The sequence below is a fragment of the Arthrobacter sp. B2a2-09 genome, assembly GCF_027587375.1.
In the GTDB taxonomy this organism is placed as follows: domain Bacteria; phylum Actinomycetota; class Actinomycetes; order Actinomycetales; family Micrococcaceae; genus Arthrobacter.
Genome location: NZ_JAMXIC010000002.1, coordinates 115344 through 230686, shown reverse-complemented (window position 1 = coordinate 230686; position 115343 = coordinate 115344). Strand labels below are relative to the sequence as shown.

General features: G+C 62.7%; 106 protein-coding genes, 1 other RNA gene, 4 pseudogenes and 1 riboswitch (2 of these 112 cut by a window edge). Of the genes and pseudogenes, 55 read left to right on the top strand and 56 right to left on the bottom strand.

Going from position 1 to position 115343, the window contains the following annotated elements:
* Positions 1–671 carry the 3' portion of a helix-turn-helix transcriptional regulator gene (locus NFJ07_RS03170; protein ID WP_269992449.1) on the top strand. Its footprint begins 316 nt before the window's first position, so only the last 671 of its 987 coding nucleotides appear in the window; its start codon lies off the left edge, out of view; its stop codon occupies positions 669–671.
* A 13-nt stretch (positions 672–684) separates the two neighbouring features.
* Positions 685–4674: an ATP-dependent RNA helicase HrpA gene (gene hrpA / locus NFJ07_RS03165; RefSeq protein WP_269992447.1), complete on the top strand. Its 3990-nt coding sequence runs from the start codon at positions 685–687 to the stop codon at positions 4672–4674.
* Between the two features lie 140 nt (positions 4675–4814).
* Here hrpA and NFJ07_RS03160 read toward each other — a convergent pair whose 3' ends face one another.
* The 3 genes from NFJ07_RS03160 to NFJ07_RS03150 all read right to left on the bottom strand — a co-directional run bounded on the left by NFJ07_RS03160 (position 4815) and on the right by NFJ07_RS03150 (position 7362).
* A complete protein-coding gene (locus tag NFJ07_RS03160; RefSeq protein WP_269992446.1) occupies positions 4815–5243 on the bottom strand; it encodes an HIT family protein in 429 nt (142 codons plus the stop codon).
* The gene (locus NFJ07_RS03155) at positions 5240–6430 is read right to left on the bottom strand and encodes an NAD(P)-dependent alcohol dehydrogenase (protein WP_269992445.1); all 1191 of its coding nucleotides are present in this window, start codon (positions 6428–6430) and stop codon (positions 5240–5242) included. Before NFJ07_RS03155 ends, NFJ07_RS03160 begins: the two co-directional genes overlap by 4 nt.
* Positions 6431–6507: 77 nt before the next feature.
* The gene (locus NFJ07_RS03150) at positions 6508–7362 is read right to left on the bottom strand and encodes a sulfurtransferase (protein ID WP_269992443.1); all 855 of its coding nucleotides are present in this window, start codon (positions 7360–7362) and stop codon (positions 6508–6510) included.
* A 114-nt stretch (positions 7363–7476) separates the two neighbouring features.
* Between NFJ07_RS03150 and NFJ07_RS03145 the strand changes: the two genes are divergently transcribed.
* Entirely contained in the window at positions 7477–8565 is a 1089-nt protein-coding gene (locus tag NFJ07_RS03145) for a PLP-dependent cysteine synthase family protein (RefSeq protein ID WP_269992442.1), read from the top strand.
* An 18-nt stretch (positions 8566–8583) separates the two neighbouring features.
* Here NFJ07_RS03145 and NFJ07_RS03140 read toward each other — a convergent pair whose 3' ends face one another.
* Positions 8584–9240: an MBL fold metallo-hydrolase gene (locus NFJ07_RS03140; protein WP_269992440.1), complete on the bottom strand. Its 657-nt coding sequence runs from the start codon at positions 9238–9240 to the stop codon at positions 8584–8586.
* A 123-nt stretch (positions 9241–9363) separates the two neighbouring features.
* Between NFJ07_RS03140 and NFJ07_RS03135 the strand changes: the two genes are divergently transcribed.
* On the top strand, positions 9364–9846 hold the full coding sequence (locus NFJ07_RS03135; RefSeq protein WP_269992439.1) for a Fur family transcriptional regulator: 483 nt from the start codon (positions 9364–9366) through the stop codon (positions 9844–9846).
* Here NFJ07_RS03135 and NFJ07_RS03130 read toward each other — a convergent pair.
* The 5 genes from NFJ07_RS03130 to NFJ07_RS03110 all read right to left on the bottom strand — a co-directional run bounded on the left by NFJ07_RS03130 (position 9843) and on the right by NFJ07_RS03110 (position 15381).
* Positions 9843–10760, bottom strand: a complete 918-nt coding sequence (locus NFJ07_RS03130; protein ID WP_269992437.1) for a metal ABC transporter permease — start codon at positions 10758–10760, stop codon at positions 9843–9845. The genes NFJ07_RS03135 and NFJ07_RS03130 overlap by 4 nt on opposite strands.
* Positions 10761–11594 (bottom strand): metal ABC transporter ATP-binding protein, encoded by an 834-nt coding sequence (locus tag NFJ07_RS03125; protein ID WP_442865277.1) that lies wholly within the window; start codon positions 11592–11594, stop codon positions 10761–10763.
* Between the two features lie 135 nt (positions 11595–11729).
* Positions 11730–12722, bottom strand: coding sequence for a metal ABC transporter solute-binding protein, Zn/Mn family (locus tag NFJ07_RS03120; RefSeq protein ID WP_269992435.1), 993 nt, complete (start codon positions 12720–12722; stop codon positions 11730–11732).
* Positions 12723–12847: 125 nt separating this feature from the next.
* A complete protein-coding gene (locus tag NFJ07_RS03115) occupies positions 12848–13918 on the bottom strand; it encodes a hemolysin family protein (RefSeq protein WP_269992434.1) in 1071 nt (356 codons plus the stop codon).
* The gene (locus NFJ07_RS03110; RefSeq protein WP_269992432.1) at positions 13915–15381 is read right to left on the bottom strand and encodes a hemolysin family protein; all 1467 of its coding nucleotides are present in this window, start codon (positions 15379–15381) and stop codon (positions 13915–13917) included. Before NFJ07_RS03110 ends, NFJ07_RS03115 begins: the two co-directional genes overlap by 4 nt.
* A gap of 532 nt (positions 15382–15913) precedes the next feature.
* On the opposite strand from NFJ07_RS03110, the gene NFJ07_RS03105 reads away from it, so the two are divergent.
* From NFJ07_RS03105 to NFJ07_RS26015, 5 genes are all read left to right on the top strand, one after another.
* Positions 15914–19720: a multifunctional oxoglutarate decarboxylase/oxoglutarate dehydrogenase thiamine pyrophosphate-binding subunit/dihydrolipoyllysine-residue succinyltransferase subunit gene (locus NFJ07_RS03105; RefSeq protein ID WP_269992430.1), complete on the top strand. Its 3807-nt coding sequence runs from the start codon at positions 15914–15916 to the stop codon at positions 19718–19720.
* Positions 19721–19864: 144 nt separating this feature from the next.
* Positions 19865–20464, top strand: coding sequence for a GDSL-type esterase/lipase family protein (locus NFJ07_RS03100; RefSeq protein WP_269992429.1), 600 nt, complete (start codon positions 19865–19867; stop codon positions 20462–20464).
* Positions 20465–20582: 118 nt separating this feature from the next.
* The gene (locus NFJ07_RS03095; RefSeq protein ID WP_269992427.1) at positions 20583–21431 is read left to right on the top strand and encodes a DUF4097 family beta strand repeat-containing protein; all 849 of its coding nucleotides are present in this window, start codon (positions 20583–20585) and stop codon (positions 21429–21431) included.
* Positions 21431–22045, top strand: a complete 615-nt coding sequence (locus NFJ07_RS03090; RefSeq protein ID WP_269992426.1) for a PadR family transcriptional regulator — start codon at positions 21431–21433, stop codon at positions 22043–22045. Before NFJ07_RS03095 ends, NFJ07_RS03090 begins: the two co-directional genes overlap by 1 nt.
* Before the next feature lie 110 nt (positions 22046–22155).
* Entirely contained in the window at positions 22156–22230 is a 75-nt protein-coding gene (locus NFJ07_RS26015; RefSeq protein WP_369299106.1) for a 50S ribosomal protein bL37, read from the top strand.
* A 79-nt stretch (positions 22231–22309) separates the two neighbouring features.
* Here the strand turns inward: NFJ07_RS26015 and rsrA are convergent, their stop codons facing one another.
* Both rsrA and NFJ07_RS03080 read right to left on the bottom strand, forming a co-directional pair.
* Entirely contained in the window at positions 22310–22567 is a 258-nt protein-coding gene (gene rsrA, locus NFJ07_RS03085; RefSeq protein WP_028264789.1) for a mycothiol system anti-sigma-R factor, read from the bottom strand.
* Positions 22564–23403 (bottom strand): sigma-70 family RNA polymerase sigma factor, encoded by an 840-nt coding sequence (locus tag NFJ07_RS03080; protein WP_442865276.1) that lies wholly within the window; start codon positions 23401–23403, stop codon positions 22564–22566. Before NFJ07_RS03080 ends, rsrA begins: the two co-directional genes overlap by 4 nt.
* Before the next feature lie 218 nt (positions 23404–23621).
* Between NFJ07_RS03080 and NFJ07_RS03075 the strand changes: the two genes are divergently transcribed.
* The 7 genes from NFJ07_RS03075 (at position 23622) to NFJ07_RS03045 (ending at position 30833) form a co-directional block, all read left to right on the top strand.
* Complete coding sequence (locus NFJ07_RS03075) at positions 23622–24137, top strand: DoxX family protein (protein WP_269992422.1); 516 nt, start codon at positions 23622–23624, stop codon at positions 24135–24137.
* Positions 24138–24143: 6 nt separating this feature from the next.
* On the top strand, positions 24144–25538 hold the full coding sequence (gene aroA / locus NFJ07_RS03070; protein WP_269992420.1) for a 3-phosphoshikimate 1-carboxyvinyltransferase: 1395 nt from the start codon (positions 24144–24146) through the stop codon (positions 25536–25538).
* A 2-nt stretch (positions 25539–25540) separates the two neighbouring features.
* Entirely contained in the window at positions 25541–26656 is a 1116-nt protein-coding gene (rsgA, locus tag NFJ07_RS03065; RefSeq protein ID WP_269992418.1) for a ribosome small subunit-dependent GTPase A, read from the top strand.
* A 60-nt stretch (positions 26657–26716) separates the two neighbouring features.
* Positions 26717–27529, top strand: coding sequence for a histidinol-phosphatase (gene hisN, locus NFJ07_RS03060; protein WP_269992416.1), 813 nt, complete (start codon positions 26717–26719; stop codon positions 27527–27529).
* 161 nt (positions 27530–27690) lie between these two features.
* Positions 27691–27803, top strand: a riboswitch (SAM riboswitch).
* A gap of 35 nt (positions 27804–27838) precedes the next feature.
* A complete protein-coding gene (locus NFJ07_RS03055) occupies positions 27839–29263 on the top strand; it encodes an aminotransferase class V-fold PLP-dependent enzyme (protein WP_269992414.1) in 1425 nt (474 codons plus the stop codon).
* Positions 29264–29313: 50 nt separating this feature from the next.
* Positions 29314–30090: a class I SAM-dependent methyltransferase gene (locus NFJ07_RS03050; RefSeq protein WP_269992413.1), complete on the top strand. Its 777-nt coding sequence runs from the start codon at positions 29314–29316 to the stop codon at positions 30088–30090.
* Between the two features lie 29 nt (positions 30091–30119).
* Positions 30120–30833, top strand: a complete 714-nt coding sequence (locus tag NFJ07_RS03045) for a metal-dependent transcriptional regulator (protein WP_269992412.1) — start codon at positions 30120–30122, stop codon at positions 30831–30833.
* Positions 30834–30891: 58 nt separating this feature from the next.
* Here NFJ07_RS03045 and NFJ07_RS03040 read toward each other — a convergent pair whose 3' ends face one another.
* On the bottom strand, positions 30892–32343 hold the full coding sequence (locus NFJ07_RS03040) for an MFS transporter (RefSeq protein ID WP_442865275.1): 1452 nt from the start codon (positions 32341–32343) through the stop codon (positions 30892–30894).
* Between the two features lie 73 nt (positions 32344–32416).
* Between NFJ07_RS03040 and NFJ07_RS03035 the strand changes: the two genes are divergently transcribed.
* Both NFJ07_RS03035 and NFJ07_RS03030 read left to right on the top strand, forming a co-directional pair.
* On the top strand, positions 32417–32791 hold the full coding sequence (locus tag NFJ07_RS03035) for a hypothetical protein (RefSeq protein ID WP_269992410.1): 375 nt from the start codon (positions 32417–32419) through the stop codon (positions 32789–32791).
* 121 nt (positions 32792–32912) lie between these two features.
* Positions 32913–33053 (top strand): hypothetical protein, encoded by a 141-nt coding sequence (locus NFJ07_RS03030; protein WP_268021188.1) that lies wholly within the window; start codon positions 32913–32915, stop codon positions 33051–33053.
* A 63-nt stretch (positions 33054–33116) separates the two neighbouring features.
* Here the strand turns inward: NFJ07_RS03030 and NFJ07_RS03025 are convergent, their stop codons facing one another.
* On the bottom strand, positions 33117–34115 hold the full coding sequence (locus NFJ07_RS03025; protein ID WP_269992408.1) for a S1C family serine protease: 999 nt from the start codon (positions 34113–34115) through the stop codon (positions 33117–33119).
* A gap of 155 nt (positions 34116–34270) precedes the next feature.
* Entirely contained in the window at positions 34271–34588 is a 318-nt protein-coding gene (locus NFJ07_RS03020) for an ArsR/SmtB family transcription factor (RefSeq protein WP_269992406.1), read from the bottom strand.
* Positions 34589–34662: 74 nt separating this feature from the next.
* Between NFJ07_RS03020 and NFJ07_RS03015 the strand changes: the two genes are divergently transcribed.
* Positions 34663–35634: a DMT family transporter gene (locus NFJ07_RS03015; protein ID WP_269992404.1), complete on the top strand. Its 972-nt coding sequence runs from the start codon at positions 34663–34665 to the stop codon at positions 35632–35634.
* A gap of 260 nt (positions 35635–35894) precedes the next feature.
* Here the strand turns inward: NFJ07_RS03015 and NFJ07_RS03010 are convergent, their stop codons facing one another.
* Positions 35895–36200, bottom strand: a complete 306-nt coding sequence (locus NFJ07_RS03010; RefSeq protein ID WP_269992402.1) for a hypothetical protein — start codon at positions 36198–36200, stop codon at positions 35895–35897.
* 169 nt (positions 36201–36369) lie between these two features.
* Between NFJ07_RS03010 and NFJ07_RS03005 the strand changes: the two genes are divergently transcribed.
* The 3 genes from NFJ07_RS03005 to NFJ07_RS02995 all read left to right on the top strand — a co-directional run bounded on the left by NFJ07_RS03005 (position 36370) and on the right by NFJ07_RS02995 (position 38606).
* Positions 36370–36888 carry a hypothetical protein gene (locus NFJ07_RS03005; RefSeq protein ID WP_269992400.1) on the top strand — a complete coding sequence of 173 codons (519 nt, stop codon included), beginning with the start codon at positions 36370–36372 and terminating at the stop codon, positions 36886–36888.
* Positions 36889–37053: 165 nt separating this feature from the next.
* Complete coding sequence (locus NFJ07_RS03000) at positions 37054–37308, top strand: hypothetical protein (RefSeq protein ID WP_269992398.1); 255 nt, start codon at positions 37054–37056, stop codon at positions 37306–37308.
* 887 nt (positions 37309–38195) lie between these two features.
* Entirely contained in the window at positions 38196–38606 is a 411-nt protein-coding gene (locus NFJ07_RS02995; protein ID WP_333482031.1) for a MauE/DoxX family redox-associated membrane protein, read from the top strand.
* A 150-nt stretch (positions 38607–38756) separates the two neighbouring features.
* On the opposite strand, the gene NFJ07_RS02990 is transcribed toward NFJ07_RS02995, so the two are convergent.
* Positions 38757–39227: a MarR family winged helix-turn-helix transcriptional regulator gene (locus NFJ07_RS02990; RefSeq protein WP_269992394.1), complete on the bottom strand. Its 471-nt coding sequence runs from the start codon at positions 39225–39227 to the stop codon at positions 38757–38759.
* Positions 39228–39350: 123 nt separating this feature from the next.
* On the opposite strand from NFJ07_RS02990, the gene NFJ07_RS02985 reads away from it, so the two are divergent.
* The 6 genes from NFJ07_RS02985 to menE all read left to right on the top strand — a co-directional run bounded on the left by NFJ07_RS02985 (position 39351) and on the right by menE (position 45890).
* A complete protein-coding gene (locus NFJ07_RS02985) occupies positions 39351–40295 on the top strand; it encodes an SDR family NAD(P)-dependent oxidoreductase (protein WP_269992393.1) in 945 nt (314 codons plus the stop codon).
* 1 nt (position 40296) lies between these two features.
* Entirely contained in the window at positions 40297–41193 is an 897-nt protein-coding gene (locus NFJ07_RS02980; RefSeq protein ID WP_269992391.1) for an amidohydrolase family protein, read from the top strand.
* 1 nt (position 41194) lies between these two features.
* Positions 41195–42433, top strand: a complete 1239-nt coding sequence (locus NFJ07_RS02975; RefSeq protein WP_269992390.1) for an acyl-CoA dehydrogenase family protein — start codon at positions 41195–41197, stop codon at positions 42431–42433.
* A gap of 23 nt (positions 42434–42456) precedes the next feature.
* Positions 42457–42912, top strand: a complete 456-nt coding sequence (locus NFJ07_RS02970; RefSeq protein WP_269992389.1) for a MaoC family dehydratase — start codon at positions 42457–42459, stop codon at positions 42910–42912.
* Between the two features lie 61 nt (positions 42913–42973).
* Positions 42974–44323 carry an MFS transporter gene (locus tag NFJ07_RS02965; protein WP_269992388.1) on the top strand — a complete coding sequence of 450 codons (1350 nt, stop codon included), beginning with the start codon at positions 42974–42976 and terminating at the stop codon, positions 44321–44323.
* Between the two features lie 40 nt (positions 44324–44363).
* Positions 44364–45890 carry an o-succinylbenzoate--CoA ligase gene (gene menE, locus NFJ07_RS02960; RefSeq protein WP_269992386.1) on the top strand — a complete coding sequence of 509 codons (1527 nt, stop codon included), beginning with the start codon at positions 44364–44366 and terminating at the stop codon, positions 45888–45890.
* 626 nt (positions 45891–46516) lie between these two features.
* Here the strand turns inward: menE and ssrA are convergent.
* The 13 genes and pseudogenes from ssrA to NFJ07_RS02895 all read right to left on the bottom strand — a co-directional run.
* Positions 46517–46885, bottom strand: a transfer-messenger RNA (tmRNA) gene (ssrA, locus tag NFJ07_RS02955).
* 151 nt (positions 46886–47036) lie between these two features.
* On the bottom strand, positions 47037–47507 hold the full coding sequence (gene smpB, locus NFJ07_RS02950) for an SsrA-binding protein SmpB (RefSeq protein WP_028264808.1): 471 nt from the start codon (positions 47505–47507) through the stop codon (positions 47037–47039).
* 64 nt (positions 47508–47571) lie between these two features.
* Positions 47572–48927: a M23 family metallopeptidase gene (locus NFJ07_RS02945; protein WP_269992665.1), complete on the bottom strand. Its 1356-nt coding sequence runs from the start codon at positions 48925–48927 to the stop codon at positions 47572–47574.
* A gap of 74 nt (positions 48928–49001) precedes the next feature.
* On the bottom strand, positions 49002–49916 hold the full coding sequence (ftsX, locus tag NFJ07_RS02940; protein WP_269992380.1) for a permease-like cell division protein FtsX: 915 nt from the start codon (positions 49914–49916) through the stop codon (positions 49002–49004).
* Positions 49913–50677, bottom strand: coding sequence for a cell division ATP-binding protein FtsE (gene ftsE / locus NFJ07_RS02935; RefSeq protein ID WP_059387583.1), 765 nt, complete (start codon positions 50675–50677; stop codon positions 49913–49915). Before ftsE ends, ftsX begins: the two co-directional genes overlap by 4 nt.
* A gap of 171 nt (positions 50678–50848) precedes the next feature.
* Positions 50849–51964 carry a peptide chain release factor 2 gene (gene prfB / locus NFJ07_RS02930; protein ID WP_236811830.1) on the bottom strand — a complete coding sequence of 372 codons (1116 nt, stop codon included), beginning with the start codon at positions 51962–51964 and terminating at the stop codon, positions 50849–50851.
* A gap of 67 nt (positions 51965–52031) precedes the next feature.
* The gene (locus NFJ07_RS02925) at positions 52032–52484 is read right to left on the bottom strand and encodes a hypothetical protein (protein ID WP_269992372.1); all 453 of its coding nucleotides are present in this window, start codon (positions 52482–52484) and stop codon (positions 52032–52034) included.
* Positions 52485–52507: 23 nt separating this feature from the next.
* Complete coding sequence (locus tag NFJ07_RS02920) at positions 52508–52900, bottom strand: hypothetical protein (protein WP_333482030.1); 393 nt, start codon at positions 52898–52900, stop codon at positions 52508–52510.
* 106 nt (positions 52901–53006) lie between these two features.
* Positions 53007–53429 (bottom strand): TadE family protein, encoded by a 423-nt coding sequence (locus tag NFJ07_RS02915; protein WP_269992370.1) that lies wholly within the window; start codon positions 53427–53429, stop codon positions 53007–53009.
* Positions 53430–53432: 3 nt separating this feature from the next.
* Positions 53433–53696, bottom strand: a complete 264-nt coding sequence (locus NFJ07_RS02910; RefSeq protein ID WP_269992368.1) for a hypothetical protein — start codon at positions 53694–53696, stop codon at positions 53433–53435.
* 117 nt (positions 53697–53813) lie between these two features.
* Positions 53814–54752 (bottom strand): type II secretion system F family protein, encoded by a 939-nt coding sequence (locus tag NFJ07_RS02905; protein WP_269992366.1) that lies wholly within the window; start codon positions 54750–54752, stop codon positions 53814–53816.
* Positions 54749–55603 (bottom strand): type II secretion system F family protein, encoded by an 855-nt coding sequence (locus tag NFJ07_RS02900; RefSeq protein WP_269992365.1) that lies wholly within the window; start codon positions 55601–55603, stop codon positions 54749–54751. The genes NFJ07_RS02905 and NFJ07_RS02900 overlap by 4 nt, the downstream gene beginning before the upstream one ends.
* Positions 55603–56415: pseudogene (locus tag NFJ07_RS02895) on the bottom strand (CpaF family protein); the annotation flags it as partial. The pseudogene NFJ07_RS02895 and the gene NFJ07_RS02900, both read right to left, overlap by 1 nt.
* Before the next feature lie 99 nt (positions 56416–56514).
* Between NFJ07_RS02895 and NFJ07_RS02890 the strand changes: the two are divergent.
* From NFJ07_RS02890 to NFJ07_RS02880, 3 genes are all read left to right on the top strand, one after another.
* Complete coding sequence (locus NFJ07_RS02890) at positions 56515–57690, top strand: tyrosine-type recombinase/integrase (protein ID WP_269992364.1); 1176 nt, start codon at positions 56515–56517, stop codon at positions 57688–57690.
* Positions 57691–58343: 653 nt separating this feature from the next.
* Positions 58344–60224: a tyrosine-type recombinase/integrase gene (locus NFJ07_RS02885; protein WP_269992363.1), complete on the top strand. Its 1881-nt coding sequence runs from the start codon at positions 58344–58346 to the stop codon at positions 60222–60224.
* A complete protein-coding gene (locus NFJ07_RS02880; RefSeq protein ID WP_269992361.1) occupies positions 60211–60834 on the top strand; it encodes a DUF6262 family protein in 624 nt (207 codons plus the stop codon). Before NFJ07_RS02885 ends, NFJ07_RS02880 begins: the two co-directional genes overlap by 14 nt.
* 276 nt (positions 60835–61110) lie before the next feature.
* Here the strand turns inward: NFJ07_RS02880 and NFJ07_RS02875 are convergent, their stop codons facing one another.
* On the bottom strand, positions 61111–61329 hold the full coding sequence (locus NFJ07_RS02875; protein ID WP_269992360.1) for a hypothetical protein: 219 nt from the start codon (positions 61327–61329) through the stop codon (positions 61111–61113).
* A gap of 401 nt (positions 61330–61730) precedes the next feature.
* Between NFJ07_RS02875 and istA (NFJ07_RS02870) the strand changes: the two are divergent.
* The 10 genes and pseudogenes from istA (NFJ07_RS02870) to NFJ07_RS02825 all read left to right on the top strand — a co-directional run.
* Positions 61731–62489 (top strand): annotated as a pseudogene (gene istA / locus NFJ07_RS02870) (IS21 family transposase); the annotation flags it as partial.
* Positions 62490–62628: 139 nt separating this feature from the next.
* Entirely contained in the window at positions 62629–63873 is a 1245-nt protein-coding gene (locus NFJ07_RS02865; protein ID WP_269992358.1) for a tyrosine-type recombinase/integrase, read from the top strand.
* Positions 63870–64742: a tyrosine-type recombinase/integrase gene (locus NFJ07_RS02860; protein WP_269992356.1), complete on the top strand. Its 873-nt coding sequence runs from the start codon at positions 63870–63872 to the stop codon at positions 64740–64742. Before NFJ07_RS02865 ends, NFJ07_RS02860 begins: the two co-directional genes overlap by 4 nt.
* 88 nt (positions 64743–64830) lie before the next feature.
* Positions 64831–65853 (top strand): tyrosine-type recombinase/integrase, encoded by a 1023-nt coding sequence (locus NFJ07_RS02855; RefSeq protein WP_269992354.1) that lies wholly within the window; start codon positions 64831–64833, stop codon positions 65851–65853.
* A 94-nt stretch (positions 65854–65947) separates the two neighbouring features.
* Positions 65948–66772 (top strand): annotated as a pseudogene (locus tag NFJ07_RS02850) (Mu transposase domain-containing protein); the annotation flags it as partial.
* Complete coding sequence (locus NFJ07_RS02845) at positions 66769–67515, top strand: ATP-binding protein (protein ID WP_269992351.1); 747 nt, start codon at positions 66769–66771, stop codon at positions 67513–67515. The pseudogene NFJ07_RS02850 and the gene NFJ07_RS02845, both read left to right, overlap by 4 nt.
* Positions 67516–67676: 161 nt before the next feature.
* The gene (locus NFJ07_RS02840; RefSeq protein WP_269992349.1) at positions 67677–68033 is read left to right on the top strand and encodes a hypothetical protein; all 357 of its coding nucleotides are present in this window, start codon (positions 67677–67679) and stop codon (positions 68031–68033) included.
* Between the two features lie 378 nt (positions 68034–68411).
* A complete protein-coding gene (locus tag NFJ07_RS02835; RefSeq protein WP_269992347.1) occupies positions 68412–70544 on the top strand; it encodes a hypothetical protein in 2133 nt (710 codons plus the stop codon).
* A gap of 226 nt (positions 70545–70770) precedes the next feature.
* On the top strand, positions 70771–71349 hold the full coding sequence (locus NFJ07_RS02830; protein ID WP_269992346.1) for a hypothetical protein: 579 nt from the start codon (positions 70771–70773) through the stop codon (positions 71347–71349).
* Between the two features lie 152 nt (positions 71350–71501).
* Positions 71502–72164 (top strand): DUF3841 domain-containing protein, encoded by a 663-nt coding sequence (locus tag NFJ07_RS02825; RefSeq protein WP_269992345.1) that lies wholly within the window; start codon positions 71502–71504, stop codon positions 72162–72164.
* Between the two features lie 125 nt (positions 72165–72289).
* On the opposite strand, the gene NFJ07_RS02820 is transcribed toward NFJ07_RS02825, so the two are convergent.
* The 3 genes from NFJ07_RS02820 to istA (NFJ07_RS02810) all read right to left on the bottom strand — a co-directional run bounded on the left by NFJ07_RS02820 (position 72290) and on the right by istA (NFJ07_RS02810) (position 74933).
* The gene (locus NFJ07_RS02820) at positions 72290–72418 is read right to left on the bottom strand and encodes a hypothetical protein (RefSeq protein WP_269992343.1); all 129 of its coding nucleotides are present in this window, start codon (positions 72416–72418) and stop codon (positions 72290–72292) included.
* Between the two features lie 185 nt (positions 72419–72603).
* A complete protein-coding gene (locus tag NFJ07_RS02815) occupies positions 72604–73395 on the bottom strand; it encodes an ATP-binding protein (protein ID WP_269992342.1) in 792 nt (263 codons plus the stop codon).
* A complete protein-coding gene (istA, locus tag NFJ07_RS02810; RefSeq protein ID WP_333482029.1) occupies positions 73392–74933 on the bottom strand; it encodes an IS21 family transposase in 1542 nt (513 codons plus the stop codon). Before istA (NFJ07_RS02810) ends, NFJ07_RS02815 begins: the two co-directional genes overlap by 4 nt.
* Positions 74934–75308: 375 nt before the next feature.
* Here istA (NFJ07_RS02810) and NFJ07_RS25900 point away from each other — a divergent pair, with 375 nt between their 5' ends.
* Positions 75309–75581: a hypothetical protein gene (locus NFJ07_RS25900; RefSeq protein WP_333482033.1), complete on the top strand. Its 273-nt coding sequence runs from the start codon at positions 75309–75311 to the stop codon at positions 75579–75581.
* Between the two features lie 306 nt (positions 75582–75887).
* Here NFJ07_RS25900 and NFJ07_RS26010 read toward each other — a convergent pair.
* The 3 genes and pseudogenes from NFJ07_RS26010 to NFJ07_RS02790 all read right to left on the bottom strand — a co-directional run.
* Positions 75888–76265 (bottom strand): annotated as a pseudogene (locus NFJ07_RS26010) (hypothetical protein); the annotation flags it as partial.
* Positions 76266–76684: 419 nt separating this feature from the next.
* The gene (locus NFJ07_RS02795; RefSeq protein WP_269992338.1) at positions 76685–78127 is read right to left on the bottom strand and encodes a serine hydrolase domain-containing protein; all 1443 of its coding nucleotides are present in this window, start codon (positions 78125–78127) and stop codon (positions 76685–76687) included.
* Complete coding sequence (locus NFJ07_RS02790; RefSeq protein ID WP_269992336.1) at positions 78124–78381, bottom strand: hypothetical protein; 258 nt, start codon at positions 78379–78381, stop codon at positions 78124–78126. The genes NFJ07_RS02795 and NFJ07_RS02790 overlap by 4 nt, the downstream gene beginning before the upstream one ends.
* Positions 78382–78667: 286 nt before the next feature.
* Here NFJ07_RS02790 and NFJ07_RS26005 point away from each other — a divergent pair, with 286 nt between their 5' ends.
* A complete protein-coding gene (locus NFJ07_RS26005) occupies positions 78668–78775 on the top strand; it encodes a hypothetical protein (RefSeq protein ID WP_442865274.1) in 108 nt (35 codons plus the stop codon).
* A gap of 160 nt (positions 78776–78935) precedes the next feature.
* Here the strand turns inward: NFJ07_RS26005 and NFJ07_RS02785 are convergent, their stop codons facing one another.
* From NFJ07_RS02785 to NFJ07_RS02745, 9 genes are all read right to left on the bottom strand, one after another.
* Entirely contained in the window at positions 78936–79907 is a 972-nt protein-coding gene (locus NFJ07_RS02785) for a carbohydrate kinase family protein (RefSeq protein WP_269992334.1), read from the bottom strand.
* Complete coding sequence (locus NFJ07_RS02780) at positions 79900–80364, bottom strand: ureidoglycolate lyase (RefSeq protein ID WP_269992333.1); 465 nt, start codon at positions 80362–80364, stop codon at positions 79900–79902. Before NFJ07_RS02780 ends, NFJ07_RS02785 begins: the two co-directional genes overlap by 8 nt.
* A 59-nt stretch (positions 80365–80423) precedes the next feature.
* Positions 80424–81206 (bottom strand): BtpA/SgcQ family protein, encoded by a 783-nt coding sequence (locus NFJ07_RS02775; RefSeq protein WP_269992332.1) that lies wholly within the window; start codon positions 81204–81206, stop codon positions 80424–80426.
* Between the two features lie 54 nt (positions 81207–81260).
* On the bottom strand, positions 81261–82022 hold the full coding sequence (locus NFJ07_RS02770; RefSeq protein ID WP_269992331.1) for a GntR family transcriptional regulator: 762 nt from the start codon (positions 82020–82022) through the stop codon (positions 81261–81263).
* Between the two features lie 30 nt (positions 82023–82052).
* Positions 82053–82973, bottom strand: a complete 921-nt coding sequence (locus NFJ07_RS02765) for an ABC transporter substrate-binding protein (RefSeq protein ID WP_269992330.1) — start codon at positions 82971–82973, stop codon at positions 82053–82055.
* Between the two features lie 47 nt (positions 82974–83020).
* Positions 83021–83788, bottom strand: coding sequence for an amino acid ABC transporter ATP-binding protein (locus NFJ07_RS02760; protein WP_269992328.1), 768 nt, complete (start codon positions 83786–83788; stop codon positions 83021–83023).
* Complete coding sequence (locus NFJ07_RS02755) at positions 83785–84732, bottom strand: amino acid ABC transporter permease (protein WP_269992326.1); 948 nt, start codon at positions 84730–84732, stop codon at positions 83785–83787. The genes NFJ07_RS02760 and NFJ07_RS02755 overlap by 4 nt, the downstream gene beginning before the upstream one ends.
* Positions 84733–85752: 1020 nt before the next feature.
* Complete coding sequence (locus NFJ07_RS02750; protein ID WP_269992324.1) at positions 85753–86121, bottom strand: type II toxin-antitoxin system death-on-curing family toxin; 369 nt, start codon at positions 86119–86121, stop codon at positions 85753–85755.
* Positions 86118–86324, bottom strand: coding sequence for a hypothetical protein (locus NFJ07_RS02745; protein WP_269992322.1), 207 nt, complete (start codon positions 86322–86324; stop codon positions 86118–86120). The genes NFJ07_RS02750 and NFJ07_RS02745 overlap by 4 nt, the downstream gene beginning before the upstream one ends.
* A gap of 303 nt (positions 86325–86627) precedes the next feature.
* On the opposite strand from NFJ07_RS02745, the gene NFJ07_RS02740 reads away from it, so the two are divergent.
* The gene (locus NFJ07_RS02740; RefSeq protein WP_269992321.1) at positions 86628–88256 is read left to right on the top strand and encodes a purple acid phosphatase family protein; all 1629 of its coding nucleotides are present in this window, start codon (positions 86628–86630) and stop codon (positions 88254–88256) included.
* Between the two features lie 145 nt (positions 88257–88401).
* Here the strand turns inward: NFJ07_RS02740 and NFJ07_RS02735 are convergent, their stop codons facing one another.
* The 7 genes from NFJ07_RS02735 to NFJ07_RS02705 form a co-directional block, all read right to left on the bottom strand.
* Positions 88402–89646: an IS110 family transposase gene (locus tag NFJ07_RS02735; protein ID WP_269992320.1), complete on the bottom strand. Its 1245-nt coding sequence runs from the start codon at positions 89644–89646 to the stop codon at positions 88402–88404.
* 1649 nt (positions 89647–91295) lie between these two features.
* Positions 91296–92066, bottom strand: coding sequence for an SDR family NAD(P)-dependent oxidoreductase (locus tag NFJ07_RS02730; RefSeq protein WP_269992319.1), 771 nt, complete (start codon positions 92064–92066; stop codon positions 91296–91298).
* A gap of 72 nt (positions 92067–92138) precedes the next feature.
* Positions 92139–93512: an NADP-specific glutamate dehydrogenase gene (gene gdhA / locus NFJ07_RS02725; RefSeq protein ID WP_269992317.1), complete on the bottom strand. Its 1374-nt coding sequence runs from the start codon at positions 93510–93512 to the stop codon at positions 92139–92141.
* A 53-nt stretch (positions 93513–93565) separates the two neighbouring features.
* Positions 93566–94972: an MFS transporter gene (locus NFJ07_RS02720; RefSeq protein ID WP_269992316.1), complete on the bottom strand. Its 1407-nt coding sequence runs from the start codon at positions 94970–94972 to the stop codon at positions 93566–93568.
* Between the two features lie 63 nt (positions 94973–95035).
* Positions 95036–96334, bottom strand: coding sequence for a flavin-containing monooxygenase (locus NFJ07_RS02715; RefSeq protein WP_269992314.1), 1299 nt, complete (start codon positions 96332–96334; stop codon positions 95036–95038).
* Between the two features lie 43 nt (positions 96335–96377).
* Complete coding sequence (locus NFJ07_RS02710; protein WP_269992313.1) at positions 96378–97097, bottom strand: SDR family NAD(P)-dependent oxidoreductase; 720 nt, start codon at positions 97095–97097, stop codon at positions 96378–96380.
* A 218-nt stretch (positions 97098–97315) separates the two neighbouring features.
* Positions 97316–98260, bottom strand: coding sequence for a LysR family transcriptional regulator (locus NFJ07_RS02705; protein WP_269992311.1), 945 nt, complete (start codon positions 98258–98260; stop codon positions 97316–97318).
* 306 nt (positions 98261–98566) lie between these two features.
* On the opposite strand from NFJ07_RS02705, the gene NFJ07_RS02700 reads away from it, so the two are divergent.
* The 6 genes from NFJ07_RS02700 (at position 98567) to NFJ07_RS02675 (ending at position 104709) form a co-directional block, all read left to right on the top strand.
* Positions 98567–99445, top strand: coding sequence for a substrate-binding periplasmic protein (locus NFJ07_RS02700; RefSeq protein ID WP_269992310.1), 879 nt, complete (start codon positions 98567–98569; stop codon positions 99443–99445).
* Between the two features lie 58 nt (positions 99446–99503).
* A complete protein-coding gene (locus tag NFJ07_RS02695; protein ID WP_269992309.1) occupies positions 99504–100289 on the top strand; it encodes an amino acid ABC transporter ATP-binding protein in 786 nt (261 codons plus the stop codon).
* A 1-nt stretch (position 100290) separates the two neighbouring features.
* A complete protein-coding gene (locus NFJ07_RS02690) occupies positions 100291–100929 on the top strand; it encodes an amino acid ABC transporter permease (protein WP_269992308.1) in 639 nt (212 codons plus the stop codon).
* On the top strand, positions 100929–101573 hold the full coding sequence (locus NFJ07_RS02685; protein WP_269992307.1) for an amino acid ABC transporter permease: 645 nt from the start codon (positions 100929–100931) through the stop codon (positions 101571–101573). Before NFJ07_RS02690 ends, NFJ07_RS02685 begins: the two co-directional genes overlap by 1 nt.
* Positions 101573–102439: an aspartate/glutamate racemase family protein gene (locus tag NFJ07_RS02680; protein WP_269992305.1), complete on the top strand. Its 867-nt coding sequence runs from the start codon at positions 101573–101575 to the stop codon at positions 102437–102439. The genes NFJ07_RS02685 and NFJ07_RS02680 overlap by 1 nt, the downstream gene beginning before the upstream one ends.
* 1043 nt (positions 102440–103482) lie before the next feature.
* On the top strand, positions 103483–104709 hold the full coding sequence (locus NFJ07_RS02675; protein WP_269992304.1) for an IS110 family transposase: 1227 nt from the start codon (positions 103483–103485) through the stop codon (positions 104707–104709).
* A gap of 251 nt (positions 104710–104960) precedes the next feature.
* On the opposite strand, the gene NFJ07_RS02670 is transcribed toward NFJ07_RS02675, so the two are convergent.
* Positions 104961–105650 (bottom strand): hypothetical protein, encoded by a 690-nt coding sequence (locus NFJ07_RS02670; protein ID WP_269992303.1) that lies wholly within the window; start codon positions 105648–105650, stop codon positions 104961–104963.
* A 279-nt stretch (positions 105651–105929) separates the two neighbouring features.
* On the opposite strand from NFJ07_RS02670, the gene NFJ07_RS02665 reads away from it, so the two are divergent.
* Positions 105930–106262, top strand: coding sequence for a hypothetical protein (locus NFJ07_RS02665; RefSeq protein ID WP_269992302.1), 333 nt, complete (start codon positions 105930–105932; stop codon positions 106260–106262).
* Positions 106263–106745: 483 nt separating this feature from the next.
* Positions 106746–107252: a MarR family winged helix-turn-helix transcriptional regulator gene (locus tag NFJ07_RS02660; RefSeq protein WP_269992301.1), complete on the top strand. Its 507-nt coding sequence runs from the start codon at positions 106746–106748 to the stop codon at positions 107250–107252.
* Between the two features lie 79 nt (positions 107253–107331).
* Here NFJ07_RS02660 and NFJ07_RS02655 read toward each other — a convergent pair whose 3' ends face one another.
* Positions 107332–107979 (bottom strand): FMN-dependent NADH-azoreductase, encoded by a 648-nt coding sequence (locus tag NFJ07_RS02655; RefSeq protein ID WP_269992299.1) that lies wholly within the window; start codon positions 107977–107979, stop codon positions 107332–107334.
* A 97-nt stretch (positions 107980–108076) separates the two neighbouring features.
* Here NFJ07_RS02655 and NFJ07_RS02650 point away from each other — a divergent pair, with 97 nt between their 5' ends.
* Positions 108077–108790: a nitroreductase gene (locus NFJ07_RS02650; protein WP_269992297.1), complete on the top strand. Its 714-nt coding sequence runs from the start codon at positions 108077–108079 to the stop codon at positions 108788–108790.
* A 25-nt stretch (positions 108791–108815) separates the two neighbouring features.
* A complete protein-coding gene (locus NFJ07_RS02645) occupies positions 108816–109544 on the top strand; it encodes an SDR family oxidoreductase (protein WP_269992295.1) in 729 nt (242 codons plus the stop codon).
* A 105-nt stretch (positions 109545–109649) separates the two neighbouring features.
* Here NFJ07_RS02645 and NFJ07_RS02640 read toward each other — a convergent pair whose 3' ends face one another.
* Positions 109650–110063 carry a hypothetical protein gene (locus NFJ07_RS02640; protein WP_269992294.1) on the bottom strand — a complete coding sequence of 138 codons (414 nt, stop codon included), beginning with the start codon at positions 110061–110063 and terminating at the stop codon, positions 109650–109652.
* 80 nt (positions 110064–110143) lie between these two features.
* The gene (locus tag NFJ07_RS26000; protein ID WP_442865273.1) at positions 110144–110347 is read right to left on the bottom strand and encodes a DUF1508 domain-containing protein; all 204 of its coding nucleotides are present in this window, start codon (positions 110345–110347) and stop codon (positions 110144–110146) included.
* 1537 nt (positions 110348–111884) lie between these two features.
* Here NFJ07_RS26000 and NFJ07_RS02635 point away from each other — a divergent pair.
* On the top strand, positions 111885–115343 hold the 5' portion of the coding sequence (locus NFJ07_RS02635; RefSeq protein ID WP_269992293.1) for an NAD-glutamate dehydrogenase. Its footprint extends 1383 nt past the window's final position; 3459 of the gene's 4842 nt are visible here — the first part of the coding sequence; its start codon is at positions 111885–111887; its stop codon lies off the right edge, out of view.

Below are 115343 nucleotides of genomic sequence, written 5' to 3'. Positions count from 1 at the left end.
CCAAGCTTGAGCAGGTCCTGCCCTCACGCCTCCGCCCGAAATTCGCGATGCTCAAGGCCGCGGTCACCACCTTGCCCAGCAACGCGGCGTCGGTAGACCCCCAGCAGCTCACGGTGGTCTCTGCGGCTATTGCGGACAAGCGACAACTCAGTTTTGACTACGTCAAGGCCGACGGCGACGCCGGCCGGCGCCTGGTGGAGCCCTACCGCTTGGTGGACACCGGTCGACGCTGGTACCTGGTCGCTTGGGATGTGGACCGGGAAGACTGGCGCACGTTCCGTGCCGACCGCATCGCTTCACTGCCGGCTGAACGGAAAAAGTATGTGCCGCGCCCCCTGCCGGCCAAGGACCTCGCGGACTACGTCCAGCGCTCCGTGACCCGTTCGCCTTACCGCTACGACGTCGTCGTGCGCCTCCATGCCCCCATCGGCGAGGTGGCCGCCGTCGTCGGCCCGCAGCTGGCGAGCTTGAGCGACGACGGCGGGAACGCAACCCTGCTCCGCGCCGGCTGGGACAGCCTGGCGCAGCCGGCGGCACACCTCGCGGCGCTGGACATGGACTTTGAGATCATCTCTCCGGAGGAATTCAAGGAGTACGCCCGAACCATGGCCGGGCGTTTGGAAAAAGCCGCAGGGAACCACGAACTGCAAGGCGACGCGCCGCCACAGTAGACTGTCAGCAGCCATGACACTTCATATTTCCTACCCCGCAGAGCTGCCCGTCTCCGAGCGCCGCGAGGACTTGATGGCGGCCATCGCCGCAAACCAGGTGACCATCATCGCCGGCGAAACCGGTTCCGGCAAGACCACCCAGATCCCGAAGATGTGCCTGGAACTCGGCCTCGGGGACAAGGGCTTGATCGGTCACACCCAACCACGCCGCCTTGCCGCGCGTACCGTTGCCGAACGCATCGCCTTCGAGATGGGCGTGGAGATCGGGCAGGAAGTGGGCTTCCAGGTCCGTTTCACCGGCGAAGTCAGCAGGGCTACCAAAATCAAGCTGATGACCGACGGCATCCTGCTCGCCGAGATCCAGCGGGACAAGCTGCTGCGGAAGTACAGCGCCATCATCATCGACGAGGCACACGAGCGCAGCCTCAACATCGACTTCATCCTGGGCTACCTCAAGCGGATCCTGCCGCAAAGGCCGGACCTGAAGGTCATCATTACCTCCGCCACCATCGACCCCCAGCGTTTTGCCAAGCATTTCGGCAGCGAAGAAGAACCTGCGCCGATCATCGAGGTCTCGGGCCGGACCTACCCGGTGGAAATCCGTTACCGGCCGCTGTCCCAACCGGCCGGTGGCAGTGCCTCCGGTGAGGATGAGGACGCGTCCGACGACGAGCTCGAGGAAGACCGTGATCCCCTCGACGCCGTGTGCGACGCCGTCGACGAGCTCGCCCTTGAGGCTCCCGGCGACATCTTGGTGTTCTTCTCCGGCGAGCGCGAGATCCGTGACGCCGCGGAAGCCCTGAACGGCCGGATCCAAGCCAACCGCAAATTGGCGGGCACGGAAGTCCTGCCATTGTTTGCCCGGTTGAGCCTGCAGGAGCAGCACAGGGTTTTCAACCCGGGCGGCAAGCGGCGGATCATCCTTGCCACCAACGTCGCGGAAACTTCCTTGACGGTCCCCGGCATCAAGTACGTCGTCGACACTGGCACGGCCCGCATCTCGCGCTACTCGCACCGCACGAAGGTGCAACGGCTGCCGATTGAACGTGTTTCACAGGCATCGGCAAGCCAGCGATCCGGCCGCTGTGGTCGTGTCTCCGAGGGTATCGCCATCCGGCTCTACTCCGAAGAGGACTTCGAGTCCCGCCCCCAGTTCACTGATCCGGAGATCTTGAGAACCAACCTCGCCGCGGTCATCCTGCAGATGACGGCCATGGGTGTTGCCCGCGGCCCGAAGGACGTCGAGAACTTCCCCTTTGTTGAGCCGCCGGACTCCCGAGCCATCAACGACGGCGTCACGCTGTTGCGCGAACTCGGCGCCTTAAGCGCTGCCCGCACGGGCGACGGCGGCGCTCCCCCGGCCGTCGACGGCCGCAACGCGCTCGTGAGCGGCGGCCTAACCGCCGTCGGGCAGAAGTTGGCCCAGCTCCCGGTGGACCCTCGGCTCGGCAGAATGATCGTGGAGGCAGGGAAGCGCGGCTGTGTCAAGGAAGTCATGATCCTGGCGGCTGCTTTGACCATCCAGGATCCGCGCGAGCGCCCGAGCGACAAGCAGCAGCTTGCAGGGGAGAAGCACGCACGCTTCCGGGACGAGAACTCGGACTTCACCGGGTTCCTGAACCTGTGGAACTACATCCAGGAGAAGCAGCAGGAGCTGTCCTCCACGCAGTTCCGCCGGCTGTGCAGGAACGAGTTCATCAACTACCTGCGCGTCCGTGAATGGCAAGACCTCTTCCAGCAATTGCGCCAGCTCGCCAAGCCGCTGGGCATCACTATCGACAACAAGCGCGAGGCCGACCCCGTAGGCAACAACGAGGGAATCCACATCAGCTTGCTCTCGGGACTGCTGAGCCACATCGGCATGCTGGATGAACGCAAGCGCGAATACGCCGGAGCACGCGGCAGCCGTTTCGCCATCTTCCCGGGCTCGGCTTTGTTCAAGAAGTCGCCGGCGTTTGTCATGGCCGCGGAATTGGTTGAAACAAGCCGGCTCTGGGCCCGGGTCGCGGCGAAGTTCGATCCCTTGTGGGCCGAACAGGTTGCACCGGATCTCGTGAAGCGCTCCTACAGTGAGCCTCACTGGTCCACCCGGACGGGTTCGGTCATGGCGCACGAGAAGGTCATGCTCTACGGGGTTCCCATCATCCCGAACCGCCGTATCAACTACGGCAGGGTCGACCCCGAGCTCTCCCGCGAACTCTTCATCCGGCATGCCCTCGTGGAGGGCGACTGGAAGACCCACCACAAATTCTTCCACCGTAACCGCGCCTTGCTCCACGAGATCGAGGAACTCGAGACGCGGATGCGCCGCCGGGACATCCTGGTGGACGACCACACGCTTTTCGAGTTCTATGACGCCAGAATCGGCAAGGACGTGGTCTCCGAACGCCACTTCGACAAATGGTGGAAGGAAGCCCGCCAGCAGGACCCTACCTTGTTGGACTTCGATCAATCGCTGCTTATCAGCGAAGACGCCGAAGCCTTGGATGATTCTGCCTACCCGAAAACCTGGCTGCACAAGGGCTTTGAACTGCCCCTGAGCTACGAGTTCCATCCCGTGGCTCCCGGCTCGCCGCCCAATCCCTCGGACGGTGTCACAGCCGAGGTTCCCGTGCTGTTCCTCAATCAGCTCGACGACGCCGCGTTCCGATGGCAGATACCCGGCCAGCGGGTGGAGCTCGTCACGGCCTTGATCAAGTCGCTGCCAAAAAACATCCGCAAGAACTTCGTGCCGGCCCCGGATGTGGCCCGGCAAGCGTCTGCTGCCCTGGAAACTGACTTCGATCCTGCCTCGGACAATCTCGAGGCCTCGCTCGAGCTGGTGCTGCGCCGTATCCGGGGACACATCATTCCTCCGGGATCGTGGAATTGGGACGCCGTTCCGGCGCACCTGCGCGTCAGCTTCAAGGTAGTGGACAGTCGCGGCAAGGTGCTCGACGAAGGCAAGGACCTTGCCGCGCTCCAGGAGCAGCTAGCCCCGGCTACCCGCCGGGCCATCGCCGAATCCCTCGGGGCAACACCTGCGACGACGGCACGCACCAAAGGCCCGAAGGGCGCACCCGCCGCCGGAGGTCCCGGGTCCCCGAGGGGAAACGGCAGCGGCGGGGCGACCCCGCAGGCCGCCGGTTTCCTGTCCGAGCAAACCGGACTCACCTCGTGGACTTTCGGAGCTATCGAACGCCAAGTGACGCGCACGGTGAAGGGGCACGACGTCACGGGTTTCCCCGCTCTCGTAGACGAGGGAAAATCCGTTGCGTTGCGCGTGTTCCAGACCCGGACGGAGCAAGAGTCGGCAATGCGCGGCGGCGTTATCCGGCTGCTCGCCCTTCGGGTTCCCGCCCCGGACCGCTACGTCCTGGAACATTTGAACAACACCGAGAAGTTGACGTTCAGCCAGAACCCCCACGGTTCGGTGAGCGCATTGATCGCGGACTGCGTCCTGGCAGCCATCGACAAGCTGACTCCGGCCGAACTTCCTTGGGACAGGGCGGCGTTCGATGCGCTGTACGAGCTGGTCCGTGCGGAACTGATCGACACCGTCTTCACGGTGACGGCCGTCGTCGAACGCGTCTTGGGGAGCACCCGGCGGATCGAGAAGCAACTCAAGGGCAGCACGAGCCTCGCCTTGATCAGTGCGCTCAATGACATGAAGAGCCAACTGGAGCAACTCGTGTTCCCCGGGTTTGTGGCACGGACGGGCTACGCCCAACTGAGCCAGCTGCCCCGGTATTTGGCCGGAATCGAGAAGCGCCTCGAAAAGCTCCCGAACAACGTCCAGCGTGACGGGCTGAACATGTCGGTCGTGCAGGCGTTGGAAGACGACTACGACGACGCCGTCTCGGCGCTGCTGCCCGGCCGACGGGCAGGAGCTGAGTTAACCCGGGTGCGCTGGATGATTGAGGAACTACGCGTGAGCCTTTTCGCCGTCGAGCTCGGCACGGCCTACTCGGTCTCGGAAAAGCGCATCCGGACGGTTCTCAACCAGGCGCTGGCACCCGCGTAAGCGCGGTGCCCGGCTGAGACGCTCGCTCACTTATAAGGCCTCAAGCCGAAACCCTCCTGCACATCTTATGCAAGAGGGTTTCGGGCTTTTCCGCCAAAGGTGAGCGAGCGTCGCCCCGGAACCGGGTTGCCGGGGAGGCCTCAGTCCGCCGGAACAGACTCTCTGTGGCCGGCCTCGACGAGGCCGGCGCGGAGTTTCGCCGCATTCGCGTCGAGCCGGGCAGGGTCCGGGTTGTGCTCTACGGTTCCGAAGTCGAAATCGGCCAGGGACGTTGCCGGGAAGACGTGCACGTGGAAGTGCTCCACTTCGAAGCCCACCACGGACAGTCCTGCCCGTGGTGCGCCGAACGCCTTCACTTGTGCCTTGCCGATTGTCTGCGCGACGGACATGACCTTGTTGAGGAGCTCAGGGGGGACGTCAGTCCAGCGGTCCACCTCTTTGCGCGGCACCACAAGCGTGTGGCCGTCGGTAAGCGGCGCGATGGTCAGGAAGGCCACCACGTCGTCGTCCTTCCAGACAAAACGTCCGGGAATCTCGCCGTTGATGATCTTGGTAAACAGGGTGCTCATACGTCTGCCTTTTCCGAAGCGGGCTGAAGGGTCTTGGTATCGAGGACGAAACGGTATTTGACGTCGCCGGCAACCATGCGGTCGTAGGCTTCATTGAGTTGCCGGGCAGTGACGACTTCGACATCGCTGACGACGCCGTGCTCGGCACAGAAGTCCAGCATTTCCTGGGTCTCGGCAATGCCGCCGATCAACGAGCCTGCGTACGAGAGCCGGCGTCGGATCAGCGCGCCGGGACTGACCGGAGGCATGTCGGTGGAAGGCAGTCCCAATTGGAAGAGGGCGCCGTTCAGTCGCAGGGTGCGGAAATATGGGTTCAGGTCATGGGGCGCCGCGACGGTGTCGATAATGACGTCGATGGTGCGGTTGGCGCCTTCCATGGCCTCGGGGTCCTTCGAGAGGATCACGTCGTCGGCACCGAGCTCTATTGCCGCCTCCATCTTGGCGTCCGAGGTGGTAAAGACCACTACCTGCGCCCCCATGGCCTTCGCAATCTTTACCGCCATGTGGCCTAGTCCGCCGAGTCCGACGACGCCCACCACGTCCCCTTCCTCGACGTCGAAGTAGCGCAGCGGAGAGTAGGTAGTGATGCCCGCGCACAGCAATGGCGCCACCGCGGCCGGATCAAGGCCCTCCGGCACGCGCAGCACGAAGCGGCGGTCAACCACTACCGAGGTGGAGTAACCGCCCTGGGTGATGGAGTCGCCGTTCCGGGCGTCCTTCACCCCATAGGTGCCCACGTTTCCGCGTTCGCAATATTGCTCCAGCCCTTCGAGGCAGCTGTCGCACTCGCGGCAGGAATCCACCAGGCAGCCGACGCCCACTACGTCTCCCAGTGCGAAGTCGTCGACGGCGGAGCCCACGCTGCGGACCCGGCCCACGATTTCGTGGCCCGGGACGAGCGGATAGTTCTGGGTCCCCCATTCGCCCCGTGTCGCGTGGACGTCGGAGTGGCAGAGGCCGCAGAAATCGATCTCGATCTCGACGTCGTCTTCCTTGGGAGCGCGGCGGGCCACGGTCAGCGGGACAAGACCGCTGTCCGCGGAAGTGGCGCCGTATGCGGCCGCGAGTGTCGGCGTGCCCTGCGCGGCCGCGGGTGTTGATGGGGTGGCGGGTGCGGCGTCCGCTGTCTCGTCACTCAAGACGAGCGGCTTGCCAAGGGGCGGAGGAACGGGGCGTCCGGGAGTCATGCTTCGACGCTACCCCTGCGGGCGGATTTTTTGCCACTCTGCGCCGCCACCTCCTCCGGCTTCACTGCGGCCAAGGCTCACTGACCCGGAGTACCCAGGGGCGCTGCTCCGGTGGCCACCGGGTTGGAGTCGAGCGAGGACCACTGCGAAAAGGAGCCCGGGAAGAGGGCCGCTCTGAATCCGGCGATTTCGAGGGCGGCGATTTCGTGGGCTGCCGTCACCCCGGAGCCGCAGTAGACCGCTACCTTGCTGCCCTCGTCGATGCCCAGGGCAGCAAATCTATTGCGGAGCTGGGCTGCGCGGAGGAAGGTACCGTCCGGTCCGAGGTTTCCGCTGGTGGGGGCGCTCAGCGCGCCGGGAATGTGTCCCGCGCGGGGATCAATGGGTTCGAATTCGCCGCGGTAGCGCTCCCCCGCCCGGGCATCGAGAAGGATTCCACGGCCGTGCCAGTCCGCTGCCTCGTCCATGCTGATCGCATCCATGTGGCCGTGCCCAAGCACCACGTCGCCCGGAACCGGCGCTTGCTCGTCCTGCGCCAACGGGTAGCCGGCGGCGCGCCAAGCGCCCAATCCGCCGTCGAGCAGGAAGACGGAATGGAAACCGGCGTCCCGTAGCAGCCACCACAACCGGGCCGCCGCGGTGCTTCCGCTGTCGTCGTAGGCAACCACGGTGTCGCCGTCGTTGATTCCCCAGGCACGGGCGCTCCGCTGCAGCGCCGCGGTGGGCGGCAACGGGTGCCTGCCCTGGCCCTCGGCCGAGGGATCGGCGAGTTCGTGATGCAAGTCCACATAGACTGCGCCTGGAATGTGGGCTTGGCGGAAGTGCGAATGGCCGTGCGGATCGCCCAACACCCACCGAACGTCGAGCAACACAGTCCGCTTGCCCGCATCCATGCGGTCCTTAAGCGAGGTGACGTTCATGATCGTGGCCATCAAATCTCCTTCGTTTTGCTGCGCCTACCAAGCGACTACCAAGCTGCTGCCGTGCAGCTGCCAACCGGCTCCAGCCTATCCTTGGGCGGCAGCCTCCGCCGGTAGGCTGGATCGGTGAGCACTCTACGCAACCAGGACCGGGCATGGGCCAGCGAAGCAATCCGACGCATCGAAGCCGAGAACAACCGCTCGGCGGACACGCACCTCTACGCGGTGCCGCTCCCCGAACACTGGGGTGTCCAGCTCTACCTCAAGGACGAGTCCACACACCGCTCGGGCAGCCTCAAGCATCGCTTGGCCCGGTCGCTCTTCCTCTACGGCCTGGTCAACGGCTGGATCACGGAAGGGACCACCATCGTGGAGGCTTCCAGCGGGAGCACCGCGGTGTCCGAGGCATACTTCGCCAGGCTGATCGGGCTTCCGTTCATCGCCGTGATGACCCGAACCACCAGCCCGGAAAAGATCGCCCTCATCGAAGAGTTCGGCGGCGCCTGCCTCCTGGTGGACCACGCCTCGGAGGTCTATGCAATGGCAGAGGACGTTGCGCGGACGTCCGGCGGTTACTACATGGACCAATTCACCTTTGCTGAGCGCGCTACGGACTGGCGGGGCAACAACAACATCGCGGAATCGATCTTCGAACAGCTCGCCCTCGAAGAGCATCCTGTGCCCGAATGGATCGTGGTGGGCGCCGGCACCGGCGGAACCAGCGCCACGATCGGCCGGTACTTGCGGTACCACTGCCACGCGACCCGGCTGGCCGTGGTCGATCCCGAAAACTCCGCGTTCTATCCCGGCTGGCGCGACGGCGTATCGGACTACTCCACGGGCATGCCGTCCAGGATCGAAGGCATCGGACGGCCGCGCATGGAACCCAGCTTTGTCCCGGCAGTCATCGACACCATGATCCAGGTTCCCGATGCCGCCTCGGTGGCCGCCATGCGGCAGCTGCGCCGGTTGGCCGGGCTGCACGCCGGGCCCTCCACAGGAACCAATCTTTGGGGTGTTTGCCAACTGGTTTCCGAGATGGTGGCCCAGGGAAAGCGAGGCAGTATTGTGTCACTCATGTGCGACGCCGGCGATCGCTACGCGGGAAGCTACTACAACCCGGACTGGATCGCCGAGCGCGGCCTGGACCCCGCCCCGTACGAGGCCGTGCTGACCGACTTCTTCGAGACGGGCACGTGGCCAAGCAGCATGTAGACGGCGCGGCGGACTGAGCTAGACCTCCACCGATTCCCGCGGCGACAACCTCGCATAGCTGGTACCGTACTTCGCACCGATCCGGGTCACGTGGCCTTCCACCAATCCGCGTCCGAGTTCGTTGAGCAGCCCATCGTGGACCGGGTAGGCCTTCGGTGCGCGGACCGCGATCACGAAGTCAACCACCTCGCCCACCTTTGACCAAGGCGCGTGAATGGGCACCAGCAGGGTTTGTACGTCAATGCCATCAGGAACAACGAACGAGTCCCCCGGGTGGAAGACGTTTTCGTCCACAAGGTAGCCAATGTTGGCCACTACCGGAATCTGCGGGTGGATGAGGGCATGCTGCCCTCCGAAGGAACGTATCGCGAAGCCCCCGGCTTCAAAGGATGTGCCGGGTTCGACGGCGTGTACCCGGCCGCCGTCGTCGCCCGCCTTCGCGGCCAGCTGGGAAGCGACCCCCGAGGGTGCGTGCACCTGCAGTCCGGGGTTTCCCTTGAGGGCTTCGACGACGGCGTCGGCGTCCACATGGTCCGCGTGCTCGTGGGTGATCAGCACCGCGTGGGCGCCTGCAAGGGCTTCCTCGGACTCCGAAAAGGTCCCGGGGTCGATCACGAGGACCTGGTTGTCCTTTTGCAGGCGGACACAAGCATGGGTGAACTTGGTGAGCTTCATGCAGCCAGCCTAGGGGCGAGCCTCCAATGGTGTCCATGAACCGGTGTGCACAAGCCGGTCTCCAAGCATGGCCGGCTGGTAACCTTGGTGTTTGCGAACATCCATATCGAAATGAGTCCACGAATGTCACAGGGCGCCAACGCCGCCACGTCCGGGCCGGCAGCCCAGCCGCTTCCGGCTGCGAAGGATTCCGCCGTCAAGGAGCAGCGCGTCACCAAGCAACGCCTGGCCGTCAGCGCCGCCCTGGACGAACTGGACGACTTCGTGAGTACCCAGGAACTGTACCGGCTGCTCCAGAACCAGGGCGTGTCGGTGTCCCTGGCCACGGCTTACCGCATTCTGCAGTCGCTTGCCGACGACGGCCTGATCGATGTGCTTCGAAATGCCGATGGTGAAGCCGTCTACCGCCGCTGTGCGGTGACGGGCCACCACCACCATCTGCTGTGCCGCAATTGCGGCAAGGCCGTCGAGGTCGAGGCCCCGGCCGTCGAGACGTGGGCAGCCCGGGTCGCGGCCGAAAACGGCTACACCGAAGTGGCGCACACCGTGGAGATTTTCGGGCTCTGCCCGGAGTGCACCGCAAAGAAGGCGGCGGGCCAGCTCTAGCCAGCTACCGTCTGGTCTTCCACTGCTTGGCCCATGGCTGCGTGGGGACGCACTATCCTGCCGTTGATTCCCCGTTTGGCGCGTACGTTGCCGATGATCCGGCACACCACATAGATCAGGAACGACAATGTGGTGACATACGGGCTGATCGGAATCCTGCTGCCGAGCGCCAGGAGGATGCCGCCCACAGTGGCAGTGATCGCAAAGAGCACGCTCCACAAGACCACGAGCCGCGGCGAAGTGGTCACCCGCAGGGCAGCAGCCGCGGGCGTGATCAGCAAGGCCAGCACCAGAAGCGCGCCAACTATCTGGATGGACAGGGCAACGCTGACGCCGAGCAACACCATGAAGGCAATCGCCAAGCCACGGACAGGCACTCCCCTGGCTTCCGCCATCTCGGGGTCCACGCTGGCGAAGCTGAGCGGGCGCCATATTGCGGCCAGTGCGAGCATGACCACCACGGCCGTGCCTGCCAGGACCTGGAGCTGAACAGTGTCCACCGAAACGATCTGGCCGGTCAGAAGCCCGAACTTGTTGGCCGCCCGGCCCTGGTAGAGGGCCAGGAACAAGATGCCCAGGCCCAGCCCGAACGGCATGATGACGCCAATGATCGAGTTCTTGTCCCGCGCCCGGACGCCCATGAGTCCCAGAAGCAGCGCAGCCGCGACGGATCCCGCGAGAGAACCAAAAATGATGTCCGCCCCGATGAGCAGGGCGAAGGAGGCACCGGCGAAGGACAACTCCGAAATGCCGTGCACCGCGAAAGCGAGGTCCCGCTTCATCACAAAGGTGCCTATGAGTCCGCCGAGCAGGCCGAGTACCGCCCCGGCCCAGATGGAATTCTGGACCAGCGCCAGCAATTCGCCGTAGTTTTCAAAGTTGAAGATGGTGTGCAGGATGCTGCCGAAATCCATTTAGTGACCTTCCTCCACACCGGCGTGGGCGTCATCGTGGTAGTGGGTAGTGGCGTCCGGAAGCCCGACGACCACGATCCTGCCGTTCGCGCGAATGACCTCCACGCGGCTGTTGTAAAGCTCGGAGAGGACCTCGGTGGTCATGACCTCCTCCGGTGTCCCCACCCGGAACCTGCCGCCGGCAAGGTAGAGGACGCGGTCCACGTAGTCGATAACCGGGTTGATCTCGTGGGTCACGAACACCACGGCGCTGTTCCGCTCGTGGCATTGCTGGTTGATGAGGGCACTCACGGCCTGTTGGTGATTCAAATCCAAGGACAGCAGCGGTTCGTCGCAGAGCAGGAGTTCCGGCTCCGCGGCAAGGGCCTGCGCAACACGGAGCCGCTGTTGCTCCCCGCCGGACAATTGACCCAGCGGCACGCGGGCGTAGTCACTCGCCCCCACCAAGTCCAGGAGGGAGTCGACGCGCTCATTGACGGCTTTGGCCTTGATTCGCAGACCCCATCGGTGGCCGTCGACGCCGAGGGCAACCAAGTCCCTGGCACGCAAGGGCGTATCCGGAGAAAAGGACTTCTGCTGCGGTACGTAGCCGATCTTTCGGCTGCCCCGTTCCACGGGGTGTCCGGCCACAGTCACCGTCCCCGAGTGAAGCCGCTGCAAACCGAGGAGGACTTTAAGGAAGCTGGTCTTGCCGCTGCCGTTGGGGCCGAGCACTGCGAAGAACTCACCCGCCTGGATGTCCACGTCGAGGTCCTTCCAGAGGGCCCGTTGGCCAAACTGGAGGCCCGCGCCGCGAAGGCTCACTACCGGTGTCAAAAAGATTCCTCGATCCATGGGGTTCGCGAAGCTATATGTTGGTGGCCTGCGCTTGGATGAACAGAGAGGGCCCCGCAGCCGCCCTGTACATCTTAGGACGATTGCGGGGCCCGTCTGTTCTGCTGCCTGGTGTTCTTTACTGCTGAGGGCCGTTTACTTGTTCAGGGCAGCAGCAACGTTGTTCACGTTGTCCGTCATCCAGGCGACGTAGTCCTTGCCCTCGGGAAGTGTCTCGGTGAAACCGATAACCGGAACACCAGCGGCCGTTGCCGCGGCCTTCAGCTTTTCCGTCTCGGCGCTCGCGGTCTGCTCGTTGTACGCCAGGAAGCGAACGGACTTCGAGGTAATCAGATCGCTCGTTTCCTTGACTGCTGCCGGTGGAACGTCCGAGCCGACCTCAATGGCGTGGCTGAATTCTTCAGGCGTCTTGTTCTCCAGGCCGGCAGCTTCAAGCAGATAGCCCGGGACGGGTTCGGTGATGGCTACTGGAGCGGAACTCTTGGAAGCTTTGATCTCAGCGACTTTGGCGCTGAGTCCGGTCAGCGAGGACTTGAACTTGTCGGCGTTGGCAGAAAAGGTCTTGGCATCGGCAGGGTTCAGGGTTCCGAGCTTCGCAGCTACGGCGTCGGCCACTTTCGCCATCGCGTCGAAGTTGTACCAGACATGCTCGTTGAACCCTTCCGGCACTGCTGCCGGTGATGCGCTGCTCGTCGCCGCCGGAAGGAGCCCGGAAACATTGACGGCGGTGATGGTCTTGTCCGCCGCCACCTTGCTGTCATCGGCTAGCTTGCTGAAGAAGTCGTCGTAGCCCGCACCATTGTCGATCACCAGTTGGGCCTTGGAGACGGCCAGCTTGTCCTGGGTGCTTGCCTCGTAGGAGTGCGGATCCTGGCTGGTCTTGCTGATGATGGAGGTGACAGACACCTTGTCACCGCCGACGCTCTTGGCGATGTCGCCATACACGCTGGTGGAGGCCACCACGTCGATCACCCCGGAGGACGACGACGGCGCGGTCGCGGCGGGTGCCGCGCATGCGGAAAGCAGGACGGCGACTGCCGCGCACGCGGAAGGCAGCGTGACAAGTGAAAGACGCGCGGCACGGGAAAGGCGGGCGACAGGGGAAAGGCGGGCGGCGGTACGACGCACGGGAAACCTCGGATCTACCGAATCAAGCACAACAGGGGACTCAACGAGTGTAGCCCTAAATGGGAATGATTCCTATTTAGAATTCCGAGTGGCCCTTGCTGACCCCCTCGGGGGCCAGCAAGAGTTTACGCTGACTCGTGTCCGCCCAGCCGTCGGATTCCCCTGGCCTGGGTGGCGTCACGGATCTCGCCCACAAGCTGCTCGATAACGTCCTCCAGGAACAACACGCCCAGAGTCGCGCCGCCTGTCCCCACAACCCGGCCGAGGTGCGAGCCGGTCCGCTGCATCACGGACATGGCATCTTCAATCTCGTCCTCGGGTGCGAGGTTCACGAGGGACCGGATCCGGCTTTCCGCAATCGGATAGCGGCGTCCTTCCTCGGGGATGGAAAGCACATCCTTGATGTGCAGGTAACCGGTCAACTCGCCGTCGTCGTCCAACACGGGGAAACGGGAGTAACCGGTGCGGCTGACCGCTTTCTCCAGTTGCCGCGGCGTAGAACCAGGCTTGAGCGTTACGAGCTTGTCCAGCGGCACCATGATGTGCGCCGCGGTGTGCTCGGAAAACTCCAACGCGCCGCTCAGCAGGCCGGCGTCGTCGTCCACCAGTCCGTGGCGGGTCGATTCCTGGACGATCGACTGCACTTCTTCGAGCGTGAAGGAGGAAGTCACCTCGTCCTTCGGTTCGATCTTCATCAGGCGAAGGATGTGGTTGGCCAAGGAGTTCAGCGTCCAGATAACGGGCTTCACGAACCGGGCAATATGGACGAGCGGAGGCGCCAGCAGCAAGGCCGCTTTGTCTGCCACGGAAACCGAGATGTTCTTGGGGACCATCTCGCCAAAGGTCACATGGAGGAAGGTGACCGCCAACAGCGCAACCGCAAAAGCGATGACGTCCGCAAATTCAACCGGGACGCCCACGGACTCCAGCGGCGCTCCCAGCAAATGGTGGATGGCCGGCTCGGCCACCAGGAGAATCAGCAAGGAACACACGGTAATGCCGAGCTGGGCACACGCAAGCATCAGCGAGACGTGTTCCATCGCGTACAGGGTGGTCTGCGCGCGCTTCGAACCCCTTTGGGCCAAAGGCTCAATCTGGCTGCGGCGCGCGGACATCACGGCAAATTCGGCGCCGACAAAGAAGGCGTTGGCGATCAACAGGACTACGAGCCACAGGATTCCTGCCCAGTCGCTCATGCTGCGCGTCCTTTGCGGTTGGTTTTGGCTACGGGGTTGCCAACGGCATCGCCTGCCGAGCCGCCGGAGCTCTTACTCAACCGCTTGCCGGCTTGCTTCCTGCTCTGCCATCCGCTCGAATCGCTTTCTGCCGCGCCTTCATCGTCGGCACCATCATCGGGGGCGTCGGGCGCTGTCGGGTGGAAGCAAATGCGGTCGATGCGGCGGCCGTCCATTCGGGTGACGGCCAGGGTGCCGCCCCCGGCCTCGACGATGTCGCCGACCATCGCGATCCGCCCCAGTTGGCTCATGACGTAACCACCCACGGTTTCGTAAGCGGGGTCGTCGGGGACCGTCAGGCCCGGGATCTGTTCGCTGACCTCGTCCGGTCGCAATAGCCCGGGGAAGTACCAATCCCCCGAGGCGCTCTGCAGCAATCCGGGCCGGACCTTGTCATGCTCATCCGCCACTTCGCCGACGATTTCCTCCACGAGGTCCTCAAGGGTCGCGATTCCCGCGGTTCCGCCGTACTCATCGAGCACGACGGCGAGTTGCAGGTTGCCCTCGCGGAGTTCCAAAAGCAAGGCGTCGAGGTGGATGGTCTCGGGAACGCTCAGGACCTCGGACATGATGGCTCCGGCCTCCAGCCGGCTCCTGCGTTCCGACGGGACGGACACGGCTTTCTTGATGTGCACCACGCCCCGGATGTCATCGGCCGATTCGCCGATGACCGGGAAGCGCGAATATCCGGTCCGCCGGGCCGCCTCGATGATGTCTGATACCGGCTGATCGGCGTCGATGGTTTCCATGCGGATGCGCGGGGTCATGACGTCGGCTGCCGTGCGGGCCGAGAAGTTCAGTGTTCGGGCAACAAAGTTGGCCGTCCCGGCGTCGAGGGTTCCAAGCTCTGCCGAACGGCGCACCAGTGAGGCCAGTTCAGAAGGCGAGCGGGCGCCCGAGATCTCTTCCTTGGCCTCCAGTCCCACGAGGTTGAGCATCTTGTTGGAGAAGCCATTGAGCACCACGATTGCGGGCTTGAACACGGCTGTGAACATCAGTTGCGGGCGGGCCAATGCCCGGCCCAGCGGAAACGCCAAGGCTATGGCCATGTTCTTGGGGACGAGTTCGCCGATCAGCATCGACAAGACGGTGGCGAAGGTCATGGCCAGGATGAGCGACAAGGACTGCGCAGCAGCCTCGGGCAGCCCGGCCCAGAGCAGCGGTCCGTGCAATAGGGAGCCAACCGAAGGCTCCATGACGAAGCCGGTCAACAAGGTAGTGAGGGTGATTCCCAATTGGCAGCTTGAGAGCTGGGTAGAAAGGGATTTCAGGCATTTGAGCAACGCCGCGGCGGCGTGGTCTCCGCCGTCGACCGCTCTTTGGACTGTTGACTGGTCCAGCGCCACGAGCGAGAACTCGACGGCGACGAAGAAGCCAGTGCCCAGAATCAGGAGCACGCCGGCGAAAAGCAAAAGCCACTCCATCAGAGGCCGCCGGATGGGGCGAACTGCTGGAGAACGGCCCCAGGAAGACTAAGGGCAGATTGACCCGGCGGGGGTTGGTCGGACGCAGCGGACGTATGATCCGCCGACCGGCCGGCCTGGAGCTCCGGGGTGCGATGGGCATCTGTACGGGCATTGCCGGCTCTGTGGGTGCGTTGCGCGGAGATTGCCGAACGGCTTCCCCTGCAGCTCCCAGGCCGGCACCTAGAATTACTGTCCATAAGAATTCAAGTCTACAGTCCGGCCGCGGCGCGACTTCACCGGCCGAGGCAAGGTCCGCGACGCATCAGACAGTAGGAAAAACCCGGGAAAGAAGGGCCCTCTCAGGGCGCGGAAGCCGAGCCATATCGCGATTGGCATGATTTAGGTCACCACTATTGGCAGATAGCCTCCGCTCGTCACTAGACTGGCTAGGGTCTGAGTTCGCGGGACCCGGACCCTGGCTCGCCTTTGCACCTCCTGCAGTTCCCCGGGCCAGCTGGAAATCAACACTCATGGAAGAGGCGTATTTCAAGTGCCAGAGCAGCCAAGCCACCGTCTACCCGAGGAATTTGGCGGAAACGAGTGGCTCGTTGACGAACTGTACGAGCGGTACCAGCAGGACAAGAATTCGGTCGACGCCAAGTGGTGGCCGCTTTTCGAGTCCTTCGACACCGCTGACGGCACTTCTTCCAACGGAACATCCGCAGCCCCTGCCAATCCCCCAACTCGTGAAATTCCTGTCGTGGCACAGGCGGCAGCAACGGCAATGACGCCGGTTGCGCCCGTGGTTGCCCCGGCAGCTGCCCCTGCCGCACCTGCGCCGGCTGCTCCCGCGGCACCGGTCAAGAAGGCTCCGGCCACTGTCGCCAAGGACGGCGCGCAGAAGCCATCCGACGGCAGCCAGTCCCAGCCGATCCCGGCACAGCTTCCCAAGAGCACCAAGGCTCCCACCCCCCCGGAAGAGGACGTCGTCTCCGTTCTCCGCGGTCCGGCCAAGGCCATTGCTTCCAACATGGTCCTGAGCCTTGAAGTTCCTACCGCCACGAGCGTCAGGGCCGTTCCCGCCAAGCTCCTGATCGACAACCGCGTTGTCATCAATTCCAACCTTGCCCGCGCCCGTGGCGGCAAGGTTTCCTTCACCCACCTCATTGGCTACGCAGTGATTCGCGCCCTGTCCCAGTTCCCGTCGATGAACGTGTACTACGACGAAGTAGACGGCAAGCCCGTTGCCGTGCAGCCCGCACACGTCAACTTCGGCATCGCCATTGACATGCCCAAGCCCGATGGCACGCGCCTCCTGATGGTCCCCAACATCAAGAAGGCCGAGACCATGAACTTCGCGGAGTTCTGGCACACCTACGAAGACCTCATCAAGCGCGCGCGCAACGGCAAGCTCACGGCGGACGACCACGCGGGCACCACTGTCTCCCTGACAAACCCGGGCGGCATCGGTACCGTGCACTCCGTGCCCCGCCTGTCCAAGGGCCAGGCCGCCATCATCGGCGTTGGAGCGCTCGACTACCCGGCTGAATGGCAAGGCGCCAGCGAGAAGATCATCGCCCAGAACGCCATCAGCAAGATCCTCACGCTGACGTCCACCTACGATCACCGCGTCATCCAAGGCGCCGGAAGCGGCGAGTTCCTCAAGCTCGTCCACCAGCTCCTCCTGGGTGCCCAGAACTTCTACGACGAGATCTTCGAAGCGCTGCGCATTCCCTACGAGCCCGTCCGTTGGAGCCCCGACCTTCAGGTCGACCCCGCTGACGAGATCAACAAGGTCGCCCGGATTCAGCAGCTGATCCACTCCTACCGGGTCCGTGGCCACCTCATGGCGGACACGAACCCCCTTGAGTACGTCCAGCGCAAGCACCCGGACCTCGACGTCCTGACGTATGGCCTCACCTTGTGGGACCTGGACCGCGAGTGGCCCACCGGCGGTTTCGGCGGCAGGCCGATGCTCAAGTTCCGCGACATCCTGGGCGTCCTCCGAGACGCCTACTGCCGCACCACGGGCATTGAGTACATGCACATCCAGGAGCCTGAAGAACGCAAGTGGTTCCAGGACCAGGTGGAGCACCCCTATTCCAAGCCGAGCCGCGAAGAGCAGCTGCGCATCGTTTCCAAGCTCAATGCTGCAGAGGCCTTCGAAACCTTCCTGCAGACCAAGTTCGTGGGCCAGAAGCGCTTCTCCCTCGAAGGCGGAGAATCCCTGATTCCGCTGCTGGACACCATCATTTCCGACGCCGCCGACGACGGACTCGACGAAGTGGCGATCGGCATGGCCCACCGTGGCCGCCTCAATGTGCTCACCAACATCGCGGGCAAGACTTACGCCCAGGTGTTCCGCGAGTTCGAAGGCACCCAGGACCCCCGCTCCGTGCAGGGCTCGGGCGACGTCAAGTACCACCTCGGCACCGAGGGCACGTTCACGTCGGACAACGGCAATGAGACCAAGGTCTACCTCGCCGCCAACCCTTCCCACCTTGAAGCGGTGGACTCCGTGCTTGAAGGCATTGTCCGGGCGAAGCAGGACCGGCTGGACCAGGGCGAGGCGTTCCCCGTGTTGCCCATCATGGTTCACGGCGATGCTGCCTTTGCCGGCCAGGGCGTTGTGGCGGAAACGCTCAACTTGTCCCAGCTGCGTGGTTACCGTACCGGTGGAACCATCCACATCATCGTGAACAACCAGGTCGGCTTCACCACCGCACCGTCGTCGTCGCGTTCCTCGACGTACTCCACCGACGTGGCCAAGATGATCCAGGCCCCGGTCTTCCATGTGAACGGTGACGACCCCGAGGCCGTAGTGCGCATCGCACAGTTGGCGTACGAGTTCCGCCAGCGCTTCCACAAGGACGTCATTGTGGATATGGTGTGCTACCGCCGCCGTGGACACAACGAGGGCGATGACCCCTCGATGACACAGCCGCTCATGTACAACCTGATCGAAGCCAAGCGCTCCGTCCGCAAGCTCTACACGGAATCCCTCATCGGCCGTGGGGACATCACCGAGGACGAAGCCGAACAGTTGCTTCGCGACTACCAGGAACGCCTCGAGCGCGTCTTCGCGGAGACCCACGCCGCGCAGACTTCGCCTATCCCGATCATCACGGCGGACTCCGCCGCGGTTTCGGATATCGAGCGTCCCATTGCCCAGCAGGCGGACTTCGGCACCAACGCGCCGGCCACCACCGCCATTTCAGCCGAAATGCTCCAGAGGATCGGCCAGGCGCACCTCGATATTCCGGAAGGCTTCACGGTCCACTCCAAGCTCAAGCAGCTCCTTGAGAAGCGCGAGCAGATGTCCCGCGAAGGCGGCATCGACTGGGGCTTCGGCGAGATCGCTGCCTTCGGTTCGCTCGTCATGGAGGGCGTACCCGTCCGCCTTGCCGGCCAGGACTCCCGCCGTGGGACGTTCGTGCAGCGTCACGCCGTCTTCCACGACCGCGCCAACGGCAGCGAATGGATGCCGCTGGGCAACCTGAGCGACGAGCAGGCCAAGCTGTGGATCTACGACTCCTTGTTGTCCGAATACGCAGCCATGGGCTTCGAATACGGTTACTCCGTGGAACGCCCGGATGCCTTGGTCTTGTGGGAAGCCCAGTTCGGTGACTTCGTCAACGGTGCACAAACCATCATCGATGAATTCATCTCCTCGGCCGAACAGAAGTGGGGCCAGCGTTCCTCCCTCGTGCTGATGCTGCCCCACGGTTACGAAGGACAGGGGCCGGACCACTCGTCTGCGCGCATCGAGCGCTTCCTGCAGCTTTGTGCCGAGGACAACATGATCGTGGCGAACCCCACCACGGCCGCCTCGCACTTCCACTTGCTGCGCCGGCAGGCCTACAGCCGTCCGCGCAAGCCGCTCATCGTCTTCACCCCGAAGCAGCTTTTGCGCCTCAAGGGTGCGGCTTCTGCGGTGGAGGACTTCACCACAGGCGGCTTCAAGCCGGTCATCGGCGAGCACGAGCCCCTTCAGGCCCAGAGCGTCGATCGCGTGATCCTGGTTTCCGGCCGTCTCTACTACGATCTCCTGTCGAACCGCCAGAAGACCGGCGACACCTCGACGGCAATCATCCGCCTGGAGCAGCTTTACCCCTTGCCCCAGGCCCAGATCGAGGCGGAACTGGCAAAGTACCCGAACGCCGACATCGTCTGGGCGCAGGACGAACCCGCCAACCAGGGTCCGTGGCCGTTCATCGGCTTGAACTTGCCGCAGGCACTGGACCGTAAGGTCCGGCTCGTTTCGCGTCCGGCATCGGCCTCCACGGCGGCCGGTTCCATGAAGCGCCACAGCGCTGAGCAGGCCACGTTGCTCAAGCAGGCATTCGAACGCAAGTAGACCCTAATATAAGAAGGCTGCCCGGCTGGAGGTTCAATACCCGCTTCCAGCCGGGCAGTTCTGTTTAATGGAACAAGTGCCCGGTAATCAAGACGCCCGGCCGGGCACAGTGCTAGGACCGCAACGTTTGGTGAAGAGGTAACTGTGGAAGACAGGAAGCTGCGCATCGCAGCTGTTGGTGATGAACTACTCGCCGGGCTCGGTGACCCCAGGGCCTTGGGCTGGCTTGGAAGGGTTCTTGCGCGGACACCCCAGGACGCCGTTCTTGTGGAGAGCTACTCTCTTCCCTGTCCCATGGAGGGCACAGAAGGCCTTGCGGGGCGCTGGCTCGACGAAGCCGGGAGACGCTTCAGCAACGTCCACGAAAACCGCCTCGTGATCGGGCTGTCCGGCCGCGACATCGAATTCGGTGTCTCCACAGCACGTAGCCGCCTCAATCTTGCCAATATCCTGGACGGGGCGTCCCAAAGCAACATCGAAGTATTCGTCGTCGGTCCGCCACCCACGCTGGACCCGGCCAAGAATCGCCGGATCGCGGAACTCAACGCCGCATTTGCAGACGTCACCACCCGCCGCAACCACCAGTACGTCGACACATTCTCGCCGTTGCTCAACCACGAACAATGGCGCACTGACCTCGCTGCGAATGGCGGCACCCCGGGCCAGGCGGGCTACGGCCTCATGGCTTGGCTCGTGTTGCACCGCGGCTGGTTCCAGTGGCTGAGGATCGCCCAGCCGGAATAACCGGGGCAAGAGGCGCCCCCTCTCCAACATGGACCCATTGCCAAGTTGCGATTCGCGATATATCGTAAGTTTCATACGCGATATATCGCAACTAATCTGACGCACCATTGGAGGGGTCATGACCGAGGAGAATTGGACCGTTACCGGCCCGCAGACCATCGACGTCGACGGCGTCCGCTCGCTCAAGCTGGGGATCGTCAAGGGCCGCTTCGACGTCGTTACTCACGACGAAGCAATCACCCGGATCGAAGTCTCGGAAATCGGCGGCGATCCATTGATCGTCAGCCTCGTTGATGGCCGGCTCGAGGTCCGCCACCAGTTGCACGGCCCGCAAGGTTGGTTCCGCAACCTTATGGGCACCGTCAACAACACCAGCACCAACACCATCGTCATCAGCATCGCGTTGCCTGCCGGCGTCGACGTCGAAGCAGGAACCGTGGGCGGTGACGGCATGGTGTCGGGCGTCACCGGCCATATCCGCCTCAACACGGTTTCCGGGTCCGTCCTCGCGGACGGCACGCGGGGCGAGCTTCACGTCAACACTGTCAGCGGCGAAGTCATCGCCCGCAACCACGACGGCGTCATGACCGCCAAGAGCGTCTCAGGCGAAGTCACGGCTTCGGGCCGCTTCAAGAACATCCGGGCCAATACTGTCAGCGGAGACCTCAGCTTCGACCTTCACGGCTACACCCAGGATTTCGGAGCAAATTCCGTTTCAGGCGACCTCACCATCCGTCTCCCGCATGACGTGGGCTTGGACATCGTGGCCAAAACGGCCAGTGGCACCGTGATGATCGACGACCAGCTATACGCCCAGGCAGGCGGCAGGGTCCAGACCATCGTTGGCCCCGACGAGCGGCTCATGGTGGCGCGTACCAATTCCGTGTCCGGAAAAACCTCCATCATCCATGGCAGTGCGCCAACACCCGGAACAGCGCACTCAGTCCCCGGAGAAGAGGAAATCTGATGCCGCCCGTCTTTGCCCACGGAGCCCTTCGGCTCTATCTGCTGGCACTCCTGGAATCAGGCCCCAAGCACGGCTACGAGCTCATCAAGGCCCTCGGCGAGCGCTTCGGCGGGACCTACTCCCCCAGTGCCGGAACCATCTACCCGCGCCTTGGCAAACTGGAGGAAGAAGGACTAGTAGCCACCAGCAGCGATGGGCGCCGCACCAACTACTCCATTACTGCGGCCGGACTGGCGGAGCTGAACAGCCGGCGGCAGGAACTGGCCGACGTCGAGGACAACATCTCTGCCTCCGTGCGGCGGTTGGCCGATAGTCTCCGCGACGACATCCGCAGCAACATGCGCGGCTTGCGCGCGGACCTGGCAGCAACCGCCGAAGCCGCACGAGCCAATGCGAAGTCCGCGGAATTCCAGTCGTGGGCTGGAAGCTACTCGCCGGAGGGACACCGCATCCTCAAGGAAGCCGAGATGATGGTCCAGTCCTTCCGGGATGACATCCGCGTGGAGCTGCGACAGCACGCCGGCTCCAAGGCCCTGACTCCGATCGCCCTTGAAACCGTGCGCACCGTCCTGGACCAGGCCAGGATCTCCATCCGGAATTCCCTGCGGGGCTGAGTGTCCAATTCCTTGCGGGGGCTGGGCCGGCACGGTTCGCGGGGCGGCCCCCGGATGTGGGAGACTGGAGGGCAGCTTTATTGAGTATCAAGAATCTAAGGAGGCCAGCTATGAGCAAGCGTGCACGTAAGCGTCGTGACCGTAAGCGCGGCGGCGCAAACCACGGCAAGCGTCCCAACACCTAAGCCAGCGGCTTAGCGTAAGACTTAATGCGGAGGGCCCCGGAAACCATCAGGTTTCCGGGGCCCTTGCCGTTCCAGGCTCTTAGACGTCCACGGACTTCATAGCGTGGATCCTGTCCAGGATCGAGTTCTTGAGATTCTCAGGAGCCGCTTCCGTACAGGAGCGCTTGACCACGGTGCGGATGACGCACTCAAGGTCGTATTGCTCTGTGCACTCCGGGCAGTCTTCCAGATGCACTTTGATCTCTGCGATGTCCTCGCGAGTCAACGCACCATCGAGGTACTCGTAGATACGCTGCATCCGAGCATCGTCGCAGTCGCCCAATCCTTGGCAGCTCATTTCCTTTTCTCCTGTTTTTTGCTTGTGGCCGCGCCCACGGCCAAGGCCTTTTCGTCCGCGCCGGCGCTGATTCCCCGTTCTGCGGCGTAGTCCGCCAGCAGATCGCGCAACATTTTCCTGCCGCGATGAAGCCGGGACATGACCGTCCCGATCGGGGTATTCATGATGTCTGATATTTCCTTGTAGGCGAAGCCTTCGACGTCAGCGAAGTACACCGCGAGCCGGAATTCCTCCGGAATGGACTGCAGGGCGCTCTTCACGTCCGAGTCCGGCAAATGATCCAGCGCCTCCGCCTCCGCCGAGCGCAGCCCCGCGGACGTATGGGACTCCGCCCGCGCCAGCTGCCAGTCTTCGATGGTGTCCGAATTCGACTGCAGCGGTTCGCGCTGCCGCTTCCGGTAGAGGTTGATGTACGTGTTGGTCAGGATGCGGTACAGCCATGCCTTGAGGTTGGTACCCGGCTTGTACTGGTGGAAGGCCGAGAACGCCTTGGTGTAGGCCTCCTGGACCAGGTCCTCGGCGTCGGACGGATTCCTGGCCATGCGCATGGCAGCCGAATAGAGCTGGTCGACATACTGCATGGCGTCGCGTTCGAAGCGCGCCCTCCGTTGTTCAGGCGTCTCGCTTGCGAAGTCCACTGCAATCTCGACGTCGGCCTCAACAGTTGCGTCGCCGTCGGACGTTGCGTCCGTGACTTCCGTCGCTGCTTTGTACATGGCCGCTGCGGCCGGATCCATGGTGCTCATTGCATCCAAGTCTACTGTCACCCTCCGGGAGTCCCCTGGCAGCTCCCGCCCAAGCGCCAAGTGTCCCTCGCGGTCCTTAACCAAGGCCAAAAAACCATCTCCGCTCAAATGACGTGACACCAGCGCGGCACAACGCACGCGCCACATTCCAAGGTCCAGCCCATACCGCACCTTCTTCTGACAACGGCAAGCTCCGGGCAAATATTCCGCAAAGATGCAAGACTAGATCCGACTGCACCCCGTGAACACCGCACCACTTGAACGCAGCACCACCTGAACACTGTGGCAAGCCATCCAGGAGGCAAAACATGTCCCTCGTCCGTTTTCTCGCAAGGCCAATGTTGGCTTCCAGTTTTGTCGTCGCAGGGCTGGACAAGTTCAAGAACGCGGATGACACTGCCAAGCAGCTCTCTCCGCTGCTCCGCCGTGCTTCCGAGTCATTGCCTTTCCCGACGGACGAGAAGATGCTCGCGCGAGTGATAGGCGGCACGCAGGTGGGCGCAGGGGCCTTGCTCGCCCTCGGCAAATGTTCCCGGTTCTCGGCAACGCTGCTTGCCGGCATCTCGGTCCTGAATACCTTTGTTGAGTGGCGTTCTGCCGACATCAGCACCAAGGAAGGCCGGCTGGCCCGACGCGCCCAGTTGCTCAAGAACATTTCCCTGACGGGTGGCGTTCTCCTTGCCGCCGTCGACACCGCCGGCAAGCCGAGCCTCGCATGGCGCGCCGAACACCTCGCCATGGACGCCAAGAAGGCCACCGGCAAGCAGTTCAAGAAGACAGACCGGGCCGTCCGCAAGGCCGTAGACAACGCAGTTGGAGCATAAGGAAGCATGCCAGGAACCCCCGCCACGCAGACAGACGATTCAGGGAGCATCACGGCCTCCGCACTCCCCCTGTGGCCGGCGCCCTTCGCCAGCCACCCTGTGGATGCCACGGTCACGGTTCCTGGTTCGAAGTCGCTGACCAATCGCTACCTCGTCCTGGCGGCATTGGCCAACGGCCCAAGCAGGCTGCGGGCACCCCTGCATTCTCGGGACTCCGCGCTGATGGTCGAAGCCCTGCGCCAGCTTGGCGCGACCATTACCGAGGTTCCCGGCGATGGACACTATGGCCCGGATCTTGAAGTCACCCCCATCAACCCGGGGGCTGCCGCATCAGATACCGCCATCGACTGTGGCCTGGCCGGCACGGTCATGCGCTTCGTGCCGCCCCTTGCTGCCCTCCGCAACGGCGCTTCGGTGTTCGACGGCGATCCGCACGCACGCCAGCGTCCCATGGGCACCATCATCGAAGCCCTCCGAACACTCGGTCTGGAAGTCAGCGCAGTGGACGGGCAAACGGCGACTTCCCTGCCGTTCAAGGTTTCCGGCACAGGCTCTGTCCGCGGTGGCCACTTGGTGATCGATGCGAGCGCTTCTTCGCAGTTCGTCTCCGCCCTGTTGCTGGTCGGTGCCCGATTCGATGAGGGCCTTCACCTGGAGCATGTCGGCAAGCCCGTGCCGAGCCTCGACCACATCAACATGACCGTCTCGGTCCTGCGCGGCGTCGGAGTGCAGGTGGATGACTCCGTGCCGAACCATTGGCGCGTGGCCCCCGGTGCTATCCAGGCGTTCGACGAGAGGATCGAGCAGGATCTCTCCAACGCGGGCCCCTTCCTCGCTGCGGCGCTGGCCACGATGGGAACCATCCGGATCCCCAACTGGCCGGCCAATACCACGCAAGTCGGGGACCTTTGGCGGGAAATTCTTGCCACCATGGGTGCCACTGTCACGCTGGACAACGGCACTCTGACAGTCACTGGCGGTTCGGAGATCCTGGGCGCGGACTTCGACGAAACCAGCGAACTCGCCCCGACGGTAGCGGCGTTGTGTGCCCTGGCAACCAGCCCTTCCCGGCTTACTGGCATCGCGCATTTGCGTGGACACGAAACGGACAGGCTGGCTGCGCTGGTCGCCGAAATCAACCGGCTTGGCGGCGACGCCGAGGAAACCAGCGACGGCCTGGTGATCCGGCCCGCAGCGCTGCACGCCGGCGTCGTGCATAGCTACGCCGACCACCGCATGGCTACCGCGGGCGCCATCCTTGGGCTCGCCGTCGAGGGTGTCCAGGTTGAAGACATCGCGACGACGTCCAAGACCATGCCCGAATTTCCGCAAATCTGGGCATCGATGCTCAGTGGTGGCCAAGCGGCCGCGGACACCGGTTCAACGGAGACAAGCAACTGACGATGGCTCGCGACGCAAGCTCCTGGGATGAGTCCGATGTCCGGATCCGCCCCAACAAGAAGGGCACACGCCCCCGCACGAAGGACCGCCCCAGCCACGACGACGCCGTGATCGGGCGCATCATCACGGTCGACCGCGGCCGCTACACCGCGATAGCGGGCGAAGGCTCGGACAATGAGCGCATCGTCATTGCGGCCCGGGCCCGGGAACTCCGGCGCTCCCCCGTGGTTCCCGGAGACTTCGTGGCCCTCGTCGGCGATGTGTCCGGAGCACCGGACACCCTCGCCCGCCTCGTGCGCGTCGAGGAGCGCAAGACCCTCCTGCGGCGAAGTGCCGATGACACTGATCCGATCGAACGGGCTGTCGTCGCCAACGCCGACCAGCTCGTGGTGGTGGTTGCGGCCGCCAACCCGGAGCCGCGGACAGGATTCATCGACCGCGCCTTGGTGGCAGCGTACGACGCCGGAATCGAGCCGCTGCTGCTCGTCACCAAAGCGGACGTCAAGGACCCGACGGAATTGCTCGCCAACTATGTGAGCCTGGGTTTCCCCATCATCATCAGCCGGACGGCCGACGCGGGAGCCTCCGGCATCGACGCCCGTTCCGACGACGGCTTGTCCGCCCGACTTGATGGCGACGCCGTGGGCCAGTTGCGGGACTACCTCGACGGCAAGGTCACCGTGCTCCTGGGCCATTCCGGCGTCGGGAAGTCCACCATGGTGAATGCCCTCACCGGCGCCGAGCGCGCCACGGGCGGAGTCAACGCAGTGACGGGTCGCGGACGGCACACCTCGTCCTCTGCGCTTGCGCTGAAGCTCAGCGACGCCCCCGGCGGCAGCTGGATCATCGATACGCCCGGCATCCGTTCCTTCGGCCTTGCCCACGTGAACCCGGACCGCATCCTGCATGCGTTCCCGGATCTGGAACCGGGAACCGAAATGTGCGAGCGAGGCTGCAAACACGATGCCATCGCTGTTCGTTGCGGCCTGGATTCCTGGGTCGCTGATGGCCATGCCGGCGAGGCCGGCCCGGCCCGCCTCGCGTCGCTGCGCAGGCTCCTTGGCGCGGACCCGCGCATGGAAGCCCAAGAGGCCAAGGAATTGGGTACGGTCAACTAACTGCGCCGCTTGCCGTCCTACCTCCCCGGCTCACCGGCGAAGAGACGGTAGTTTGGAACCATGACCCAACCCGATTCGAGCTACAACGACGACCTGCGGCTGGCACATGTCCTGGCCGACTCCGTCGATTCCCTGACAATGGAGCGGTTCAAGGCGCTGGACCTTCAGGTGGAGACCAAACCGGACCTGAGCCCAGTCACCGATGCCGACAAAGCCGCCGAGGAAGCAATCCGCGGGCAGCTCTCCCGTTCCCGCCCCCGCGACGCCGTTCTCGGCGAAGAATTCGGCAGCACGGGCCACGGCTCGAGGCGTTGGATCATCGATCCCATCGACGGAACCAAGAACTTCGTGCGTGGCGTACCCGTCTGGGCAACGCTGATCGCCCTCGTGGACGAGGGCGAAGTTGTCGTGGGTCTTGTCAGCGCTCCTGCGCTCGGCAAGCGTTGGTGGGCGGCCAAGGGCTCGGGCGCCTACATGGGCCGATCACTGGCCGCAGCCACCCGGCTGAAGGTTTCCAACGTGTCGCGGCTTGAAGACGCCTCGCTTTCCTACTCCGAGCTTTCCGAGTGGAAGCAGCACGGTTCGCTGGACAACTTCCTGGGCCTTGAGAATGATGTCTGGCGCAGCCGCGCCTACGGCGATTTCTGGTCCTACTGCCTGGTGGCCGAGGGCGCCGTGGACATTGCCGCGGAGCCGGAACTCCAGGTCTACGATATGGCGGCCTTGGTGCCGATCGTGACTGAGGCCGGGGGACGCTTCACGTCCCTGGACGGCACGGATGGTCCCTTCGGCGGAAACGCCGTCGCGAGCAACTCGATCCTGCACTCCGAGGTCCTCAAGAGGCTCAACCCCGAGATCGACGACCTCCTCTAATCCACCCTGTTCACTGAATAAACGACGGCGGGCGCCCCCTTCTTGGAGGCGTCCGCTGCTCTTTCTTCGGCAGAAGGCACATTTTTCCGGCTGTGTAACAATCCGCTTAACAATCCGGGTCACATTGGAACCAGCCTTGCCGGTGTCCTAGTCTCTTTACAGGTCACGAGTGCCAGCGCGAAACCCCGGTTTGCTGGCCGGCAACCCTCCATCGCGGCGGGGTGCCCCGGGTGACGACCCGGCCGGTCCGGAACGGATGCGGCAAGCGCGGACCCCCTGCACGCAGGGGTCCCTCTTGAGTGAGGTCCCATGAGCACAGCCACATTTACTTCTCCCGCTCTCTCGCAACACAACGAATCTGCGCAGCACCGCGGTGAATCCCGGAATCCGGCGTCGCGTCCACTGGCCGCGGTCACCGGCGCGGAGTTGCAGGCACCCCTGATCCAGGGCGGCCACATCCGCTATGCCAACCTTGACTACGGCGCCTCCGCACCTGCCCTGACCGTGGTCTCGGCGTACCTCAACGAAATCCTGCCGTACTACGCGAGTGTCCACCGCGGCGCGGGCTATGCCTCCCAGATCAGCACCTCGGTCTACGAAAACGCGCGCAACATTGTCCGCGACTTCGTTGGCGGCAGGCCAGACGATTCCGTCATTTTCACGCGCAACACCACCGATTCCCTCAATCTGCTGGCCGGTTGCTTGCCGGTTGAGGACGGCCGACACACCGGCGAAGTCCTTTACCTGGACATCGAGCACCACGCCAATCTGCTGCCGTGGCAAGGTGTACCCCACCGCAGCATTGTTGCCGCGGGAACTTTGTCGGAGACCGTCACCAATGTCCGTGCGGCACTCTCCCAAGGTGGCGTCAGCCTCCTGGCAGTCACCGGCGCGTCGAACGTAACCGGCGAGATCCTGCCCATCAAGGATCTCGCTGCCTTGGCCCACGAATTCGGGGCGCGGATTGTGGTGGACGCGGCGCAACTCGCCCCGCATCGCCGAATCGATATCGCCGCCGCGGATGTTGACTACTTGGTTTTCTCGGGACACAAGCTTTATGCACCGTTCGGCGCCGGTGTCCTGGTGGGCCGTCCCGACTGGCTCGACGCTGGCACACCGCACCTTGCCGGAGGCGGCGCCGTCCGCGAGGCACGCCTTGATTCCGTCAGCTGGGCCACCGGACCGGCCAGGCACGAAGGAGGCTCACCGAACGTGCTCGGCGCGGCCACCCTCGCCCGGGCCACACAAGTCATTGCCAGCCTCGACCACGATGAATGGCACGCCCACGAGGCCGCCATTCGCTCGCATCTGGTCGATGGCCTCAAGGAAATCGACGGCGTGACCGTGCACCAAATCTTCAGCGACACGGATCCCCAGGACACCATCGGCGTCGTGAACTTCTCGCTCCAGGGCTACGACGCCGGACTCGTGGCGGCCTATCTTGCTGCCGAGCACGGCATTGGCCTGCGTGACGGACGCTTTTGCGCCCACCCGCTGCTCAAGCGCCTCGGCCTTCCCTCCGGATCCCTGCGCGCCAGTTTCGGCGTGGGGTCGCGGCTGGAGGACGCCACCCGGCTCATCGCGGGCATCCAGGCGCTCAAGAGCAATGGACTCGGCTGGGATTACGTGGTGGACGCCGGCCGTTGGGTGCCGGCGAACGACCACCGCAGCTACCCGGAGTGGGCTCCCAACACTCCAGGGACCGCAGGTGCAGCCCCCTGCAGTACCGACTGATTGCGGTAGATTCGTAGGGTATTTTTCATGTCCTACGAAGGAGTTCCTGCGTGGCCCCGCGATCCAAAGGCACCTCAGCCGGCCCCAAGCTCTATGAGGAACGGCGCCTTGAACTCGGCCAGAGTTTCCAGGATGGCGGAGAACACTATGACCGTGTCCGGCCCGGCTACCCTGCGGATTCGGCCGACTGGCTGCTACCTGTAGGCGCTCGGGAGGCGGCAGACATCGGCGCCGGCACTGGAAAATTCACGGCTCTCCTGGTCGAGCGCGGGCTGGCTGTGTCCGCAGTGGACCCCTCCACGGACATGCTCACGCAACTGCGCAAAACGTATCCACAAGTGATCGCCCTGGAGGGCACGGCCGAGGCAACTGGACTGGCGGACTCAGCATTCGACGTCGTCAGCGTTGCCCAAGCCTGGCACTGGTGCGATCCCCTCGCCGCCAGCACCGAGATCGCCCGGATCCTGCGGCCCCAGGGCGTTCTCGGCTTGATCTGGAACCAATTGGACACTTCGGTGCCCTGGGTCCACCGTTTGTCCCGCATCATGCATGCCGGCGATGTCCACAAACCGGACTTCCGGCCCGTGGTGGGCCCGGAGTTCGCCGGCCTCGAAAGTCACGTGACGCGCTGGGAGGATCCGGTGACTCCGGCCGACATCCTCGAACTCGTGAAGTCGCGCAGCTACTATCTGAGGGCGAATGACGCCACCCGGGCCAAGGTCATGGGCAATCTTCAGTGGTACCTCTTCGAACATCTGGGGCATGCCGACGGCGAGGTCATCCCCTTGCCCTATCTCACGCAGAGCTGGCGGGCGCGCAAAGCCTGATTCGGCCGGTTCACGATAGGCTTGGAACCGTGAAGACCAGTGCGCCCTCCTCCTCGATCGAGGACTACGTCAAGGTCATCTACTCCTTTACGGAGTGGCAGGACAAACCCATCACCTCCTCACAGCTCGCGCAGCGGCTCGGCGTCGCCAATTCCTCCGTCTCGGAGATGGTCCGCAAGCTCAAGGACCAAGGCCTGGTGGATCACCAGCCGTACAGCGCCATCACTTTGACCCCCCAGGGAATGCAGCTTGCCCTGGGCATGGTCCGCCGGCACCGCCTGATCGAGACCTACCTCGTGAGGGAGTTGGGCTACAGCTGGGATGAAGTCCACGACGAGGCCGAGATGCTCGAGCACGCCGTCTCGGACACCTTCATCGATCGCATGGCCGCCAAGCTGGGCAACCCCGGGCGCGATCCCCATGGTGACCCCATCCCCGCCGCGGACGGTTCAGTGACGCTGCCGCATGCGCACCGGATGATAGAGCTCGACGACGGCCATTCCGGCAAGATCACCCGAATCAGCGACGAAAACCCGGAGCTGCTGCGCTACTTGTCCGCAGAGGAAATCGACCTTGATGCCAGCATCCAGGTGATTGGCCGCAAACCGTTCGGCGGTGCGCTGGTGGTCCGAGTCGGGAAGGGCCCGGGCAGCCGCGACTACGATCTCGCCGACGAGGTCACCTCGGCACTGTGGGTAGCCACGGACGCCGAACATGAAGGCTGCGTCCTCGCGGAAGGCTGACGAAGCTGCCCGGGACCGCACTGTATCTTGGACGGAACTGCGTCTTGGAGAGCACTGTTCAGGCGCGCTGGGCAGCCGTCCCGCCGTCGTCGGGCGCTGGACCTTCCGGAGAGTCCATCACCGCAGCGCCCAAGACCGGGTTCCGGATCCCGACGGCGGATGCCGCCGCCCCGAGGAAGAACAGCACCGCGGTGACCACCACGGCATTCATGAGACCTTGGCGGCTGAAGACCGGACCGATGATGAGCCCGGCAAATGCGATGCAGATCAAGCCGGCAATACGGGCCACGGCATTGTTCACTGCGGAGCCGATCCCTGCCTCTTCGGTGGGTACCGCGCCCAGGATGGCCGCGGTCAGGGGCGCCACCAAGGTACTGAGGCCGATCCCGAAGACGATCTGCCCGGGTAGCACCTGCGTCCAGTAGTTCAAAGGCTCCTGGACGGCCAAGGTCATGAGGAACCCGATTCCACAGATGAACGGTCCGGCCGTCATGAACCACCGCGGACCATGCTTGCCAGCCAGCCCGCCGAAGAATGAGGCCGTGAACATCAGGAGGACAGTCGCGGGAAGCAACGCGATGCCGGCAGTGGTGGCTTTCATTCCTCCGACTTGTTGCAAGTAGATGCCTACGGAGAAGAAGCCCAGAGACAGGGCGCCGTAAATGGCCAGCGTGGCGATGTTCCCCCAACCGAAATTTCGGATGCCGAAGAGCCGCAGGGGCAGCATTGGTTCCGGGGTCCTTGCTTCGTGGACCAGGAAGAGGACCAGGCCAACGGCTCCGAGGGCGAGCGGCATCCAGACCACCATGTTCCCCCAGCCCATCCGTCCCTGTTCGATGAAAGCGTAGACCGGGCCACCGAGTCCCACCATGGCCAGGAACGCTCCGAGGTAATCGATCTTCTTGCTCGTGTCCGTGGCGGCATCGGACTTCCGCAGCCCCGCGAGGATCGGCCAGATGGCGACGGCCGGAATCACATTGATAAAGAAGATGACGCGCCAGGACAACAGATCGACCGACGCGCCGCCGATCAGCGGGGCTACGATAGCGGCCGCGCTGGTCCAACCGGACCACTGGCCGATTGCCTTGGACTGCGCGGGCCCGGAGAAGAACGTGACGATCATGGCGAGCGAACTCGGGACAAGCAGGGCCCCGGCGATCCCCTGCAAGGCCCGCGATACCACCAGCACCTCCCCGTTCCAGGCGAGACCGCACGTGACAGAGGTGAGGGTGAAGCCGGCGAGTCCCCATTCCAGGATGCGCGCGCGGCCGAAGTGGTCGGACAGGGATCCGGCGACCAGGATCAGCGCGCCCAAGGTCAAAAGGTAGGCATCCACCACCCATTGCTGGATGACAAGCCCACCACCCAGTTCGCGGCCAATCGCCGGGAGCGCGAGGTTCACCACGAAGCCATCCAAAATGGCGATGAAGGAAGCCACAATAGCCACAACAAGGACCCGCTTTTGCAGCGGAGTGCTTGGCAGCAGGGCCGCTGCGTCGGTCATGAGCACAGCCTACGCCTGCTTGAACCCTGCCGCCCGGAATCCTCCGGATCCTGCGACCGCGATAGTCCCGTATCGTTGAATGGTGATTAGCAGACGTGACGCCGCACTGGCCCTTGATATTTCGATGGAAATGGCCCAACGCCACGGCATCCCCTCCAGGCTTTCGAAAGCCGAGCTGAGCGAGCTGCAAGACAATCCACCGCAGTGGCTCGTCCAATCCCGCGCCAACCGCACCGGCAAGCGTCCTGTTTGGGTGCACCTGAGCTGCGTCGTGTGCGGTTACACCGAGGCTGCGCGTCCCAAGAAATGGTGGCCGGAGTTCACGTACGTTTTCTGTGGCCACCACCGGAACAGCGAGGTTCCCGGAATCCTGCCCGGCGAGGTCCGCAGCGAGTACGAAGGAATCGGTTCGCGGTTCGTTGGCATTGTGGACGTCCCGGCTTCCGAAGCCTAGCTACTTGAGCGTTCAGCGGCCGGTTGCTTTCGCCTGAAACAGGCGTAGCTTACAAGGAGAGGGCCTTTCAGGACCCTCTTTGCAGGATCTGCACGGAAGATCCGTAGTTAGGGAGCATGACATGCCTGACAAAGCGCCGCACCAGCACGAGGCAAAGAAGAGTATCAAGTCCATCAAGGAGAAACGGGCAGTGAAGCGTGCCAAGCACGAATCGGACGCCGCTGTGGATCCGGTGGCCCATTTGAGGATGAGGAAGAAGTAGCAAAAAGCCGGAGCCAACTGGCCCCGGCTTTTTAGCGGACTGGTTTCAAATGGCCGCGGCCTCTCATGAATCCGCGTCAGTCATTTCGTTGGGCACGGCCACAATTCCATGGATTATGCCGTCGCGCAGGACCGTCAGGGGGAACGGCTCCCCTATCGCCTGCGAAAACAAGAGTTTTTGAAGGCTCTCGGCACTGGATACCGCCCGCGACTGTGCGCTGAGGACCAGATCGCCTGCAAGTAGTCCTGCCCGCTCCGCCGGAGACCCGGCGATGACTTCCACCACCCGCAGCGCTTCTTTCTGGCCTGTCCGGATCACCGCACTCGCGTCCAAGGGAATGGGGGTGCTCACCAAGCCAAGGTATGCCCGGCGGACCCTCCCGTCCCTCAGCAGGGCGGCGATGATCCGTTGAGTGGTGGTGTTGATGGGCACAGCGAGTCCGAGGCCCAAACCAGCCACGGCGGTGTTGATTCCAACAATCCGCCCCTTGGTATCGGCAAGGGCTCCCCCGGAATTGCCCGGGTTCAACGCTGCGTCGGTCTGGATGACGTCCTCGATGACCCTGCTGTGCCTGCCGGACCTGACCGGAATGGAACGTCCGAGCCCGCTGACGACGCCCGCGGTCACTGATCCTGCCAGCCCCAGCGGGTTGCCCACAGCGATCACCAATTGACCCACGTGCAGCGACTCCGCGTTGCCCAAGGTAGCGGGCGGCGGCGTGTGGTGTCCGCGGACAATGGCGAGATCGGACAAGGGATCCGCACCGACGAGTTCGACGTCGGTATGGGTTCCGTCGGCGAATATTGCCCGCCCGGAGCGGAGACCCGACACCACGTGGGCGTTGGTCAGCATATAGCCGTCCCCCGTAAACACCACGGCCGACCCACTTCCGATCCTGACTTGGCCGTTCCTGCGGGCGCTGCTCATCTCCAACGCTGCAACATGCGGCGTGACTGTTTCTGCGACGTGCATAACTGTCCGCGAGTAGGCGTCCAAGGCTTCGTCATCCGACGGAGCGTCAGGGATGTCCTTGGGAAAAGCTTGTTCCGGCAACGTACTCATCGTGCACCTCCTGTAACCGGTGGTGTCTATATCAACGAATACACTGCTGCGGTTAGTCCGTTCCGTCCTACGCCGTGGGTGAACTCCGTCATGCCGATTCCCCGTGCGGCACAGACCCGGACTAAGGCGGCATGCTGCATCGGAGGATCCCCGCTTCAGCCGTGAGTACGAGTGGCGGACTTGAGTATGGCGGTGATGACGTCGGGAAATCGCGACTGGACTTCCGCTGTCCTTGGCCAATTGAGCCGGCTGTTGCCGGGTCCGAGTTCCTGGCGGATGAGACCGGATTCCCGGAGCACTTTGAAATGTGCCGAAAGCGTTGACTTGGAAAGTTCGGTTTGGAAGGTTCCGCAGGTCTTACCGGGTTCGGTGTTGATGTCGGCCAGGAGGCGAAGCCGTGTGGGATCGGCGCAGGCGTGCAGGATTGTGGACAGGTCCAGATCCTCCACCCGGGGGTGAAATAGGGGTTTCATGCAGGCCTTTCTTCTGTCTCATCATCATGTACAGTGTTCGTGTATTCGTCAATTTACGAACACTTGGAGACTTCATGAACCGCACCGCTTCGCTCGCCGCCGTCGGCGGCCTGGCAACAGCCCTGGCCTGGGGAGGCATGTTCACCATCGCCAAAACCGCATTTCCCCATCTAGGACCGTTCCAGCTGACAGCCGTCAGGTTCATCGTGGCAACGATCGTCTTCATGGTCATACTCGCCGTGAAAGAGGGACCCCGGGCGCTTATCCCCGGCCGGAGAGCCGCCGCCCTGTGGCTGGTGGGAACCATTGGCTTCGGAGGATTCAACATGCTCATGTACGCCGGTCTGGCCTACTCGGCGCCACAGACCATCTCCTTGGTTATGGCGACCCTGCCGATGGTCACTCTGTTCATCATGTGGGCCCGCACCAGGAAGCGCCCCGCCGGCCTGGTCTTCCTCTTCTCAGCCATCGCACTCGTCGGCGTCGCCATGGTTCTGGGGAACGGCAACCCGGCCGCGGTCCTCCACGATGGCCTGGGTTTGGGCGTCCCGTTGACCTTTGCCGGGGTGATCGCGTGGGTCATCTATACGACCAGCCGCGGCGCCTTTCCTGAGTTGAGCCTGCTTCGGTTCACCACGCACACCTGCCTGCTGGGAACAGTTTCCATCATCGTCCTCACCACCGCACTGACGTGGAACGAGCCACCCATAACTGTCGGGGGCATCGGGGCTGTCATCTGGCAGATCCTCTACATGGCGCTTCCAGCCACGGTGCTGGCCGTGCTCACCTGGAATCATGCCGTCGCCACATTGGGAGCATCCAATGGGGTGCTGTTCATCAACCTCGTCCCAATCACGGCCTTCACCATCGAGGCCATCCGCGGACACCAGCCCTCGGGCGGCGAAATCGCAGGAGTGTCCCTCACGCTCGCTGCGCTTCTTGCCGTGAACCTGGTCGCGCGGCGCACGGCGAAAGCCACCCCACGGATCGAGACCGCCCAGGCCTGGAACGATGCGCCCCAAGAACAGAAGGCGACCGCCAGATAACCGCGAAAACTTCGGCCGTCAAGAGGCGATGGTCCAGCCGGAGCTGCGCGGTGAGCGATTGAGAGGATTCGGACGATGATTGACATCGGCGAATGGGCCTAGATCCGGCGGTTGCATATGGCCGAGGCCCTGTCCGTGCGCGAAATCGACAGTCGGTTGGGAATAGCGTCCACCCGAACCTGACTCTGGAGGACTTTTCGCCCCGCGCCACCGGCACCTTTTTACAGCAGTGAAAGGTGCCTCCTTTTCAGCCGGCGTCGTCACTGGTGGCTGGCCGCAGTCGCGTCGAGACGGCATACCTGAACTGAACCACAAGCGCCGATAATCCGGTAGAACCTGCTCTGTCGGCGTCCGAGCGTACGGCATGGCGAGGCGCCGGCCGTCAAGCCGCGATCGGTTGGCACCGCCACGGGCGTCGGCGTATAGATCGTGCCGTCGCGGAGCATGGCCCACAGGATCTCGAGCCTGCGCCACTGGGCTAGCGCCGCGACGATCCCCTCTCCAATGTGCTGGGCGGGAATGGTGGCGTGTTGAGATTTCACGGCCTCGACCGCTGCTGACTGCATTCGGCAGGTCGGTAATTGCCGGAATTATGTCCCATGGATGCCATGCCAGACGAGCACAGGAGATTGTAAGCACTATTACATTTGCCTGACCACACTATCGTTGACTCAATTTCTGGTTTCTGCTATTTTTTAAAACCCATAAGGACGTTTGAAATTTTGGGGTAAATTCATGCGCACATTAATAAAGACAGCCATTCTCGTCGGCGCAATCTGCGTTTCCGGGATCGCGGTTACTGCAGCAACGCTCAACGTCCCTCCGTCGATATCAACAGCTTCAGACGTTGTGCCGGCATTCTTATCGCAGCAAGCGGAGTCCGATAAGTTACCCGACACATTCATTGCCACTTTTGCACCAACCGGCGCCAATCTCACAGACGCCCGGTTTCTTGGCGACGGCCCTAACGCTCGATACTTCGCTGTTACACGCGGTTCGGACAAGATTTGCATCGCAACCGTTGGGAAAGCTGCCGAACCGCTCGGCTTGGCCTGCACCAACGTCAAGGGCTTCGAGGGCTACGGGCTGCGAGTCGGCAACGACGACCATAGCGATCAGGCTTGGTTGATATCTCCACACGGCGCGGCGGGAAATACACTGAAGAGCGCGAACGCCGTGGCGACCACGAGCAAGTGCGGTCAATGGAAACAGATTGCCTCAAACCTCCTTGTACTGGCGCCGAGTAACCAATAGACGAGCAACCGACATTTAACTCAAAATTGCAGTCAGAAATTTGGGGGAAGTATGAAAAACATTAAGCGATCTACAATTATCGTTCTTACAGTCGTGTGCTCCTGGTTCCTATCAGCTCCACCGGCAAGTGCCTATGGAGCCAACACATGGCAGGCCCGGCCATACATGTGCAACCCGGGCACGTTCTGGGGCGGCAGCAGCTGGCTCTATTACGGCGTGGCCAAGGCTGAAACGAAAGAGGACGGCAACTTTTGTTGGAACGGAAACAACACAGTTTCCGCCGCCGTCCACGATAACTATCGCAACGGATACAACTGGGCCGTCGGCCACAACGCAGTGGAAACCTACTACTCCACTCCGTATTACTCCACCTGGGGCGGCTTCCACTCGTGGGGCAACTCAGGCGCGCAGGTCACCTAATTGGACGAGTGACCAACTGGCATCGCCGACCAATCTTGTGTCGCCTCCCTGCTGGAACTCACTGGCAGGGCCGGGGACCCCAAGGGAACTCCAGCGAACGCTGCTTACTCGGCACAAAGCTCGTTCTCGTTCCCATGCCGTGATCGGCGGTAGTCTCCCATTCGGAATCGAGCAGCTACGGCTACACGGCCGCCTCGGAAGGCGTTAGCAACAGCATCGACAGAACGGACGAGCATCATGGATCGTGATGAAAGCAAGCTTCCTCGTCGGCCCAGCACGAGAAGATCCTTCATAAAGGGGATGGCTGGAGCTCTCGGCGTGGGTGCGATTTCAGCAGCTGGATTGGCGTCAGCAGCCGGGACCGCATTCGCGGACCCAGCTCACCAGCATTGCGTCAGCACAGCACAGAAATTCATCCAAATGAGCTGCATAAACGGCGTATGGTGGTATTACTACAAAGTGTATTGCACCGTTTGCCTCGGGACTTGCGGGCCGAATCGCGCGATAAACCAATGTGTGCTTTGCTAGCTCCTCCAGGACGTCGCTGAAACTATTCCAAGTTAGGGGAGTTTGACATGAAAAATAGATTAATTCTTGAGCATGTAGGGGACTATCCATCCGGGGAATCTCCCGATCCGAGCAACACGGGAATAATCAGTTTGGAGTTCGCACTCGAGCATCATGGCGGGTATACCTTTGACATGGAACTACCAGACGGCAGTTTCATCCCGGTATCCCTTGAGGAATTTCGCGGCAAGGATCCTAAAACCACATTCATTGTCCTCGGGGTTGAATTAATCGACGATGGCCCCGAGGACCGCGCACGTTGGGAAGCCAGGGTCGTTGCCAAGCGCGGGCCTTTTCGGAAAACTCCGCCCAGGTAGTCAATGACAGTCCTGCGGATCGCTCTAACGGGATACTTGGCAGCGACACTGCTGTTCCCCGCCATTCAAAAGTTCCGAGCCCGCGGGAGTCTCTCGTCCTACTATGCGGAGCTATTCAACATGAACGAGCTTCGGGCTCGCTCCGGACTCGTTGCTCTTTGCGTGACCGAGGCCGTCCTTGCCGTCCTGCTGCTACTTCACGTGCAGCCCATGATCACAGGCGGTGCAGTGATCGCACTGTTCCTAGGATTCATCGTCTTCCGACTCAGACTGCTCCAACGATTCAACGGCACCGCAGCTTGCGGATGCAACGCCGAAACCGGACCGGCCACGCGGTCGGAAAGCCGCGGGGGTGTAGCAGGAGTAAGTCTGTTGGCGGTTTTAGCCTTCGCCTGGACCCTCGTGGCTATCTAGCGTCCCTGGCAACTGACAATGGCGACCAGCTCAGACTACTCATCAGCCAGGTGAATTTGCGCGTCCTGAAAAGCCCGGAAGCGGGCCGTCCATTCTTCAACACTGGCTGCGATCTGCGAGGCTCCGAACTGGAAGCTATCCGCGCAACGCCTAGCCCCACAGCGCTTTTCGCAGCAGCGCCTTGAGTTGGGCGGCTTCCCGGTCGTCCAGCGTGGCCAGTACTTCGGATTCTGCGTGGCGGGCTGCAATGGCTGCTTGGGCGAGCAATTGGCTCCCCTTCGACGTTGCCGTCACCGTCTTGGCCCGGCGGTCCTGCCTGCCTGGTGCCCTGGCCACAAGCTTCCGCTTTTCAAGCTCGTCCACCAAGGAAACGATCTGGCTGGGATCAAGGCTCAGGAAGTCCGCCAACTCCCGCTGCGTAGGCTCCAGGCCGCTGTTGGCCAGGATCAGTACCGAGTATGAGCGTTCCTTGAGGTCGAACTCAGCAAGCGCCCGGTTGTTCACGACCGACCCGCCTGCATGGAGCTTGGCCAGCAGGAAACCCACGTCTTGGCTGATCGGAGCGGCGACCAGCCGGTCCTTAGTGGCAGCCTGTTGCTCGTCCTGCGCCTCGATCGTCATAACAAACTCCAATAATCTTCAAAATCAATCGTTGACATTTTCAACTATACGTATTCTCATGGATACAGAACAGCATCCCACGCTGAAGGCTTGGATGCACGGGGATCGAGCAAAGGAGCAGCGATGAGCCTGTCAGGAAAAGTAGCGATTGTCACCGGAAGCGGACGCGGCCTGGGGCTGGCTTACGCCCGGGAACTCGCCCGCCAAGGCGCGGCGGTGGTCATCAACGACGTCGACGCCGAGATAGCCGGCGAAGCAGTCCGGACCATCGAGGCCGACGGCGGCCGGGCAGTCGCCGTCGTCGCTCCCGTTGGCAGCACAGAAGCAGCGAAGCAGCTGGTGGAAACGGCCGTCACGGAGTTCGGCCGCTTAGATATCCTCGTCACCAATGCCGGCATCCTGCGGGACAAGAGCCTGTTGAAGATGACGGACGAGGACTTCGACCTGGTCATCAACGTCCACCTCCGCGGCACCTTCACGTGCGCCCGCGAGGCGTTCGGCTACTTCAAGGAGAACGGGATCGCCGGCCGCATCATCGCCATCGGCTCCCCGACCGGGCAGCGCGGCAACTTCGGCCAGTCCAACTACGCCGCCGCGAAGGCAGGAATCGTGGGCATGGTCCGGACCTGGGCGCTGGAAATGAAGAAGGCCGGGGTTACTGCCAACGCCGTCATCCCCGTGGCCGCGACGGCGATGACCAAGACCATCCCGTACTTCCGGAAAGCGGTGGAAGCGGACGAGCGCGGCGAGGCCATGCCGCACTTCTTCCGCCACGAGCTTGGCTTTGGAACGGCCGACGACGTCTCCGGGCTCATTGCCTTCCTTGCCTCCGACGAGGCGGCCGGGATCACCGGCCAGGCGATCGGCGCCGGCGGAGACCGCCTCCAGCTATGGACCCACCCCGAAGCAGCCGCCACCGAGTACCGCGAGGGCGGCTGGGGTTACCAGGACCTCGTGGAAAACTTCGGCCCGTTGTTCGGAGACAAGCTTCAGGGCGTCGGCGAGGAATTCCTGCCGCTCCCGGCGGAACTGCAGCCCGAAGCCGCAGCCGCTGCACAGGTCCGCTGATATGACCGCACCCCAGCGCTACGAGCTCGGCATCGACGCCTCAAAGCTCGACGCGATCGACATGCACGTCCATCTCGAAGTGGACGGCCACGGCCACGAATCCCTTCCACCGGCACTGACGGAAGCTTCCGCCAAGTACTTCAAGGCCGAGGACCGCGCGCCCTCGCTTGACCGGATCGCCGAGGTGTACCGCGAACTGAACATGGCCGCCGTCGTGTTCACCGTGGACGCCCGCACGCAGCTCAAGCACGAGCCCAACAGCATCCCGGAATTGATCGCGGGAGCCGCCAGGAACAACGACGTGCTGATCCCGTTCGGCAGCGTGGATCCCCGCACCGGCGCCGAGGCCATCCAGGGCGCCAAGCACCAGGCGATCGACCTGGGCGCCCGCGGCTTCAAGTTCCACCCCAGCCTGCAGGGATTCGACCCCTCCAACGAGCAGTTCTATCCCCTGTGGGAGGCACTCCAGGAACTAGGCCTCCCGGCGATCTTCCACACCGGGCAGAACGGCATGGGAGCAGGACTCCCCGGAGGCTACGGCATCAAACTGGCCTACTCCAACCCGCTCCTGCTCGACGCCGTGGCCGCCGACTTCCCCGAGCTGCAGATCATCATGGCCCACCCCTCGGTGCCTTGGCAGGATGAAGCGAATTCGATCGCCACGCACAAATCCAACGTGTTCATCGATCTCTCGGGCTGGTCCCCCAAGTACTTCCCGGAGTCATTGGTGCGCATGTCCAACTCGGTGCTGCAGGACAAGGTCCTGTTCGGCACGGACTTCCCGCTCATCACGCCGCAGAAATGGCTGGCCGCTTTCGCGGACTTGCCGCTCAAGGACGAGGTCCGCCCCAAGATCCTCAAGCACAACGCCGTGCGCTTGCTCGGGCTGGGCGGCTGAGATGGGTCTGGAGACCCGTGTGGAGACCGCGGTAGCGGAGCGCCTCTACAACGTCTGCGACTATTACGACGCCGAGTCCCTCCTCACCGAGGACGAGCGCCGGGTCCTGGGCCGGCTGCGGGACTTCCTGGACCGTGAAGCGAAGCCGCTGTTGGCCGACTACTGGGAGCGCGGCGAGTTCCCGGCCCAACTGGCCCAGCCGCTCATCGAGCTGGACCTCATGGAGCCGGCCGAACTCACCGGCACTTCGGGCACAAACAGCAGCCCGGCCCGCGGCATCTACCAGGGCTTCAGGATCTTCGAACTCGCCCGCACGGACGCTTCGCTGGCCACGTGGTACACGGCCCAGGCCGGACTCTTCCGCACCGCCATCCGGGTGGGCGCCTCGGCGGAACAACAAGCCGAGTGGATGCCGCGCGTGATCGATTTCTCGCTCAAGGGCGTCTTCTCCCTGACCGAACCGGAATCCGGCTCGGACATCGCCGGCGGGCTCTCCACCACCGCCCGCCGCGAAAAGGACGGCGACGGCGATGCCTGGGTGCTCGATGGTGCCAAGCGCTGGATCGGGGGCGCTTCGACGGCGGATGTCCTCGCCGTGTTCGCACGGGACGTCGTTGACGGACAGGTCAAGGCGTTCCTCGTGGACCGCGAAGCCGCTGGGGTGACGCTGGAGAAGATCCACCGGAAAACCTCCTTGCGGATGATGCAGAACGCCCACATCACGCTCGACGGCGTCCGGGTCCCGGAATCCATGCGCCTGCACAACGTGAATTCCTTCAAGGACGTAGCGGCGATGCTTCGGGCCATGCGCTCGGACGTCGCCTGGATCGCCACCGGCATCCAGGCCGGCGCCTTCGAAGCAGCACTCCGCTACGTCCGCGAGCGCCACCAGTTCGGCCGCCCGCTGGGTTCATTCCAGCTGGTGCAGGAGAAGCTGGCCCGGATGCTGGGCAACCTCACGGCAAGCTTGTCCCTCGTGGTCCGGCTGACCGAACAGCAGGCCCGCGGCGTCTACCGCGACCAGGACTCCGCCCTGGCCAAGATGCAGAGCTGCCTGGCAATGCGGGAAACAGTCGCCCTGGCGCGCGAGCTGGCAGGCGGCAACGGCATCACACTGGAGAGTGATGTTGCCCGGTTCCACGCCGACGCCGAAGCCGTCTACTCCTACGAAGGAACACACGAAATCAACGCCCTGATCGTAGGGCGCGCACTCACAGGCGAAAGCGCCTTTACCCGCTAACCACCCCACCACAGGAGACAACAATGCCCAATCTCGTCGTCGACTTCGACAAACTTCTCACCCTCGCCGGAACCGATCTCGGCGTCACCGAATACCGCGAAATCACCCAGGAACAGATCAACAAGTTCGCTGACGCCACAGGAGACGATCAGTGGATCCACGTCGATCCGGAACGCGCCAAGGACGGCCCGTTCGGCGCCCCGATCGCCCACGGCTTCCTCACGCTCTCGCTCATCATCCCGTTCTGGGGCGAGCTGTTCGACGTCGAAGGCGTCACCACCAAAGTGAACTACGGCCTGGACAAGGTCCGTTTCACCTCCCCGGTCAAGGTGGGCGCGCGTATCCGCATGCAAGCCACCATCGCCGAAGTCACCGAGGTCAAGGGCGGCGCCCAGATCAAGGTCTCCAACATCATCGAAATCGAAGGCCAGGAACGCCCCGCAGTGGTGGCCGAATTCCTCGCCCGTTTCTACAAGTAACCGCTTCTAGAAATAGACCGCTTCTGCAGGCATTCCCCACCCTCTGCTTTAAGGAACAACGATGTCCCAAATATCGCAGCTTCAATCCATGGACGTGGCTACCAAACGCAAGGAAGCACGCACGGTCATTGCTTCCAGCTATCTGGGCAGCACCATCGAATACTACGACTTCCTGCTCTATGCCACAGCCGCCGCCGTGGTCTTCCCCAAAGTCTTCTTCTCCGGAATGGACGACTGGGTGGGAGTGGTGGCCGCCTACGGAACTTTCGCCGCAGGATACATAGCGCGCCCGTTGGGTGGCGTCATCTTCGGGCACTTCGGCGACAAGCTGGGACGAAAGGGAATGCTCATCGTCTCCATGTTGGTCATGGGCTTGGCTTCCGCGCTGATCGGCCTGGTCCCGGGCGCCTCAGTGGCCGGTCCGTGGGGCGCCGTGATGCTTGTTGTCCTCCGGGTCTTCCAGGGCATCGCCGTGGGCGGCGAATGGGGCGGAGCCGCCTTGATGGCGCTGGAGCATTCCGAATCGGGGAAGCGCGGCTTCGCGGCCTCGTTCGTCAATGCCGGAGCGCCGTCGGGCGCCGTGCTGGGCACTCTCATCATGGGCGCCTTCTCGGCTCTGCCAAACTCCCAGTTCCTTGCGTGGGGCTGGCGCGTTCCCTTCCTCCTCTCGTTTGTCTTGCTTGCAGTGGGCATGTTCGTCCGTCTGAAGGTATCCGAGAGTCCCATCTTCAAAGCCGCGATAGAACAGGAACGAGTGGCCCGGAGCGCGGCCACCGGCGCCGGCACGAAGCCCGTCATCCCGCTCCTCCAGGTGCTGCGCCGGCCCAAGGCCCTGATCTTCACGATGCTCGCCGGGGCCGCCGGTTTTGCCCTCCAGGTAGTGCTGGCAACGTTCGCGGTCACCTTCGCCGTCTCCAAGGGCGCCGACCGCCAGGGCGTGTTGTACGCCTTCGCCGCTGCTTCCTTCATTTCCATCGCCTTCGTGGTCCTTGGCGGCAGGCTCTCGGACAAGCTCGGACGGCGGCCAGTGATGATCGGCGGACTCGTGCTTTTCATCGCCTACCTGGTCCCGATGTTCCAGCTCTTGTCCTCGAACAACATATTCCTCGTCTTCGTTGCCTTCACGGTGGGCCTGATGATCCACTCGACTCTCTTCGGGCCATTGGCCGCATTCGTGTCCGAGCAGTTCGGCACCACCTCCCGCTACACCGGCGCATCGCTCGGTTACCAGCTCGCGACGCTCCTCGGTGCGGGTTTCACGCCGGGGATCGTTGCCCAGATCTTCAAGGACTCGGGCCAGAATACTGGCTCGGTGGTCTTCTACCTGGCCGCGATGTCGGTCGTCTCCATCATCTTCATCCTGTTGACCCGGGAACCGAAGAACAACGACTTGCAGACCGTCCGGCCTTGAGGCCGGGAAGGGTCTAGCTTGGGAATAAGAAAGGACCGTCATGGAGAATTTTGGCATCGGTTCGTGGCTGCAGCGTCGCCGCTCGAAGTCCGGAAGCAAGATTGCGCTGATCTCCGGAGACCGCGAACTCAGCTATGAGGAATTTGCGGAACGATCGGACCGGCTCGCGAACGCCCTCAAAGCCGGGGGCGTTGCCAAGGGCGACAGGGTGGCCTACCTCGGTGAAAACCACCCCGCTTTCCTGGAAACACTTTTTGCCTGCGGGCAGCTCGGGGCCATCTTCGTACCCCTCAACACTCGATTGGCGCCGCCGGAGATCAACTTCCAGCTTGGGGACTGCGGTGCCGTCGCGCTGATCCACTCCGCGAGCCTCAACGGCCTTGCGGCCAGCGGCGCGGAAGGCACCCGCGTGGGCCGGCGCGTCGTCGTCGGCGAAAGGGAAAGCACGACGGCGGCGGAAGACTATGAGGACGTCGTCGCCTCGGGGGCGCCCCGCCGTCTGGACGAGGAAGTCGGGCTCGATGACGGAGCCATGATCCTCTACACGTCCGGAACGACAGGACGCCCGAAGGGAGCGCTCCTGACCCACGGCAACATCACCTGGAACTGCATCAACGTGATTGTCGACTTCGATTTCTCCTCCAGCGACGTTGCCCTCATGATCTCGCCGATGTTCCACGTCGCCTCACTCGACATGGGAGTACTGCCAACGCTCCTCAAGGGCGGAACCGTCGTCCTGGAGTCGAGGTTCGATCCCCAACGCACCCTGGAGCTCATCGAGCAGCAGCGGGCCACTACCATCAGCGGCGTCCCCACCACCTACCAGATGCTCTGTGAGCATCCGGCCTGGCCGACGTCGGACCTTAGCTCCCTCAACAAGCTGACCTGCGGCGGATCTGCAGTCCCGATGCGCGTCCTGGAAACGTACGAGGCGCGTGGACTGCGCTTCTCCAACGGCTATGGAATGACTGAGACAGCGCCGGGCGCCACCACGCTGCCCGCCGCGAGGTCCCGGGACAAGGCAGGCTCCTCCGGGCTACCGCACTTCTTCAGCGACGTCCGGATCGCCGACGTCGCCGGAGGCCTTGCCGAGCAGGGCACGGTGGGCGAAATCCAGATCAAAGGCCCCAACGTCATCCACGAATACTGGAATCGGCCCGACGCCACTGCCGAATCATATGAAGACGGCGGCTGGTTCAAGTCCGGAGACATGGGCTATAAGGACGCGGATGGATTCGTCTTCGTCTCGGACAGGCTCAAGGACATGATCATCTCGGGCGGCGAGAACATCTACCCTGCCGAGGTGGAACAAGCGATCAGTGAGCTCGACGCCGTGGGCAGCGTGGCAGTCATCGGCGTGCCGGATGAGAAGTGGGGAGAGGTGCCACGCGCCGTGGTGGTGCTCCGCGAGGGCGCCTTTTTGACCGAAGATGAGCTCAAGGAATACCTGGCCGGCAGACTGGCCCGCTACAAGATCCCGAAGACTGTGGTGTTCGTGGACGACATGCCGCGAACGGCCAGCGGAAAGATCCGCAAGAGCGAGCTCCGCCGGAGCACCGTTTCCTGAACGCCGCCGTCGTGACCTTCTTTGATTACTGGTTAACCACCACACTCGTCGGGACCGGCCCAGTTATCGCGTAGGAACCCCGAAAACAAGTAGCGACCACTCAAGACAGCCCTTGCCTGCAGTCCTATGGTGTCGGACAGCGCCCATGCCACGACGCATGGGCGGATTGCCACGACTGGGCTCAGACCGGCGAGGGGCCGCAGCCAAAATTCCGGCCCGTCCTTCCAGCCTAGGCCGACGGAGCAAGGGCCTTACGTAGCACACTGCCGGGACCCAGCCGACGGGCTGAGAGTGGGGGCGAACGTGGACGGGCAACAATGGATTTGGGTCGTGATGGTCCTAGCCGGAGCAGCACTGGTGGCCGCTGTGATGGTCTTCGGACACCAGCGACGGAGGCTCGTTGATCGCAAACGCGCTGCCAAACATCGCGACCGGGAACCTGGAAGTCCCCCGGACAGCGACTGTCCGGATGACGAGCCTGCGGCTCGGAGTCCCAAGCTCTGAGGACGACCGCCGGACCATTGCCCGCGGCTACCAACCCAGACAAAGAAAAACACCCCGGTCAGAGACCGGGGTGTTCCCGATGACCCGACGCATCCGTGAAGGATGTTTCGACTCATCACAAAAAGTGGAGATGGGGGGAATTGAACCCCCGTCCGATGTCGTGTTGTCAGGGCTTCTCCGGGCGCAGTTCGCGTCGGACTTTCTCGGCCCCAGCTATCGTACGAACAAGTAGCTGATCCGGGCCCAGTCATCTAAGAGTCCCGTTTGCCTCGATGACGGAGGCAAACAGCAGTGGCTATCTAAATGACGCCAGGATCCGGGGCAATAGCAACCTCGGGCTGACGGACTGTCTTACTGCTTAGGCAGCGAGAGCGAAGTCAGTGCGCTTAGAATTGGCACTTATTGGTTTGCAGACAGCGTTTACGAGATAATTCTGCATCCTCGGCCCGCTTCACCTGTCGCGACTAACATCGTCGAAACCGATCATCCCCGTATTTTGTTATCAATCCCCGCAGGACGACGATCGCCCGAAAGCGACCACCTAAAAAACCTGCCAGGTTAATCATCATAACGCATCGCAGCACCCGAACATTCCGGGACACGCTTGGCTGCCTACGCACTTGGCCGCAATTTTCGCGGACCTCAGCGGCGGTTGCGCTCGCGCAGTTCACGCAGCGATTCGCGCTTGTCCTGCTGCTCGCGCAAGGTCTGCCGCTTGTCGTAATCCTTCTTGCCTCGAGCCAAGGCAATCTCCACCTTGGCGCGTCCGTCCAGGAAGTACAGCTGGAGCGGCACTACCGTCAGCCCGGTCTCTCGGATCTTGCCGGAGATCTTGTTGAGTTCCTCGCGGTGAAGCAACAGCTTCCGACGGCGGCGCGCGGCGTGGTTGGTCCAGCTCCCCTGGTTGTACTCAGGGATGTGGATGCCCTCCATCCACAATTCGTCATTGTAGAAGGTGCAGAAGCCATCGACCATGGAGGCATGGCCTTCACGCAGGGACTTTACTTCGGTTCCCATAAGGGCAATGCCAGCCTCATAGGTATCCAAAATGTGGTAGTCATGCCGAGCCTTGCGATTGGTGGCCACTACCTTACGGCCACTTTCCTTGGGCACGGTAGAACTCCTTGGTTGTCGAAGAATCACACTAGTCTACGCCAGCAGAACCTTGTCGTGTGGGCTACAGAAGGTTCATCGGGTCAACAGCCTGCCCATTCACCCAGGTTTCAAAGTGCACGTGGCAACCGGTGGAGTTACCCGTGGTACCCGAATATGCGATGAGCTGGCCTTGACTTACCTGCTGTCCGGAAGAAACCACCACGCTGGTGTTGTGGTAGTAGACCGTGGTCAGGGAATCTCCGTTGATGACTCCGTGCGATATCTTGACCCGGTTGCCACCGCCGTCGTTGCCCCAACCGGCGGAAAATACGGTGCCGGCAGCAGCTGCGTACACGGGCGTTCCACAGGGGGCACCGAAGTCGATGCCAGTGTGCATGTAGCCGCCCTGGCCGTAGAAATCGATGGTTCCTGGCGGCGTCGCACGCCAACCGAAGCCTGAGGTGATCGGGATGTTCGCAGGTACCGGGTGGATCAGGCCGAAGTTGGAGCGCGGGTTGCTCGCCGGCGGGACGTAAGGTTGCGGGGCTGCCTGGCCTTGGGCCTGCGCGGCTGCAGCAGCCGCTGCAGCCAGGCGCTGCTGTTCGGCCAACCAAGCTTCACGGAGCTTGCGGTCGCGGTCTGAAATTTCCGCCGCGACGGCATCCTGATTCGCCTTCACTTGCTGGAGCTGGGCCTGGATTCCGGGCTTGGCCGCTTGAAGCTGGCTGTTGAGGCGGGTGGTGTCGGAGATGAGCTTGTCCACCGCCGACTTCTTGGCGGCCGCATCATCGCGGGCTGCCTTTTCGCGCTCAAGTGCCGCGTCTGCTTTCGCCTTGAGATCGCGGATTTCCTGTTCGACGGCGGAGAGCCGGGCCTGGGAGTTCACGTTCGTGGCGCTCTGCTGCGTCAATTTCGTCATCGCGGCGTTCTGGCTGCGCATCGCCTGGTTGGCGAGGTCCATGGTTTCCGTAAGGTTGCCGCCGTCGTTCGATCCGAACAGCAACGCAACGTTCGTGGGAACACCACCGGATTTATATGCCTGCGCCGCGATCTGGCCGATGAGCTTCTTGGTGTCGGTGATCTTTTGCTTGTCGTTTTCCAGCTGCTGGGTGATCTGGGCTTTACTCTGCTGCGCCAGATCCACGCGGGCCGCGAGCGCATCAGCATCCTTCACCGCAGAGGCGACCCTGCCCTGGGCTTCGAGAAGTGCCTGTTGCGCTCCCGGAAGCTGTCCTTGGTAGACCACAAGGTCACCGGCTGCTTTGGCGATGTTGGCGTCAACGAATTCCAGCGACTGCTGCACCCGCGCCGATTCCGCGTTGAGGGCGGCCTGCTGGTCGTCGAGGTTATCTGCGTGTGCCAAGGGCGCTGTTCCAAGGCTCGCAGCCAGCGCGATGGCCAGGACAGAGCCGGCAACCTTGGCACGGCCACTAACCATGCGCAGCTGCAGGGCAGCCTGGTACTTCCGGGTCATCGGCTGTCCTGTTCGCTTGGAATCAGTACTCTTCATGGCTACACCTTGAGATATCGACGGAGGGTCAGGAGTGAAGAGATCCCGGCCAGGCCGCCGCCCAACGCTATCAGTATCGGAGCAATCACGAGTACCTGGGTCGAGGAAATAAACGGAGTGTTCAGGAACTGCTGCGACAAGTCTCCGTTGAGCCAGAACTGGGCCACCAGCCACAGCGTGCCGGAGGCCAGGACTGCACCCACGACGGCGGCGATGACCCCTTCGAGGATGAACGGCAGTTGGATGACCGTCTTCGATGCTCCAACGAGGCGCATAATGCCCGTTTCCCGTCGCCTGCTGAACGCGGACAATCTGATGGTTGTGGTGATGAGCAGGACTGCGCAGAAGATCATGACTCCCGCGACCACCATTGCCGCCACAGAGGCGCCGTTCATCCACTCAAAGATCCGTTCAAGGACCTGGCGCTGGTCGCTCACGGTCTCCACTCCGGCCTGGGACGAGAATGTCTCGCTGATGATCTGGTACTTCTGGGGGTCCTTCATGTTGATTCGGAAAGACGAAGGAAGCTGATCCTGGGTTACCGAATCAACAATCGGAGAATTGGAGAACTGTTCCTTGAAGTGTTTGAACGCATCGGCTTGTGATTCGAACTGGTAATCACTGATGTACTGCTTGACTGCCGGCGAATCGAGCATCTTGGCCAGGTTGTCCTGCTGCTCTTTGGTGACCGCGCCCGAAGCACAACCCGTCGCCGTCGAGGAGTCATTGCAGAGGAAGATGGCAACCTGGACTTTGTCGTACCAGTAACCCTTCATCTGGTTGATCTGCATCTGCAGCATGCCGGCCGCGCCGACGAAGGTGAGGGAGACAAAGGTCACCAGGACGACGGAAATCACCATCGACAGGTTCCGGCGCAGGCCGCTGCCGATCTCGCCCAGGATAAACGCGAGCCTCACTGCTGGACCCCCTGCGCGCGGTCGATTTCCGCATCGCTCGCGTCCTTCATTCGCCGGGACTCCCCCACCACCGGAATCATCGAGGTGTAGAGCGCCCTTGCCTCATCACGGACCACCACTCCGTTCCGGAGTTCCACCACGCGCTTGCGCATCTCGTTCACGATGTCGTCGTCGTGCGTTGCCATGACCACAGTGGTGCCGTTCTGGTTGATCTTGTCGAGCACACCCATGATGCCCATCGACGTGATGGGGTCCAGGTTTCCGGTCGGTTCGTCCGCGAGCAGGATGCCGGGGCGGTTGACGACGGCGCGGGCGATCGCTACGCGCTGCTGCTCACCACCGGACAGCTCATGGGGCATGCGGCGTTCCTTGCCTTCAAGCCCAACAGTCTTCAGCACTTCCGGAACTGTCTCCCGGATGATGCTCCGGCTCTTGCCGATCACCTGCATGGCGAAGGCCACGTTGGCGAAGACATTCTTCTGCGGCAACAAGCGGAAGTCCTGGAAAACGACGCCAATTCCGCGGCGAAGCTTGGGGACGCGCCAGCTTGAAATGTTGGCTACGTTCTGGCCTGCGACGTAGACCGAACCGGATGTTGCCCGGTCTTCCTTCAGAATGAGTCGTAGAAACGTCGACTTGCCGGAGCCCGAGGCCCCGACGAGGAAGGTGAATTCTCCACGGTCAATCTCAAGGTTGACAGCATCCAGCGCCGGACGGGCATTGGGGTCGTAGACCTTGGTGACATTCTCAAATCGGATCATGACTCTTCAGAACCCCGCCGGACATGCCACGTTGGGCCAGTCCAACCGCCAGCGCACGGGCTTTCGTTGGGGGAAGTTGAGCGCCGGCTCTTCGACTATACGCACGCTCCGCGATGGAATCGCGGGCTTGGTGCGGTGTGTCGCCCAATCAGGCAATCAGCGCAGGCGCCGTTATCCTTCGGCGTTGCGGTTGCCCGTGCGCCAGCGAATGCCGGCGTCGATGAAGTCGTCGATGTCACCGTCGAACACCGCTGACGTGTTGCCCACTTCGTGTTCAGTCCGCAAATCCTTGACCATCTGGTACGGATTGAGGACGTACGAACGCATCTGGTCCCCCCACGATGCCTTTACGTCACCCGCGAATGCCTTCTTCTCAGCGTCCTCCTGCTCCTTTTTCAGGAGGAGGAGCCGCGATTGGAGCACGCGCATTGCGGCTGCGCGGTTCTGCAGCTGGGACTTCTCGTTCTGCATGGACACCACAATCCCTGAGGGGATATGGGTCAACCGTACTGCGGAGTCCGTCGTGTTGACGGACTGGCCGCCGGGGCCGGAAGAGCGGAAGACATCGACGCGGATCTCGTTGTCCGGAATGTCGATCGAGTCGGTCTGCTCAATGAGCGGGATGACTTCGACGGCGGCAAAGGACGTTTGCCGGCGGCCCTGGTTGTCGAACGGGCTGATGCGGACAAGTCGGTGCGTTCCGGCTTCGACACTCAGGGTACCGAACGCGTACGGCGCCTTGACCTCGAAAGTAGCTGACTTGAGGCCGGCCTCTTCGGCGTACGAGGTGTCCATGACGGTAGTCGGGTAGCCATGGCGCTCCGCCCACCGCAGGTACATGCGCATGAGCATTTCGGCGAAGTCCGCCGCATCAACACCGCCGGCGCCCGCACGAATCGTGACGACGGCTTCGCGTTCGTCGTATTCGCCCGAGAGCAGGGTTACCACTTCAAGTTCCTTGAGGGCCTTGCGGATTGAGTCGAGTTCCGTGGCGGCTTCGACCATTGAGGCGTCGTCGTCCTCGTCCTGGCCGAGCTCGACAAGAACCTCAAGATCGTCGATGCGGCCCGTCAGCCTGTTCAACCGTTCAAGTTCCGACTGCCGGTGGGACAACTTGGACGTAATCACCTGAGCGGCAGCTGGATCGTCCCAGAGGTTCGGTTCACCAGCTCGCTCGCTCAGTTCTGCGATCTCTTCCTTGAGCTTCTCGACATCGGAAACCTGTTCGATGGAGCGGTAGGTGGAGCGAAGCGCGCGGATTTCTGCGGGAAAGTCAATCTGAGCCATGGTTGTTCCAGAGTACGCCATCCGTTGGCGGCCTTGGCACGGGTTCCGGACGTGTGACGCTTGGAACTCAGCGGGTCAGCCGGGAACGCGCAGTGGAACGGGCTTCGATCGGAACACCGTCGGGAAGCAGAAAGCTGACCACGGGCGGATGGGCAACGGCGCTGAGCACCACTTCGGCCGTGGTGCTGTCCGGGCTTCCAGTGCCCCGTGCGACGGCAAGTTGATCGAACCGTGAATGGGCGCCGTTATGGCTGAGGTATGACTCGGTAACCCCGCGCACCCGCTCGCTGTTGAGGACGGCCGATGGAGTTTCAGTACCGGTGTCTACGTGGCCGAGGGCATAGCTGTCCGCAGCTGCCACCGAAGCTCCGTCCGCCATGGAGAGGAGCTTCTTATGTTCGATGTAGATCGCGGAGGCCGCAGCAACGACCGTTGCCAGCAACAACGCGATCACCACATAACCGATGGTCAAGACCATCAGATGGCCGTCTTCCCCATCCGTTGTACGGGACCGCAGCATGTCCCGCCTAACAGGAAAGTCCCTCACCGGAACCGTCCGACGATTTGCGTGGCTGACGCACTCAGATTCGCGGCGTCCAGGCTCAGGGCATCTCCAAACGGCACCATCGGCAACGGCACCGTGAGCTTGACTGTAATCGTGACCGCGGCTCCTGCAGACAGGCAATCGCCGCGATCGCACGCGACGTCCACAAATGCCTGCCCCGCGGAATGGCCATAATCCGCAAGGGTCAGGAGGGCAGCCTGTTCAGCGGCGGCGCGCCCCTCGGAGGTGTCCTTCTGCATGACATAGACCTTGGCGGCTTGGTCCGCTGCCCCCACGACGGCGAAGGACCCGCCCTGGACTTGTCCAATAGTGACGATGAAATAGACCATGGGAACCATGAGCAGGAGGGACAGCAGGATGAACTCGACCACTGCGCTTCCTCGATCAGAGGCACACCGCGGGCCGATAGATTCCGGGTCCTCCGCGAGTGGCAGGCTGGCCGCCTCCCGGAAGCGGGCAAGCGCGGCGCGGCTAAGATCAACCGGGAATCGCAGCATGCCCCCTCACCTCCAGCGCCGCTCCGGGTCCTATCAGCCCGATGACGGGCAAGGGTGCCCGGACTGTCACTTCCAAGGTGCGGATCCCCTGGAAACTAGCCTCCGACGTCGAGATGTCCCGGGCAAAGTCTGCGTTCAGCGCTGTTCCGATCAGCTCTGCGGTGCGCTCACGTGCATCGGCCGGTGTCCGGTCGGCGAGAGTGCCATAACGGGCTCCGGACGAGGCCGCATCAATAAGGGTATTGCGCACGTGCAAAACAAGGGTCAATTGAATGACGGCGAGGAAGAAAACCGTCAACAGACCCCCGACCAGCACAAAATCCACGACGGCGGAGCCTCGTTCATCGCCGCGGCCGGCACTGGTTCCGCTGCCATCTTCCGTTCCCCAGTTGCGGAACGGCATGGACTACTTTCCGACCTTGCTCATGGCCTGGTTGAAGAGTCCCTCCAGAGCCGGGCCGGCCAGCGCCAGCAGGCCCGCTACAAGTGCGGCGGACATCAGTGTGACCATGACCCAGCCGGGTACGTCGCCTCGCTCGGGATGATCGCCATCGGGGACCGAACTTTTGTTCGGGGTCGTTCCAAGCGCTGATCTGGACGGCAGGAGAGTCCACAGCTGCCACAGCAAAAGTCTTGAAGCGGGCAGGCCTCGGTGTCCAGGTGTCTTCATTTTTCCCCATTTCCGTGTGCAGGAATCCGTTGCGAATATCCGTGCAGTTTCTTTGTTTATGGCATTCAGGCAAATGCCAATGTGATGGACGTGAAAAGGCTTGTTGAAGATCGCGCATCAGAAGCCAAGATCCAGCGCGGCCAGGCCCGGATAGACGGCGAAGATCACGGTGAGGGGCAGGACGCCGAAAACCAGTGGCACCATCATGGCGATTTCTTTGCGACCAGCCGCTTCCATCAGCTCTCGTTTGGCTGAATCGCGGACGTCCGCGGCTTGGGCCCGCAAAACATCGGCCAAGGGGGTACCGCGTTCGACGGCGACGACGATTCCATCCACGAACCGAACTAGCGGGCCGAGCTCGGTTCGTCCCGAAAACTCGTGCAGGGCTTGGACCAGGGGCGTGCCGGCCCGCGTGGCGGCCAATACCAAGGCAAACTCCTTCGCCAATTCGCCGCGGGCCGTGCGGCACACTCGATCGAGGGCACCGCTGGCGCTCTCCCCCGCGCCCACCGCGAGGGCCATCAGTTCGGCAACGCTGGGGAATTCCGCCAGCATCCGCCTTTCCCTTCGTTTGATCCGCACCCCCAGCATGTAGTCGCGGAGAAGAAACCCACCCAGCGCACAAACCAGGACCGAGACGACCGCAGGCCCCGGACTGAACCGTCCCCCGGCCGCACTCATGACCACCACGACAACCGCCGTGGCAAAGCCACCCGCTGCCCATAGCAACTGCTCTGCGCGGAAGTCCAGCGCGGACTTTCCAGAGCCGGCCTTTGCCAGCCTCTTGTTGAGGGACGTGGTGCCCAGGTTGAACTTCGCCAGATAGCGGAGAGCGTCCCGGAACACCGGCCGCAGAATGCGCTCCAAAGGGCCGAACGGTGCGATGTCCGGGGTTGTGGACAGCAGCCGCGATTCAAGGTTCTGGGACCTGAGTTGCGGCTCGATGCGCTCCGCGAAGGGAGTGGGCCGCATAAATGGCATGCGAACAAAGATGAGCCATAATCCGGCTCCCAGGAGAAGTCCGCAGAACACGGTCAGGGCAGTCAACGCAGTCATCGAAGCACCCTTTCATCTTCAGGAAGGGCGCCGATGCGCAGCATGACCCAGTAACAGAAGCCCGAGACCACCAATCCGCCTGCAAGCACGCTGACTCCGGCCGCGGAGTTGTAAGCGGCAACAGCTTCCGGCCTGCTAGCCAGCAGCATCAGGACGATCCATGGGGCGGCAACGGCCAGGCGCGCTCCATTGATCGTCCATGATTGTCGTGCCTCAAGCTCACTGCGGGTCCTCGCGCTCTCACGAAGGAACTCGGCGAGAGTTCCCAGAAGTCGACCGAGATCGGATCCGCCCACTTCGCGGGTCAGTCTGAGCGCCTCAATGATCCGGTCGGCAACGGGATCGGCCAAGCGCTCCTTTAACTTGTTCAATGCCGAATCGAAATGGCCGCCGGAACGGTAATCCGCACCAAACTCGCGGAAGATGGCCCGCAGCTCTTCTGGGCCCTTGTCTCCGAGCTGGACAAGCGCCTCGGGCAGCGAAAGTCCCGCGCGGATTGCCGAGCGCAAATGGTCGACCACGTCGGGCCAGAGCTCCCGGAGCATGGCCGTCCGCTTGCGCGCCCGCCAGCTGACAACGGCCAAGGGAAGCCACGCCCCGAACAGGCCGAAGCACGCCGCGATCGAAAAGGACGCTGTCATGATGTAGATCACCAGCGTGGTGAAAAGACCCAATCCGAGGCACGATGCGATGAATCCCCCGCCGCTCACGTTGTCGATCCCAGCCGTGAGCAACAAAGACTCAAGGCGTTTCGGTTTGGGCTCCTTGACGCCAAGCGGGGGTTGTTCCCAAGCAGACCACCAGATGAGAAACACACCCAGCCCACAGAGAACGCCCAGCAGCGGCGCCATCAGTAGTGCTCCAGGAGCGCGGCGACGTCAAAACCTGCCCGGCCGAATTTCTCTGCGGCCGGCATAGAATTCGAAGTGGGTTGGAGCCTGCCGTCCTGCATCGCGAATACCTTGGACGACTCAATGATGCCGTTCTCCACGCGGCGACCCAGCGAAAGGATCTCTGTGACTTGCCGGCGTCCGTCCGCGTGGCGGCTGCAATGGACCACCAGGTCGATGCAGGATGCCACGGTTGGAACCACGAACGCGCTCGAGATGTTCTCTCCGGCTAGCAGCGGCAGCGTGCAAATCTTGGTCACGGCGTCATGGGCAGAGTTCGCATGGACGGTACACATGCCCGGCAGGCCCGAATTCAGCGCAATGAGCATGTCCAAGCTTTCGGCTTCCCGGACTTCGCCCACCACGAGGCGATCCGGCCGCATGCGAAGAGCCTCTTTGACGAGTCGGCGGAGGGGAATTTCGCCTTGACCCTCGAGGTTTGGCTGGCGGCACTGGAGGCCAACGACGTCACGCAACGGGAAATGGAGTTCAAAGATCTCTTCGACCGTGATGACCCGCTCCCGGGAGCCGATGCTAGCTGCCAGGCAGTTGAGCATTGTGGTCTTTCCTGACTGAGTGGCTCCTGAGACGAGAATGTTCAGTCCGCTGGCCACCGCAGCTCCCAGGAACCGGGCTGACCCGGGCGTCAACGTTCCCAGCTCCACTAGATGCTCGAGCCGGGTCGCTTTGACCACGAATTTGCGGATATTAACAGCCCAATGACGGCGAGTGACGTCGGGAATGACTACGTGGAGCCGCGAGCCGTCGGTTATCTAGCCCCCCCCCGGAGAAGTGTCAGTTTCTGTCGGTCAAGCAACTCGCCAGAGCGTGCCTGACATCCTTTCGTATGACTTGTCAGTAACCTAGGCACCATGATCGAGGATCCCCAGTATGTAGTTAGCCGAGCGTTAACCGGAGAAGTCGGTCCCGAACGGTTCGTGATTGTGGATGGGGACGATCGGCTGCATGCCGCATCATATTGGCTGCAGTCTTTGACGAACCTCGGGCGATCGGCCAACACCGTAAAGCACTACGGCTCACGAGCAGCTTGGTACCTCTCCTGGACGGCTCAAACTGCCGACTGGCGTGCTGTGACGCTCTCGCATATAGCTCTGTGGCGTCAGACAGTTGCCGTCAGCCCTTTTGCGAAGACCAACGGTGCTACTTCGCTCCGCAAAGACAAGACGGTGGATCTCTGGTTGACGCCGGTACGCTCGCTCTACGAGTGGGCAGAGGCCGAGGGCATGCTGACTACCGACATTGGCAGCAGGATGACTCAGATCAAGTATTTCCCGCCTGGAACTCCCGCGGGTGGTGAGTACGGCGCCAGACGGAGGGTCCTCGACGAGAGACTTCGATCACGCGCGGTGGCAGAGCCGGTAGACCCCGAATGGATAGACGACGCAGAAGCCCGACTCAATCTCGAGAGCCTGCCCCTACGGGCGCGCGACCGGTTTCTCATTGATCTCATGTACTTCACCGGGATAAGAGTTGGGGAGGCACTCTCGCTATTTACTGCCGACCTGCACTTCGGCGGTGGCTCACGAGCAGTGGGCTGCAAGACAGTGGATCCACATTTCCACGTTCGCTTGGACAACCCAGTAGAGAACGGAGCCCGAGCAAAAGGTGGGGCCCGAATGCTCTTCGTTGGTGACGACCTTGTAGAAAAATACATCGACTACGCTCTTGAACGCGAGAGCGTTCTCGGTAATCACGACATGTCTCCGCATGTTTTCGTCAACCTCTACAACGGCGACGACTCGCGCGGCTTCGCGATGAAGTATTCCGGCGTCCGAAGCTTGATGAAGCGGTGTGGGAAAAGCATCGGGGTCGACTTGTCAGGACCACATATTCTCAGACATACCCTAGCCACGCGGCTAGTCCGCGGAATCGATTGCCAAGCGCAAAGTCTCGACGTGGTCCAGGAGATACTAGGGCATTCCAGTATCAATTCGACTCGGGTATACACCCACGGCCTGGAAGAGGCGAAGAAAGCCGCCTTGATGTCCATACCGGCCAGAACCGTAAGTTTGGGCTCGGCTAAGTGAATGCGGCTCGTCCGCGACTGGCCGCTGCGTTAGTCGCCCCGGCCCCCGAACTGGCTGCCACTTGGTCAGAGCACCTGGGGAACCGCATTCTGAAATCTTGGCGCCCTGGTGAGTTCGACGCTGAACGACTTCTGCTGGTCCCAGATCCCTCCAATCCCAGGACATTTCTTAAAAGATGCATCCGTAACGGTTGCCTTCTCCTGATCGAAGGAGGTAATTACTGCGCACCTTGCCGTAAGGAATGGGCCATGGCGAAGGCCGAAGGTGTCACCCGTGAGGCGTGGAGCGCGGTCCCTCGGCGTCGACTCGAGCCCACTCTCGGATGTTTGGTCCTTGGGTGCGGTCGACAACACTCGTCGAACCGCCTGTGCAAGAATCACTCGTTCTTGTATCGGAAACACAAGCGCAAGTCTCATCTGTCGTCGTACACACAGGAAGACTGGATCCAGGAACGTAATCCGAATCCGCTGCCGCCGGGCGATCGATGTGTGCTGCCAACATGCTCGTCTGACCGGACTCAGCTTAACGGTCTCTGCGACAATCATCAGTCAGGCTACCGAAGATGGCGTACCAGTCAGAACGTAGCGGACGACTCCGAATCTCTCGCGTGTTGGGTGGAGCGGGTTTTCGAGCCTCTGATGGATCCTAAGTCGATGACACCGTTCGCCGCTGCCTACGCAACTCCGTTCGGCTTATTAAAGGAGCCTTTGCGCTCGGAATACCTGTTCGCAGTACAGCAACGAGACTTGAAGGGCCGCGCCCACCTGTCCGCGGCTGATATTCGTTCGACATATCAATGGCTGCGCAGCAGCGGTCGAAGCACTGTTGTAGGCGAGACGCGTCTTGGGCGGACTACGACGGACGAAAATATGTCTGGGATGCTTGTCGAGTTGCAGCGTCTGATAGATGAGGAATACCGGAAATGGTCCGGAGTTGATGACCGAGATCCGCGTCTGATTTATCTGAAGGACCTGCCACTCACTAACACAAACCAGTCCATCGGAGACCATGTCTTGGACCTCCGATCAGTCCGGCATGAATGGATATTCCAAGCGTTTATGGCGTGGGCGAAGGCAACGCCCCGCGGACCTTCGACCCTGGCCCTCGTTGCTGGCGCTTGGAATTTTGCCGACGAAGTGCTCGCGTCGAGAAGGACACCACCACAGGCCCTCGGGACTGGCGACATGAGCGCGATCATAGACGCGATCCGAGAACGCTGGCCAGCACAAAAAACGCAGCGTCGCTACATCGGCGCGATTGCTCGGATTATCCAATTCGCCCGAGCTGAAGAGGGTCTTCAGGAACTTTGGAGGAGTATTCCCGCTCAGTTCTCAGTCGATCCTGAGCGCCATAGAGCGCGCCGGAATCCAGACGAAGCAGATCCGAATCCTGATGAGCCTTTCAGATTCGTGCCGCAACCAATTGTCGACTGGGTCATGGATCACCTGCATCTCCTCGAACGGCGCGATGAGTATTCCACGGCCGAGGCGCGGGTCATGATCTTCGTCCACGAACGGTGCGGCCGCCGGACTGGTGAAACACTTCGGCTGCTAGATGACTGCATCAGCTACGACAGCCAAGGCTCCCCGTACTTAGAATGGCAGCAAGGCAAGGCCCCCTATGCACGTGGAAAGCGATTACCAATCCATCAAGAGACTCATGATGTTATCCGTCAATGGCAGGAAATCAAACGTGAGCACGGAGGGCAGTCGAAATGGTTGTTCCCCTCTCTGAGCTACAGCAGCGGTGACCGTCCTTACCGCTCGAATTTCTTGGCTGACCGAGTCAATGAGCTGACCAGGCTTGTGGCGCTGCACTCTCCATATAGCGCTCCGGTCGAGGGTGCCGAAGGCAACCTCATCTACTTCGACTTGTCGACGATAGATCCCTATTCTTTTCGGCACGCTTTCGCGCAGCGCTTGGCTGATGCAACAGACGAGGAAGGGCGGTCCACCACCCCGCCGGATGTGCTACAGGACTACATGGGCCACAAAAGCTTCACGACGACCATGGTCTACTATCAGGTGACCGCAAAACGTCGAAAGAAGGCGCTCGAGAGCATCGCGCCGCGGCGACTGAATCTGCACGGCAAGGCCGTAGAGGTGGATCGAGAGCGAGACGGCTTCGGGAAGATTGCTGTGACCCTTGGCCATTGCAGTGAGCCACAGAATGTGGCGGCCAGTGGCCATTCCTGCGCCCTGGAGCACTCTTGCGAGTCATGCCCGTTTTTTCTTGTAGATCCGTTGGAACGAGACGGAATGGTCGCCAAGAGAGACTATCTGCGGGTGAAATTGGAGCGCGCGCGTGTTATTGACGCCCCTCAGCACATGCTTGACCACTATGCTGCCCGAGCTCAAAATGCCACAACGATCATCGACGGCATCGACGAGTATGTTGCAGGCCTCCCTGAGGATGAGAGGAGGGCAATCGCTGATGCTCTAGATCGAATGGCCGAGACCCGTCGCAGAGCCACTGCCTCCCGCAATATCGACGTTCGCGAACTGCTAAGGAAGGCAGCTGATGACGGAAAATAGAGACGCTCCCGAAGGGCTTTTACGTTACAGGGCGGAAGAGTCTCGCAGGAAGCAAGAAAGTGTCCTCCGAGCCATCCGGGACCTCATGGAAAGCGATGGCGACATCACTATTTCAGCAGTTAGTCGCAAGGCCAAGGTTTCCAGGGAATTCATTCACAGCCACAGCCACTTGCACGCGGCCGTCACCCAAGCGGCCAAACACTCCAAGGACCAAAAAAGGGCCCGTCCCGTTGCCGAAACACACATGGCCCAAGGACTCCGCGCGGACCGAGTAGCACTCTTCGATCAAGTCAGAAAACTGAAAAGTGAGTTATCTGGAGCTAGAACTCTGCTCCGAGATCACGAGCGACAGCGCCAACTTTGGCTCGGCGCGCAGCTTTCGCGATCGTCATTTGTGGACCCAGAGGAGCATATCGAGCTCCGTTCGACGAACGAACGATTGGTTGCGGAGAATGCTTTACTCATTGAGCAGCTGGGGGCCCTTCAAAGGCATGTTTCTCGTCTCGAAGGCGAACTTGCCGCATCCCGTGCTGCCCATCGGCTCGACGTCCGGGGCCAGGTCGCTGAGGGTACGAATGTGGTTTCGCTTGATAACTCCCTGAGGAAATGACCTAGTATTCTTCTCCGCTGAGCAGTTGCCCGAAGAGGGTGCCCGGTTAGACGACTGAGGAGTCAAACCTCCCGAACTGCGAGTGTCCGCCGACGCCGACCACGCGCGTTCGTCGGTTGTCCGAAACGTGGGGGTATTCCCCGTCTGCCGTCCACCATCCGCGCAATTCCTGGAGGAACTAAGGGTCTGGCCCATCTCCTTCGGGTTTCATGTCGACCAAGCGTGGATCAGGGACTCCTTCCGGGGGAGCCACTTAAGGAGCGGAAATTATTTCGTTCATTCTTCAGCCCCCGATCCTTCAGGACCCCACTCAGGCGTGATTTTATTGGATAAAATCACCTTGCCGCTAGCGCCATCAGTCAACTTGAGTTCGTAGCGTCGGTCGTAATCGGTCCGGCTAATCTCAGCGCAGGTACCAGGAGCGTACTTGCTGATCACAGCCGCGAGCAGCTGGTGAAGATTGAGTTCGGCTTCGGTTTCGAAGGCGGTGGACAACAACGTAGGTCCAGCGGTTGTCCGTGGTGAACGGCGGTACCAGTGCCGAACGGGAGAATGGTGCGCCGGTGCCATCGGATCCGTTCGTCATGGCCGTGTCCGCCTAACCATAAATGGATGATCTGCGAACGACGGCAAAGCGCTGTTGTGCTGGGTCGCGTCCTAACTGGCCGAGGCGCGGACGGCGGTGCCTTGCTGGGTTCTAGCAGGCCCAGATATCTTGGCGGTTATGGCCATGTGAATATTCGCGCTGTTGGGGTCCATCTTTCGTGTGTTTGGGGGCCAGCGGGCAGAGCGCGCAGTAGCGGCCTTGGGTGCCGGTAGTGGCGTGCTTGGGGGCCACCGAGTTTAGGCTCCTTCCGTCGTGTGTATAGGGCGCACGGCGGAAGGAGTAATCATCAATGGTACGGAAGATCAGGGCGAAGCTCGTGTTGCAGTTGCGCGCCGAGGGCTTGTCAGGCCGGGCGATCGCGGCATCGCAGGGAATGTCGCGGAAGAGCATCACGGCGGTGCTGGAGGCTGCCGATGCGGCCGGTGTGGTTTGGGACGATATCGCCGACAGCTCGGATCGCGAGGTGTATGTCCGGTTGTTCCCGGGGCGTGGTGAGCATCAAAGCGTGTTCGCGCAGCCGGACTGGGACCAGGTCCACCGGGAGATGGCCCGGGTCGGGGTGACGCTGAAGCTGCTGCATGGCGAGTATGCCGATTCATGCGCCGCTGCCGGTGAGCCGATGATGGGCTATGACCGGTTCTGCAGGACCTACCAGCGGCATGTGTTGGTAACGGGGGCGGCATCCCGGGTCGGGCACAAGGCCGGGCAGACGGTGGAGGTCGACTGGTCGGGGCCCACGATGCAGTTGGCCGATCCGATCACGGGCAAGGCCAGGACCGTGTATCTGTTCGTGGCATGCCTGCCTTTCAGCCGGTATGCGTTCGTCGAACCCGCCCTGGACATGAAGCAGGACACCTGGTTGCGGGCTCACGTGGCGATGTTCGAGGCGTTCACCGGTTCGGTGCCGCGGATCGTGCCGGACAATCTGAAGACCGGGGTCATCAAGCATCCCCGCGAGGGCGAGGTCGTGCTCAACGACGCTTACCGCGAGATGGCGGCGCACTATTCAGCGGCGGTGCTGCCCGGACGTATCAGAGCACCGAAGGACTATCCCGAGGATTCCGTTATCCCGAGTAGTCGTCGCGTTGTGCCTGTGGGAGCGGCGTCAGGCTGTCATTCCTCGGGATAACCATCGCGTGTTTTCGTTGACTCATCTCTATTGATTTTCACTTGGAGGTGAGCAAGAAATGAACGTTTCTATCGCTGGGCTGATCGTGCAGGCGGATGCTGCAATCAGTGGCCTTGGGCATGCGCCGTCGACTGACATGCAGTATCGGTGGGCGTGGTCCCAGTTTGAGAAGTTCTGTTCCCGCGAGGGCGTTGACGAGTTCACGGAGGACGTCGTTGCCTTGTATCTGCAGGCCGTGGCTGCAGAGCGCCGGGAGGGCCGGATCAAGGAGTGGAAGCGCAAGCTGCTGCGTAAGTCGACCCTGGTGCTCGTTGAGGTGGCACGGACAGGTTCTTACCGATGGGCGCTGTCTCGTCCGACGCATCCGAATGATGCGCTCGATCCGGTGTTTCGTCCAGTTCAGGAACAGTTCGAGGCGTGGTTGGAAAGCCAGCGCCTGGCCGTCGCCACGAGGGAACTCTATGCCACGGTGAGCCGCACGATTTTGGCGTGGCTGCCTGAACGAGGTGTGACAAACGCTCGGGCGCTGTCTGGCACGGATGTTGCGGCGGCGGCGATCTTCCTCGGCGGCCGCTATCAGCCCGGCAGCATGAGAACGGTCGTCAGTGCGGTGCGGGTGTTGTGTCGCTTTCTTGAGGAATCCGGCTGCTGCACTGGCCTGGTTCAAGCAGTCCCTCGGCAGGTTTCGAGGCGCCTCACGTCCGTGGATGTGCTGACGTCTTGCGATGTTGATGCCCTGACGAATTCAACCAACATGGCCACCTCGACAGGCCGCCGGGACAAGGCGGTGCTGCTGTTGGCGGCCAGGACGGGCCTGCGGCCTGTCGACATTGTGAATTTGCGTTTGCAGGACATCGATTGGGCGCAGGGACAGATCACCCTGACTCAGCACAAAACGGGGGCCGTGCTGACATTGCCGCTCCTGGCTGATGTCGGTGAAGCGATCGCTGACTATCTCCTGCACGGCAGGCCTGGCGGTGTCGCCGACGACCATGTGTTCCTGCGGTCCCAGGCACCCCACGTTGGCCTGTCGACTTCGTCGTGCTTTTATAACGTGACCGCGGGCGCGTTCGCCCGCACCGAGACATCTCCGCGAAACGGCAAGGGTCAGGGCTTTCGGGTGCTACGAGCCTCGTTCGCGACCAGGATGCTCGAGGGCGACACGAGCCTTCCGGTGATCTCCGGTGCACTCGGTCACCGAGGAATCGACTCGGCAAAGCATTATCTCGCCGCCGACGAGAAGCGCATGCGGGAGTGCTGTCTCGATTTCGCCGGCATTCAGCCAAGATGGGCCCGGCTATGAACACTCTCGTCAGCGGCCTGGCCGCCCATATCCAGGCTCTACTCGACGTCAAGCACGCTCTGGGGCTGCCCTATCTAGCGTCCGAGCGGCACCTGCGTGCTTTCGACGCGCTGTGTGCCCGCGATTACCCCAGGCAGACAACGCTGACCCGGGAAATGGCTATGACCTGGGCTGTTGCCCGGCCCGGTGAGCACGTCAACGGCCAGATGAGACGGATCACCCCGGTCAGACAGCTCGCCAAACACATGAGCAGTGTCGGCGTCCCCGCGTATGTCATCCCGTCGGGAATCCCGGGCAGGCAGATCCACTACAGCCCTCACATTTTCTCGCACGAGCAGTTACGAGCGATCTTTGATGCGGCCGACGAAATTCCGGTTTCGCCCTATGGCGGGCAACGCCAGCTGCTCGTCCCTGCGATCTTCCGCATGATCTACTGCCTAGGCCTACGACCTGGCGAAGCCAAGAGACTGCACCGAAATGACGTCGATCTGACCCGGGGCACCGTCAGCATTCGTGAGTCCAAAGGGCACAAGGACCGCATCGTGTTTATGTCGCCCGATCTGCACGAGTACTGCCGGAGCTACGACGCCGCAATCAGTGCCTTTCACCCAGACCGGACGGCTTTCTTCCCCAACCAATGGGGGCGTTTCTACAGTCCGTCAACCCTCAATTGCTGGTTTGACGAGCTCTTGGCCGCCGCCGGCCCTGCCGTCGTGGCCAGCATCGGCTCACCGCCGCGTCCCTACGACCTGCGCCACGCCCACGTGATCGAGAACATCAACCGATGGGTACTCGCAGGCCGTGACCCGGAGGTTCTGGTTGCCTACCTGAGTCTGCACCTAGGGCACAGCAACACCGCGGACACCTAGTACTACTTCCACCTCGCCGCCGATTTCCACCCCGACCTGCGCAGGCTCGCCAACACCGATATCGAATCCATTCTCCCGGAGGCATCCCATGACTTCTGATGATTTCTTCCGACTCGTCCGCGCCTGGCTGACCGTCCACCTTCCCCGAGCACGCAGGCTCAGCCCGCACACCATCCGCTCCTACAAGACCGCGCTGAACACGCTGCTGGCCTATCTTCGCGAAACACGGCACCTGGATCTGGCCGAGATCACCTTCGACGCCATCAACCACGCCACCATCACCGGGTTCACCACCTGGCTGCTCGAGCCCAAGAACCTGGCGCCCTCGTCAGCCAACCAGCGGCTGGCCGCAATCAAGTCCTTCCTCTCCTACTGCGCCGCAGAGGACCCGTCGCTCGTCTCGATCTGGCTGGACGTCAAACAAATCCGGCCAGCCCGTGCACCGGCCCATGCACCCGACGCACTGACTATGCCCGCCGTCGAGGCACTGATCCGAGCACCAGGACAACACACCAGCCATGGTCTCAGGGACACCACGATCATCCTGCTCATCTTCGATGCCGCCGCGCGCATCCAGGAAATCCTCGACCTGACGCCGGCAGACATCGACACCACCCCCGGCCGCGGCCGCGTGACACTCACGGGGAAAGGCCGGAAAGGCAGAACTGTCCCCATCATGGACAAGACCTGCCGCCACCTCGACCAATACGTGGGCGTGTTCCACCCCGGCACGCCCGAACCGGAGGCACCCTTCTTCTATACAATCCGGTCAGGGCAACGCCACCCGATGAGCCAGGACAACATCACCTACCTGCTGAACAAGCACGCCACAGCCGCACGGGGCCACTGTCAGGATCTTCCGGAGCGGAGGATCCATGCTCATCAGCTTCGGCACGCCCGCGCAATGCAGATGCTACGCGCCGGCGTGCCCCTGCCCCACATCAAGGAATTCCTCGGCCACGCCAACATCACCACCACCAGCATCTACGCATCAGCAGACAACCAGATGGTCCGCGTGGCAATCCAGAAAGCAGCCAGCACCACACCCGACCTCGCCCCCATCTGGAAAGGAAACGACGACATCATCCTCCAGCTCGCCGGACTCAAATAGTTATCCCGAGGAATGACAGCCTGACGCCGCTCCCACAGGCGCATGACAGCAACGACTCGGGATAACGGAATCCTCGGGATAGTCCTTCTTATTCCGAATTCGGGATAAGAAGGATAAGGCCAGCGTGGAAAACACGGTCGCCCACGTGGCTACCTGGATCATCGCCGGGCTGCGTCAGCGGCAATTCACCTCGTTGCCGGACCTCCGGGCCGCCATCATCGAGCGGGTGGCGGCCTACAACGCGGAGCCGTTCCAGAAGCGGCCCGGGTCCAGGGCCAGCGTGTTCGCAGCCGAGGAACAGCCGCTGCTGACAGGGTTGCCGGCGGCGGCCTACGAGATCAGCAGGTGGGCCTACGGGCGCCGGGTAGCCCGGAACGGGCACGTGGTCTGGGAGAGGAACTACTATTCGGTGCCCTTTGCCAATATCGGCACCAAGGTGGACCTGCGGATCACCGATCGGGTGATTCAGGCCTACCGGGGCACCGAACGGCTGACCAGCCACCTGCTGCTGCCCGAGGGCGCGGCCAACGAGTACCGCACCAACGACGCCGACCTGCCCGCCGGCGAGAAGTACCGGCAATGGGACCCGCCCCGGGTGCGGGAGTGGGCCGGACGGATCGGCCCGGCAGCGGTGACCGTGGTCAACCGGATCTTCGAGTCCGTCCCGGTCGACGAGCAGGGCCTGGACGCAGCACTGGCCGTGTTGCGGCTCTCCCGGCGCTACTCGGCCGAACGCCTCGAGGCAGCCTGCCGGCTTGCGTTGGCAGGGCGTGTGCGGTCCCCGCGGTATGCGCATCTGCAGCCGATCCTGGCCACAGAGCAGGACAAAGCCGCCGGACTCAGGCCACCACGGGATGAACCGGCCGAACACGGCGGATACGTCCGCGGCGCCGAATACTACGCAGGTGGTGCCAAATGAGCGGGATCGATATCGAAACCAAACGCAAGCTCCGCGAGATGGGTGCCGCCCCGATGCTGGAGGCGCTCGAGGCCCAGGACGAGACGCTCGTGCTCGGCATGGCCTTCGAGGAACGGCTCCGGTTGGTCGTCGACGAGGCCCACTCCGGGTTCAACCACGCCAAGGTTGAGGGACTGATCCGGCGGGCCGGGCTACGCTACCCCGGCGCGGATCTGCGCCGGCTCGACCTCGTGGACGAGCGGGGTCTGGACCGGAACGTGATCCCCCAGCTCGGCACCTGTTCGTTCATCGAACGGCAGCAGAACGTCGTGTTTCAAGGATTCACCGGATCCGGGAAGTCCTACCTGGGGTGCGCGCTGGCGAAGCAGGCCTGCCAGCACCGGATCCGGGCCCACTACGTCCGCATGCCCGACCTTGAGGAAGCCTGGGCGCTGGCAAAAGACAAGCCACAGGGACAAACCAAATTCCTGAACAAGTACGCGGCCTTCACCCTGCTCGTGATCGACGAATGGCTTCTTGACCACCCCGACGAGGGCATGCGCAGCATGCTGTTGGAACTGCTGGAGCGCCGGTACGACACAGCATCAACCGTGTTCTGCACCCAGTACGCCAAGAAAGACTGGCACCAGCGGCTCGGCTCCGGGGTCCACGCCGATGCGATCATGGACCGCATCGTGCACAACACCATCTGGGTCGATACCGGCAACCACAACATGCGCCAACACGCCAGCATGAAGCAGTAAGAAAACGTCGGTGGGGACCCGTGGCCCCCACAACCTCGGCCACTGGCCCCCACCGGCAATATCAATGGCCCCGAAAGGCAATATCGAGTGGCTTCCAAACCTTCAAATACTCAGCCATGAATGACGAACACCGGCTTAGTTCGAGAAAGACGGCTGCGATCATGAGGAGCGAGCTCGCTCGCGGTGACCTGGAGTTCGCGTTCCGGGTCATGACCTCGGCATTAGCTGACTTCCGTGACACGCATCCGGAAAACCGTTCGGATTTTCTGGTGCCTCCCGAGTCCACCGGGTCGACCCGGTGGGACACTCTGCTTGCAGCGGTCGTTGGGCGCGAATGCGACCGCCTCGGAATTCCGCGGCCTCCCTGGACGATGCCCGAGCCTCTGGCAGAGGAATGGGTCGTCACGATCCTGCCGGCTCCGTCCGAGCAGTGGATTGCAAGGATCAGGGCTGGGACGCCGGAGGAGTTCTCCCGTCTCGGTCTTTGGGTCCATGCCCGCGACTTGGAGACCCTGTAACCAGCCCACAGCGCCGTACCGCATGAACGACGCTGGATTAACCGGGACGGCATGACTGTGCCGAGTACGGGATAAATACGATCCGGCCGTATAGAAGCGCCTCGTGCTTTGCGTTTCTGGCAAGCAAATCCCCCGGACGCGTCGGGCGGGGTGTCATGTATCGATAGCACCGCCGATCATCTAGAGGCACGTCACGAGCGACTCTGCATTGGAAGGGCATCAACGCGCGTACTGCCAATCGCATCATGCGCCGCAGCATCTCCGCTGCGTGATCATCGTGCACCTCAGACACAAGTCGTTGCACTGGACGTCTGGACTCGGGTCTACTCCACCCATATCCGTAACTGGGGTTTCACCGGTCGTTCCGTGCATCCAGGAATGATCGACCAAGAAGCACAACAGAGCGACAGCCCGGAAGGGCAGCAATGCCAGGTCGCGAACGTCGAGTCGGAGGTTTTCGCGAAGGCCGGGGATGACCCAGCGGCCCACGGACATCTCCAGGGACAAGGTGCAGTCCCCGCCGAGCTGGCGCCGCTCCGAACTAGCTGGCTGTTCGGGTGGTTGAATCAGCGTGGTGTGATGATTGTGTTACTAGTCGAAAGTGGGGGTCGTGTGCTTATTGATCACAATGTTCGTTTGGATTGGCCAGAAGAGGAACCGACCTGGATTAGGTCTTTGGTGTCATCCTTGGACCGACGATATGTCTCGGTTTCGGTACTTCCATTGACTACCTGTGCGAGGGAGATTATCGAATGGGTGAATCTTGCTAGCGGGGAGGACGCATGGCGGAAGGCTCAAAACCGGGGATCCTTGGCGGCTGATCTGCAGCAATCTCTTGATGCGTTGGGGGCCCACACAGGACGGTATCTGCATTCGGCATCGTCGCGGCTGTCTGTTGCCTTGACGAGCTTGAATTCAGCGGGTCGAGCAGTCCTCGCTCAGCCGACAGGGCTACGGACTAGCGCAGAATGGGCGGAGCTGCTTCAGGCTGCTGAAGAATTAGTCGGTCTGGTTGGAACTGATGGGGCAATACAGGCAGTATGGTCGGATCTCGTCGGAGTTGCCCGCGGTTCGGGCGCAAACCGTTTGGAATTTCGCGAGATGGTCGACCTTCTTCATGCCCAGCTTGAGTTACGCCGCCGTGATGCGGATGCCGTTCTGTCTGGGGTGGCTCATCTACTGGCCCAGGACCTAGGGGGGCGGGGACTCCCCGTCGAAGACGGGACGAAGCAACTCCTGCCGCCGGATAAACGGGTGGAGTTTGCCGAAAAATTGTTGCTCGAACCGGCAAAAATCGAGGACATTGTCGTCTGGCTTGGATATCGCGGGGTCAGGCTGACTGAGCCGATGGGTGGCGGCAGAGTCGCATTCATGGACGCTGCTTGGTACATTCCTAATGCCCGGCCTGATGGCCCCGACTTTCCGTTCAAGGCAGAACTCGAACATATCGTGGAGAACAGCTCCCTGCGTTATCCCGAACTAATCGATGAGGAGCCGACAGTTGAACTCCTTGTGCGAGTTGATCTGGCAAAAACAACGGCTACCGGTGCTCGAGAGTTGGCTACTGGAATCGCTGAAGCCGTGCTGGACGTCGGCACCCATTGGTCGGGCGGTACTCGGCCATACCAGACTGAATGCTACATTCTGCAGGATGGGCACCTGACGGTTCAATCGTGGAGCGGTGGGACCCGCAAGGCCATCGACGATCCGCATGGGCGAATTGCCATTGGGGATGCCATCAAAGACTACGCTTCAAGTCTCTTCAGTGCCCTTGAGACGAACACCTTGCCGATCTACCTGAAAGCGGCTTTGGAAGCCCAGACGTCGGCCGATCAGCCGTATTCACGGGGGAAGATGTCGTCGAGGGTCACCGACGTTGAGAATCGGGCCTTGATACCCCTCGAAGATCGCGTCGTACAACACATTGCTGCCTACGCCATGATGGCCCCGGAAGACTTCTTCGAGGAGCTTATCGCTTGGTGGCCTGCTGCGCGGTGGGAAGCCGACGTTCACCGAGCTACCACCATGTCTCTTATGAGCATCGGCGAGAATCAAGCTAGATGCGATCAGCTCAAGCGAAAGCTCTACAGTAGTGGGCCGACTTCCCCATGGCTGGTCTTTGTGGCCGATCATGCCAAGGAAATTTCCAATTTGTGCAAGGTCGAATCCGACAAGGCGTGGGTGACCAGGGTATTGGCAAGTGTCGACGATACCCAGGCTTACGCCGAGCTCCATAATGAATATACTCAAGAGGCACAGATTATCGCCGAACGTCGCAAGCGGGCCCGCAACGCTATCGTTCATGGAAACCCGATCGAGGTTCAGGCGGTGGACTCAGTCACCGAGTTTTCTCGTTTCCTTTCGCAAACAGCAATTCGAGTGGGTTTGGAATCCTTCATGACAGGGCAGAGTGTGCGAATGATCGTTGACGCCGAAAACGACAAGAACAACTATCTTGAACGTAAGTCTGTTGCCGACTACTGGCGACAGGGAACAACTGTCTCTATCTGACCCGAACCAAGCTCTTGGAAAACCTTGGCGCAAGCATATGTCGCCTGCCATGAGCATGGGACCGGTGTAGGCGGTTTTCTGCCACTCTCATGGGACCACCTGGGTTGCCAGTCATGGGACCATCCGGCGCGCTGCGCGGGAGGTCCCCGGATGGGCTTCTTTGATCGTCGTGTCAGCGTTGTCGACACGGAGGCCAAAGGGCTTGGGATTCAGGGAGGCCAGCGTGATGGAAATCAGGAAAGTGCTCCGGGCCTGGTTCGGCGGGGCGGGGCTGCGCACCGCGGCCGAGCGTGCCGGGGTGGACCGGAAAACGGCCCGCCGGTACGTGCACGCGGCCCAGACCGCCGGGCTTGCGCGCACGGCCGGTGCGGCCGCGGTGGACGATGCCCTCATCGGCGCGGTCGTGGCCGCGGTCCGCCCGGTGAGGGCGAACGGCCACGGCCAGGCATGGGACCCCCGGGCCGCGCATGAGGAACAGATCAAAGCCTGGGTCGCCGGCGAGAAGGGCGCCCGTGGCTTGTCGCTGGGCGAAGGACGTCGTCCCTGGTCAGGAATGGTTTCTCCACTGTGCTTCCTCCCTTTGCGGGAATCCGCCTTGTCTAATGATCCGAAGTCGTCCGGGGGCAAATGGGGACTATCACCGTTGGTGAGAAGGTCCAGGGGCCGTGGCCTGGAAGGGATGTCTCGAATCCCTGAAGCCGCGGCAGCGAGTATCGGGAGTCGTCGGGATGAACATCCGGCCTACCGTCGCATGGTTATTCCGGCCGCCGGCGGTCTCGACGACGACGTCTTCCATGGCCGCTAGCCTAGACCCTGATCGCTGCTTAACGAGTTGCTGCCGGGCTCCCACGGTCCGGCTTTGTCCCACCGAACCCCTTCGCAGCTGATAGGTCAATTGTGCAAAGGCGCTTTGCACAATTGGCGACCGCTGTCGGTGTTCTCAGCGATGATAGAGGTGTGTCGAGTTTTCCAATCAGGGAAGCCTGCCCTGCGGATGCCGTCCCGCCGGGACGGATTGGCTACGACATTTCCGCCGACCAACTGCTTCTCCACACCCTTCAGAGCGAGGAAGCTTTCGATGCGCTCTGTTCGGCAGGCGTGCTCGTGTCTGATCCTTCCCGTGTCGATCCTTTTCTTGTCGACGCCTACGACTGGCTTTACCGGCAGATGGCGGCACGGCTCACCACTGCCGGGGAGGGGGCCCTCTGGTTTTGGGCCCGGATCACGCGCCGGGATCTGGTGGACAGTTGTAGGGACTCCATCGGGCAGGTTCTGCTGACCTGCAGGGTGCCGCGGGAACGGGTGCTGCTCTCCCACTATGGCCACTGGCATTCGGTCCTGAACAAGTTCCCGCATATCCCCGAGCTCTCGGGCGAAAGCGATGAAGACTACACCGCACGCATGAATCGAAGGTACGACGATTTCGTGGCCCGGCTCAAGGCCGCAGGAGCCTGGGGTGCGGGAATCGCGGACTGGCCGGCGGATTTGAGGGCCGACGTCGAGCAAGGCTGGGAGAGCATCTTTGACCCGGGGAATTACGGTCGTTCCGAGTCCTGGCAGGCCACCATGCACACACTGCGCGTGGAAGACATCGTGAAAGCTGTCAGAATCCAACGCTGACCTCGCCGGCCTGTGAGTCCAGTTGGATCGCGCCGGTGCGGTGGGGACCCGCGTACGCCGGACGGGCTCGGCTCAATACTGGACTGGCCGCCCGTCACTACGCTGAAGCCACCGAAGATTCTCGATCATTGCAGCGTCTCGAATTCTTCTTCGAGGGGGTCGCTGCCGGGCTCGGCGTGGATGTCCACACCGTAACGGGCCCTTAGGCCGACAACGTCAATGAGGCAATTGGCCTCGTCGGGCAGCCCGTCCAAGGCGAGAGTGAACGATTCGCTGCGCTCGTCCCGGCGCGGAAATGTCAGTTGTCGCTGGCCCCGTGTTTCTTGGCCTACTTCCCTGCCCCTGACCGGTGGGTGAAAGCAACCCCCATTGCCGGGCTGCCTGACGGATCCCGGGCCGGGCGTGCCGGGTTGGCGGGGCGCCTGACCAGGGTGTGGGGTTAGCTCATGGGGCGGGTTCCTTTCCCGTTTTGGGCTTGCATGAGCCGGACGGACTCGCCGCTGGTTTGGCAGAGGTGGGCGTGGTGGAGGAGCCGGTCCACTGTCGCGGTGGCGATGGTTTTGGGCATGAGTTCATCGAACCCGGACGGGTGGATATTGGAGCTGATCGCCAGGGAGCGCTTCTCGTAGGAGGCCTCGACAACCCGGTAGAAGCCCTCCGCGGCGTCGGCGGACACCGGCAAAAGGCCGATGTCATCGACGCAAATCAAATCCACGCTGGTGGCCCGGGCGATGGCTTTGTTGACGCTGTCATCGATCCGGTGCCGGCGCACGAGAGCGCCGAGGTCTTCCATGCTCAGCCAGGACACGGACATGCCTTGATCGATGGCCTGCTGACCCAAGGACTCCAGCAGCAGAGTCTTGCCCGTGCCGGAGGGCCCGCAGGCGATCAGGTTCTCCCGCCGCCGCACCCACTCCAGCGTCCGCAGGAACGACGTTGTCGCCGCCGGCAGGGTGGAAAGGGCCTCGTCCCAGACGTCGAAGGTCTTCCCGGAGGGAAAGCCTGCGCGTTTGCGGCGGGTGGCCAGCATCGACCGGTTCCGGCCGGTGGCTTCGGCTTCGAGGAGGACACGGATGACTTCGGTGGGGTCCCAGCGCTGGGCTTTCGCGGTCGCCAGGACGTCGGCGACGACGGCGCGGGCGTGCGGCATCCGGGTGGTGCGCATCAGCGCGATCACGTTCTCCACCGCCGTATCGGTCAGCGGGCTGGGGGCAAGGGCTGTCGCGCTCATTCGGTGGCTCCTTCAAAGTCTTCATCACTGGTGGTGGCGGGCGCGGCGGTGCCGAAGTTGGCCCAGCCGCTGGTGCCCTGGCTGAGCCATTGGCCTTGGTCGGTGACGGTGCGGGTGCTGGTTGTGTGGGTTTTCCCGCCGGCGGTATTGATGATGGAGAGCAGGTCCTCGTGGGTGAAGCGCTGATGCACTGCGGCGGAACCGAGGCCCTTGTCGACCTCGTCGGTGCCCAGGACTTTGGCGAGGGTGACGGCGCGTTCCATTTTGTGCCGGATCTTTCCGGTCCCGGCCGCGGCGGCTTCCTTGAGCCAGAGCGCTGCCCCGGCGCCGAGGGCCAGGAACTCTTCCTCGGCCTTGTTCGTCGGGCGGATCACCCGCTCAAGGGCCCCGGCAGGGGCCGGCGGGAAGTGGGCGTCGATGATCGCCGGGGTGCCGGGAAGGGTGACCTTGTGGCGGGCGACCTCGACCGGGCCGGTAACCCCGACATGGACGATGACGACCTCGGTATCCGTCCCGCGCACCCACACCATCTCACCCATCAGGGCGTGCGGGACGGAGTACCGGGACTGTTCGAACGTGATCATGGGCATGTTCGGCGGGACCTGCCGGGTCTGGCCGAAACTCGCCGTCACCGGGGTTTCCGGGACCGGATGCAAGCGGGGGCGTTCGAGAACCCGGAGCATGTCTTCGGGGATCTCCATCGTGGCCCGGTGCACCCGCGAATTCACCTCCTCCATGAACGCCTCACACGCGGCTTCCAGCTCGGCGAAGGACCCGTATTCCGGCAGCAGGTTCGTCTCTTTGGGGACGAGGTCGGCTTTGGCGATCTTGACCGCGTTCTCCACCCCGCCCTTCGAGGCCGGGTCCGCCGGCATGCAGGTGTGAACAGCGGTGGAATAGTGCCGGGCGAACGCGACGATCTGCGGGTTGCGGACCGGCACCCCGGCGACGTGCTCGACCGTGACGGTTTTCTCGTTGTCAGTCAGTATGTAGGTCGGGACACCGCCAAGCAGCCTAAAGGACCGATCCAGGGCGGCGAACACGCTCGGCATGGTCTTATCGAAGGCGATCACGATCCGGAAGCGTGAATATGCCAGCCAGGCCACGAACAACACCGTCTTGGCACCGTCAACAACGGGCCCGTCCCCGTAGTCCCACTGGAGCCACAGCCCTGGCTCCACACTCCAAGGCCGGTGAACACGAGTGTTTTGGGCCCGGTATTTCGACTTCAGCCCTGCCAGCACATACCGGGTTGTGCGGATCGAACCCGTATAGCCGAGGGCCACGAGTTTCTCATGCACAACATCGCCGCGGATCTTTCCGCGGGACTGCTCCACCAACGACGTCATCTGCGACAGGAACGGATCCGTGACCCGGCCACGCCGACGGGCCACCGGCACCTGGGCACCTTCATCACGGGCCTTCACATACGCCCGGACCGTGTTGTGCGAAACGCCGCAGACCTCGGCAGCACCCCGGTACGACCGGGTCAGATCATAAGCAGCTAAAATTTCCATGAACTCTCCTGGAGACTTCACAACAAGCCCCTTCCTTCCCAACATGGGCGAAATCGAAACGATTGGCATCGTCATTTCACCCGGAAGGAAGGGGCTCTCCTCGTATCGACACGAGGGATGGACAAGGGAATCCCAGCACACCCCGCCACGGATCCGCAGCGAACTACCGGTCAAAACACTTGCAGCCACTGGTCAAAACCACTGCCGCGAACGGTCAATCCAAAATGCCGTCTACGGTCAGTTTAAAGTTGCAGCTAACACCTGGATGCGTCGGTAGCTCAGCGTGCCGAGGTCTTCGTATTACGGCCGGCGCGAATCCACGGAATCACCCACGACCATCCACCACCGGGAGCTGACCGCTGTTTGATTCTTCCGATGGGATCTTTGGCTTGAGGTATGGTTCAAGCGAAACTGGCTGAGAACGGCATCGAGATGTCCGTGGGGACGGTGGCCACGATCATGGCGGAGATCGGGTGGGTGGCCAAGCGGATGCATGGATTCAAAGGCACCAGCATCCCTTCAGATCCGGAGAAGGACTTCAAGGATCTGATCGGCCGTGACTTCACCGCGGATACCGCAGACTCCCGCCTGATGGGTGACATTACGTATCTGCGCACCGGGAAGGGGTGGCTGTATCTGGCCACTGTCATCGCCCTGTGCACCGCATGATCGTCGGCTAGGCCATGGCCACCACATGCGAGCCTCCTTGTGCGTCAGCGCGCCGACCGGGACCTCCCTCGGCGGCAGCTCCTCGAGTTGTCGCTGAAGGCTTCGTTGGTCTCCCTCCACCGTCAGTACGTAGCGGGCGCGTCGTTTGTGCAAGTATTCGGCGTGCGAGCGTTGAGTGTGCATGGCGTCGGCACTGACGATGACGCCGGCAAGGTTCTTGGGGTATTCAAAGGTCCTCAACCCGGGTGATCTCGTTGACCCCAATCTCACTTGCCACCGAACCGTGCCGGGAGTCCACCGCAGCCATCAGATACGCCCTCTCTCCGCCGCCGTTCTTGGCCACCCCGGACTTCTTGCGTCGATGGCTATGGTCCTGGGTTTGCCCCGGGCAGTGACCCATGCGCCAAGGGCCGTATCCCGATCCTCCCAACTCTCCCCAGGTTCAAGGACGTGGTCGATGCCGGCAGCGCCGAGATGGCTGACGTCAAACATCCTGCCGAGGCGTTCCGTCTCGGTCAGCGCGGCCATCCCGGCACGGGGTAAGCCGGCTGCCGGTGCCGTCCTCGCCGCTACCGTCGGCGAGGGACATACGCCCGAAGCGCGATAACGAACGATACGAACTCTCAGCCGAAACTGGGTCTCCAGAAGCTTGGCGTCCTCCCCCACATTCGGCGCGCTCTCGAGGGCGAGGACGAGCGCGGTCCGGTCGTTGTCGAAGGCCTTGTCGACTTCTGTCCCGTCGTGACCGAACGCGTCGGGATCCGGGTTCCCGGAAGCGAGACATGCGCAGCCTCGACCATCTGCAAGATCTGCCGCGGCGAGCCCTCAGGCCGGTAGGCGTCGTCGACGAATATCGGTGGGACCTGAACGCTTACACCCTCGGCCTTGGGCAGCCATTGCTCCCGGAAGAACGACGCCACCGCTCAACCGGTCGTCCGACGACCGCGCAGAGCAGGTCGTTGTGGTGTCAGCGACCACGGCGTGGCGGTGTAGTTCGTTCATGGACGGACTCTTGATTTCGACGACGACGCCCGCGAGCTGGCGGGCAGTGTGCTGGGGAGGCGGTGCGACATTCTAGTGGTGGCCGAGACCTCTCGATCCCCTCAGAGCGACGGCCCTTCGTACCTCTCGGCCGGCCACATCACCGAGCGTCCGAACTGGATCCTCCGGACGCTGTCGTCGGCGTTTCGGACGACGGTGACCGTCTCGCCGGCATTGGCGAAAACCGAGGCGCCTACGTTGCGCAGCTCGCCGGCAGAAACCACCGCATACCGTTCCGCGGGCCCGACCGGATCGAGTCCATCCGGGTGGATGCCGAGCAGCTTCCCTCCGAGCGCCGCCAGGTGAAACTCATCAATCTGGTCAACGTATCGACCTGTGAAGCGGGCCAGCTCGTCCGTGCTGAGCTCGACCGGTTGCGTGGGAAAGACATCCGGCGCCAATCCGAAGCCGGCGGGGTCGGTGGGATCGGCGGCGCCCGCATACAACAGGCTGACCACGCCACGCGCCAGTTCGCCGACCGGTGACCCGAACCCGTTCGCCAGCACGGAGACGATGACACCGGTGTCGGGATCGAAGACAGTCTCACTGACCTGACCTGCGGGATGTCCTCCGCTGTGGCCGAGCAACGTGTGTCCGCGGAAGCTCTCGCGGACCATGCCCAAGCCGTAGCGCGCGGCCGCGGGGTCGGCCGGGTTGGATGACCATCCAGCGTGCTGCTGGAGTCTCTTACTGCCGTCGCTCAGCAGACGCTTGTCACCCATCAGGTGCGCGGCGTAGTAGTCGGCGAGATCGTCGGCAGTGGAATAGAAGCCTCCGCATGGGGCGTTGGCGCGAGAAGTCATCAGCGGCAGAACAGCTTGCGGGCGTCGGGCGTGAGGGCCCGCGTGGCCATGCACAAACTCGCCCACCCGCTCGAGGTCTAGATCAGGTCCGGTGTTCTTCAGCCCCAACACGTCGACGATGTATTCGCCGACATAGGCGTCGTAGCCAACTCCACTGACCCGTCCGATGATGATGCCCAACAAGCTGTAGCCGACGTTGGAGTACTTCAGGCTGACGTTCGGCGGGAACACAAAACCATGCTCAAGCACGGCCTGTATGACTTGATTCTCGTCGGGCGTCGGGGCGACCACCTGGTCGAGCACGGCGGTCGGCACATCGCGAACGATGCCAGCGGTGTGGTTGAGCAGATCGCGAACAGTAACGTCCCCGACCGGGCTTTCCGCGAGCTCAGACAAGTGGCTGCCGATCGAGTCATCGAGCCGCAGCAGATCGCGTTCGACCAGCTGCAGAACCGCCACCGCAGTGAAGGTCTTCGACTGAGAGGCGATCCGGAAAAGGTGTCTCGGTGTCACCGGGTCCCTGGTCTCCCGGTTGGTGACGCCGTACGCCTCGGACAGCCGCGACGTACCGCAATAACGGATCGCAACCTGCATGCCGGGGATGTCACGACGGTCGAACTGGGTTTGCAGCCAGGTCCGGACGTAGTCAAGGGACGCATCCATACGGGCGGCGGTGGCGTCTTGGTCGGGGGCACGGCTCATGAATACTCCAAAGTGTGGTGGTGCGGAATGGGGCCCAACCGGCCGGCGAGAGCACGAGCCGGCTCCGACGATCGCCCTCCTCGCGGCAGCAACACGCACGCTGCCGCCGACAAGGTGGCTGCAAGGTGCTCGGCGAGCAGTGCGAGCACACGAGGTTCGGGCCAGACCGAGACTTCGTACGAGCTCATCATGGTACAACGGTAGGCGCGGATCGATGCGAAGTATTCGTCGGCCTCGACTAGGCCGGTAGTCAAGATCCATCTGCTCGGACAAAGCCATCGGCCGAGATGTTGTGGGGGTCGCTGTGGAAAACCGTATGAATACCGCGTTAGGCCTTGCTCGCTGATCGTAGTGGCCGGAATTTGCCGGTGCTGATCCTGTGTCATTGCGTCAGGTATTTTCTACAGTGCTCCACAGTTTTCTATCCGGCGTAACAATTGTTCCGAACCTGTGGCCTGGCGAGGGTCTTGAAAACGATCGTTACCGGAGGTCATGCAGGCTTAAGCATCGGATGGGTTTGCCAATGGGCGGATCGCCCGGGTGGTGGGTGTGAATCCGGGAACGGTGCGTGCCTGGCGGGTCCGCTTTGCGGAGGATGGATTGAAGAAGCTCGGGTCGGTGAAGCCCGCGCGGGGCGCAAGTCGGTGATTCCCGATTCTAAGATCCGGGAAATCGTTGAGCTGACGCAGAAGTCAAGGCCCAAGGCGCAGGCTCATTGGTCGGTGCGGACCATGGCGGCGAGGACGGGGGTGTCCCCGACGCAGGTGCAGCGGATCTGGGCGGCGCGGGAATTGAAGCCGCATCTAGCCTAGGACGTGGCCAGAGGCACCGCCTGGGATCGCCGGAACTCCTCGACCTGCCTACTAGAGGCAACCCCTCCCCGCGGACCCTCAATGGTGACGGCACGGGATGCTGCGGCTACGGCAGACTCCACGGCCGAACGCAGATCTGTGGATTCCGCAAGCGCAAAGACCAGGGCTCCGCCAAAAGTGTCCCCGGCTCCGGTCACATCGACCACGGGTATGGTGTAGCCAGGGACAGTCTGGACACCAGCGCCGTCGTAGATTTCCGCGCCTGCCGCCGCCAGGGTGCGGATGATGGTCCGGACCTCGTTGCTGCGCATCCAGTCATTGACAGCGGCCAGATCCTGCCCGCCAAAGGACAGTCCAAAGCCGATCTCGTTCAAAATGATGACGTCCGCGCCGCGTAGATACGCCGCCTCCTCGGCGGTGAAACCGTCCACATCGAGGTCAAACACCAGTCTGCGGCCGTGGCTGCGCAGATCTGCCAGCACCTCGTCCCCGGCCAGCTCCCCGCCGTCGTTGCCGGCCGCCCGCAGGCGCCTGGCCCGGGACAGCGTCATGTACAGGTGGCCCGGTGAGCGCAGGGCCACCATCGCTGCAGCCGGGACCGCCATGGGCAGATTGCCCACCTCCGCGTACAGAACCACATGCTCACCGCCGACGAGGAAGATCATGTTGCGGGAGTCCGGAACCTCCGGGTGGTAGAGCATGTGCGTGGTCTTCAGCCCGTGGTTGCCCAGGTCCTCAAGCAGCCGTTCGGTCAAGGCTCCGTGGTTCAGCAGTGAAATGAACTCCGTGGACCCGCCCAGCCCCGCGTGGACTGCGGCCGCGTTGGCAATGCTGCCGCCCACATAGCTGCCGGTTTCCCGGAAGGATGCCTTGTCTGCCAGGCCCGGCCAGCGCTCCGCCGTGAAGTAGACGTCGAGTGCAACATCGCCGATGAAGAACGCCGTCGGACGCCGTGCCGCGCTATCCATTCTCAACCACTGTGTGGCTTGCATCGACCGAGACGTGGACCGGCCCGCCGCTGATATCGGTCCAGGTGGACCCGCCGTCGCCGCAGGTTGCCATCCAGTAGTAGTAGGCCTCCCCGTCCAGCCCGTGGCAGGCATCATGCCAGGTGCCCTTGTGCAGTACGACGGCGGTACGGGGATTGATGATGAAGGCCCGCACCGCATGTGCCTCGGGGTACCTCCCCTCGTTGGGCGGCGCGACAGCGAGCACCACGGGCGAACCTGCCGTGAACAACGCCTCCTCGGTGGCCAGGTGGCGTTCCATCTGGTTCGTGGCAAACGGCGAACCTGCGCCAAGGGTCATCCCAAGGCTCCCATTGGTGCAGATGAGCGGGTTGGAGGTGTGGACATCGGACCAGCCATCGCCGGCAGAGACCACCAGGCGCGCCGCCGGGTCCTCGGGCTGGATGGCCGTGCCCATGGAGTGGACTCGCCCGAAGGGTACGAAATCCTCCGCCTGCACCTCAGTTGCTAGCACCCTCACTGCACGGCCCGCCCATACACGCCGGAGGCGGTCGTCGTGCGCACTGCGTGGACCTGGGCCATCAGCTCCTCCACGTGGGGGCCGAAGATCCGCCCGGTGTCTACGTGTGTGTCCTTGAGGAAGCTGCCCACGATCGCACCGTCGGCCACCTCCAGCTGCTCGTGGACATTGGCAGCGGTCAAGCCTGCACCAATGATCAGGGGGAAGGCATCGCCCACCACGGAGCGGAAACGCCGCACCTTGGACACATCGGTCTCCTCGCCCGTGGCATCGCCCGTGATGACGAAGGCATCGCACCGGTCCATGCCGATCACCAGATCCTCCGCTTCGGGCCGACCGGAATTCACCGGCTGGTATTTGAATCGCACGCCGCCAAACAGTACCGATGGCACCTGACCGCGGAGCTCCTGGAGCTCCTGGGCGAAGTCCACATCGGACTCCGGTGCCAGGTGCCCGGCCACCGAGTCCATCTGGATGAAGTCGACGCGGAATTCGCGCGCCAACTCGAACGCGAGGTGGTGGTCGTGCAGAACATTCACCCCCACCAGCAGCTCGGGGTGTTTGCCCTCCACCCACTCCATGACATTGCGTACATCGGTCTTGCCGCCGAAGTAGTTCTCCACCACGACGCCGTCCACACCGCTTCGGAGCAGGATGTCCAGTTCGTCCCGTGCAATGTCCAGCCGTTCTGCGGCAGACTCCCCCGTGAGGTGGAGCATGCCAAGAATGGGCTTGGGCTGGTTGAAGGTCCGGGTATACCGGCTGTCACCGATGTTCAAGGGAAAGTCCTAACTCATTAATGGGTATCCGGGCAGATGCCGGAAATGGAAGATCTAAACCGACCGCTGCGGTTTGGCCTGCCCTGGGATGGTCCCGTTCCAGGACGTGCCGACCCGCATTTCCAGCGCCGGCGAATACACCACCGAAGTGTGCTCAACCAGTTCATCGTCACTGCTATAGACCTCGCCGCTGGCGCAGATGAACCCCGGTACGTCCGGGAGGTCACCGAACACCTTCCGGGTCAGTTCGGACGGCAGCGCCACGGACAGCGTGAGTTCGGAGCGTACCGGCGCCACGCCGTAATGTTCCCGCAGCACCTGATAAAGGGACAGCTTGTCGAAACTGAAGACCTCCAGACCAGGGAACCGGCGAAGATCCAGCACTGACGTGTCAAGGTTCAGGAACGTGGGGTGCTGGTCCGTGGCGACGCCGCGGGCCCGGACAAGTTTCAGCTGGGGCCCCGAGGGGCCGTCCTGGATCTCCTGAGTGAGGACCTCGGTGACGGGCCTCTCATTGAGGCTTCGGGTGAAGTCCGTGAAGCCGCCGAAGTTCCAGATGCTGTGGTTGATCGGCGTGTAGGAAACAATCGTCCCCTTGCCCCGGATCTGGCGGACCAGTCCCTCAGAGACCAGCAGTGATACCGCATGCCTGACAGTGCTGCGGGTGATTCCGTGCAAATCCCGCAGCACTGTCTCGGAGGGGATTGCCTCGCCTTCGGCATAGTCGCCGTCGAGAATCCGCTGCCGCAGGTCTCGGTAGAGTTGTGCATATAGCGGTGCCGAATCCTGTGGATCGAGCGCAAACTCAACTGTCATGCTTACTAGTCCCCCTTGCGGTGTTTGTTTCTACTTGCCGTCGTTGACGGTAATCGTCTGGAGCCCGGCTGCCTTGAGTCCATACTGGTCCAGAATCTTGCCATAGGTCCCATCGGCCTTCATGGCCTCCAGGGTGGTCTTGATCGTGTCGCGAAGCTGAGTGGATTCCTTGGCGACGGCAATGCCGTAGTTGCCCGGCTCCAGCAGGTCGCCGATCGTGTAGAACTTGTTGGGCTGTTGCTTCTGCAGGTCAAGGATGCCCTCGAAGCCAATCAGGGATGCCTGCGCGCGGTCTTGCTGCATCTGCAGGATCTCCTCGGCCTGGGTGGGGATCTGGAGGATCTTGATGGGGTTCTCGGCTGGGCAGGTCGACTTGCTCAGTTCCTCGGTGGATGCGACCCAGCTGGTTCCCGTGGACACCGCCACTGTCCGCCCGCATAGGTCAGCGAGAGCCTTGATGTCCTTCTGGTTCTGGACTGGGGCAAAGAACTGGTTGCCGGTCCTGAAGTAATCAACGAAATCGAGCTGGCCCTGACGCTTCGCCAGATCCGAGAAGGCCGTCCAAATGAGGTCCGACCGGCCGGTGGTCACCGAGACAATCAGCTGGGAGAAATCGACATTCTGGAAGTTCGGCTTGAGCCCAAGCCGCGAGGCAACTTCCTTGGCCATGTCGATGTCTGCGCCCTTGAGCTCGGTGGAACCCGCGTCGGAGTACTCCATCGGCGGGTAGGCCAGGCTGATGGCGACGTTGAGCGTACCGGCATCGCGGATCTTGGCCGGCAGCATGGCCCGCAGTTCGGCGCTGGCGGTGCTGGTCGCGCCGGCCCCGCTGGTGGCCGCGGCGTTGGTGCTCCCGCCGCAGCCGGTCAGGGCCAGCGAGGCGGCCAGCACGAGGATGGCTGGAGCCGCGGTCCGCTTTGCTGTCTTTGTGGTCCAGGAAAACATCGTCATTGTTGGTTCCTTTTCTAGGGTGCTGTGATTTTGGAAGCGTTGGTGGGTTAGTTCAGGACGCGCGTGAGGAAGCTGCGCACGCGCGGGTCTTGGGGATTGGCCAATACTTCGGATGGCGGGCCAATCTCGCGGATGGTCCCGTCGACCATGATGGCCACGCGGTCCGCCACGTCGCGGGCGAAGGCGATTTCGTGGGTGACCACGATCATCGTGGTACCGGAGGCGGCGAGTTTGCGCATCACGTCCAGGACTTCGCCCACCAGTTCCGGGTCCAGCGCAGAGGTGGGCTCGTCAAAGAGCATCACCTTGGGATTCATGGCCAAGGCCCGGGCAATAGCCACCCGCTGCTTCTGTCCGCCAGAGAGCTGCGAGGGATAGGCCCCGCCTCGGTCGCCCAGTCCGACGGCGGCCAGCAGTTCCTTGCCCCGGGCCGTGGCCGCTGCCCGTGGTTCCCTGCGCACCTTCACCGGGCCCTCGATCACGTTCTGCAGTGCCGTCATGTGGGGAAAGAGGTTGAAATGTTGAAAGACCATGCCAATTTCCCGCTGCTGGCGGCGGACCTTGCGGGGTGGGAGTTCCCGCAGCACACCGCCGTCGCGCAGTTCATAGCCAATGATCGAACCATCAATCCAGACCACACCGTCGTCGAGGGTCTCCAGATGGTTCAGGCAGCGCAGCAGCGTGCTCTTGCCGCCGCCCGAGGGTCCCAAAATGCACAGGACCTCTCCATCGCTGACGTCCAAGTCAACGCCAGTCAATACTGCTTGCCCATTGAAATTTTTATGGATGTTGATGGCTTTGACGACTGTGGTCATGACTGCTCCTCGTTGGCCTGCCGCGGTGCGGTGCGGGACAAGCCAAAGCTGAATCGGAAGGGTGGACGGCTTGCACCACGCGCCACGCCACGGCCGTAATACCGCTCGATGTAGAACTGGACAATGTTCAACACTGTGGTGCCGAGCAGGTACCAGACGGCACAGACCAAGAGCAGCTCGATGACGGCACCGTTGACGAAATAGACCTGCTGAGCGGCATTGAGCATTTCCGTAAATGAAATGGCGGTGGCCAGGGAGGAGAATTTGAGCATTCCGATGGCCGAGTTCCCCATCGGCGGAATGATCAGCCGCATTGTTTGGGGCAGAATGATCCGCCACAGTGTCTGGAATCGCGACATGCCGATGGTCTTGGCGGCCTCAGTCTGGCCATGGTCGACGGAGTTGATGCCGCCGCGGACCACCTCCGTCATGTAGGCGCCTTCGTTGATGCCCAACCCCAGCAGTGCAGCCACAAATGGCGTCACCACGTCCACCGTCCTGGCCTCGTACAGCCCCGGAATGGTGATGGTGGGAAACACCAGCGCGATGTTGAACCAGATCAGCAGCTGCAGAAGCACCGGAGTCCCCCGGAAGATCCACACGTACAGCCAGGCGACAAACCGGGTCACCGGGTTTTGCGACAAGCGCATGACAGCGAACAATGTGCCCAGCCCGGCGCCAATGATCATGGCAAAGAAGGAAATGAGGAGGGTGTTGGCAAAGCCGCGCAGAATCACTTCAGCAGTCAGGAACTTTCCCACCACATCCCACTGAATCTTGCCGTCGGCGAATGCCTTGACCAGAAGTGCCAGCAGAATCACCACTGCCACCCCGGACAGCCACCGCCCAGGGTGCTTGAGCCGGACGATCTTGTAACTGCGCTGTTGCAGAGCATCCGCCCCGACACGGTTCGTCTCCGGAGCCGCTTGAGAAAGCATCGGCATGGCCCTCAATTTCTCAGTTGTATGGTCAGGTGTACAACTTCAAGTTAGAGTGGCGCAGACCACAAGTCAAGTCCCGATTGAATGTGACCGTCGGAGCTTCGGCTGGTCCCAACAGGCAGCTACAAGGCGCGTTAACCGGGTCAAACGCCAACCCGGTTTCCATGGGACCCCGCCACCTGCCCCTGTGTCCTACAGGGATATCGCCACTGCCTGTTTCAGTGGACTTGAACGACCGCCCGATGCGGGCACATTGAGGCGGTCCGCAATTGACTCAACGCCCGTTGGTAAAGATGACCGAGGACCCGTGAGACCCCTGGAGGTCCCCTCCCGATACCGGAATCAAGTGGGTCCGCACCGCATGCCGAAAATTGGCGCCGCCCCCCGAACCGAACCTAGACCTGGGGGCCGGCCGCACCATGTGACGATGTCGCGTACTGACAGTTCGATTAGTGGGGAGCAGTGGCCCGATGAACAGGCGCAAATGGTCGGCGTGAGACACGACCAAACAGTAAGAAAGTGGCCCGGGCAGGCTCTTGCAGGGGTTACTACAGGAAAAGAAGCTCACGAAATCTTCCCCGACCTCATGTTGCAAGCCCCGATTTCCACGATGAATAGGCATACGGCAGAAAACCGGATTGCAGACTCCAAAAATCGAGCACGCACAATGGTCAGCAACCAGCGCACCCCGCACGCCATAGGCCCGTAAATACAGGAGTCTGAACCTCGCCAAGTTGACTTCGCGTCGACACTTTGGGGCTTTTGTCAACAGTCAGGGGCCAAATAGGCCCCTGACCTGCGACAACATTGTGCCCGAGGTGGGAATCGAACCGGCTTCCAACCCTTGCAAACACTGCGAACTCCCGAAAACATGCCGAATACTGACCAGTCCGGCCCCGGTACGGCCCAGTCCTACGGCAAGAGTGTGCACACTGTGCACACCCCGTTTTTTGGCCTTCGAACTCCCCCGCCAACTGCTCAACGGGATTCCCGACAATCAGCCCGGGACCCTCTCTACCGGACCTATCGTCGAATCAGGTGTTTCTCGATCAGGATGGCGCTGCGCCGCAAATCGGTGTCGCCGGCGGCCACGCCCACCACCAGGTCAAACCCCTCGTTGGTGCTGAAGTCATGCCGGTAGCCGTTGATCCACAGCAGCAGGACCATGAGTGTCCAAGCGGTGCGTTTGTTGCCGTCGATGAGGGGATGAAACCTGGCCACGGACTCGAGCAGGGCTGCCGCCTTCATGGCCAGTTGAGGATAGGCTTCCGTGCCCATGACCGTCGTTGCGGGGCGCGCCAAGGCCGAGGCGAGCAGGCCAACGTCGCGGATGTGGAACCCGTACCGGTCGATCACCTGCAGTGCGTCCTCGATTTCGAGGTACGAACTCATGCATCCTCAAGGCGTTTAAGCAGCTCAGCGTCATGGCTCATCACGAAATCCAGACCCTCATTGATCTCGCGACGGCGGCCGTGCCGCTGCAAAACCAGCTCGGCCCCCTGGAGCAGCAGCGCCGACTTGGACGTGTGCACCTCGGCAGCAAGCGCATCGAGACGGCGGTCGAGGTCATCAGGAACTCGCAGATTCATAGCCATACCTCATGGTACCAAACCAGTACCAACGCTCTTCAAGCGTGGAGATCCGAACTCCCGACCTCTTCTCATACGACGGGGTATCTTGATGCTTGCCAAGGGCTTAAGTTGCGTCCTCCTCGTCTTGACCGATAGTGGGTGATCGACGACTGGTGTATCCGCCATCCTCCGGGCTTCCCGGCCGCGACAGCGACAGCAACGGGCACACTCACTAAGTGAACGGCGTTACCAAGAATTAATTTGTCGGTGACTCGCCGCTTGGACGCTTTTCACTGTTTCGCCTCGGCGCCGCACCAAGCTGTCTCCATGACCGATGACAAGGAACTCTTTAGTACCGGATTCTCGCGCCGCGGCTTCTTCACGGCTGCCGGAGCCGCAAGTGCCGCCGCCGTTTTGGCAGGCGGAACCCCGGCATCAGCTGCCGGCAACAAGACGACACTGCCCTCCGCCGTCGGCGACCCGCTGACCACCCCGATTGTGAACGGCCTGCATCTGCAGTTCGGGGACGATGCATCCAGCGAAGTTGTGGTCTCGTGGCACACCTTGCAGCCCGTCAAACAGGCCCGGGCGATGCTCGGCGAAATCGACGGAAGCTATGGACGGAGCCAGGACGCGGTAGAAACCAGCTATGTCGACGCGAAATCTGGCCAGAGGGTGTACGCGTACCATGCGAAACTCGCCGAGCTCGCTCCCTCCCACGACTACGTCTACGCAGCCATCCACGACGGCGCCCAGCCAGAGTTTGGCTCTTTCCGTACGGGGCCGCGCGGGCGCGGAAAATTCACCTTCACCAGCTTCGGCGACCAAGGCACCCCCACGCTCGGAAAGAAGTCTGGCTCAACTTCGGGTAACCAGCAGTGGGTCAACGACAACCTCGGCTCCCCTGCCGCCGGTGACATGCCGGCCGGCGTCGAACGCGTCCAGCCTCTTTTCCACCTGTTCAATGGCGATCTTTGCTATGCCAATATCTCGGAGAACCGGGTGCGGACCTGGACCGACTTCTGGGACAACAACTCACGCAGCGCCCGTCACCGGCCATGGATGCCCGCGGCGGGAAACCACGAGAACGAACTAGGCAACGGTCCGATCGGATATGCCGCCTACCAGACGTACTTCTCCGTTCCGCCCCAGCCGGGGCAGACCGACCTCACCCGCGGCCTCTGGTACTCCTTCACCGCGGGTTCAGTCCGGGTCATCAGCCTCGCCAACGACGACGTCTGCTACCAAGACGGCGGCAACAGCTACGTCAGGGGCTACTCGAAGGGCGCCCAAAAAGCCTGGCTCGAAAATGAACTCAGCGCGGCAAGGTCGGATAAGAACATCGACTGGGTGGTCGTCTGCATGCACCAGGTTGTCATCAGCACGGCAGGATCCTTCAACGGAGCCGATCTGGGCATCCGGCAGGAATGGGTGCCGCTATTCGACAAGTACGGCGTGGACCTGGTTGTCTGCGGGCACGAGCACCACTACGAACGCTCCCACCCGATCCGCGGCCAACAAGCCAACGCAACGCTGACCCCGATTCCGGCAGACACCCGCACCGACGTCATCGATACCACCAAAGGGACGGTGCACATGGTCCTGGGCGGGGGCGGAACATCCGTACCGTCGAACCAGTTGTTCTACAACCCTCCCTCATGCCGCGTCATCACGAGCGTTGGCGCACCCGACCCCACAACAAACAAGCGGCCACCGGTCTACGTCCAGGAAGACGCACCCTGGTCGGCTCAACGGGATGCCGCGAACTCCTATGGTTTCGCGGCCTTCAGCGTCGACCCCGGCACCGAACCCGGAGGACCAACGAAGATGGAAGTCACGTACTACAACGTAACCGGTCCCCAAGGACAGCTCGCATCCTTCGAATCCTTCACGCTCCAGCGGCCACGGTCCGATTCACACCAACAAGGCGGCAACGGGAACAAGGACCGAGGCTAAGCCGATCAGCATCGCCAAAGCAACGTTCAAAGACGACTGCCGTCGGCTTTAGTCTCAAAACGTCGGGCTGACATGAAAATGAGGTTGGCTCCATAGTCCTGGGCGATTGTGGCTGGGGAACAGGGCAGCTTGTTCGGGCCGGCATCTATCGGGTTGCCGTGAGTGGTTCGATGGTGACTTTGTAGCCCAAGGATTCGAGTTGTCCGATAGCGTGGGCCTTTGTTCTGGAGGGTGTGCGTCGGGTGAAGTAGTCGGCTCCCGGGTCCCGGTAGAGTTCGCCGGTGGACAGCATGTGCCAGGCGGCGGTGAGCATGGCGTGTTCGACGGCGACGAGTGCTTTGACGGGTCCGCGCCGGGACGCGATGCGCCGGTATTTCGCGGAGAAGTAGGTGCCGTTGGACCTTGATGCCGAGAGCGCCGCGATGCCCAGGGCTCCCTTGAGGTATCTGTTGCCCGGCCGGGTTTTGGCGGACTTGACCCGCCCGGCGGACTCGTTGGCTCCCGGGGACGTGCCTGCCCAGGATGCCAGCTGTTGCGGCGTCGGGAAGACGGTCATGTCGGCCCCGGTTTCGGCGATGAAGACCTCGGCCACGGTGGTGCTGAATCCCGGGATGCTGATCAGGAGCTCCCGGGCGTCGCGAAAGGGTTCCATCGCCTCCTCGATCCTGGCGCTGAGGTCGTTGATGTCGGCGGTGTGCGCGTCGATCCGGTGCAGATACAGGGCGGCCATGTAGCGGTGATGGTCAAGGAACCGTCCGGTCAGCGCATCGGTGAGCTCGGGGATCTTCGCACGCATCCGCCCGTGGGCCAGCTCCGCCAACACCGCCGGGTCGTCCTGCCCGTCGATGAGGGCCTGCAGCATCAGCCGTCCCGAGACCCCGGTGATGTCCGAGGCCACCGAGGAGAGCTTGATGCACGCATCCTCGAGGAGTTTCTCAAGCCGCTGCACTTCCCGGGTGCGCTCCCGGGTGATGACGGTCCTCGCCCGGGTCAGGTCCCGCAGCTCGCGGATCGGCGGCGGGGGCACGAAGGAGGCACGCACCAGCCCGTGGGCGCCCAGGTCAGCCAGCCACGCGGCGTCGGAGACATCGGTTTTACGGCCAGGGACGTTCCTGGCATCGCGGGCGTTGACCAGGATCACGTCCAGGCCTTCGTCCTCGAGCAGGTAGTAGAAGGGGCGCCAGTAATCGCTGGTCGCTTCCATCACGACCAGGGTCACACGCTCGTTGAGCAGGTGTTCCTTCAGGTCCAGGATCTGCCCGGTCATCGAGGCCCAGGTCGTGACGGTGGACGTGGTGGACCGGGTGCCCCGGCCCTGGACACGGACGCAGACCTTCGCGTCCTTCTTCGACACATCGACACCCGCGCAGCGCGGGTGAATGACCTCCATGACGGATCACCTTCCAAAACCGTTCCTGCAGGGCAAGGTGTCTGTGTTCCGGGGAGGGCGGATAAACAACAAATCTGACATTCGTGCTCAAAAGGCAACAATCCACGATCCCGCGGACAAGAAACTGTGCCCTCCACCACCAAACTAGCCCACAGGCTCACGGGCACCATAGACGTATCGGGGACGACCGGAACACACTTACCAAGTCTGCCCGCATACCGCTCCACAGCACCAGAAGGCTGACCGCTCCAGGTTCCCGGGGCGCATATTTTCCACCCCCACGACGGAGCGAAGCCCCTCGGGAACTAGCCCCAAACAGGCAAGACGAAGGCCCTCCAACCCAGCGTTTCCGCAGGTCGGGGGGCCTTCACTGTGGAGCTAGGGAGATTCGAACGCCTGACCTCTTCTCATGGGTCGACAGGTTGTCTGCGAACGGCTTGTGTGTGGTCTTGAAAATCCGCGGAATCTCGTGCATAGGCTGTCCACCGGCCGAGGATGCGCTCAGCGCGGTCGGGCTTTCCGACGTACTGCTTGCCGTTAGTTGAGTCCGTGATCAGGTAAATTCCCTGAACTTCCGACACTGCGCCTACCAGTCCGCGTAACGCGAATCCCCCACGATCTCGCACAATTTGTGGTAGCTGAGCAACTGGTCCGCGGAGGCGGCGAGTTTGGACCTCACGGGCTTGGGCAAGCCGTTGCCTGGATCCATCGCGTCCGCGAGCAACCCGTCGAGCGTGAGCTACACCGCGAGCAACGACGCTGTTATTTCGCCGATCCCGGCAGCACGTCCGAGGCGCCGCCGCCCAGGGTGGCGTCGTCGATGTACTGCTCGCGCAAGCCACGGGCCTCCCAGAATCCTTTCACGAGCATCCGCTCGCTAGGTCAAGAAGTCGACAGGACCCAGGGCAGTACCGCATGTAGCTCCGAGCCGCACCTGCATTGGGCATGCACGTCGAAAGGCCCAGGGGCGAACCACCGCGGCACTTCCATAAAGCAGACGTAAGTGTGGACACTGTCCACACCCCCTTTGGCAGGACAAAGCGACAGGCGCAGCCCCCTTACGACCGAGAACGGCTTTCCAAGAAACATCGCCGCCAAGGTCGGTTTCATCATGTTGTACCCCGGACCCCGAACCATGAACTGGTGTTGGCCATCCACGACCAACCCGACAAAACCGGAACGAGGAACCGCATAACCCCACCCCAGAGCAGGCGGAAGGCCCACCAGCCAGGGACTTGAACCCGCCACCCCACACACCTGAATAGGCCACCGCGGCGGCCAGGCATCAGCCCGCGCCCCCAGCGTCGGAGAGACGCCATCACAAGCTTTGTACACACGTTAAAGCAAAAACCCCCTCTGACGAGGGGGAATGCTGTGCCCGAGGTGGGACTCGAACCGCATTCCAGGCCGCGGAAACACTGGGAACTCCAGAAAACGTAGGCAGTACGGGCCAAACCGGCCGATGTACGACCCAGTCCGAAGGCAAGAGTGTACACATTGTGCACACCCCGTTTTTTGGTTTTCGACGTCACGACCACAGCCTATTTTCCCGGGGCGCGTAGCGTTTGAGGCAGCGCATGATATCCCGCTTGTTCTTGCCCTCGGCGGTGCGTTCAGCCACGTGCTCGGATGATGCCGGCCTTACGGGTTCATCGCGCCAGGAATCCGCCATCCACGACGAGTTCCGTTCCAGTGACAAAGCTTGCGTCGTCGCTGACGAGATAGGCTACAGCTGCAGCAAGCTCGGCAGGGTCCGCACGCCGGCCGAGAGGCGTCTCGGGCACCACGCCGCCTTCCGGTTCGGCGGCATTGATGGGGGTGCTCACACCTCCCGGCACCAGCGCATTCACCCTGATCCCATCCGGAGCGAGTTCGAGGGCGGCGGTCCGGGTGAGCCCGAGGAGCCCGGCTTTGCTCGCCGCATACGAGGCATACCCGATGGCTCCGGACGGGCCAAAGATCGAGGAGGTGTTCACTATCGAGCTGCGGGTGCCCGCTCGAAGAAGGGGGGTCATCGTCTGCATGCCGAGGAACGGACCAGTAAGGTTCACGCTGAGGATGCGGTTCCATGTCCCGAGCGATTCTTCAGCCAGCTTCGTCACACGGACGATTCCGGCGTTGTTGACGAGAATGTCGAGTCGCCCGAACCTGGCATCGATCAGCTCGTAGGCGTGGCGCCAGTCATCCGGGCTGGAGACGTCGAGGTGAAGGTACGTGGCGTCGAGGCCTTTGGCCCGGAGTTCCTCGGCGGTCTTCCGCCCGTCCTCGTCGAGGACGTCTGCGAGATACACCGTCGCACCTTCGTTTGCCAGCCGGAAGGCGTGGGCGGCTCCCTGGCCGCGGGCGGCGCCGGTGATGAGAGCGACGCGATCCACGAGGCGTCGCGGGGTTGGATCAGTGAGCGATGGGGTGGTGGACATGTTTCCCTTTCGATTGAAGCTGTGTCGGGTGGCCGTCATCGACCTCGACAACGAATCCTGCTTGTGTCGGTCTTAGACGATCCCTTGGGCGAGCATTGCGTCGGCGACGCGGATGAAGCCGCCGATTGATGCACCCGCCACGTAGTTGTCGGGGTCGCCCGTGTAGCTCGCAGCCGTGGCGCGGACGTGGTCATGGATCTGCCGCATGATGCTTTCGAGGCGCGCTTCGGTCTCCTCACGGCTCCATGACGCCCTCGCGGCGTTCTGTTGCATTTCCAACGCGGAAGTGGCTACACCGCCGGCGTTGGCAGCCTTGCCGGGGCCGAACAGGACTCCGGCATCACGGAACAAGGCGGCCGCACCGGCGGTGCAAGGCATATTGGCGCCTTCAGCAATGGCCTGGACACCGTTGCGGATGAGTTCCGCCGCGTGCTGTTCTTCGAGTTCGTTCTGCGTCGCGCAGGGCAGTGCGACGTCGCAGGGCAGATCGAAGACAGATCCGTCGGTCACGTACCGGGCCGACGGCCGTCCGGAGGCGTACTCGGACAGTCGGGCCCGCCGCACTTCCTTGACCTGCTTGAGCAGGGCGACATCAATGCCGGCCTCATCGAGGATGTAGCCGCCGGAGTCGGAACAGGCGATCACTGTTGCGCCAAGCGCCTGCGCCTTCTCGATGGCGTAGATCGCGACGTTGCCTGATCCGGACACCACCGCCCTGCGTCCTTCGAGCGACCACCCGCGGGTTGCGAGCATGTCCCGCAGGAAGTAGATGGCGCCGTAGCCCGTTGCTTCGGTCCTGGTGTGCGAGCCGGCCCACCCGACGCCTTTGCCCGTGAGAACGCCTGCCTCGAAGCGGTTCACGATGCGCTTGTACTGGCCGAACATGTACCCGAGTTCCCGGACGCCGACGCCGATGTCCCCTGCCGGCACGTCGGTGTGTTCACCGAGGTGTCGGTGCAGCTCGGTGATGAAGGACTGGCAGAACCGCATGATCTCCGCGTCGCTGCGCCCGGCGGGGTTGAAATCGCTGCCGCCCTTACCGGCGCCGATGCCCTGCCCGGTCAGTGCGTTCTTGAAGATCTGCTCGAATCCAAGAAAGCGGATGACCCCGAGATCGACGGTGGGATGGAACCGGAGTCCTCCCTTGAACGGTCCAAGAGCACTGTTGAACTCGACGCGGTACCCGCGGTTGACCTGCACGATACCGGCATCATCAACCCACGGGACACGGAACATGATCTGGCGTTCAGGTTCGACGAGTCTGTCGAGGATCCGGGCGTGAATGTATTCCGGATGCCGGGCCAGAACCGGGGCGAGATTGGCGAGCACTTCGTCGACGGCCTGATGGAACACTGCTTCCGCCGGGCTGCGGCGCCGAACGGTCTCGGCGAGGTCCGCGACGTAAGTGGATGGCGTGGTTTTTACGCAGGTGTCCACGATGGTCATGTTTCCTTCATTCCTTCTTGTTGCGTCGCTGAATGCCTATGACGGGCGCTTTTCTAAAGCGCTAACTTGCCGGCTGCTTTAGCCCGGGAGTGGGAGACGGATGCCGTGGCGCCGCCTGCCGGGGCCTGCGCTGCGGTTGAGAGGTTACGGTTGCGGGTTTCTTCTGCCCAGAAGATGCTGATCACAAAGCCCAGGAAGGTCAGCCCGGCCCCGATAAGCATGGTGGGTCCGGTGCCGAGTCCGATGAGTGAGACCGGGACGAGGTAGGTGCCAACGGCGGCGCCGATGCGGCTGACCGCGGTGGCCAGGCCCACGGCACTGGCACGCAGCTGGGTGGGGAAAAGCTCGTTCGGGTAGATGAAGACAAGGATGTTTCCGGCACCGTTGATCAGTGCGAAGAGGAAGAAGAACGTCATCACAAACCAACCCGGCGCGTCCGGCCAGATGCCCAGTGGAAGGAGGGCGAGGGCTCCGAAAAGGAAGCTTCCGAGGATTAGCGGACGCCTGCCGCGGCTCTCGACCCATTTCATGCCGGGGAAGGATCCGAGGAGGAAGCCCAGGTTGAGGATGATCTGTCCGAGAGTCGCCCCGGCGGTATCGTTGCCGAAGCCCAAGTGCGAAAGGATGATCGGACCGTAGGTGAACAGGGCGAACTGCGGGATGGCGAAGCACATCCAAGTCAGGCCGCAGAAAAGAATTCGGCGCAGGTTCATGCCGCGAAGCAGTTCGGTGAAACGGGTCCGACGCTCCGGCTCTTCCTGGGCCACCATGTCCGTGATCTCTTCAGTGGTGACTTCGCGGCCCAGTACCGATGAAATATCTCGGCGCGCCTCCTCGGTGCGTCCCCTGGTGATGAGCCACCTTGGGGATTCGTGCGCTCCCATGCGGAGCAGCATCACGATGACACCGAACACGGCGCCGCTGGCAAGCATCCACCGCCACGAACCGTTGCCGAAGGCGCTCGTAAATGCGAAGCCGACAAGGTAGGCCACGACGGCGCCTAGGAGCCAGACCACCGACAGCAGCCCGATCATTGAGCCCCGGTGCTTTTTGGGCATCCACTCGGTAAGAAGCGACGTGGCGATGGGATAGTCAGCGCCGACTGCAAGACCCACGATGAAGCGCAAGGCGATCAGCTGCCAGCCGGCATCGATCCAGAGGCATACCACTGATCCGATGATCATCACCAGCAGGTCCGCGGTGTACATCACCCGCCGCCCGATCCGGTCGGTGACCGGGCCGAAGACCAGGCTGCCGACGAAAAGTCCGATGAGGGAGACGGCACCTGCGATGCCGAGCGTTGCCGCGTTCAGGTGGAGGTCGGCGTTGGCTCCGGTGAGCGCTACGCCGATGATGCTGAGGAGAAAGCCGTCCAGGAACGGCCCGCCCGAGCAGGCTGCGATCAACCGTTTGTGATACTTCGTGAGCGGGCTGTCGTCGATGAGGTGGGTACTGCTCATTGGGGGTCCTTGGGGTTTCGGGTCACGGGGTTTGCAGCGTTCCGTCGGGCCGGACAGGACGCTTCACTTCGCGAGCTTTGCCGGGTTCGCCGGGGCCGTGGCTGCGAACGCGTCGAGCAGCCGTTCGGTGTCGGCGATCTGGTCATTCCAGATGTCGCGGGGGATGTCGATGCGGTCATCGGCTCCCTGGAGCCGCCCCAGGTAGGCGGCGATGCCGGCGTCGCCGTCCCCGGCGTCTTCGTGCATCGCGATCATCCGCGCCACGATTTTGGCCTGGACGCCGTAGACGGGGATCTGCGGGCCGCGGGGGGCGGTCATCCCGATGTAGTAGAGCTTCTCGAGTCCTTGCGGGATGATGCCCGCACCATAGCGAAGCGGATTGCCCTTGCGCCGTGGGACAAGTACGTCATCGAGGAACGGCAAGCTGGAGTGGAAGCCTGTGGCCCACAGGATCGTGTCGTAGTCCTTGGACGAACCGTCGGAGAAATGCACGGTGTGCCCGTCGAAGCGCTCGATGCCCTGGCCGATCACCCCGACGCGGCCGTGGTGGATCCAGTACAGCAGCAGGTCGTTCACGACGGCAGGACCGTCCGCGAGGGCGCGGTGCTCGGGCACCGGGAGTCCGGGGTAGTCGGTGTTCTGGCCGATCGAGACGCGGGCCAGCAGCCGTGCAATGAGGTCCTGCTCGGAGGGCGAGAACTCGGCCATGAAGCCGAGTTCGGCGCGCGGGCGGCCGAAGTACATTTTCGGCTGGAAGTACGCGCCGTGCCGGATGAGGACGTCGGCTTCGAGCCGGTGTTGTGCGACGTCGACGGCAAGGTCGCAGCCCGAGTTGCCGGCGCCGACGACCAGCACCCGCGTCCCTTGGATGTCGCCGACGTTTTTGTAGGCGCTCGAGTGGATCTGCTTTCCGGCGAAGGTGCCGGACACGGACGGAATCTTGGGATGCCACAGATGGCCGGGGGCGATCAGCACCCCGTCGTAGATCCCCGCGCCCTTGGATGTGGTCACGTTCCACCCTGCTGAGCCCAGTGGTCCGTCGGTTTCAACCGGGGTGACGGACAGGACTTCGGTGTTGAACATGATCCGTTGGTCATGCCCTCGCGCCTTCGCGAACGAAGCAATGTAGTCGCGGATCTGGTCGCGCCGCGGGAAGTGTGGGTAGTCCCGGGGCATCGGGAAGTCCTCGAAGATTGTCTGGTTGCGTGAAGTGATCAGGTGCAGGGCGTCGTAGTCGGTGTTCCAGTGCCCGCCGACCCGGTCGCTCTTCTCGTAGCAGTCCACGTCGAAGCCGCGCTGGGTCAGGGCGTCGAGGGCGGACAGGCCGGCTGCGCCGGCGCCGATCACGCAGTAGGTGCTCATAGTGTTCGTGTTCCTTCCGGATGAAATGGAGTGCGCGGGATGGTCAGCGGAGGACGTCGCCGCCGGAGAGGACGATGGTCTCCCCTGTCATGAAGGACGCGTCAGGGCTCGCCAGGATCGCCACCCACCGGGCGATCTCCTCCGGCTCGGCCACGCGGCCCAGCGGGATGCCGGCAGACGTGGCTTCCATGCGCCCGGTGGCCGCATTGCCGGGTGTATTGACCCATCCTGGCGCGATTGCATTCACGCGGATCCCCCGGGGCGCCAGTTCAAGGGCCAGCTCCTTGGTCAGCATGACGACGGCGGCCTTGGAAGCGCCGTAGAGAAGCTGGCCGGGGGAGACCGCGAACGCGTCGACGGAAGCGAAGTTGACGACAGCTCCTCCATTGGGCATATGAGCCACGGCCTCCGCGGTCGTGTTCAGGATGCCCAGCACGTTGACATCGAATATCCTGCGGTAGAGGTCCTCGGTGAAGTCGGCCAAGGTGCTGGGCGGGTAGATTCCGGCAACGTTCGCCAGGAGACCGACTTCCTTTGAGGTGCTGGCGACATATTCTGCTATGGCGTCGCGGACCTGGTCACGATTGGTGACATCCACCTCGACCGTTCGGATCGTTTCTCCTGCGACCTCGAACTCGGTTGCCACCCGGTCGAGGGCCAGGACGTCCCAGCCCTCCTTGACCAGGGCCTCCGAGGCCGACCGTCCCATGCCGCTCGCGGCACCCGTGACGATCGCGATTCCCAGGTTCGAAGCAAACATCATAGAAAATTCCTTAGTCTGGACTGGCTCGTTGTGCAGCAGATCACTTGAAAACTGCTGATAATCCAGTATCAGACGGGCCAAAAGGCCCGTCTACGGCCAGATGGGAAGGCCAGCCAAAGGTTTTTCCTAGGGATGCGATCTAAGCCCGAACTCCGCGTCGCGTGATTTCGCGGCGGGGTCTCCGCGGGAGCGGGTCTCCTTCCCGCAAGCGGTGCAATTCAGTCGGAGGCGCGGCCGGGGGGCCGGGTCCGAGCCATCTGAAGCCGGGCGAGGATTCGCCGGGCCAATCGCATGAATTCGGCCGTGGCCGGCGAGACCGCGCCCGCCCGGCGTGTGATGAACGCGTAATGCTCGGTAACGGGGGGCTCCAACGGAGCCCAGAAGAGTCCGTGCTCGGCGATCAGCGAGCGTCCCACGTGGAAGGATACGAGGGAGTCTCCGACGCCCTTCGCCGCGAGCTCGAGTGCGTGGGTCTGGAATTCCACCTCGACGATGGGGTCGAGTGTCACGCCGGCCGATTGGGCACGTTCCAAGAGCGAGACGCGCAGCGGATCGTCATGGGACCAGCGCGATTCGGAGAGGATCAGTGGGCGCTGCGCGAGCGTGGTTATCTCGACCGGCTCGCGGGTGTGCTCCTCCCGTCGCGAGACGTAGACCACCTGGTCTACGAACACGGACTGCGTCACCACGAGTTCGCGGCTGTCGATCGGGAGCTGGACCAATCCTGCCTCGAGATCGCCCTCGCGCACTGCATCGGCGACCTCCGACGAGTTCAAGCCTGTCACCCGGATGCGGACTCCGGGGTGCTGGGCACGAAACTCTTGGATCAGCTCGGTCAGCAGGTACAGGTGGGCGCTGCTGAAGGTGCCGAAGGACACCGTCCCCTCCTCGAGGGAACGGACTCGCCGGCTCGTCTCAGCCATCGAGACGACGTCGGCGATCGCCCTTTCAGCAAGGGGCAGAAGGTCCTGACCTGCGTCGGTGAGGATCAGTTTCCGTGCGGTGCGTGTGAACAGGGCAACCTCAAGCGTCCGTTCGAGCGCCGCGATCTGCTCGGACAAGCTCGGCTGGGCGATGTGGTGCGCCTCGGCCGCGGCGGCGAACGTCCGCAGGCGGGCCGCGGTGACGAAGTACTCAAGCTGCCTGATCGTTGGGAGAGGCACGCAGGCCCCCTATCTATAGGAACATCCTTTGTCTCCCACAAGATACTCCACATTGCTCCTAACTATCACGGTTGATGTACTTGGTGACCAACGCAGGGAAACGCTTCGTGAGAAGAGAACGAACAATCCCTCCGTCACAATCGCCGCCGCACCGGCGACGCCCCCGCTTCGCCACAGAATCTGTCCAGCCTGAAGACCTCTCCGCCATCCGGGTTCTGAATCTCCCAGCCGACCGCCCGGCGCCCACGTGGTCCGAGCGCGCCTTTTCCGGAAGCACCCGCCCCAAGCAAAGGAAGCTACCCCGCCATGATCCCCACCCCGACGCCCCGCACCTTCCGCACCATTGCCTTCCTCGGCGTCATCGCCGCCGCCGTCGCCCTTTCGGGCTGCGAGGCCCCCACATCAGCCGCGCCCGCCGTCTCATCCAACTGCACCCCGAAGGACAAGGGACTGACGACGTACACCCCCGGCACGCTGACCGTCGGCGTCCCCGAAAACCCGCCTTACACCAAGACCGAGGGGACCAGCGCCTCGGGCCTGGAAATCGACGTCGTGACAAAGCTTGCCGCAGCAGAATGCCTCAACGTCGCCTACGTTCCTATCACCTACGCAAACGGCATCCCGATGATCAGCGAGCAAAAGCGGACCGACATCAGCACCGGCGGGTGGTACGTCACTGCGGCCCGCGCCAAGCAGGTCGGCTACACGACGCCGACCTTCTACGACACCATGGGCATCGTCTCCAAGAAGGACGCCTCAACCGTTTCGGACCTCCAATCGCTCGGGGCCGTCGGCACCGGCACCGGATTCTCCTGGAACGAGGACATGACCAAGGTCCTGGGCGGGAACCTCAAGCAATACCCGGGCACCGTCGAAATGAAACAGGACCTGATGAACGGGCGCCTGCAGGCCTCGCTCGACGGGTACGCCGTCGCCGTCGCCGCCTATAAGGGGACCGACTTCAAAGTGGAGCCTGCCAAGAAAGACGACCGGGTAGCGATCACTACATCGCAACCGACCATCGCGTTCCCCGTTGCAAAGGAGAACACCACGCTCTCCAACGCCTTCAGCGCACTGATCGACTCCTACCGAACGGACGGGACCCTCGCCGCCCTCCTGGCGAAATACGACCTCCCGGCCGAGCTCCTTGTACCCGCAGACAAGGCCGCAGCCTCCATCCGTTGACCCCCCTCAGCGGGGCGCCGACCGCTCGGCGCCCCGCTTATACCCAAGGAGTTCCGCCGTGTCCCAGCAGCTGATTACGGAATCGCAACAAGTCACGTCCGCAGGCGTGACGATCACGAACCTCTCCAAGAGCTACGGCGACAACCAGGTTCTCGACAACATCTCCATTAACGTCAAGCCAGGCAGTGTCACAGCACTGATCGGTCCCTCAGGATCTGGAAAGAGCACCCTGCTGCGCTGCATCAACCTGCTCGAAACCCCCGACGAGGGCACGATCACCGTTGGGACAACCACCGTTGAGGCGGGCACAAGGGTCAGCGACCGCGCCCTTCTTGACCTCCGCCGCCAGGTCGGAATGGTTTTCCAGTCCTTCAACCTGTTCCCCCACATGAGTGTTCTTCGCAACGTTGCCTTTCCGCAGGAGAAGATCCTCGGACGCAGCCGGGAGGAAGCCGAAGAACGCGCCCTCACCCTCCTGGACCGAGTGGGTCTCCGTGAAAAGGCACATCAGCACCCTGACCGATGCTCAGGCGGCCAGCAGCAGCGCATCGCCATCGTGCGGGCGCTGGCATTGAACCCCCGGGCAATGCTCTTCGACGAACCGACCAGCGCCCTCGACCCGGAGGTGGGCCTCGAAGTCCTGGCCGTCATGCGGGAACTCGCCGCAGGCGGCATGACCATGATCGTGGTCACACACGAGATGCAGTTCGCGCGCGATGTCTCTGACCACCTCGTCGTCATGGCGGACGGCCACATCATCGAAGAAGGCCGCCCCGCTGAGATCATGGCCAACCCCGTCCAGGAGCGTACCCGCCGCTTCCTCAGCGCCGTCCTGGAGCGCTGACGTGGACGCAATCGCCCTTGTCCTCCTAGGACTACCCATGACACTGCTCGTAACGGTTTCATCCTTTGGGATCGGCGCGATCGTCGGCATTCCGCTCATGCTCGGGCTGCGTTCGAATTACCCCCCAATCCGGGCCGTGTTCCGCGTGATCGTGGACCTCATACGCGGGGTGCCCACCATTGTGTGGCTGTTTCTGCTCTACTTCGGCGTGACTTTCGGCCACCTGCGGCTCAGCTCGCTCTCGGCCGCCATCGCCGGACTGGGGATCGTCTCGAGCGCCTACCTGGCTGAGATCTACCGCGGCGGCTTCGCAACGCTCGCCCGCGGCCAGATTGAGGCATCCCACGCGCTAGGCCTTGGCCGAACCACCACGTTCATCCGTGTGCTCGCACCCCAGGCGCTGCGCACCTCGCTGCCTTCGATCACCACCTTCCTGCTGGCCCTCTTGAAGGATTCCTCAATCGCGTCGACCATCGGCGTGACCGAAATGGTGTTCTCGGCCACCACCTTCTCGCGCCAGAACCCCGGCACCGCGGGCCTCATGCCGTTCTTCATCGCTGCAGGCGTGTACGTCGTCGTGAGCGTCCCGCTCGCGGTCGTCGCGAGGCGGCTCGACTCCCGACTCCGGAGGAACCACTGATGGACCTCGTTCAATACCTCCCGCAGCTGTGCCAAGGACTGCTCGTGAGCCTCCAGCTCACCGTGATTTCGGTGGTCTTCGGCTACGCAGTCGGCCTGCTCCTCGCTCTTGGTGTCTCATCCCGGCTGTCGTGGCTGAAATGGCCCGCGCTGGTTATCGTAGAGGTCGGGCGAGGCATCCCTTCGCTCGTCGTCCTCTACGTCGTCTACTACGGTCTGCCATCCGTCGGTCTGCTCTTCGACAACTTCGCTGCCGCCGCCATCGGCCTCACTTTCACGGTTGCGGCATACTCATCGGAGATGCTCCGCGCGGGCATCCAATCGGTACACCGCGGGCAAAAGGAAGCTGCGATGGCCCTCGGACTCCCGCAACCATCGACCTTCACCCGCATCATCCTCCCGCAGGGTCTTCGCTCATCGATACCGGCCCTCATGGGCCTGGCCATCCAGTCATTCCAAGGCACGTCGCTGGCCTACTCCATCTCAGTGAGCGAGTTGATGAGCAACGCCTACCAGAGCAGTTCCATCACTTTCCAGTACCTACAGATCTACGCGATCACGGGACTGGTCTTCGCTGTCATCGCCGTGCCGTCGACCTGGACCTCTGTCTGGGTGGAACATCGGCTTGCGAAGGGGTTCGCCTGATGAAGACTATAACTTGGCTCGAATCCACGCATGGGGACCCCGAACTCCACGAGCTGTGGGAATTCCTCGCACAGCAAGTAGAAGTCCTCGCCGCAGGCCGGGCGAAGACGCAGCTGCGCCACGTCTCGGTTGCCGCAGGCGGCATCCGCACGCCCGCGAACCGGCTCATGAGCGACGCGGCCATTCTCGCCAGCAGCCTCAACATGCAGATGGAATCCGACGCCGTAGTCATCGGTTGCTGGGGCGCTCCGACAGAAGCGGTTCGATCTGCGCTCAGCGTCCCGGTCACCAGTCTTCCCGATGCCAGCATCCGTGCAGTTGGAAGCCTCGCCAGACGAGCGGTGGTCGTGACCGTTGCGCCATCGCTCGCACCAATCTTCACCGACGACCTCGTCCGTTTGGGTGCAAGCGGATTCCTCCATGATCGCCCGGTCCGCGCCTATGACCCCGAATCGACCCACGAAGATGTGCTGCCAGCCATCAGCGATCCGGCCGATCTCATTCATCGCTTCGACAAAGCGGCCGAAGAGGCGGTTCGTGACGGGGCGGACGCGATCGTTGTAGGCTGCGGCTACCTCGCTCCGATCTTCACCGCTCATGGCTACGAGAGCGTCCTAAAGCACCCGGATGTCCCGGTATTGGACTGCAACCGACTTGCCTTCGAGCACGCGCTGCAGCTCCTCGCGCTGGACACGGCAGGGATCCGACCTACCCAGCGGGGATATGTGCGCCCCGTCGGAGCTCGGGAGGATTTGCTCGCAGAGGCAGCAGGGCGGTTAGCGAACCCCAGCACCCCAAAGACAAAGCGCCGCTCCCCCCGGCTCGGACCTGCTGCCGCCCCGGGGATAGCGAAAGGCGAACAATAATGAGACGTCAAGACACCGTCCAAACCAGCGGCACGGGCCGCCCCCACCTGCCACAGACCGGAGAACACTGCCCCACGACCGGCTGGTGGCTCGTACCGGGTTCCGGCCGGCCGCGTTTCATCTCTGAAGGGGACTTGATGCCGCCCATCGACGGTCGTCCCGTGACGTGGGCGAAGCAACACACTTCCGCCTCACCGTCGCGGAAGCTGACTCCGATACCGGCTGCAACACTCGTTGACGAGCCAGCTTTGAGCATAGGTCCCCCGGAGGGAAGTTTCCCGTCTCCCACCGACGGAGGATGCGACGAGGGCTGCCCACTCTGCTCGCTCCCCGAAACCGACTGAATGCCCGTCCCCGTGCTCATAGAACTCCGCCAGTCCGTGGGCCCTTTCTTGTCTAACCGTGAAGCCTGCCCGCCGGATGGTGAACGGCACCAGGGACAAGTCGGCTGTCGCAAAGCGCACTCGCGGTTCCGGTCCCGGAAGACGATCGGTTCGTCATGCAGTACCCGACGAACCGCACTATGAATAGTCATGACCACAGAATCAGACACAGACTGGCGGGCCCCACTCCCCCCGGAACGTGCCCAGACATCTTGTCCCGGCAAGACAAGCCCATGAACTAGCAACAAAGGAGAAAATCGGAGGGCCCGAACAGGCACCCGGCCACACCAACGGCCACCAACAAAAACGGCCCCGAAGGAACCCACAAAAAGCTGATTTGTGCACAGTCAGAGGGCCAAAGGCCCCCTGACCTGCGGAAACACGTGCCCAAGGTGGGACTCGAACCGCATTCCAGCCCTTGAAAACGGTAATACTGGAATTGGTCTTGAACCGGTGTGACCCGCTTGAAAACTGACGTGCCTGCGGGTGCTGTCTTCCCTGTGATCTGTCCGCCGGTTCAAGTTCCGCTATAAGCGCGTTGAGCCAGGCGGACATGACTTCATAGGAGCCTGATTCGACCAGTCCCATTACCGTTTTGTCTGCCCACCTGGCCCACGTGACCGTCAACTAATCACTGGTACCTGAGGGGCAGTTTCCATTTTGGCAAAAGAACCGCTAAATGTCTTCGTCGGCGTCGACACGCATGCCGATACTCACCACGTCGCCATCATCAGCGAGTACGGCAAACCTCTGGCCGATCAGGAGTTCCTCGCCGTGGGCTCCGGATACCGCAAAATCCTGGACTTCATTGCCACTCATGGAACGGCTGCCGCGGTGGGGGTCGAAGGAACCGGCTCATACGGTGCCGGGCTGTCCAAGGTGCTCCGCAGCGAAGGGCTCACTGTCCTGGAGATCAACCGGCCGAACCGGGCCCAGCGTCGCCTGAAAGGCAAATCCGATCCCCTGGATGCCTACCAGGCAGCCCAGTCGGTACTGGCTCAACGAGGCCTATCGACCCCGAAAGCCAAAGACGGACCCGTCGAATGCCTGCGGATCCTACGTACCGCGCGCTCTTCGGCAATGAAAGCCCGCACGGCAGCAATCAATCAGATCAAGGGTCTCCTCGTGTCGGCACCGGACGCTCTCCGGGCGAAATACAGGGGAATGGCCACTCCCGCCATGATCACCGCCCTCCAGCGGAGCAGGCCGTCAGGCCATGTGGCCGACCCGGAATACATGACGGCCCTGACCTTGAAAACCCTGGCCACCCGTTACCAGGCTTTGGCCGAGGAAATCACCGCCGCCGATGCTGCCCTGCAAGAAATCCTCGATTCCTATGCGCCCTTGCTCTGCGACCTCCCAGGCGTAGGACCGGACGTTGCCAGCCAGCTCCTCGTCACCGTGGGAGACAACCGGGGACGGATCGGAAACGAAGCCCAGTTCGCGGCACTCGTCGGGGTTGCACCCATCCCGGCATCGTCAGGAAAAACGACCCGCCACCGGCTCAGCCGAGGTGGTGACCGCAACGCAAACCGTGCCCTGCATCAAGTGGTGCTGACCCGCATGTCTTCGTGTCCACGCACGAAAAACTATGTCAGTAAACGCACCACCGAAGGAAAAAGCAAGCGAGAGATCATGCGTTGTCTCAAACGCTACGTATCCCGTGAAATATACCGACAGATATTCAACCCGGTACCGGCACCAGGCATCACCGACCTACGCCAGAAACGCAAAAGCCTCGGGTTGACCATTAACACGGTCGCCGCCGAACTCAGCCAATGGCCCTCCATTATCTCCCGCCTCGAACGAGGCCTCATCCGCAACGACGACCTCGCAACAAGCTACCGGAAACGGCTCGAGGAGCAAGCGACTCAAAAAACGAATTGACAACCATAGGAGCATCACTGGGAACTCCCGAAAACATCCCGAGTACGGCCCGGTCCGGCCCCGGTACGGCCCAGTCCGACGGCAAGAGTGTGCACATTGTGCACACCCCGTTTTTCGCTTAGAGACCGTTGCGACGCTACTCCCCCGCCTTGGGATATTCGGCTTGGCCATAGGTCGTTGCAGGTACGGCCTTGGCCGTCACTGGCCAAGCCCTTGCAAGCACCACTACCTTCAAATGACGTACAAGGATGTCAGGGGCCGCGGTTGACCGTCGGGCGCTCTTTCAGGGTCCGGCCGATCTTCTCGACCGAGGCGAACCACGACAGCATGTCCTGGTCAATCGCGCCGATGCCCGTTCGCATGTTGGCGAGCTGGGCTTCGATTCGGCTGTTGATGAGGGGTTCAAGATGCGCGACACGGTTCCGCAGGCGGTACACGCCCTCCACCGCCCGCTCCAAGTCATGGACCGGTCGTTTCAGGTTCGGGAATGCCGAACTCAGCGCCTGATCCCACAGTAGCTGCTTCCCGGCATCCTTACGGCCTGGCAGCATGAACCGCCACGTGCCAAGCGACATGGCCGCAAGAAGATCCTCGTGCAGCGGCTCCCGCTGGTGCTTGGGCCGCAGGCGCGTTGATCTCCCCGCGCGTGATCTGGCATCGGGAATGTCTCTGCCGACGATCCGCTCTATCAATACCGACGGATCCAGAAGCCAGTCCGAGGAGTGGGCCTGTCCGGTTTTCGGGTTTGTCTGGGTGGCGTTCCAAAGACACAGTTTTTCATCGAGGGCATTACGAAGGACGACCTCGAAAATGTGCAGGGCCTCATAAGCAGCGCCGGAGAGCCGGATGTTCCACCGGTACAGGTGAACGGCATCCTGCAGGCTCCCGGCAGCCTCAAGATACGGTGCCAACCGGGCGTTGCTCAACCGGCGCAGCAGCACAGACTCGATGCTTTTTGGTTCAGACTTAGCCACGGTAGTAAACTGTAGAGGAAGACAGGGGCAGGTTCCCTGTTATGGATTACTGAGGGTCCCGCAGCCAGGAGCTGCGGGGCCCTCAGCCATTTACGACCGGATCCCGAAATGGGCCAGGCAGAAGGACCCGCCCACCAGTCAGCTGGCGGGCGATCCACGAATCCTCCGGCCGCTGCTGGTTTGGTCAGCCTCCGTGTGCGATCACGCCCGGGACTGCTTGGTGCCCTTCCAACGTAGAATCAGGCCATGGTGCGGATCGAGGAACTGACGGACACAGACTCCGGAACGTTTGCCTTCCGCACATCGACAGGCTCCCTCTACCGGATCGCCCTCGGCAACTCCCCAAGCCTCACGCGTCTGCCAGCGGACCAAGACCCAGAAGCCGCTTACCGAACGGCAGGGGTGTCGGTTCTCAGGATGGACACCCAGGAGATTCCCCTGCTGGGCATCGGGAAACTCAAGGTAGGCGAAAGGGCCGTCCTTTTCCTGGACATTGTCGGTGACGGGCTCACCGTCACAGCGCGCGACACCAGTGAAGTCGTCAGCATCCACCTTCTCAAGAGCCACGGGCCAATCTGAGCTGTCCGACCAAGCGATCGCCCCGGACGGGCTGCATCCGGTCGCCGAACCGGTGGCGGCGCTGGGGATAACCCGAGGCGTTGTATCCGGCAGTTTGCTCGCGGCCGGTCGCCCCCGGGCCGATTTCGTCCCGGAAACTGCTCGAAGTAGATGTGCTCTTCCCTCATGCCTGCTTCGCTGAGCGCGTCAAACTGCATCCTGCAATGCTGATCGGTGGCCACCTACCGGCGCGTATCCCGGAAGCAACCCCATGCCGCTCATGCCAGATCGAGGGTGTGCCATTTTGCCTCGAGGCCTTGTGGTGGGACTCCCCCCGTGAGACAGACTCGGTGAGACACCTCTGGCCGCATAACAGGTGAAAATGCGGTGCTTGGCAGTTCCTCATCAAGCTAGAGACACCAACTCGGTTGGTTCTTAGGAACAGGGGTCCGTTGTCGAGGCTGCCCTCGACAGTTTCAACCGATACCGTATCGAACGATCACATTGCTTAGTAAGGTTGTTCTTATGGCCAACGACGTTCCTCGCCAACCCACCACCTCCCGTGCCACCGGCCGCCCCGGGGACGCTTCTCCCTTCGCCCTGGGACTACTGCTGCGCAGGGCGCACTGGCGCGCGGCCGCCGTGATGGCGGAGGCGCTCGGGCCGCTTGGCATCGAGTTGCGGCATTTCGCCGTGCTGATCGAGCTAGTTAACCGCGGTCCCACCATGCAGCGGGATCTGACGACCGCTACCGGCTCGGACAAGGCGGGAATCATGCGGGTCGTGGACGACCTGGAGCGAAGAGGGCTGGCCGTGCGCAAGACCGTTCCGGGGGACCGGCGGGCGCGGGCCGTGGAGATCACACCTCGGGGACTCGAACTTTTCGACGCAGCCCATGTGGCGGCGGAACCGCTTGCCGAGCGTCTCGTCGCGGAACTGGAGTCCGACGAGCCCGAGCGGCTGATGGATCTGCTGACCCGTATTGCCCACACGGCTGATAGTGAACCGTAAGCGCGGCGCACCTGCACAGCCACGAGGGGCCGTGAGACGCCCTCGAACGAGGGCGTCTCACGGCGTCCATGGGCCAAGGCTAAGCCACGCGCGCCGCGATTTCCTTGGCCTTGGTGGTCGCGTCCTCGAAGGCGCGCTTGCGGGAGGCCTCGTACAGGGGGACTAGTTCTGACATGGCCGGGTTGCGGGTGGCCATGGTGAGTTCCGGGACGATGAAGTCCAGGTCCAGGCCGAGGGTGCCCTTGAGGACGGCTTCCAGGTAGTTCTGCACGAACTCGTAGCCCTCGCGCGGGGTGCCCGGCCCGTAGGAGCCGCCACGGCTGGCGACGACGACCGCGGGGGTGCCCTGGGCGGAACGGGACTCGCCCGCGGTGCGGCCGAGCAGGAGCACGTTATCCAGCCATGCTTTGAGGGTCGAGGGGATCGAGTAGTTGTACATCGGGGCACCGATCAGGACGGCGTCCGCCTGCTCCAGCTCCTCGATGAGCCTCACACGCGCGGTGAACGCCGTGGACTGCCCCGGCGTGCGCCCGGGCGGGGCGGCATAGCCGGCGGACCAGGCGTCGGCAGTGATGTGCGGGACGGGGTCGGACGCGAGGTCGCGGTAGATCACCGTGCCCTCCGGGTGCTGCTCCTCCCAGGTCTTCCGGAAGGCGGCGGTCACCGAACGGGACGAGGACGCCTCGCCGGGGAACACGGACGTGTCGATATGCAGCAGTGTGGTCATGCGCTTTCTCCTAAGGTGATGCCCGCGGCGGAAGCCAAGGGCTAAGGGCTCGTGCTCAGCGGTAGTCCAGAGCACGATAGTATTGAATGATACTATCTTGTATGAAACGATAACACTCGAGCAGATTGGAAAGTGGTTGATCATGGACGTCTATGAAGCGGTTACCAGCCGAAGGGCGGTGCGCGGATTCACCGACCGGCAAGTCCCGGGTGAGGTGCTGGGGCGCGTTCTGTCCGCCGCGGCTTGGGCGCCGTCGGGATCGAACATTCAGCCGTGGCACGCCTACGTGCTGAGCGGCGCGCCGCTGGCTGAGTGCAAGAGACGCGCCACCGAGCGTCTGGCCGCAGGCGACCCGTGGGACGAGCCAGAGTACAAGCAGTACCCGACCGCGCTGAAGTCCCCGTACCACGAGCGCCGTTCCGCCTTCGGCGAGCAACGCTACGGTGCACTCGGCATCGCGCGCGATGACCTGGAGGCGCGCCAGCGGGCCGCTTCCTCGAACTGGGACTGTTTCGGCGCGCCCGCCGCCCTGTTCTGCTACATCGACCCCGACATGTGCTCGCCCCAATGGGCCGATGTCGGCATGTACCTGCAGACCGTCATGCTGCTGCTCCGCGCCGAGGGGCTGCACAGCTGCCCGCAGATGGCTTGGGCGAAGTTTCACAAGACCGTCGCAGAGGTCCTCTCACCCCCGGAGGAGCTCATCCTCTTCTGCGGCTTGTCGATCGGGTACGAGGACGACACGATGGACTTCGCCCGGACAGGCCGGGCGTCGCTCGAGGAGACGGTGACGTTCGTCGATGGTCTCTAACACACACCCCAACGAAAGGAATGTCATGAAAATCGCAGTCATCGGCGGTACCGGGCTGATCGGGTCGCAGGTCGTCAAGAATCTGAACGCCGCCGGGCACGACGCCGTGCCGCATTCGCAGTCCACGGGAGTCGACGTCATCAGTGGCGTAGGAGTGGACGAGGCCGTGGCCGGCGCCGACGTCGTCGTCAACCTGACGAATTCCCCGACCTTCGACGAAGCCTCCCCGGCCTTCTTCCAGACCTCGATGGACCAGCTATTGGCCTCGGCCAAGAAGGGCGGCGTCGGCCACTTCGTCATTCTCTCGATCGTTGGCGCGGACCAGGTGCCGGAACTGGACTACTACCGTGCCAAGGTGCTCCAAGAGAGGATCCTCGCGGCCGGGCCCATCCCCTACTCAATCGTCCGGGCGACGCAGTTCATGGAATTCATGGACGCGGTCCTGGCCTGGACCGCCGACGGCGACACCGTCCGGTTGCCCGCCACGCCGATCCAGCCGATCGCGTCCAAGGACGTGGCCAAAGCGGTGGCGGAGGTCGCCGCAGGCAACCCGCTGAACGGCATTCGCAACATCGCCGGTCCCGAGGTCTTCTCCCTGGACGAACTGGGCCGAATCACCCTGTCCCGCAAGGGCGACAAACGCGAAGTTGTTACGGACCCGACCGCCGGCATGTTCGCCGTCATCAAGGGAGACGCCCTTACCGACAAGGACGCCCACCTCGCCCCCACCCTCTACGCCGACTGGATTTCCTGACCCACCGGGCAGTTATGCGGCGGGGCACGCGGGAATCCCATGCGCCCGGACCGGGCGTCCTTAGCGATTCCACTGATTCCATGACGAGGATGGAGCCCGCGGATCCTACTGAGCCGCATCCGGTGAAGATGCGGCGCTCATTCCAGGGTGCCCTTTTCTGATAACAGGTAAAGGTGCCGTGTCGAAGAATCGGTATTCCCCCATGGGGGCGCGGATTGTTCCGGCGGCTTCCGCTTTCTCCCGGATAAAATCATGGTCACCCCTGGAAAGTACAACCTGTCCATTCGGGTCAAGCTCAATGTCCCCGTGCGGGTCTTTGCCGAATTTCGCCGACATTGCCGGGGGCAGGAGCAGACATGCCGGATTTTCCAGAAGCCATGTCCGGGTCTCGGAATCGAGCCGGTCCCACTCATCCTTGATGTTCACGCTTGCTGATACCAACTTCGTGTCCAGTTTGCCGAAACTGAATTCCGACCAGACTACGCCCGACCCCAAAAAGAATGGTAAGAACTCTTCCATGCCGGACTTGTCCGCCGAACCCCGGGACAACGCTCGGAGCTGTTAGTGACTGTCAATCAACAAACGGCCGGGCTGCCGTGTCACGACTGTCGAGAATGGGATTTAGTTGTGCAATCCACAACATGCGCCGTGGCCGCCTGTTCCCGGATGTCCCTGACCGCGGCGGCTGCTGCCGCCATGTCTTCGTACGCCTCCGACTTTGCCAGGGTTTCCCCGGCGGAATTGACGAGGTTTATCCGGACCCCTCGCGGTTCAGCGTCTACAAGTTCGAATTGGCCAGGCATCGGCGTCCCCTTCGCGATTGGTGCGTTGACGTTCGTGCCGGCGAGCGCATCGCCGAAACAACAAGTATATGACAACTATGTCAACAATCATGAATTGTCAGCAGAAAAGAATGTGTTATTCCTTCACGGTCAAGAACGGCAGCCAACGGCAGGGCTCGGTTCGCTGCGGTTTGCCGAGCCGTTATGCCGGTGGTTATCGACAGGCGGGGCAGCCGGGCGATGAGGGACTGCGCAGCCGTCGACGCCTGAACGAACTTTGTCGAACTGGGCGATCACCCCGATCACCCCGTTCTGGGGCGCCGAGCACCGCCATTGCCCAGCAGGACAGCGGCCGCCGCCGACAGAGCCATCGAGGCGATGAGCCAGTCGCTGCACATCACTCCCATAATCTGGGCGGTGCCGACACCAAGGACCGGGACAGAGATGCCGGACGCGGCTTTGACACGGCAGATCCGGTACAGCATCCCGTCCGACCTGCCTTGCCCTGCGAGAGCATCCAGCAAGCATGACACGAACTGCCAACGCCGCGAAGAGAACTGTGACGAGGCGACAAAGAGGCTCCACCGACGAAACAGGAACGAGGCCCGGCGGGGCCGGCGTGCCTCACGTCCTCTTCGAGAGTGACGCAGCGCCGTTCGATGTTTGGCGAAGAAGGCGTTTCAGCAAGCGGCGCTGGTCGGATTGCACGCTCACGTCACCGCTCGCCTACTGGGGTTGTAACGTAACCGGATCAAGGCCCGAACAACCTCAGTGACGATTGAGCATCTGAGCAACTGCTGCTGGGCCTGCCACCAGCTCTCCACAATTTGGAGGATAAGCGGCGCGTCCCTCCTGTCCCGCTGCCAGGAAACAACTGATGCCATCAGGACAGACATGCCCTTATGGCCAACCGAACGCATCGAGACTGTAGTCGCCGGTGACGTTGGAGCAATTCTGGGAGCCAGCCTTCCACCCATGGCTCCGTTACGGATGCACCACTCGAAGAAGGCCGGATAGACCTCCTTGGCCTATGGGTGTGCCCATTGCAGGACAGGCTTCTTCGGTGACGGCTCCCTCGCCATGGAGTCCAGTGGAATCGGTCACCGTCCCGGTGACCGCCGGCATTCCTCTCGCTGTTGACATCCTCACCAAGTCCACCACCTGTGCGCCGATAAAGGCTTCGGACCATGCAGTCAGGGACGGGCCTGAGACTTCCGGGCCAACGTTTGACGGGTGCATTCCAGACCAACATCAGGCCCGCCAGCCCTCAAGCCCAGACCAGAAGACGTTGCCGTAGTGGGAAGGCAGATCTCCGAAAAGACGCCGTGCCATCGTGGCCGGACATCGGACCCGGACCGCGGAGACTCAACTTCGCGTTCCTGGTCCTCGACCCGCACCTTCGAACAGCAAATAGGACGAGTTCAAACACATAGAGAACCCGCGACGCCGGTGGCTCTGGACGTGTTTCCCGGTGGTGGCGATGATAAACACATGCGCGAGGACAAGATGATCAACCGCAGTTTGCGAATGGCACCCCGCGTTGTGGAGGCGCACTGGCATGTCACCCAAATCAGACCACGCGGAGCATATTGCCGCGCCCGGCGCCTTCAAGCCCGACAGGCAGTTCCTGACTGACTACTACGCTCATGTACCCACGGAGGATCTGCGGAGCTACAGTCCTGAGACGCTCCGGGCGCGGGCCGGGCACCATCTGAAAGTGGCGTCGTCGCGGGCTCCAGGACGGGCCGCAATCGGCATCCTGAACGAGCTGGACGCGAGTATCGTTGCCGTGGTTGCCGAGGACATGCCCTATCTGGTTCACTCCGTAACGGCGGAGCTCACCCGTGAAGGGGCCTCGATCCGGCTGCTCGTGCATCCGATCTTCCATGTGCTGCGCGATCCGGATTCCCGTATGCTGCTGGGCGTCCGCCCTGGCCCTTCCAGAGAAGGACTCCTGGAAGAGTCCCTGGGGTCGGCCCGTGGAACGTGCGAGACCTGGGTGGCCGTGGAAATCGCCAAGCTGGCTGATGAGACCGCCACGCGCGAGCTCACGGAACGCCTGCACAGGGTGTTGGACGATGTTCGCGTTGTCGCCGATGACGAGGGAGCCATCAGCAGGAAGGTGTCCGAGGCTGTCACCTCGGTGGGCGGATTCCCCGAATCCGTGGTTCCGCCACGAGGACAGCTTCGTGAGTTGCTTCTCTGGATGGCTGACGGCAACTTCCTGTTCCTCGGTTACGCCGAATTTGAGCTCACGACGGCGGGCGGCCAGGAAATGCTCGCCGAACGGCAAGGCTCCGCGCTCGGTCTGTTGAGGCGGCCGCAGCGGGACGCCGCCAAAAGCGCCGGGCCGGACGCACCCAATATCCGCGAGCCCCACGCACTCGCTCTTGCCACCTCCGAGCTGCGGTCCACGGTCCTGAGGCGCTCGTACCTGGACGAAGTGCGCCTGCAAGTGTTCGACGCAACCGGCCGGGCTACCGGCGAACGGCGCTTCTTGGGGTTGTTCACGCCCGGCGCCGGGCACGAGTCGGTCCTGCGGATTCCGGTACTCCGGGAGAAAGTCCAGGCAGTCAGCGAAAGACTGGGGGTTACGCCCCGATCCCACCAGGCCAAGGAACTCATGGCTGTCCTGGAGACCTTTCCGAGGGACGAGCTGTTCCACATGGAGGCGGATGGCCTCGCCCGCCTGGCGGGCGAAATTCTTCGTGCCGAGGTGCTGCAGCGGATCCGCGTGTTCCTTCGTCCGGACAGCTTTGGACGGTTCGTGTCGGCGCTCGTCTTCTTCCCGCGCCGCCGCTACAGCACGGCGGTGCGGCTGTTGATGGAAGAAGAACTCAGGCGGGCGTTCAAGGCGGACTCTGTCGATTTCGAGGTCCGCCTGACCGAGTCACCCATGGCCCGGGTGTTCTTCCGGATCCATGGTGATGCAGCGCCGGACGCGCCGGCGTCCAACACCGACGTCGTCGACCCTTCCCAGCTCGAGCGGCGCCTGATCGCTGCTACCCGCTCCTGGTCGGACGGGCTCGACGATGCGATCCGTGACCGCTTCCCGGCAGCAGAGGCCGCAAGGCTCGCCGGGCTCTGGTCGGACGCATTTCCCGCCAGTTATCGCGCGGTCTACGACGTGGAAGCCGCGGTCACGGACATCATCAATTTCGAGACGTTCGACCTGGACGGTACAGGCGGCAGACCATACGGGGACCCGCTGCTCACGGTCTACGTCAGGAAGGGCGCCTCGAGCACGCTCGTGGAGGACGCCCGGATCCGCCTTTACCTGACAAAGCCCAGGAGCCTCACGCAGATCCTGCCCTTCCTGCACAACCTCGGGCTCGAAGTACTGGACCAACGGCCTTTCGAAGTCCGGCGGGGGAATGGACAGGATTTCTTTCTCTACGACCTCGGCGTGAAGTATCCCGACGGCGTCGACCCCGGGGAAACCAGCGGCCTGCTCGCGGATGCCTTCACGGCCGCCATGCGGGGGGACATCGAATCCGACCGGATCGACGCACTCGTCATCCGGGAGCGGGTGGGTTGGCGGCACGCCGCAATCCTGAGGAGCTACGCGAAGTACCTCCAGCAGCTGGGGACCACCAACTCGTACGGTTTCATCGCGGACACGCTGATCAGCAACGTCCGGGCAACGCGCGCGCTCCTGGCCCTGTTCCAAGCGAAGTTCGATCCAGGGCTGGACGAGCCTGACCGTGTCCGGAAAACTGCTGACGCGAAGAAAGAGTTGACGGCCGCCATCGACGACATTCCGGTCCTCGACGCAGACCGTCTGCTGCGCACCTTCATGAACCTCGTGGAAGCCACAACGCGGACCAACTACTTCCTGGACAAGGCCTACCTGAGCTTCAAAGTCAATCCTGCGGCGATCACCGGTGCACCGTTTCCGCGGCCGAAATACGAGATCTGGGTCTACTCGCCGCGGGTGGAAGCCGTCCATCTGCGCTTCGGGGACTTGGCGCGCGGGGGGGTGCGCTGGTCTGACCGAAGTGAGGATTTCCGGACCGAGGTCCTGGGGCTGGTCAAGGCTCAGAACGTGAAGAACTCCGTCATTGTGCCCACCGGGGCAAAAGGAGGCTTCTATCCCAAACGATTGCCGGACCCGGTCCTAGACCGCGAGGCCTGGCTCGCTGAAGGCCTGGAGTGCTACCGGATCTTCGTCAAGGGCATGCTGGACGTCACGGACAATTTGCTCGCCTCAGGGCAGGGCGAGTCGGTGGTGCCCCCGGACCGCGTGGTGCGCCATGACGGCGATGACTACTACCTGGTGGTTGCAGCCGACAAGGGAACCGCCTCGTTTTCCGATGCGGCCAATTCCGTGGCCCGGGAATACGGCTTTTGGCTCGGCGACGCGTTCGCTTCCGGGGGATCCGTGGGATATGACCATAAGCAGATGGGCATCACGGCCCGTGGCGCGTGGGAATCCGCGAAACACCACTTCAGTGAGCTCGGCGTGGATTCACAGCGCGAGGACTTCACTGTGGCCGGCATCGGAGACATGAGCGGCGACGTATTCGGAAACGCGATGCTGCTCTCACCGCACATTCGTCTGGTGGCGGCTTTCGACCATCGGGACATCTTTCTTGACCCGAGCCCCGACGCGCCAAGGTCCTTCGAAGAACGCAGGCGTCTCTTCGGTCTTCCGCGTTCCTCCTGGGCGGACTACGATCCTTCGCTGATCAGTGCGGGCGGGGGCGTTCATTCCCGCCGGGCCAAAGCCATCGGGATTACGGAGCAGGTCCGGACGGCCCTCGGCCTGGAACCGGGAACGGTCTCGCTGCCTCCCCACGCGCTGATGCAGGCCATTCTCCGGGCGCCCGTGGACCTGCTCTACAACGGCGGCATCGGAACGTACGTCAAAGCCTCCACGGAGGACCAAACGCACGTGGGTGACAAAGCCAACGACGCCATCAGGGTCAATGGCAACGAGCTGAGGGCCCGGATCGTGGCCGAGGGCGGGAACCTGGGCTTCACGCAGCGCGGCCGGATCGAGGCGGCCCTCGCCGGC

Bases quoted from the DNA above. Each gene is read 5' to 3' on its own strand.
- hrpA (WP_269992447.1), top strand. From the start codon at position 685: ATGACACTTCATATTTCCTACCCCGCAGAGCTGCCCGTCTCCGAGCGC.
- NFJ07_RS03160 (WP_269992446.1), bottom strand. From the start codon at position 5,243: ATGAGCACCCTGTTTACCAAGATCATCAACGGCGAGATTCCCGGACGT.
- NFJ07_RS03155 (WP_269992445.1), bottom strand. From the start codon at position 6,430: ATGACTCCCGGACGCCCCGTTCCTCCGCCCCTTGGCAAGCCGCTCGTC.
- NFJ07_RS03150 (WP_269992443.1), bottom strand. From the start codon at position 7,362: ATGGCCACGATCATGAACGTCACCTCGCTTAAGGACCGCATGGATGCG.
- NFJ07_RS03140 (WP_269992440.1), bottom strand. From the start codon at position 9,240: ATGAAGCTCACCAAGTTCACCCATGCTTGTGTCCGCCTGCAAAAGGAC.
- NFJ07_RS03135 (WP_269992439.1), top strand. From the start codon at position 9,364: ATGTCACAGGGCGCCAACGCCGCCACGTCCGGGCCGGCAGCCCAGCCG.
- NFJ07_RS03130 (WP_269992437.1), bottom strand. From the start codon at position 10,760: ATGGATTTCGGCAGCATCCTGCACACCATCTTCAACTTTGAAAACTAC.
- NFJ07_RS03125 (WP_442865277.1), bottom strand. From the start codon at position 11,594: ATGGATCGAGGAATCTTTTTGACACCGGTAGTGAGCCTTCGCGGCGCG.
- NFJ07_RS03115 (WP_269992434.1), bottom strand. From the start codon at position 13,918: ATGAGCGACTGGGCAGGAATCCTGTGGCTCGTAGTCCTGTTGATCGCC.
- NFJ07_RS03110 (WP_269992432.1), bottom strand. From the start codon at position 15,381: ATGGAGTGGCTTTTGCTTTTCGCCGGCGTGCTCCTGATTCTGGGCACT.
- NFJ07_RS03095 (WP_269992427.1), top strand. From the start codon at position 20,583: ATGACCGAGGAGAATTGGACCGTTACCGGCCCGCAGACCATCGACGTC.
- NFJ07_RS03090 (WP_269992426.1), top strand. From the start codon at position 21,431: ATGCCGCCCGTCTTTGCCCACGGAGCCCTTCGGCTCTATCTGCTGGCA.
- rsrA (WP_028264789.1), bottom strand. From the start codon at position 22,567: ATGAGCTGCCAAGGATTGGGCGACTGCGACGATGCTCGGATGCAGCGT.
- NFJ07_RS03075 (WP_269992422.1), top strand. From the start codon at position 23,622: ATGTCCCTCGTCCGTTTTCTCGCAAGGCCAATGTTGGCTTCCAGTTTT.
- aroA (WP_269992420.1), top strand. From the start codon at position 24,144: ATGCCAGGAACCCCCGCCACGCAGACAGACGATTCAGGGAGCATCACG.
- rsgA (WP_269992418.1), top strand. From the start codon at position 25,541: ATGGCTCGCGACGCAAGCTCCTGGGATGAGTCCGATGTCCGGATCCGC.
- hisN (WP_269992416.1), top strand. From the start codon at position 26,717: ATGACCCAACCCGATTCGAGCTACAACGACGACCTGCGGCTGGCACAT.
- NFJ07_RS03055 (WP_269992414.1), top strand. From the start codon at position 27,839: ATGAGCACAGCCACATTTACTTCTCCCGCTCTCTCGCAACACAACGAA.
- NFJ07_RS03035 (WP_269992410.1), top strand. From the start codon at position 32,417: ATGGTGATTAGCAGACGTGACGCCGCACTGGCCCTTGATATTTCGATG.
- NFJ07_RS03030 (WP_268021188.1), top strand. From the start codon at position 32,913: ATGCCTGACAAAGCGCCGCACCAGCACGAGGCAAAGAAGAGTATCAAG.
- NFJ07_RS03025 (WP_269992408.1), bottom strand. From the start codon at position 34,115: ATGAGTACGTTGCCGGAACAAGCTTTTCCCAAGGACATCCCTGACGCT.
- NFJ07_RS03020 (WP_269992406.1), bottom strand. From the start codon at position 34,588: ATGAAACCCCTATTTCACCCCCGGGTGGAGGATCTGGACCTGTCCACA.
- NFJ07_RS03015 (WP_269992404.1), top strand. From the start codon at position 34,663: ATGAACCGCACCGCTTCGCTCGCCGCCGTCGGCGGCCTGGCAACAGCC.
- NFJ07_RS03010 (WP_269992402.1), bottom strand. From the start codon at position 36,200: ATGCAGTCAGCAGCGGTCGAGGCCGTGAAATCTCAACACGCCACCATT.
- NFJ07_RS03005 (WP_269992400.1), top strand. From the start codon at position 36,370: ATGCGCACATTAATAAAGACAGCCATTCTCGTCGGCGCAATCTGCGTT.
- NFJ07_RS03000 (WP_269992398.1), top strand. From the start codon at position 37,054: ATGTGCAACCCGGGCACGTTCTGGGGCGGCAGCAGCTGGCTCTATTAC.
- NFJ07_RS02995 (WP_333482031.1), top strand. From the start codon at position 38,196: ATGACAGTCCTGCGGATCGCTCTAACGGGATACTTGGCAGCGACACTG.
- NFJ07_RS02990 (WP_269992394.1), bottom strand. From the start codon at position 39,227: ATGACGATCGAGGCGCAGGACGAGCAACAGGCTGCCACTAAGGACCGG.
- NFJ07_RS02985 (WP_269992393.1), top strand. From the start codon at position 39,351: ATGAGCCTGTCAGGAAAAGTAGCGATTGTCACCGGAAGCGGACGCGGC.
- NFJ07_RS02980 (WP_269992391.1), top strand. From the start codon at position 40,297: ATGACCGCACCCCAGCGCTACGAGCTCGGCATCGACGCCTCAAAGCTC.
- NFJ07_RS02975 (WP_269992390.1), top strand. From the start codon at position 41,195: ATGGGTCTGGAGACCCGTGTGGAGACCGCGGTAGCGGAGCGCCTCTAC.
- NFJ07_RS02970 (WP_269992389.1), top strand. From the start codon at position 42,457: ATGCCCAATCTCGTCGTCGACTTCGACAAACTTCTCACCCTCGCCGGA.
- NFJ07_RS02965 (WP_269992388.1), top strand. From the start codon at position 42,974: ATGTCCCAAATATCGCAGCTTCAATCCATGGACGTGGCTACCAAACGC.
- menE (WP_269992386.1), top strand. From the start codon at position 44,364: ATGGAGAATTTTGGCATCGGTTCGTGGCTGCAGCGTCGCCGCTCGAAG.
- NFJ07_RS02945 (WP_269992665.1), bottom strand. From the start codon at position 48,927: ATGGTTAGTGGCCGTGCCAAGGTTGCCGGCTCTGTCCTGGCCATCGCG.
- ftsE (WP_059387583.1), bottom strand. From the start codon at position 50,677: ATGATCCGATTTGAGAATGTCACCAAGGTCTACGACCCCAATGCCCGT.
- prfB (WP_236811830.1), bottom strand. From the start codon at position 51,964: ATGGCTCAGATTGACTTTCCCGCAGAAATCCGCGCGCTTCGCTCCACC.
- NFJ07_RS02925 (WP_269992372.1), bottom strand. From the start codon at position 52,484: ATGCTGCGGTCCCGTACAACGGATGGGGAAGACGGCCATCTGATGGTC.
- NFJ07_RS02915 (WP_269992370.1), bottom strand. From the start codon at position 53,429: ATGCCGTTCCGCAACTGGGGAACGGAAGATGGCAGCGGAACCAGTGCC.
- NFJ07_RS02910 (WP_269992368.1), bottom strand. From the start codon at position 53,696: ATGAAGACACCTGGACACCGAGGCCTGCCCGCTTCAAGACTTTTGCTG.
- NFJ07_RS02905 (WP_269992366.1), bottom strand. From the start codon at position 54,752: ATGACTGCGTTGACTGCCCTGACCGTGTTCTGCGGACTTCTCCTGGGA.
- NFJ07_RS02900 (WP_269992365.1), bottom strand. From the start codon at position 55,603: ATGGCGCCGCTGCTGGGCGTTCTCTGTGGGCTGGGTGTGTTTCTCATC.
- NFJ07_RS02890 (WP_269992364.1), top strand. From the start codon at position 56,515: ATGATCGAGGATCCCCAGTATGTAGTTAGCCGAGCGTTAACCGGAGAA.
- NFJ07_RS02885 (WP_269992363.1), top strand. From the start codon at position 58,344: ATGACACCGTTCGCCGCTGCCTACGCAACTCCGTTCGGCTTATTAAAG.
- NFJ07_RS02880 (WP_269992361.1), top strand. From the start codon at position 60,211: ATGACGGAAAATAGAGACGCTCCCGAAGGGCTTTTACGTTACAGGGCG.
- NFJ07_RS02865 (WP_269992358.1), top strand. From the start codon at position 62,629: ATGAACGTTTCTATCGCTGGGCTGATCGTGCAGGCGGATGCTGCAATC.
- NFJ07_RS02860 (WP_269992356.1), top strand. From the start codon at position 63,870: ATGAACACTCTCGTCAGCGGCCTGGCCGCCCATATCCAGGCTCTACTC.
- NFJ07_RS02855 (WP_269992354.1), top strand. From the start codon at position 64,831: ATGACTTCTGATGATTTCTTCCGACTCGTCCGCGCCTGGCTGACCGTC.
- NFJ07_RS02845 (WP_269992351.1), top strand. From the start codon at position 66,769: ATGAGCGGGATCGATATCGAAACCAAACGCAAGCTCCGCGAGATGGGT.
- NFJ07_RS02840 (WP_269992349.1), top strand. From the start codon at position 67,677: ATGAGGAGCGAGCTCGCTCGCGGTGACCTGGAGTTCGCGTTCCGGGTC.
- NFJ07_RS02835 (WP_269992347.1), top strand. From the start codon at position 68,412: ATGATCGACCAAGAAGCACAACAGAGCGACAGCCCGGAAGGGCAGCAA.
- NFJ07_RS02830 (WP_269992346.1), top strand. From the start codon at position 70,771: ATGGAAATCAGGAAAGTGCTCCGGGCCTGGTTCGGCGGGGCGGGGCTG.
- NFJ07_RS02815 (WP_269992342.1), bottom strand. From the start codon at position 73,395: ATGAGCGCGACAGCCCTTGCCCCCAGCCCGCTGACCGATACGGCGGTG.
- NFJ07_RS25900 (WP_333482033.1), top strand. From the start codon at position 75,309: ATGGTTCAAGCGAAACTGGCTGAGAACGGCATCGAGATGTCCGTGGGG.
- NFJ07_RS02795 (WP_269992338.1), bottom strand. From the start codon at position 78,127: ATGAGCCGTGCCCCCGACCAAGACGCCACCGCCGCCCGTATGGATGCG.
- NFJ07_RS02785 (WP_269992334.1), bottom strand. From the start codon at position 79,907: ATGGATAGCGCGGCACGGCGTCCGACGGCGTTCTTCATCGGCGATGTT.
- NFJ07_RS02780 (WP_269992333.1), bottom strand. From the start codon at position 80,364: ATGGGCACGGCCATCCAGCCCGAGGACCCGGCGGCGCGCCTGGTGGTC.
- NFJ07_RS02770 (WP_269992331.1), bottom strand. From the start codon at position 82,022: ATGACAGTTGAGTTTGCGCTCGATCCACAGGATTCGGCACCGCTATAT.
- NFJ07_RS02765 (WP_269992330.1), bottom strand. From the start codon at position 82,973: ATGACGATGTTTTCCTGGACCACAAAGACAGCAAAGCGGACCGCGGCT.
- NFJ07_RS02760 (WP_269992328.1), bottom strand. From the start codon at position 83,788: ATGACCACAGTCGTCAAAGCCATCAACATCCATAAAAATTTCAATGGG.
- NFJ07_RS02755 (WP_269992326.1), bottom strand. From the start codon at position 84,732: ATGCCGATGCTTTCTCAAGCGGCTCCGGAGACGAACCGTGTCGGGGCG.
- NFJ07_RS02750 (WP_269992324.1), bottom strand. From the start codon at position 86,121: ATGAGTTCGTACCTCGAAATCGAGGACGCACTGCAGGTGATCGACCGG.
- NFJ07_RS02745 (WP_269992322.1), bottom strand. From the start codon at position 86,324: ATGGCTATGAATCTGCGAGTTCCTGATGACCTCGACCGCCGTCTCGAT.
- NFJ07_RS02740 (WP_269992321.1), top strand. From the start codon at position 86,628: ATGACCGATGACAAGGAACTCTTTAGTACCGGATTCTCGCGCCGCGGC.
- NFJ07_RS02735 (WP_269992320.1), bottom strand. From the start codon at position 89,646: ATGGAGGTCATTCACCCGCGCTGCGCGGGTGTCGATGTGTCGAAGAAG.
- NFJ07_RS02730 (WP_269992319.1), bottom strand. From the start codon at position 92,066: ATGTCCACCACCCCATCGCTCACTGATCCAACCCCGCGACGCCTCGTG.
- gdhA (WP_269992317.1), bottom strand. From the start codon at position 93,512: ATGACCATCGTGGACACCTGCGTAAAAACCACGCCATCCACTTACGTC.
- NFJ07_RS02720 (WP_269992316.1), bottom strand. From the start codon at position 94,972: ATGAGCAGTACCCACCTCATCGACGACAGCCCGCTCACGAAGTATCAC.
- NFJ07_RS02715 (WP_269992314.1), bottom strand. From the start codon at position 96,334: ATGAGCACCTACTGCGTGATCGGCGCCGGCGCAGCCGGCCTGTCCGCC.
- NFJ07_RS02710 (WP_269992313.1), bottom strand. From the start codon at position 97,097: ATGATGTTTGCTTCGAACCTGGGAATCGCGATCGTCACGGGTGCCGCG.
- NFJ07_RS02700 (WP_269992310.1), top strand. From the start codon at position 98,567: ATGATCCCCACCCCGACGCCCCGCACCTTCCGCACCATTGCCTTCCTC.
- NFJ07_RS02685 (WP_269992307.1), top strand. From the start codon at position 100,929: ATGGACCTCGTTCAATACCTCCCGCAGCTGTGCCAAGGACTGCTCGTG.
- NFJ07_RS02680 (WP_269992305.1), top strand. From the start codon at position 101,573: ATGAAGACTATAACTTGGCTCGAATCCACGCATGGGGACCCCGAACTC.
- NFJ07_RS02665 (WP_269992302.1), top strand. From the start codon at position 105,930: ATGGTGCGGATCGAGGAACTGACGGACACAGACTCCGGAACGTTTGCC.
- NFJ07_RS02655 (WP_269992299.1), bottom strand. From the start codon at position 107,979: ATGACCACACTGCTGCATATCGACACGTCCGTGTTCCCCGGCGAGGCG.
- NFJ07_RS02645 (WP_269992295.1), top strand. From the start codon at position 108,816: ATGAAAATCGCAGTCATCGGCGGTACCGGGCTGATCGGGTCGCAGGTC.
- NFJ07_RS02640 (WP_269992294.1), bottom strand. From the start codon at position 110,063: ATGGAAGAGTTCTTACCATTCTTTTTGGGGTCGGGCGTAGTCTGGTCG.
- NFJ07_RS26000 (WP_442865273.1), bottom strand. From the start codon at position 110,347: ATGCCTGGCCAATTCGAACTTGTAGACGCTGAACCGCGAGGGGTCCGG.